Below are 115,343 nucleotides of genomic sequence, written 5' to 3' on the forward strand. Positions count from 1 at the left end.
CAGACGTCGACGCCGGCGCAGGCCGTGAGCCCGGAGCCGCAGCCGTCCTCGCACTCGCCGGCGACGCAGGTCTGGTCGTCCGTGCACGCGGTGCCGCACTCGCCGCAGTTCCCGGCGTCGTTCCGGAGGTTGACGCAGGCGCCGTCGCAGTCGGTGAGCCCCTGCGAGCACTCGCCGTCCTGGCACTCGCCCGACTCGCAGGTCTGGTCGTCCGTGCACGCGGCGCCGCACTCGCCGCAGTTGCTCGGATCGGACGAGACGTCGACGCACGAGCCGCCGCAGTCGGTGCGCCCCGTCGGGCAGCCGCCCTGGTCCTGGCACGCGCCGGCCTGGCATGTCTGCCCTTCCTCGCAGGCGTTGTTACAGCGGCCGCAGTTCGCCTCGTCGCTCTGGGTGTCGACGCAGCTGTCGCCGCACGCCGCGAGGCCGTCGTCGCACGCGGCCACGCACTCGCCGTCGCGGCAGGTCTGAGCGTCGCCGCACGCCACGCCGCACGCGCCGCAGTGGCTCGTGCTCGTGCCCGTGTTGATACAGATGCCGTCGCACTCCGTCTCCGGCGCGACGCACGCGCTCGTGCTGGGGCCGCCGTCCGAACACGATGCCACGGCGGAGAGCGCCGCCGCGGCGAGCCAGAGCAGGGTATACGTCGGCGCGAGCCTGAAGCGCGATTTGAGCTTTTCCATGAACCTTCCCTCGGCAGGGTTGCCGACGACGGGGGTCGTAACGCGGAGCTACCGGGAGGATACGACGATGGCCTTCCAGGATGTCAATGCTTGCAGCCTGAATCCCGCGCGCAGATCGTCGATCCTCGTCGGTGCGCGCGCGCGCCGTTTTGCCACCGTCGTACACCTTGACCACAGGGTGCGCTGCTCGGGCCGGCCTAGCCTCGCGCGGCTAGGCTGATGAGCCAGCCAGCGCCGGCGCGCTCCGGAGGGGAGGGAGGCAGCGCGGATTGCCCTGGCGCGGGAGGCGGTCTACGCATGGATGGCGCGCGCGAGGGCCCGCCATGACGCCAACCGCTCCGAGCACCGACCGATTTCCCCCTCAGATCAAGTACATCATCGGAAACGAGGGGTGCGAGCGCTTCAGCTTTTACGGGATGAAGAACATCTTAACGTTCTTCATGATCAACACCCTGTTGATCCACGAACACGTGGCCAAGGCCAATTACCACCTGTTCGTGAGCGCCTGCTACTTCTTCCCGCTCCTCGGTGGATTCCTGTCCGACCGCTTCCTCGGGAAGTACCGGACGATCCTCTGGCTCTCGCTCGTCTATTGCGCGGGGCACGCCTGCCTCGCCATCTTCGAGGCCCGCCCGGCCGGCTTCTACGTGGGGCTCGCGCTCATCGCCCTCGGCTCGGGCGGCATCAAGCCCTGCGTCTCGGCGCACGTCGGTGACCAGTTCTCCGAGGAGAACAAGCACCTCGTCAAGAGCGTGTTCGCCCTCTTTTACTGGATCATCAACTTCGGCTCGTTCTTCGCGTCGGCGCTGATCCCGAAGACGCTGGAGTGGTGGGGGCCGAGGGTGGCGTTCGGGATCCCGGGCGCGCTCATGTTCATCGCGACGCTCGTGTTCTGGATGGGGCGCGACCGGTATGTCCACGTGCCGCCGACCGGCAAGAACCCGCACTCGTTCCTTCGCGTCCTCTGGGACGCAGCCCGGGTCGGGCGCGACGCGCGCGCCGGCGCCGCGCGCGGGCACTTCCTCGATGCGGCGCGCGGCAGGCACCCGGAGCGCGCGATCGACGGCGCCAAGGCCGTCCTGCGGGTGATGACGATCTTCGCCCCCATTCCGGTGTTCTGGGCGCTGTTCGATCAGAAGGGGTCGACCTGGATCGTCCAGGCGACCCGCATGGATCTCGAGGTCCTCGGCCACAAGCTCGCTCCGTCGCAGCTCATGGCGCTGAACCCGCTCCTCGTGATGCTGATCATCCCCTTCAACACGATGATCCTCTACCCCGCCCTCGAGCGGCGCGGCGTCCGCCTCACGGCGCTCGGCCGCATGACGGCCGGCATGGCGATCACGGGGCTCTCGTTCGTCGCGGTCGCCGCCATCGAGCTCGCCATGACCTCGGGTGAGCGCCCGAGCGTGCTCTGGCAGGCCGGGCCGTACCTGCTCATCACGTTCGCCGAGGTGCTGGTGTCCACCACGGGCCTCGAGTTCGCCTACTCCCAGGCGCCGCGGGAGATGAAGAGCACCATCATGAGCTTCTGGAACCTCACCGTGACGGTCGGCAACCTGATCACCGCCGGCGTCGCGGCGCTCAACGTCTTCACGGGCGCGCTCCAATACCTCTTCTTCGCGGCGCTCATCCTGATCGCGGCCGTCGTCTTCGGCCTCCTCGCCCGGCGCTACGTGGTGGTCGACTACTTCCAGCGGAGGCCCGCGGGCGCGCCCGTCCCTGCGTCCTGACGCGCCGCGCCGGCTCAGCCCTCGCCGCGCGGTTCCTCGTCCTCGGGCTCGCTCGCGAGCGCGGGCGGGATGCGGACCCGCACCGTGCGGATCTGCCGGGGGCTCGCGTCCACGATGTGGAGCTCCGCCCCGTCCGGGGTCGTCACGACGTCGCCGGGCGCCGGGATGCGCCGGGCGAGCCCCAGGCAGAGCCCCGCGACCGTCGACCAGCGGACGTCGTCCGGCAGCGCGATCGCGAGCTGCCGGCAGACCTCGTGGACCGGCATGTCGCCGGGCACGAGCGCCGACCCGTCCGGCTCGCGCCGGATCGTCTCTGCGTGGGGCGGGTGCGCCTCGTTCTCGGCGAAGATCTCGCCGACGAGCTCCTCGACGAGGTCCTCCATCGTGATGATGCCGATCATGCCGCCCTGCTCGTCCACGACCACGGCGAGCTGGAGCCGGCGCCGCTTCAGCTCGGCGAGGAGATCGACGGCCGGCATCGACCCGACCACGAAGTACGCCGGGCGCAGGATGCTCTCCAGCGAGAACTGGCCGTCGCCCCACAGGAGCGCGAGCACCTCGGGCATCGTGACGTAGCCGATCACGTTGTCGTTCGACCCCTCGTAGACAGGCATCCGCGTGTGGCCGTGCTCCAGCACCGCGCGCTGGACCTCCTGGGCGGCGGCGTCGCGCGGGAGGGCCACGACGCGGCCGCGGGGGAGCATCACCTGGAGCGCGGTGAGCCAGGCGAAATCGATGGCGCGGGACGCGATCTCGCCGGCGCGCTTGTCGACCGAGCCCGCCTCGGCGGCCTCGTCGACGATCTGCTGGATCTCCTCGGGGGAGAGGCGCGCCTCGACGAAGTTCGTGCGGTCGCCGAAGAGCCTCAGCACCAGGTTGGAGCTGGCGGTGAGCAGCCAGACGAGCGGGCGGGCCAGCGACGACAGCCCGCGGAGCGGCGGGCCGACGAGCATCGCGTACCGCTCGGAAGCGCGGAGCGCGAGCGACTTCGGGACGAGCTCGCCGAGGACGAGCGACAGGAAGGACACGAGCGCGACCACCGCGGCGAACGCCAGCTCGTCCGCCGCGTCCCCGATCCACGGCGCCGCGCGGAGCACCGGCGCGAGGTCCTTCGCGAGGGTCGACCCGCCGAAGGCGCTCGCGGTCGCGCCCACGACGGTGATGCCGATCTGCACGGTGGCGAGGAAGCGCTCCGGGTTGCCCCGCAGGCGCTTCACCGCGCGCGCCCGGCGGCTCCCCGACTGGACGAGCTGGTCGAGCCGCGTCTTGCGGACCGTGACGACCGCGATCTCGGCGCCCGAGAAGACGCCGTTCACGAGCACCAGGGCCAGGATGATGAGGATTTCCGAGAGAATGGCAGCTCCCTCCGCGGCTTTCCCGGGTGCAGGCATAGCGTGTCGCTCGCCCGCACGGCAGTGGCGCCGGGCCCGCGGCGCACGAAACCCCGGCGGCCGTGGCTGCAGCGTGCCGCGGGTCGTGGATTGCGTTTATGATGAAATTTTCTGAGGGATCCGCCACACACGGTGGCCGCGGCGCGGTCACGCGCGGCCGCCGTCACGCGCGGCCGCAGGCGCCGCGCGGAGGGCTCACGCCGCCTTGCTGGCTCGCCGGTCCCGCACCGCCTGTGCGAGCAGCTCGAGCACCGGAACGGTGTCGTTCCAGCCGAGGCAGGCGTCGGTGATGCTCTGGCCGTAGATGGGCAGCTTGCCCGGCGCGAGATCCTGCCGGCCTCCCACGAGGTGGCTCTCGATCATCACGCCGAGGATGTCCCGCGAGCCGGAGCGCAGCTGGTCGGCCAGGCTCTCGGCCACCGTCCTCTGGCGCGCCGGATCCTTCTGGCTGTTGCCGTGGCTGCAGTCGACCATCAGCCGGCGCGGCAGGCCCGCCTTGGTCAGGCGGTCGGCCGCCTCGCGGACGTGCTCGGCCGCGTAGTTGGGGCCGCGCTGCGAGCCGCGCAGGATCACGTGACACGACGCGTTGCCGCGCGTCGCCACGATCGCCGAGATTCCCTGCTTCGTCACGGAGAGGAAATGGTGCGCCTCGCGCGCGGCTCGCACCGCGTCGACCGCGATCTGGACGTCGCCCTCGGTGCTGTTCTTGAAGCCCACGGGGCACGACAGCCCGGAGGCGAGCTCGCGGTGGATCTGGCTCTCGGTCGTGCGCGCGCCGATCGCGCCCCAGGAGATGAAATCGGCGATGAACTGCGGCGAGATCGTGTCCAGGAACTCGCTCCCGCTCGCGAGCCCGAGCTCGGCGATGTCGCGGAGCAGCCCGCGGGCGACGCGGAGCCCCTTGTTGATCGAGAAGCTCCCGTCGAGGTCGGGATCGTTGATCAACCCCTTCCAGCCGACCGTGGTGCGCGGCTTCTCGAAGTACACGCGCATGATCACGAGCAGATCGTCGCTCAGCCGGTCGCGCGCCTCCCGGAGCCGCGCGGCGTACTCCAGGGCGGCCTTGGGGTCGTGGATGGAGCAGGGGCCCACCACCACGATGATCCGGTCGTCGTCGCCCGAGATCACGCGCTCGGCGGCCTTGCGCGTGAAGGCCACGGTCTCGGAGGCCGCGGGGCTGACGGGGATCTCTTCGATAAGGATCGCCGGGGGGATCAAGGGCCTGAGCCCTGCAATACGAAGGTCGTCGGTCGAGTAGTACATCGTTGAGGCTCCAGCATAGCGGACGACATACGCCCCGACTACCCGCGCGTGGCCCGGAGGCACTTTCTGGTCGTTGTACGGCGCCCCGTACTCCCTTACGGCTTGCGGTCGGCCTGAAGATCTGTCTCGCCATGCGCGGGCGGGCCATCGAACCACGCGGGGACGCCGGATCCGGGCCGACGCCGGCGCTCGCGCGAGCGCTGGCCCGACCGCGCTGGCGGCCTCCGCCGGCCATCCAACCTTATCTATGCGCGCGCTGGCGAGTGCGCCCGGTCCCCGCCCGGCCGCGGCAGGAACGGCGCGCCCTTCGGCTGCGCATGGCAGGGCGCCGCGGGCCGGTTCGCGCCCGCTGTGGTCGAGCGGACGGGTCGCTCTGCCAGCGCCGTCCGGCGTGGCGTGTTCGCCGATCGTGCGCCTTTCGCCGAGCGCGCCGCCGCCTCGGCGACGTTGCTCGCCGTCGGCTGCGGCGGTCGTTGATGCCTGCGCTCCGCGCGGGGCTCCTCGATCAGCGCACGCAGGGACGCGAGCGCGCGCGTGCGCCACTTGTACGCCGTCGACAGCGGGATCCCGTGTTGTTCGGCGACCGTCGCCATCGGCACGCCTTCGATGTCGTGCTGGATCAGGATCCGCTGCTCCTCGGCCTGCAGCGACCTGAGCCGCGAGAGGATGAGGGAGCGCGTCTGCTCTGCGTCGATCTGCTCCTCGGCGTTCGGGCGCTCGTCGGCGACGCGGCGCGGGGCGTGGCCGGAGGACAGCTCCTCGCGCCGGTGGTGCGCGCGGTCGCGGTAGTGGGCGGCCACGTGGACCGTGATCCTGTTGAGCCACCGCTCCGGTCGCGCGCGGAGCGGGTCGTAGGAAGGGAAGCTCTGGTATCCGGCGAGGAACACATCCTGGAGGATGTCTCGCCGATCGCGGCGTGGGACCCCGAGCCGCCTAAGCCAGTTCCATACGGAATCGTAGGTCTTCCCCCGAAAGAGCCGGACGAAGGCCCGCTGTCTATCCAGCGGCATCGACGGTGCGAGAGTGCGATGCGGTTGTCCCATGCTCGCTTAATTAGGAGGAGCAGATCTCCCATCTCAAAAAAAAGCCATCAGCTCTGAAAAATGATCTTCTGTGCGCGCGCGATCCCCTGCAGCTCACCCTCAATCGCCAAGGACGGGAGAGCAGCGCTCGGCGGCGGTTGGGCGGGATCGTATCCTGTGCAGGGGAGCAGCACTGAAGTCGGGGGGGCTGAACGGGGGAATCGCTCTCGACCGGCTCTCGGCTGCGCGTGCTGCGGGGGCTCAGAGAGACGGGAGGTGGAGAGAGGCCAGGGCTCGACTCTTGGTGTCCTCGGCGGTTCGAATCCTCGCCATCCGAGCAGTGCTCTACAGAAGCGGGCGGGGCCCGGCGGCAGCCGTCCTCGCGCGGAGCGCGCGGAGCGCCACGTTCCTCTCGGCGGTGAGGCGGCCAGCAGGGAACCTCATTCGGTGCTCGATCAGGAGGCTCTTTGCCTCTTCATAATGGCCGCTCGACAACGCCGTCATCGCGCCGTCGATGAGGGTGCGCTCCGCGGCGATCTCCTGATCGTTCGACGCCCCGGACGCTCCTGCGGGAGGGAAGGTCGCTCTGCCAGCCGGACGGGGCGCGGACTTCTGGGCGAGCGGCGCCGCGCTGGTCGCTCGCGGGCTCCCGGCGCCCGCGATCCCGCCGCCTTGCAGGGCGCCCGCCGCTGCAGCTGCGCCGGGCGCCGTCGGCAGCGCGGCCGGGGACAGCGGCGGCAGCGCGGCCGGGGACGGCGGCAACGCTTCCGGGGGCGGCGGCGTCCGGATGGCCGCCACGGCGAGCCCGCTCGCGGCGCGCTGTCCGGCGGCTGTCGGGGTCGAGGCGGCGCGCAGCGCGCCCAGGGTGAGCGCGATGACGGCGGCGGCGCTCGCCAGCGGGACTGCGATGCTCGCTGCGAGATGGAGCGAGCCTGCCCGCGTCGGCGTGCCGGCCTCGATCGGGAGCCTCCACGGAGAGAACAACCCGCGGGCGCCGCGGCACAGCCGCGCGAGCAACGTCGGCGCGCCCTCGCGTCCCGTGCGCGCCTCCTGGACGAGCGCGCCGGCGCTGAAGGGGATGAACGCGAGCCCGCGGCCGCGCTGCCGCGCCTGCCAGCGACGCATGGCCGCCTCGATGTCCACCCAGGCGAGCCGGTGCCGGCTCCACGCGGTGCTCAGGGGAATCGAGAGCTGCTGGGCGATCTCGGCCATGTCGATCTCCTCGAGCTCATGGGCGACGAACACGCAGCGGCGCTCCATGGGCAGCTCCTGGAGCAGCTTGTGGAGCACGCAGCGCCGGTCTCTCGCGATGGCGTGCTGCTCGGAGTCGGGGGTGACGTCAGGCAGCGCCGCGAGATCGTCGAACGGCCGGAGGCGCTCGTGGCGGCGGTGGGCCCGTCGGAAATGGTTCGACGCCTGGTGGGTCGCGATGCCCATGAGCCACGACCGCACGGTGCCCCTGCTGGGATCGAACCGCGGCAGCGCACGGTAGGCGCCGGCGAGGACCTCCTGGGCGACGTCCTCGATGTCCTGCGCGCGAACCCCGAGGCGGGCGAGGTAGCGGGCGATGAACGAGAAGTGCTCGTCGGCGATCTCCGCCATGCGGGCGTGGGAAGGCTCTGCGGACGTGTTTTTGCGTGACTGTGACCCCATCTCTGTTCCCCCCTCGAGCGTGGCGACGGCGTGGTCGCGAAGCTGGTCAATGCGCTGCCTCGGCACCCCGAGGGAGGGCAGCGCGCCGCGCGGGCGCCTCGCTCCGCGGATCGAGATTGACGTCCAGACGGAGCCCCACGAGCCCGCCGTAGGCGGGCGGGGTCCAGAGCACACCTTCCTGGCTCTCGACCCGGAGCTCCGAGAGGCGGAGCACGATGTCGCCATAGAACTGGATGGCGAGCCGATCGGAGATCGGCATCTCGATGCCGGCGCGCGGCCCCGTGGCGAGCCAGAGCGCCGACGTGTCGACGATCCTGGCGTCGGTGCTGGAGGTGGTCACGACGCCGACCGACACGACGGCACAAGCGAAGAGGTGACGCTGCCGCGAACACGGCATCACGTTCGCCGCCGCGAGCCAGGCCGAGATGCTCGTCGTCTCATCGAGCTGAATCGTGACGGGTAATTGAACTTGGCCTTCTATGCCGAGGAAGAAGGATGGATAGCGGAGCGCGACGTGGAGCGCCGTCCCGGCGGTCGTCTCCTGCAGGGTTCCGAACACAGCGGCCCCCGCGAGGCCGACGCTGAAGTCGGGCCACGCGCGCCGCGCGGGCGTGGCGGCAGCGGCGTCGGCTGGGGGCGGGGCAGGGGAGGGCGGCGGCGGTGGCGGGGCGGGCGGCACGTGGAGGCTCGGATCGAGCGCGACCCGGAGCGAGAGCGCCATGTTCATGACGAGCTCTTGGCAATCGTCGTGGTAGACGACCAGGTGCCGTGACCATGCGATGGATCCATCCGCGTCGTAGAGATCCATGGTGGCGTGTATCTCCCTCCCTGGTCCCCGGAAGACAAGGGCTTTGGCCTGCGCGGCCGCCTCGGGCTCCACAGGGTCATAGCCGAGCTGCCTGGCCAGCTCCTCGCGCAGGAGCCCCTCGCCCGGGCAGCGCTCGGCCCCTGGCGCGCGCCGGTACTCGAGCTGCACCGCGGCGCGGGGCGGCGCGGCCCCGGCGCGCCAGGGCCACAGCAGGGCCGCGGCCGCAGCGACGAGCGACCACGGCGCTCGGATCCTCGGTCGGTCCCGTGTTGCCGCGTCAGCCCCGGTGTCTCTTGCTGATGCTGCTGACATGGTGCTCATCGCGGCGTGGTGACCGCTTGTTCAGGCCAGGTGGTGTCGGCCGCATTCCCATCCAGGGAGCGGCCAGGGTGCCTCCCTCAGAAGGCGTCCACGGGGAGCACGAGCCCCACGCCGACCACACCGGAGAGCGGAGGGACCCGCCATACCTCTCTGTTGTTCACCCAGAGGGACGGGCGGCTGTGGTTCGTGTGCAGCTCGGCGAACCCGCGCAGCGACAGCTGCTCGGAGAAGCGCCAGTCGCCCGCGACCCGCAGGCCGACCGAGCTGACCCACGGCTGGCGAGCTTGAATGCTGACGCCGGGGTCGCTCGTGATCCGCAGCTCGCCGGCGTCGAAGACGGCGCACACCGACAGGAGCCCGCGATGACCGCAGATGTCGAGCGTCGGCATCGCCAGGCTCGCATGGACCAGGACGCCGTCCGCAAAGGTATCTGCCAGGGAGGTGAACATCCGCGCCTCGACGCCGATCGACAGGCTGGGCCAGCGGAACGCCGTGGCGAAAGAGGCCCCTCCGCCGAGCGCGGGCATGATGCCCATTGCGAGCAGCGGTGACGCGGAGATCTCGCCGCGGAACATGTGGTCGTCCTCCTGAGTCTCCCGTCCCGATTCAGACCGAGGCGTATCCGCGTGCGCCGGGGTCGTCGCCATCGAGACAACGAACACGGCGGCACAACCGGCGCGTCGCATCGGCGTCCCGGCTAGGGCGGGATCGGTGCGGTACGGAGCGGAGTGGACACCTCGACCCGATGCACGCCGCTGCTTCCCGTCCGGCCGCAACACCCCGCCATGTGGCCCCCCTCTTCAACGTCTCCAGCGCCCGTAGGACAGTGCACCTCTGCCGCGTGACGGAGGCCGGCTCGACGTCGCCGCTCCCACGTCGTGATCCTGTAGATACTGACTTTGGAGCGCACGTAAAGGCTTTTGTGTGCGCTCTCGAGCGCGCAGGTCGCATTGCATTTTGGCTCGTCCGTTTCTCCGTTTCGAGAGGTTTTTCGTCATGCCCGCGGATCCCTGATTTGGGCGCCTTTTGCCTGACATCGCAGGTTCTGGTCAGCCCGTACCGTGGTTCAGGAAAAGCCCGAATCGTGCGGCTCGGGCGGCGGTGCGCCGCCCTTCGCGGCGCATGATCGTCACCCGTTCTCGCCTGGACGTGTTTGGCAGCAAAACGTGCTCGGACCGGTGAGGACGATCTCGCCTCGCAGCTCGCCGCCGCTCGGCTCGCAGCTTCCGGGCCGGTCGACCTGCCAGACGGCCCTCATGCTCTTGGGCGTTTCCCCGGGCGTGGCGGCGACGCAGCCCGGGGCATCGCTCGAAGCGGTGCCGGCGGTGAGCTGCTCGTCACACGCGCCGTCCCGGAAGGAAACGAGCATCAGGGAGCACTCGCTGCCTGTCGGAGGACCGCACTCACACGGCGTGCAGTGGCGCTCGTCCCTCATGCCGTCGTAGAGGACGACGTCCTCCGGGTAATCTTCCGGGCAGGTCACCTCGCCCTCGCCGAGGTACATGATGCACTGAGCGAAGCCGTGTTCCTGATCGGGTGGCACGCACGTCTTCGACGGAGAGGGGCACGTGCGTTCCTGGAGGCTGCCCTCGCACGCCACGCCGGAGCGATACCACCGCAAGGTGAACTGCGGCACCGGGGGGGGCTCGACGCTGGCCTCGCAAGGCGTCACTCGGGTCGCGCCGAGGACGAGCGATTGGTGATCGTTCACGAGGGCGCTGCTGGGCACCACGCAGGTGCCGTTCAGGATGTCCCGGGGCTCATGCACCGAGACCGCCGGGCCACCGCACTTCAGCGAAGCGGCCGTCCGGAGATCGTCGGGCAAGGCGCAGGCCGGCTCGCCGCACCGACATGGGCTGCACGCGAAAGGGAAGTCGGCGGTCTCGTACCCCCTGTACACCGTGGTCTGGGCGCCGTGGGGGCACTGCGGCTCGTCCACCGTCCTGCCGACCCAGAGCAGCGCAGGGCCATAGAAGCCCTCCGGAGGCGGCTCGACACACTGGTCGCCGCTGCACGGGTCGCATGCCGAGATGCACGCGTCGCGGTCGGGCTGGTTTCTACACACTTTCGCGCACGTCCGACATTCCGCTATGCAATCCCAACGGTCGGACCCGTAGGGCTCGCTTTTACATTGATCCACGCACGTCCCGCATTCCGCTAGACACGCGTCCTGGTTGGGCACGTCCTCACACTCGGTGTCGCATGTTTCGATAGTCTGTCTGGTGTAGAAGCAGCCTGGGAGGCACGCAGTGAACAGCAGCGCAAGCGCGAGAGAGGTATTCTTCATAGACCACCTGTCGGGAAGAGCTCGCTGCCCCCTTTACTACAGAGCCAACCGTTTCAAACGAAGATGGGCCGGGACACGCCAAGAATGACCCCTCTGGACGCATTGCGATCAGCGCCGGCGAATTCCAAGAGAACGGCAACAGCGGCGATTTTTGTCAGCGCAGCCCGGGTTTGAGCGCAGCGACGCACCTCGTGAAATGAAGACACGCTGAGCCACGTAAGCGCTCTGTGTCGGAGTGCACCCTCGACCTAACTCCTGCGTGGCCGAGCGCGCTCCTGCGCACCCCTGCGCGACCGAGCGCAGGCCGCGGCGCTCAGGCGCGAGCCAGGGTGACCGAGCGCACCGCGTCGGAGGGGGTCGGTTGGGCTCGGATGCGCCCGCGCCCGATCGCAGGAACGCGAAGGCGAGCCGCGTGTCCCCAGGCGCTCTGGGCTCAGACGCTTGAACCATGCGTCGAAAGCGTCGAGAGCGTCGAAAGCGTCGAAAGCGCTCGCGGGGCGTGCGCTTGCTGCGTTAGGCTCCGATCCTGATGAGTGGGGATCCACCCGATAGCGAGCGCGGGCTGCATCAGGCCGGGCTCCGTCCTCAGGAAGAGGCGGGCTCACGGGGGGCGGCGAGCGGCGCGCCGGTCCCCTCGGCCACCATCTCGCTCTCCTCCGGGCGGCGCTACGAGATGGAGGCGACGCTGGGGGGCGATCGGCTCGTCGTCCGCGGAAGGACCGGTGAGATCATCCTGCAGATGGAGATCACCGACGCCGGCCCGGTGCTGTCGTTCGCGGCGCCCGACGGCGAGCGCGCCGGCTCACGGCGAGGCGGCCAGGGGAGCGGCTCCTCCGCGCCGCCGCGGCGCGCGGCCTCGCCGCCGCAGTCCGTGATCGTCCCCATGTCGAGCGGGAAACGCCTGCCCTCGGAGGGCGAGGCCGACGAGGCCGTCGATGTGCCGCGGGCCCTGCCGCTGCCCTCGATCAAGGTCCCGCCCGAGGCCGATCTGCTGGAGCTCGATGGCGGCAGCGCGCGGTCGGGGGTCACCCTCCGGCGATCTCCCGGCGAGCTCGACGAGAGCGCCGCCGGGCCGGCCGCTCCGGCGCCGGCGCCGCCGAGCGTCGCGGCCCCTGCGCCCGCGTCGCGGAGCGACCTTCCGGGCACGCGGAGCGCGCTCCCCTCGCTCAGCCTCCAGCAGTACGCGGTCCTCTGCGCCGAGTCGTCGCTCGGAGCGGCCTCGTCGTTCGACCAGGCGCTCCTGCGCCACGGCATCGCCGACCGCGACCTGTGGAAGGCCGTCGATCGCAGCTGGCAGGATCGGCTCGAGCGAGAGCCGATCCTCACGTTGCGCTGGATGGAGCTCACGACGCGCTACCGCGAGCACCTGACGCGCCGGTAGAGCTCGCGGCGCCACGCCGCGCGGATACCTGCTACAGCAGCGCCCTGCTCGTACCGGGCAAGCTCCTGGAATCTGGAAGACGCGACAGCGGAAAAAGACGCCCGAACCTCTTTCCGTCTTCTTCGTCTTTCTGTGAACATCCCAAGAAGTGGCGCTGGTCCCGGGAGAGCGCGCGAGCTACCGCGGCCGGTCGTCGGTGTCTGGAGTCTCAGTGCAGGGTCTTCTCGAAGCCATCAGAAAAGCCTGTCTTCCGGGCCTCTGGTCCCAGGGCGTCAAGCTCGCCCGTGAGGGCGCTGCCTTCGGACGCGAGGATCGCGGCGATGCCATCGTGGTCCGCATCAAGGCGGCCGGGCAGCCCGTCGCACCCACCGTCACCCTCTACCCGGCGGACGCCGAGTGGACGTGCGACTGCGGTGGAAAAATCGATCCCTGCGCGCACGCTGTCGCGGCGACGCTGTCGCTCTCGCAACCGGTCGCGCAGGGCCAGCCGGCGGCGCAGGACCAGCCGGCGGCGCAGGCGCAGCCAGCGGCGCAGGGCCAGCCGAGGGCGCAGACGCAGCCGGCCGCGCAAGGCGGCGCGATCGCCGCGTCCCCGCCGCCGGCGCGGCTGCGGTACCGGCTCCGGCGCAAGGGGCTCGTGCTCGCGCTCGAGCGGATGATCGTGCACGCGAGCGGCGCCGAGGAGCCGCTCCGGGTCTCGCTCGCCAGCCTCGCTGGCCGCGCCGTGAGGGCTCCAGCGAGCCCGGAGCGGCCAGGGCCGAGGCTGCCCGAGCTCTACCCGACGCACGAGGACCTGGCGATCGACCGCCTCGTGGGCACGAAGCAGCACGGCTATTTCCCCTCGGATCGCCAGCCCGAGCTCTTCGCGGCGCTCGCGGGCGTCGCGGACGTGGAGCTCGACGGCGCGCCCGTGCGCGTCTCCAGCGAGGCGATCGGCCCCCGCGCGACGGTGCGCGATCACGACGACGGCGCGGCGCTCGTCGTGGAGCGGGACCCGCGCGTCGACGAGGTGATCGCGTCGGGCGTCGCGCGGTGCGGCGGCACGCTGCACCTGCTCCGGGAGACGGATCTCACGGGGCCGAAGCTCGAGCGGCTGCCGCTCCGGCGGGTGTTCTCGCGCGGGGACCTCGGCAAGCTGGTGACCGACGTCCTGCCGGAGCTGACCAAGCGCGTCCCGGTCACGGTCCAGAGCCAGCGCCTGCCCCGCGCGGGCGGCGCCTCCCGGCCGCGGATCCTCCTGGAGCTCAGCCAGAAGGAGCACACGCTCTCCGTCGTGCCCAGCCTCGTGTACGGCGATCCGCCGGAGGCGCGCATCGAGAACGGCCGGCTCGTGCACCTGTCCGGCGCCGTGCCCGTCCGCGACGAGGCCGCGGAGCGCATGCTGCTCGTCCGGTTGCGCGACGAGCTCCACCTCATCCCGGGCCGTCGGGTCGACTTCGACGGCGTCGAGGCGATCCGCTTCGCCTCGCGCCTCGAGTCCTGGGACGCCCGCGCCTTCGCCGACGCGCGCGGCGAGATCTTCGGCAAGGCCGCGCTCGTGCCGCGCTTCGTCATCCACGACCGGGCCTTCGACGTCGAGTTCGAGCTCTCGAGTGGGCAGGACGACGAAGGCGACGGCGCCGGCGCGCCCACGAAGCGCGCGGACGCGACCGCCGTCATCCGGGCGTGGCAGGACGGCCTGCCCCTCGTGCCGCTCCTCGGCGGCGGGTGGGCGCCGCTGCCCTCCGCGTGGCTCGAGAAGTACGGCGCGCGCGTCGCCGATCTGCTCGCGGCGCGGCGCGAAGACAAGGAGGTGCCGCCCGCGGCGCTCCCGGCGCTGGCCGCGCTGTGCGACGAGATCGAGTACCCGCGCCCGTCGGGCTTCGACAAGCTCATGCCGCTGCTGGACGGCTTCGCGTCGCTCCCGGAGGCGCCGCTGCCCGCCGACCTGACCGCGACGCTGCGCCCGTACCAGCGCCGCGGCGTCGACTGGCTGTCGTTCCTGCGCGACGCCGGCCTCGGCGCGGTGCTCGCCGACGACATGGGGCTCGGCAAGACGCTGCAGACGCTCTGCGCGCTGCGCGGCCGGACGCTCGTCGTCTGCCCGCGCAGCGTCGTCCACAACTGGGCCGACGAGATCCGGCGCTTCCGCCCGGGCCTCCGGTTCGCGGTCTACCACGGCACGCGGCGAACGATCGACCCTGCGGCCGACATCACGCTGACGACGTACGCCGTGCTCCGCAACGACGCCGAGCTGCTCGCGGCGCAGGCCTGGGAGGCGGTGGTGCTCGACGAGGCGCAGGCGATCAAGAACCCCGACAGCCAGGCGGCGCGCGCGGCGTTCGCGCTCCGCGCCGAGCTGCGCGTGGCGCTGAGCGGCACGCCGGTCGAGAACCGGCTCGAGGAGCTCTGGAGCCTGCTCCACTTCACGAACCGCGGCCTGCTCGGCGGGCGGAGCGCCTTCCAGGAGCGCTACGGCCGGCCGATCGCCGAGGGCGTGCAGGGCGCCGCGGCCGAGCTGCGGCAGAAGATCCGCCCCTTCGTGCTGCGGCGGCTGAAGGGCGAGGTGGCGCCGGAGCTGCCGCCGCGCTCGGAGATGGTGCTCTACTGCGAGCTCGAGGAGGCCGAGCGCGAGCTCTACGATGCGGTGCGCGCGGCCACCCGCAAGGACGTGGTGGAGAAGCTCGCGGAGGGGGCGAGCGTCATGGCGGCGCTGGAGGCGCTGCTCCGCCTGCGCCAGGCGGCCTGCCATCCGGCGCTGATCCCGGGCTCGAGCGCCGGCGGCGCGGCGCAGGCGGCGCGGACCGCGCCCTCCTCCAAGGTGACGCGGCTGATCGAGGCGCTCGAGGAGTGCGTCGCCGACGGCCACAAGGCGCTCGTGTTCTCGCAGTGGACCTCGCTGCTCGATCTCGTCGAGCCGCACCTCGTCGCGGCGGGGATCCCGTGGAGCCGCCTCGACGGCGGGACGCGCGATCGCGCCGGGGTGGTCACGGCGTTCCAGTCGCCGGGCGGCCCCCCGGTGATGCTCATCTCGCTGAAGGCGGGCGGCACCGGCCTGAACCTGACCGCGGCCGATCACGTCTTCCTGCTCGATCCCTGGTGGAACCCGGCGGTCGAAGATCAGGCGGCCGATCGGGCCCACCGTATCGGGCAGCACCGGCCGGTGATGGTCCACCGGCTCGTCGCGAAGGACACGGTGGAGGAGGGGATCCTCGCGCTGCAGGAGCGGAAGCGCGCCATCGCGGGCGCCGCGCTGGGCGAGGCGGACAGGGCGGCCTCGCTGACGCGGGAGGATCTGCTCGCGCTGCTGGGGTAGCGCACATCGATCGCGGTCGGGCGCCTGGCGCTCCCCAGGGTGTCGCCGCTCGCGGGGCGGGCGTATGGCCGCGGCCTCTGGCGGTGCACGCGTTGCGCGCCTTGAGCCGCCATGGGATGAGCGGGTGTGATGCGAACGTTCATCCTCCCCCTCGCCGCGCTGCTGGCGCCGCTCGCTGCGTGCACCGTCAACGGTCCGCGTGAGCCGGCCCCGGAGCCGTCGTCTCCCGCGGGGCCCTCCGCGCCGTCTTCCACCGCTTCCACCGCGGCGCCGGTCACGCCCGCGCCGCAAGCTTCGGCCACGGTCACCGCCGCGACGACGCAAGCGCCGGCCACGACAGCGCGGACCTCGACCACCGCGTCCGGCGAAGAAGCCCTGTTCGGCACGTGGAGCTCCGCCGCGTGCGGATCGCGGAAGTACGAGCGCCTGCTCTCCTTCGCGAGGGACGGCAGCTTCGCCGCCGAGGATCGCGTCTCCCCCTGCCCGCCGAAGGTGGCGTGCATCTGGTCGGGCATCGTCCATCGCAAAGGGGCGTTCAAGCGCTCCGACAGGACCCTCCTGCTCTCGGTCTCCGAAGCTTCGCAGGGACCCGGCGCTCACCCTTTCCCGACCACGCTCACCATCGATCCTTCGACGGGCGCCCTCGCCGAGACCGGAGAAGGCGGCGCTCCCTGCCCCTACGAGCCCGCCGCCAAGTAGCGCCCTCAGCGCGCGAGCGCACCGCTCTCAGCAACCGCACGCCTTCTGGACCGCTCCAAGGAGGGCTTCGTAGCGGATCGGCTTCCTGAGCAACGGCGTTCCGGGTGGCGGGGACGTGATCGATGCGGCTGACAGGACGACGACCGGGATGCCAGCGAACCGCGCGTCGCGCCGCATCCGGTCGATCAACTCCACACCGTCCATGACGGGCATCAAGAGGTCGACGAGCATCATGTTCGGCCGCTCGCCGCGCTCGAGCAGCGCGAGCGCCTCCGCTCCGTTTCCGGCCGTCACGACGCTGTAAGCACCGTCTTCCTCGAGCGCATCGCGGAGAGAGAGCTGAATATCCTCGTTGTCCTCCACCAACAGGATGTGCTTCATCATGTCAGCTTAAGGGGATTTCGTCTCGGCGTCATCGATGTTTCCACGTCGTCGAGGCAACTCCACAGTAAACGTCGAGCCGACGTCAGGTTCGCTCGCGACGGACACCGTCCCTCCCATCGCCCCGACGACCTGCCGCACGATCCACAGCCCGAGGCCGAGCCCGCCGTAGTGCCGCTCCGAGACCGCGCGCTCGAACTGGTTGAAGATGATGGCCTGCTGTTCGGGCGCGATGCCGATGCCCTGGTCCGTGATCGTGAGCCAGGCGCGTGAATCATTCGCCCATACGGTGATCGTGATCGGACGCCCACGGCCGTACTTGAGGGCATTGGTGAGGAGGTTGTTCACTACCTGGTCGAGCCGCCTGCGATCCCAGCCGCCCGTGGCGTCGGCGGCGAGCTGGAGGGACATCGAGTTCCTGGTGAGGTCGTATTTGTGCTGCTCGACCACGTCGCACACGACCTCCGCGAGGTCGACCTCCTGTATCTGAAGCTCGATCCGTCCAGCGGCGATGCGCGAGACATCGAGCAGGTCGGAGACGAGCCGCTCCAGGCGATCGATCTGCCGCTCCACGACCGATAGCTTGATGACCAGGCGCTCGGGCGTGAGGCGGTCTGCGCGCGCGGCGCGCGCCGCGCGCAGCACGCTCTCCACCTCGGCGCGCAGCGGCGTGATCGGCGTCTTGAGCTCATGGGCCGCGACGGCGAGGAAGATCTCCCGCGCCCTCACGGCCTCTCGCGCCTGCTGGAGCATCACCTCGCGCTCCTCGGCCGCGAGCTTCTGCTCCTCGTAGAGCGCCGAGAGCTGGCGATTCAGCTCCTCCCTGCGGATCTCGTGCTCGCGTGTGACGCGCGCGGCCGCCGCCAGCGCCGCCGCCCTGGGGAGCAGCGGAAAGAGCAGGATGGCGGTGCCGACCGAGGCGATCGCCGTGATGGCCCGGATGGCCCCATCCAGCCAGTACGACGGCTGCCAGATGACCCACACATCCATGAAGTGCGTGAATCCACCGGCGACGATGAAGGTGCCAAACGCGAGGTACACCCACCGGAAGGGGATGTCCCGGATACGCCGGACCAGATGGGCGAGGGTCAGGGAGATCGAGAGGTAGGCGAAGCCGATCGCCAGGTTGGTGATGACCTGCAGCCAGACCATGCCCGGCTGCCAGAAGTAGCAATGGCCATGGGGCATGAATTCCGTCGCGAACAGACTGTGTGGCGACTCGAGCATAAGATCCTCTGCTGGAGTTTCCGAGGGCTCAGGATGATGTGCGAACGTAGTGTACAATCCTCAGCTGGCGAACAGGACGCGACGCGCGGGGCTCGTCGGCGGCGCTCTGGGCGCGGGCGCTCTGGGCGAGGCGAGGCGAGGCGAGGCGCGCCGCGGCCAGCGGCGGTGCCGGCAGGACCCGAAGGGCCGCTGCGGTTCGCGCGCGGTCTCCCGCGTGCTATGCACGCACGCTTCGATGAGTCCCGACCGCGAAGCCGCCGGCGCAGGCCGGCCGTTCACTGCCGCCGATCTCGACGCTTGTCTCAAGGTGCTCGAGGCCTTGGCCCTCGATCGCGCGGAGCTCGCCTCCATCAGCGCCGAGGACCGCCGCCGGCTTCTCCTGGCCGCCGGCCGCGTCTCGCGCCCCGAGCGCGCCGAGCAGCGAGAGCTCGCCAGGGCGTTCCGCAAGCGCGACCGGCACGCGCAGAGGTCCGCCGACGCCGCCCTGCTCGATGCGGTCGGCATCCGCGTCGCCCGCCGAGAGCCGGTGTTCCGCACGCCGGACGCGCTCGCCCCGGTCGCGCCCCCGCTGTCATGGGCCGACCCCGCCGAGGAGCCCGCGCCGCCGCCCGGGCCCACCGAGGAGCCTGAGCCGTCGCCCGAGCCCGGCGCGCCGGAGCTCGCGCGGCCGCGCAAGTGTTATGTCTGCAAGGCCGAGTTCCGCAGGGTCCACTTCTTCTACGACGCGATGTGCGCCGCCTGCGGCGACTTCAACTACGGCAAACGCAGCCAGACCGCTCCGCTCGACGGCCGCGTCGCGCTCGTGACGGGCGCCCGCGTCAAGATCGGTTATCAGGCGGCGATCATGCTCCTCCGCGCCGGCGCGCGGGTGATCGTCACGACCCGCTTCCCGCACGACGCCGCTCGCCGCTTCTCGGCGGAGCGCGACTTCGACGCCTGGGGATCACGGGTCGCGATTTACGGCCTCGATCTCCGACACACCCCGAGCGTCGAGCTCTTCACGCGCCACCTCCTCCACACGCTCGACCGGCTCGATTTCATCATCAACAACGCCTGTCAGACCGTGCGGCGACCGCCGGGCTTCTACGGCCACCTCATCGAGGGCGAGACCGCGCCCGTCCACACCCTCCCGCAGGGCGCTCGGCCCCCGCTCCGCGAGTACGACGCGCTCCGGGCGTGCGGCACGCTCCCCCTCGTCGCCGGCGCCGACCCCACCGCGGGCCTGCGCGAGCCCGCCTTGCTCTCCCAAATCCCGGCTCCGGGCGATGAGCGCCTCGACGAGCTGCTCTTCCCCAAGGGGCGCTACGACGCCGATCTCCAGCAGGTCGATCTCCGGACGCTGAACAGCTGGCGGCTCACGCTCGCCGAGGTCCCGACCGTCGAGATGCTCGAGGTGCAGCTCGTCAACGCGGTCGCCCCCTTCGTCCTGAACTCCCGGCTGAAGCCGCTCATGATGCGACGGCCCACGTTCGACAGGCACATCGTCAACGTCTCGGCGATGGAGGGGCAGTTCTACCGCCGTTACAAGACGGACAGGCACCCTCACACCAACATGGCGAAAGCCGCGCTCAACATGATGACGCGCACGTCCGCGCCCGATTATGCGAAGGACGGCATCTTCATGAACAGCGTCGATACCGGGTGGGTCACCGACGAGGACCCCGCGGCGCTCGCCGCCCGCAAGCTCGAGGAGCACGGCTTTCACCCGCCGCTCGATATCGTCGACGGCGCCGCTCGCATCTGCGATCCCATCTTCTCCGGGCTGCTCAGCGGCCAGCACGCGTACGGCCAGTTCTTCAAAGACTACATGCCGACCGACTGGTAGGCGCAGCCCGCGCCACCGCGCGCTCTCCTTCGCCGAGCTGTTGAGGCCGCTCGATTCCGCGGATCCTTTCTTGACAGTCGAGAGAGCCCGCTGATAAGCGATAACTTAACACTTACCACCAGGAGGGAGCGCTCCCCATGGAGATTCTGATCCACAACTCGCTGGCCCGCTTCCTCATCCAGGCGTTCCTGATCATCGCCTGCGCGCGGCTCGTGGGCATGGTGGCCCGCCGGATGGAGCAGCCGATGGTCGTCGCCGAGGTGACGGCGGGCATCCTTCTCGGCCCGTCGCTGTTCGGCTGGCTCTTTCCCGATGCGTCGGCGGTCCTGTTCGCCAAGGAGTCGCTGCCGCTCCTGAAGCTGGTGAGCGAGGTCGGCCTCATCGTCTTCATGTTCCTCATCGGGCTGGAGCTCGACCCGAAGCTCCTGCGCGGGCGCGGCCACGCCTCGGTCATCATCAGCCACACGAGCATCGTCGTGCCGTTCGCGCTGGGCGGGCTCCTCGCGCTCTACCTGTACCCGCGGCTCTCCGACAGCTCCGTCCCGTTCTCGTCGTTCACGCTGTTCATGGGCGTGGCGATGAGCATCACGGCGTTCCCGGTGCTCGCGCGCATCCTCACCGAGCGGCGCCTGCTGGGCACGAAGGTCGGCGCCCTCACCATCACGTGCGCCGCCGTCGACGACGTGACCGCCTGGTGCATCCTCGCGTTCGTCGTCTCGATCGCGCGTGCCACGGGCCTCGTGGGCGCCGTCTGGACCACCGTCTTCGCCGTCGCCTACATCGCCGGCATGCTGTTCCTTGTCCGCCCCTTCCTCGTCCGGCTCGGCGAGCGCGGCTCCAGCAAGGAAGGGCTCTCGCAGGACCTCGTCGCCGTCACGTTCCTCCTGCTCATCGTGTCGAGCTGGATGACCGAGATGATCGGCATCCACCCGCTGTTCGGGGCCTTCATGCTCGGCGCGATCATGCCGAAGGGCACCGGCTTCGCGAAGAGCCTCGCCGAGAAGCTCGAGGACTTCGCCGTGGTCTTCCTGCTCCCGCTGTTCTTCGCCTACAGCGGCCTGCGCACGCACATCGGGCTGCTCAACTCGGCCGACGGCTGGATGATGTGCGGCCTCATCATCGTGATCGCCTGCCTCGGCAAGTTCGGCGGCAGCGCCGTGGCCGCCCGCTTCACCGGCCAGAGCTGGCGGGAGGCCAGCGCGCTCGGCATCCTGATGAACACCCGTGGCCTGATGGAGCTCATCGTCCTGAACCTCGGGCTCGATCTGGGCATCATCTCCCCCAAGCTGTTCACGATGATGGTGCTCATGGCGCTGGTCACCACCTTCATGACCACGCCGCTCCTGCGCTGGATCTACCCGCCGGAGGAGCTCGCCAAGGAGCTCGCCGACGTGCCGGAGCGCACGCCGCTCCCCGTCGCGGCGGACGTGTTCACCGTGCTCATGTGCGTCTCGTACGAGCGCTCCGGCCCCGGCATGGTGACGCTCGCGAGCGCGCTCGCGGGCAGCGGACCCGAGGCGAGGCGCCTCTACGCCCTGCGCCTCATCCCGCCGACCGATCGCGGCTCGTTCTACCTCGACCAAGGGCCCGAGCGGCAGGGGGCGGCCGCGCTGGCGCCGCTCCTGTCGCGGGCCAAGGAGCTGGGCGCCGAGGTCCGGCCGCTCTCCTTCGTCTCGCCCAAGCCGAGCCACGACATCTGCAACGTCGCCGACGTGAAGCAGGCCGACCTCGTGCTCGTCGGGTGGCACAAGCCGCTGCTCAGCCAGACCGTGCTCGGCGGCACCGTCTACGAGGTCATGCGCGGCGCCCACACCGACGTCGGCGTGCTCATCGATCGCGGGCTCGCCGCGGTCCGCAAGCTGCTCGTGCCGTTCCACGGCACGTTGCACGACAGGGCGGCGCTCGCGCTGGCCCGCCGGCTCGCGCAGCAGGTCGGCGCCGACGTCACCATCCTCCACGTGGTCAAGCCGAAGCGCAGGTCCGACGACACGCTCGGCGCGCAGCAGGCGGTCGACGAGGTGTTCGAGGGCGAGGAGGGCGGCGCGCTGCAGAAGTCCAAGGTGGTGCTCAAGGTGGTCGAGCACGACTCCCCCGCGGACGCGGCCCTCGAGGAGGCGAAGCGCGGCTACGATCTCGTCCTCGTCGGCGTCGGGCCCGAGTGGGGCCTCGCGCAGCGCCGGTTCGGCATCCGCGCCGAGCACATCATCCAGGGCTGCCCGACCTCGCTGCTCGTCGTGCGCAGCCACGAGCCCGCCACCGCGCGCGCGCCGGCCCCGGCGCCCGCCCCGCAGATCCTCTCGACCGCCCTCGCGGTCGAGCCCGATCGCTCCTGATCCCATGCCAGCGATGTCCGACGCTGACGGCGCCGCGCGCGCCCGCGCGGTCGCCGAGTTCGGGGCCGCGCTGCGGCTCCTCCGCGTCGAGGCGGGCCTGAGCCTGCGAGCGCTCGCGCACCGCATCGGCGTCTCCAGCGCCTACCTGAGCCGCGTCGAGCACGGGCACGACGCCATCCCCACGCCCGACCGGCTCACGGCGATCGCGGGCGCGCTCGAGCTCCCGCCGGCGGTGCTCCTCGAGCTCGGCCACCAGGTCGAGCCGCTCGTCTCGCGCTACCTCGAGCGCGTCCCGTCGGCGAAGGCGCTCTGCGCGGAGCTCGCGCGGCGCAACCTCAGCGGCCCGCAGCTCGCGCGCGTCAAGGCGTTCATCGACGCCGAGTTCCCGGCGAGCGCGGCCCTCGGGGGGGCGCCCGCGCGGCGGCTCAGCGGGCTGCTCACGCCCGAGCGCGTCGTTCTGCAGCTCTCGTGCGCGGACATCGAGGACGTCATCGACGTCGCGGCGTCCCGGCTCGCGCCCCCCGGCGGCGCGCTCGCGGCGAGCGCGCTCGCTCAGGAGATCCTGCGGCGCGAGCTCGAGTCGCCCACGGCGCTGGGCAACGGCGTCGCGGTCCCGCACGCGATCGTCCCCGGCGCGAGCCAGGCGGCCGTGCTCGCGACGCTGGCCCAGCCGCTCGCGGTGCCGACGCCGGGCGGCGCCCCGCTCCGCCTGTTCGTCGTCCTCGTCTGCGGCGAGGGGGGCCGCGCGCACCTCGAGCTGCTCGCCCAGGCGGCCAGGCTCGCCAGCCTCGGCGCCGCCGACGCGCTGTGCGCCGCGCGCGACCCCGCGCAGCTCATCGACCAGCTCTCTCAGATCGAAGCGGGCTGCGGCTGATCGCGGCGGTCCCGGCGCGGGCGGCCGGAGGGGCCGCCGTCACTCGACGCGGACGAGGCGCTGCACAACGGACGAGCCGCCGCGCGCGTCGCGCAGGACCGCGGTGATCGTGGCGACGCCCGGCTCGGCCGGCGGGATCCACTTCACGGCGTGATCGCCGATGTACCCCTCGTTCGCGTCGCTCACGAGCTTGATGCCCCCGTCGAGATCGCCCAGATCGGCGAAGTAGTCGACCCAGACGATCTCCTTCAGCGCCTGCTGCTGCGCGCTGGGATCGTCCTCCGCCACCTCGGGATCGACGATCGCGTCGAGCTCGTAGGCCGCGCACTCGACGAACGGATCCTCCGCGCTGCAGCCGGCCTCGCGCCGCGCCTCCGCGCTCACGCGGCAGCGCGGGACGGTGGGGATGTCGGCGAAGTCCTCTGGCATGGGCTTGCCGTCGAGCGTGAGCCCCTGCACCTCCGGGTTCGCGTTCGCGCGACCCCCCTGGAAGGCATAGATCTGCGTGTAGCCGGGCACGAAGCTGTCCGGGCCGAGCCGGCGCCCGTCCTTGAAGCACGCGACGGGGAACGTCCCGGCGCGGCCGGTGCCCTGGTCCTCCACGAGACCGAGCTCCCCGGTGCAGGCGACGAAGAAGACGTACGCGCTCCCGGAGGCCGGACCCCCCGTGGCGGGCGCCGTGCGGCCGGTGAGGATGTCGTCGCTGATCGTGATCGTGTACGTGTCCCCGAAGCCGGGGCGCACGCCGTTGAGGTCGGGCAGCGGGACCGTCGGGTCGCCTCGCTCCACCCACGCCTGGATCTCGGAGGTGATGCCTTCGAGCTGCGCATAGCAGCCGTAGTAGTCGTCCCCGATCGGGTTCTCGCACCCGCCGAACCAGTAGACCGAGACCGGGCGCGACCCGTCCTCGGGGCCGCCCAGCCCGTCCTGGTAGTGGATCCGGAAGGTGACCTGGTCTCCGGGGTTGGCGTACGGCTTGTCGGCGACCACCGCGAAGACGCGGAGCCCGCCCACGAGGCTCGGCGGATCGAAGCCCGCGACGCACCCCGAGGCGATCGCCGGCGACGCGATCGCTGCGAGCGCGAGCGTCCCCAGCACCGCGCGCCGCCACCGGCGCCCGCGGCCCGCGCCGTCGCGCTTCGCCGCGCCGTCGCGCTTCGCCGCGCCGTTCATCGCCTGCGCCCCGCGCATCTCAGAACTCTCCTCGCATCCCGAAGCTCGGCAGGATGGGCAGCCCCGTGACGTATTGACGGGCTGTGTAGTTGTAATTGTACTGAATCGCCTCGCTGTTCGCGTTGTTGTAGACGTTCTGCACGTCGAGGTAGGCCGCGAGCCGCCAGGTCTTGAACTTCCACGTCTTGTCCAGGCGCAGATCGAGCTGGTGGAACGCCGGGAGCCGCTCGCTGTTCGGGCCGGAGAACGGGATGGGGGTATAGGTCCCGGTGGGCGCGTAGAAGAGCGCGTTGGTGCGGTACGGGTCGCAGCTCTGCTCGTTGACGTTGCACACGTTGGGCGTGACCAGGTTGCCGGAGACGAGGCGGAACCGGGCGCCGAACTCCCAGCCGTCGCCCAGGCGGTAGCTGCCGAGCACCGTCAGGATGTGGGTCTGATCGAACGGGACGAGCCGCTCCGGCTCGCCGGGCTCCGGCACCCGCGTGCTGCGGGACAGCGTGTACGCGGCCCAGCCGAAGAAGCGATCGTCGGGCTTGTACTTGAGCAGGAACTCGCCGCCGACGACCCTGCCCGATCCGACGTTCTGGTAGTCGAGCTGGATCGTCCCGGGTCGGTTCACGCCGACGACGAGCTCGTCCAGCTGCTTGTAGAACCCCTCGGCGGACGCCTCGATGTGCCGGGTCAGCTCCTGCTCGACGCCGACCGCGTAGTGCAGCGCCCGGGTCGACTTCAGGCCGGGGTTGCCGAGCGGCGGGATCACCTCCTGGAACTGAGGAGGCTGATGGAACACCCCGAGGCCGCCCTTCACCGTGGTCCGCGGGAACCCGGGGACGACGTCGAAGCGCCCGTTCACGCGCGGGCTCACGGTGACCTGCTGGTTCAGGTCCTGGTAGTCGACGCGCAGGCCCGGGACGATCTTCGCCCGGGGGGTCGGGGCGAGCTCGAGCTCGGCGTACGCTGCGGGGTAGAAGAACTCGCCGTCGCGCGAGACCTCCTGGAGGGCGCGCGTCGAGAACGGCTGGTTCGGCGGCTCGCCGGGGCGGTTCGGCCCGGGGGCGCGGAGGTTCACGGCGTAGAGGCCGGCGAAGACGTCGAGCCCCGCGTTGAACACCGTGCCCTTCGAGATGCGCCGCGCGTACTCGAGGCGGCCGGAGATCGTCTTGAGATCGAGCTGAAAGTAGATCGGCCCGATCCCGAAATCGGCGTCGTCGCGCGCGAGCGCGAGCACGCCGTCGAGCCGGTCCTTGTCGGTGAGCTCGTGATCGTAGCGGACCTGGAGCCGCTGAAACGCCGTGTGGAGCCCGACGTTGCCGGAGAGGGCCGGCTCGTTGGGCGCCGGGTCGCTGAGCAGCAGCTCGAGGGCGTCGTCCGAGCCGAAGAACGTGAGGCGGAGCCGCGCCGAGGGCGTGGGCTCGGTCTCCAGGAGGACCTGGTAGTCGTAATAGACCGGCGCCTGGGTGACGCCCGCGCCCGCGGCCTCGAGCACGGGGCCGAACGACTCTCCGATGTAGCTCCGCCGTCCTGCCACCATGAAGCGGGTGTTGTCGAGGAACGGCACGGGGCCCTCGAGCAGGACGCGCGCGTCGATGAGGTCCATCTGCGCCAGGCCGTGGAGCTTGCCGTCCTCGTTGGGCGAGCGGAGGGCGACGTCGACGATGCCGCCCTGCACACGCCCGTACTTGGCGCTGAAGTTGCCGGGGTAGAAGTCGATCCGATCCAGCATCTCGGTCGGCACGACCGAGGAGAGGCCGCCGAAGTGGTAGATGAGCGGCACCTGCGTGCCGTCGACGAAGGTCTGCGTGTCCTGCGGGCCGGAGCCGCGGACGATGAGCAGCCCCGCGATGCTGGGCGGGCGGGCCACGCCCGGCAGGTTCTGGAGCGAGCGCAGGGCGTCGCCGTTCGTGCCGGGGATCCGGTTGATCTCGCGCTGCTCGATCGTGCGCTTCGTGACCTCGCGCGGCGGCCGCGTGCCGCGGACCGTGACCTCGAGGCCGTCGCCTTGCGGCAGGAGCCGGTACTTCACCTCGAGCTGCTCCCCGGGGGCGAGCGCCTCCTCGACGGAGAGCGGCTCGAAGCCGGGCGCCGCGATGGTGACCTGGTATCGCCCCGGCGGCAGATCGGCGAAGGCGAAGGCGCCGCCCTCGTCGGTCGTGAGCGCCGGCGGCGCGGCGGCCGTCGCTGTGCCCGAGCCCGCGCCCGCGCCGGCGACGCGCGCGACCGAGACGGTGGCGCCGGCGAGCGGGACGTCGCCCCCGCTGGCGAGCACGGTGCCGCGGAGGCTCTCGGCGGGCTTCGCGGGCTCGCCGGCGGCCGGCGGCGGCGAGGCCGTCTTCAGGGTGAACGAGTAGCGGTACAGGATGCGGGCCGGGGCGGGGGTCCCGTCGGCGCGGCGGGCGGGCTCGAACTCGAGCTTCTGGGCCGCGGCCAGCGCCGACTCATCGAACCCGTGCCCCGCGCTCTCGACGACGACGGCGTGCTTCACGCGCCCGTCGCGGTCGATGTCGAGCTGCAGGGTCACCGACGCCTCGCGCCCCTGCTTCTCGGCCTCCGGCGGGTACTCCGGGGGCGTGTAGTTGAGCGCTCGCGGCGGCGTCGCCTTCCCCGTCGGCGCGGCCGTGGAGGCAGGCGGCGTGACGATCGCGCCGCCCGGGCCTCGGGGCACGGCTGCCCCGCCCTCGGACGCTTGCGGCGCCGCCTGCCCGTCCTGGCCTTGCTGCTGCGCCTGCGCCGGGGAGGGGGAGAGCGCGGCGAGCAGCGACACGAGCACCGCGGCGGACGGCCTGCGGTCGCCGCGCGCGCTCGGGCGGGGGCGCGCGCGCCGGTCATCGATGCGGATGGAAGCGGAGGGCTCCTGCGCGGTCACGACGTCACACCGGGTCGCGCCGCTTCAGCACCGCGCAGAGCGTGACGAGGATGATCAACGTCATCCCGGCGAGCACCGCATAGGGCATCCAGGTCTGATCGTAGGTGGTGAAGCCCCACGCGCCCGCGTAGTTGTCGGCCGCCATCTGCGCGATGGCGCACTTGAACTTGCCGCCCTCGATGAAGTCCGCCGCGCTCGTGTCGGTGCGGTGCAGATCGATGACCCACGCCGGATCCTCCGCGGTCGCGAGCCGCTCCGGCGCGATCGCGCCCTCGAAGCCCCAGCGCGCCGGGATGATGTACATGAGCGGCCGGAGGTGCGGCACGGTCGTCATCGGCACCATGAGCCCGCCGAGCACGACCTGGGGGATGAGCGCGATCGGCGTGAGCGCCATCGCCGCCTCGGACGAGGCGACCACCGTGGAGAGCAGGAGCCCCATCGCGACGGCGCTGAGCGAGGTGGCGGTCAGCGCGGCGAGCTGCATGCCGAACGCCTGCATGCCGCCGTGGAAGCCGAGCGCGAAGAACACGATCGCGAGCAGGACCGTGCACTGGACGAGGCAGAAGCCGGCGAGCAGCAGGTACTTGGAGAGCACGTAGTTGACGAGCCCCAGGTTGACCATGCGCTCGCGGAGGTAGATGGCCCGCTCGCTGACGATCTCGCGCGCCGCGTTCGAGGTCCCGAACCAGACGGCGGCGACGACGAGGAAGAAGATCGCCGCGGTGTGGTCGGTGGTGACCTCCATGCCCTTGATGACGTCGGTGCTCTTGTCCGCGCCGCCCGCGCGGCGGCCGAGCTCCTGGAGCGCGCCGAGGCACCACGCCGGGATCGCCTTCTCCTGCCCGCCGAAGACGATCGCGAGCAGGATGCCGATGATCGGGGCCTGGAGGAGCATGATCAGGGTGCCGCCGATGTCGCGCTTCTTCACCTTGAAGTAGCGCGACAGGAGCAGGCCGAGCTGCCCCTTGGTCGTGGCGCGCCCGGCGGGGATGCCGCGCTGCCCCTGGCCGGTGCCGATCTCGCGCCGACCGGAGTACATCCGGCGGTACGTCGGGTTGCCGTCGCTGAAGAACTCCTTGCGCCACTCGATGGCGGCGAGCTTCCTGGCCTCGCCGCGCGACGCGTTCGGGTTCCGCGCGCGGAGCTGATCGAAGATGGGCCGCTCCCGGAGCGCGAGCATCTCGAACATGTCGCGCGGGTTGTCGACGTCGTTCTGCTGGCCGTGCCGCTCCTTCCAGCTGCCGAAGAAGCGGTACGCGTCGGGCCGGGTCGGCCCGAAGAACATCGGGATGCCGCCGTAGCCGAGGATGAGCGCGTGGCTGAACTTCTCGAACTCGTCCTTCGCCGGCTGGTGGATCGTCATGATGATCGTCTTGCCGGTGGCCTTCGTGAGGTCATGCAGCAGGCTGATCAGCGCGGTCGTGTCGTCGGCGGCGAGGCCCGAGGTCGGCTCGTCGAGGAAGAGGATGACGGGATCGGTGACGAGCTCGAGCGCGATGTTGACGCGCTTGCGCTGCCCGCCCGAGAGGATCTTGTTCTCGGGCTTGCCGATCTGGAGGTTCTTGACGCCCTCGAGGCCGAGATCCTTGATCGTCTGCTCGACGCGCGCGTCGATCTCGGCCTCGGTGTAGTCGGGCGGGAGGCGGAACTTCGCGCTGTAGCGGACGGCCTCGAAGACGGTGAGCTCCGGGTGGACGAGATCGTCCTGCGGCACGTAGCCGATGGATCCGCGGAGCGTGTCGTAGATGTTGTAGAGGTCCTCGCCGTTGATGCGGACGACGCCGCTCGTCGGCGGCAGGTAGCCGTTCAGGGTGAGCAGGAGCGTCGTCTTGCCGGCGCCCGATGGCCCCATGAGCGCGATCATGTCGCCCGGCAGCGCCTTGAAAGACACGTTGTCGAGGAGGGTCTTCTGCTCGTTCGGGTTGTCCCGATCGGGGACCTGGAGGGCGAGGCTCCACGCCTCGATCTCGTAGAGCGGGCGTCCTGCCCACCGATCGGCGGAGTACTCCTCCTGGACGACCTCGACGGCGCCCGCGCCCCCCATCTCGATCTGGAGGGGCATGGGCCCGATGTAGATCTTCTCGCCGCTCTGCACGGCGATCTTCTGGCCGGGCGCGATGCGGTTGCCGCGGACGTAGGTCCCGTTGGCGCTGCCGCGATCCTCGACGTAGAGCTGCCCGTTGATCGAGTGCAGGAGCGCGTGGTGGCTCGACACCTGGGGGTGGGCGAGCACGATGTCGTTGTCGGGCGTCCGGCCGATCTTCTTGACGTTCGATCCGCCGCCGGAGAAGTCGAGCTGGCCGAGGACCGTCTTGTTCTTCCTCCCGGGCGCGCCGGCGGCGGGCACCGAGGACGCCGCGTGCGCGGGCTGCTGCGGCGGCGCGTAACCGGCGACGCCGGGCGGCGCGTAACCCCCGGCGCCGGGCTGCTGCGGCGCGTAACCCCCGGCGCCCGGCTGCTGCGGCGGCGCGTAGCCGCCGGCGGCAGGCTGCGGCGGCAGGACGCTGGCTGCGGGCGGGGCGCCGGAGGCGGCCGGCAGCGCGGATTGCCGGGCGGCCTGGGCGAGCTGGACGAGCAGGCTGACCTGGACCGGGACGGGGCCGAAGGCGATGGCGCCTTGCGGATCGATGGGCGTCGGCGTGCCAGCGGAGATGCGCTGCGCGCCCACGTACGTGCCGCTCGTCGAGTTGTGGTCGATGACCATCATGCGATCGAGCGTGACGGTCGCGTGCTGGCTCGAGACGCTCGGGTGCTGGAGCACCAAGGAGGCGCGCCCGGGGTCTCGTCCGATCACCACTTGGCCGGGCGCCGGCGCGAGGTTCCCGGGCGACGCCAGCATCAGCGTGATGGCCGGGTGGTTCAGCGGGACCGGCGTCTGCGCGACCACGAACTGGGTGCGGAAGTCGAACGGGACCTGCTCCCCCGGCGAGAGGGGCCGCCCGTTCGCCGACGCCGGCCCTTGCCCGCAGGAGAAGAGCAGCTTGCCACCCCCCTGGTTGACGATGCGCGCGTGCTCGGGCAGGACGCCGGGTGCGACGAGCACCACATCGCAGGTGGGGGCGCTGCCGATCGTGATGCTTTGTTTACCTAGCCCCGGGATCATGCGGGCCGCGTTTCACCACAGGCCGTCGGGGAGGGCAAGGGAAGAGGCGCGTGCCGTGCGCCGCCTGTCGCCACGCTGGTGCGGCGTCGCTCGCGGAAGCGGAAACGGAAGAGGAGCGCGCTTCTGCACGCGCGCGGCGATGGCCGCCGTTCGGTGGGAGACTCGCGCCCGCTGGACGAACGGAGCGTCAGCGCGGAGCGCCGTGACCTCCGGGAGCCAGGTGGTTCAGCGGGTCACAGATCGAGCAGCATGAAGCCGGCGCGGGCCTCCTCGAGAGAGGGTGCAGGGGTCGACTCCGGCACGTCTTCCAGATCCTCAGGCGCGCCATCCATGTCGTCGCCGTCCTCGAGCTCTTGGTCGCCAGGCATGGAGGGACCTCCGGAAAGTTAGGCTAATCCGGAATCCTGTCCTTCTTCAATCGCATTCCGCGAGCGGGACCGTCGCGCGCCACGCATCTGTCGTCTGCGCTCGTTTGCGCTCAATTGCGCTCATTTGCGCTCGTTTGCGTTTCTTTGCGCTGAGCTCGATCCTCGTCCTCGTGTCCGCCGCCGTTTCCGCTCATCCGTGCATGGCGGTGGGTGGGGCGGCCTTTCTGTTCCGCGCTCAGCTGCCGAGGAGCTTCCAGAGAAGGAAGACGAACAGCACGAGGATCACGGCCGCCGCCGAAGCGATGAGGGCGATGTAGACGCCGCGCGGGGCGCGCACAGTGGTCGGCACGCTTGATGCCCCAGACGACGACACGGGTCCGGAGAAGCTCGGTGCTGGCGCGGGGCGCGGGCCGGTTGCGGCGTACGCGTGAGCATGCAGCGGCGCGGGCGCGAGGTGAGGGGGCGGGGCGGCGGCGACAGGGGGACCGCCGGGCGCTGCGGGGTTGTGCCCCGGGAACGCCACCGAAGGCGGCGGGACGTCCTGCTCGGTCGCTTGAAGAGGCGCGCCATAGGCGGCTCCGACGTGAGCTGGAGCGCCGTATGCGGCGCCAGGAGGATGCGGCGCACCGTAGGGGGCGCCAGGAGGGGGCGGCACGCCGTAGGCGGCGCCAGGATGATGCGGTGCGCCGTAGGGGGCGGCACGGTGGGGCGGAGCGCCGTAAGCGGCGCCTGGGTGAGGCGGCGCCCCGAACGAACCAGGCTGGGGTGGCGCGGCGCGGCCCATCGGAGCCGCCGCGGGAGCGCTCAGGGGGAGGGGAGACAGCACGGCGGGTGCGTCGGGCGCGTTCGGGTAAGCCACCGGGGGATGGGCCCCTGGCACGGTTGGAGGCAGCGCCAGCGCGGAGTCCAACGGTGTGGGCGTCACGGGCGACCCGCTGTCGGCGGCCGTGGGGCTCACGGCCGGCGCGATGGGGGCGGCGGCTGGCGCCACGGGAGGCAGCTCGTCGGTGGCCGTGGGGCTCACGGCCGGCGTGCTGTCGATGGTGGGACGAAGCGCCGGCGCGCCATGGGCAGCGGCGGCAGCGGCAGCGCCCGGTGCGACGGCCGGCACGTTGTCGGTGGCCGTCCGCGCGACGACCGGCACGTTGTCCGTGGCCGTCGGCGCGACGGCCGGCACGTCATCGGAGCCCGTCGAGACCGAGGTCGCCGCGTTGCTGGTGGACGCTGGACGCGGCCCGGGCGTGCCGATGGAACCTGCCGGGACCACGGTGATCGCGTTGTTGATGGATGCAGGTCGCGGCGTGTCCGAGGAGCCCGTCGGGACGACGGTGATCGCATTGTTGATGGACGCCGGGTACGGCGCCGGCGGCTTTCCCGCGGCCGCCGCGCCGCTCGCGGCCGCAGGGGCGCCATGGCCGTGGGGGAGCGGCGTGCTCGTGGCGTGCTGCGGGCCGATCGCCGCCGCCTCGGGCCGGGTCATCGCGACGGTCTCCTGAGGGCGCGAAGCGCGCGCAGGGCCGGCGCCGTCGCCGGGGCCAGCCGCCCCTGGCGGCCCGTGCGCGATGGTCAGCGAGCGGCTGCCCGTCTCGAGCACCCGGACCATCTGCACGGTGATGTTGTCGTGACCGCCGCGGTGGTTCGCGAGCTGCACGAGCATCCTGCACGCGTGATCGACCGAGCCCGACGCGAGCGCCTGCCGCGTACACCCGAGGATGTCGCCGGCGAGCACGAGATCGGTGAGCCCGTCGCTCGACTGGATCAGCACGTCTCCCGGGTAGAGCTCCATCGGCTCGGGTCGAACCTCGACCTCCACCTCCGGCTTCATCCCGAGCGCGCGTGTGATCTTGTTCGCGTCGGGGTGGCCGATCGCCTGCGCCTCCGTGATCATGCCCGCGTCGATCATCCCCTGCACCATCGAGTGGTCGCGCGTGAGGGGGTAGATCTGGTGGCTCCGGATCACGTACGCGCGGCTGTCGCCGACGTGCGCGACGTCGACGCCGCGATCGTGGAGGATCATCGCGACGACGGTCGAGCCGGGCCGGACGCGGTTCTCCGGCGGCCCGCCCAGCTGGTAGACGCGGCGCCCTGCTTCCTCGATCGCGGCCTTGAGCGCGCCGCTCGGGCCCACGGCGGCCGGCGTGTGCTCGATCATCTCGAAGATGGTCTTGATGGCGGTGCGGCTCGCCTCGCTGCCGCCATAGTGGCCGCCCATGCCGTCGCACAGGACGCACAGGTAACCGAACTGGGTCTCGGCGTAGCCGCAGGAATCCTCGTTGACCTGCTTGTTCGGGTCCCGACCCGCATCGCTGGCCTGGGCGAACTCGATCTTGAGGTGCGGAGAGGACTCGGTCGGGGGCATCATGGGTGGGCGTCGCTCGGGGCGCGAGAACGGGCCCCGGACACGCTACTCCAAACGGACGCTGAACTCGACGGGGCCGAACCGCAACGACGCGCCGGGCGGCACGAGCGTCCACACGGCCGCGGCGATTCGCTGGCCGTTCACGTAGGTCCCGTTGTTGGAGTTCTCGTCCCGCACGAACAGCTGGCCGGCCTCGAGCTTCACGCTCGCATGGGTGCCGGACACGCGCGGCTCCGACAGCGCGATCAGGCACGACGCGCCGTCGCGCCCCGCGCGCACCTCGGCGCCGGGGTGCACGGTGAAGATGCCCGCCGGGCCCGAGAGCGTCGCCCGGCTGACCCCGCCCATGGGGGGCCCCATCATCGGCCCGCCGCCGTAGCCGCCGAAGTCGCCCGGGGGCGGCGGCGCGGGCGCGTAAGGCGGAGGCGGCCCGCTCCCCGCCACGATGGGCCTCGGCGGCGCGGCCGCCACGGTGCCGCCGCGCCGCTTCCCGCCGCCGCGGAAGATGGAGACGAGGAGCAGCACGATGACGACGCCGCCGAAGGTCACGCCGCCGATGAGCAGGTACGGCAGCGGCGCCTCCTTCGCCTTCAGCGTGAGGATCTTGTCGGCCGTGACCGCGCTCGTCCGCCGCGCCTGGTTGTCGTAGATGATGAGGCGCGCCGTCGTCTGGTCGCCCTTGCCCACGAGGAACTTGTCGGTGTCGGGGAGCTCGAACTCGACGACGCTGTCGCCGGCCGAGACCGCCTTGCCGCGCATCCCGCCCTCGATCAGCGTCCGCTGGGCCTTCTTCGCGTCCTCGATGTTCCCGCCCTGCAGCGACTGCGGCGCCGCCTGGTTCTTCGGGACCATGTAGATCTCTGCCCGCTGCGCGTTGCCACCCCAGCAGAAGTTGCCGAAGATCTTGACCGTGCCGCCGGGATAGATCGGCGTCTTCTTCGCCGCGCGGTCGGTCGCGTCGCGGTCGACGTCGAGCGGCCACGCGGTCGGATCGATGCCGACGGGGACGTTCTGGAAGGTGGCGTCGCCCGCGATCGGCGGATCCGTGTTGATGAAGGCGAGCTTGAACGTCTGCGTGATGCTCGGCGCGACGCACGAGACCCGCCACTTCACGATGTGCATCTTGTTGAAGCGGGTGCGGATCGCGTTGACGATGTTGGCCGCGCGCCGCTGCTGGCCGTCGCGCACCACGCTGAAGAAGCCGCCGATCTCGGTGTTCGCCATCCCCTCCATGAACTCGCGGGCGTTCGCCGTGAACTCCTCGACGAGCTGGCTCGGGAACCAGATCGAGATGACGGGCACCGGCGTCTTCGGCAGGACGTCGTTGTTCTCGGGGAACCGCCCCTTCGTCAGGTAGTCGCGGAGGAGGTTCGACGCGGCGGCGGTCGAGCTGGGATCCGCGCCGGCGGAGCCGTTCGAGAGGACCACCATCGCCTGGTGCATCGGCACCTGGACGCCCTGACCTGCGTTGCCGAGCTCCTTGAACGCGTCGGTCGCGGCGTTCTTGATGATCGTGAAGAGCGGGCGCGTGCGGCCCTGCGTCGGGTAGGTGCGCGCGACGCCGGCGATCGCCTGCGCCGCCGCCTGCTTGTTGCTCACCCACTTCGAGTCCTCGACGATGCCGCGATCGTTGAAGAACATCACGTCGACGATGTCGTTCGGCTGCATCGCGTTGACGAACGCGCTCGCGACCGACTTCGCCTCGTCGAAGCGGGCGCCCATGCTCGACGCGGCGTCGATCAGGATGAGCCACGCCGTCCCGACGCCCGGCTGACCGGCGCTGTCGCCCCACCGCGCCTTCGACTCGAACTTCGCCGGCAGATCCGTGCCGTCGACCGTGACGGAGAGGATCGCGTTCTTGTCCGGGAAGTCGAACGACGAGTAGAGCGCCGACGGCTGCTCGATCGCGTCGGCGACGCAGTCGAGGTTCGCGTTGCCCGTGAGCGCGGCGCAGTTGCGGGTGAGGTCGCTGAGGCGCTTGTTCTGCACGACCTCGAGCACGGTCGTGAGCACGGGCGAGCCGTCCACGGTGCTCGCGCGCGGGTCGATGCGGAGCATGTGCGCTTCGGGCGCGGCCTCGGCGCGGCGCTGTCCGGCGAGGAGCGCGAGGACAGCGGCCGCGAGCGCGAGGAGCTTCGCGCAGCGCAGGGCCTTGCCCTCGCGCCTGCCGCGACGGGCGGAGGCGCTCATGGAATGGATCGGGCGAGTCGCGTCATGAGAGGGAGTCATGCGTGGGGATCTCCAGCGGGCGCGAGGGAGCCGAGGAGCGCTCCCTGCGCGAGCGGGGCGGCCGCCGCGCGCTGGCGGCGGCTATCCGGTTGGTTTTCACGCAGCCTGGCAGGGGCGCCAGGTGCCGGTCGAACGTCGCGGGGGAAGGGGGCCAGGCTCGGCAACGCCTCTCCTCGTGCGATGGGCCCGTCAGGCCCGCGCGGCCACGCTGAGCAGGATGACGCTGAACCCGCCGAAGCGGATCTTGTCGCCATCGCGCAGCTCGCGCCGGCCCTGGAAGCCGATCGCCTCCTCGTTGTGGAACGTCCCATTGGTGGAGCCGAGGTCGGCGAGGACGATCCGACCGCCGTCGACCTCGAGCGTCGCGTGATGCGTCGAGGTCGTGCCGTGCGCTATCTCGATGTCGACCTTCTGCCCTGTCTCGGCGCGGCCGACGATGTTCTTGCCTTGCCAGAGCGGCCAGAACCTGCCGAGCGCGTCGTCCTGAAAGCTGACGAGGAAGCCGGCGAGGGCGCGGCGGCTCTCCTGCCCCACGGCCCTCGGCGGCGCCGGCGTCGGCGGGCGCACCGCGGGAGGAGGCGGGATGTACGCGGGCGGCGGGCCCGGCGGGGCGAGGTTCTGCTGTGGCTGCGGCGGCTCGCCGTAGGCTCCGCTGCCGCTCGGCTGCGGCATCGGCGGCGGCGCGGACGCCCCTTGCTGGTTGGGCGCATAGGCCGTCTGGTTGAAGGGATCGCCGCTCATCTGGATGCCGTCGAGGGCGATCGGGTGGCCTCCCTCCATGCAGAACGAGCCGCCCGCCGGGATCGCATGCCCCTGCACGCAGCGCGCGCCCTGCGGCTGCGGAGGCGGACCGAACCCGGGCTGCGGGGGCGGGCCGAAGCCGGGCCGCGGGAGCGGAGGGCCGGGATAGCTGCCCTGCTGCTGCTCAGGGAAGCCCGGGGCCGAGCCATAGCCGCCGCCCGGTGCGCCGTAGATCGGCGGCTCCGGCGGGAACGGCGGCGGTTTCAGCGGTACCGGAGGGGGCGGCTGGGGCGCGCCGAAGCCACCAGGCTGCGGCCCGAAGGGCGGAGGCGGACCGAAGCCGGCCGGGCCGCCGTCGGGCGGCGGCGGGAACCCGGGAGGCGAGCCTGGAGGAGCCCCGAACGGCGCCGGCGGGGGCGGACCAAAACCGCCGCTCGGCGAGCCATAGTTCGGGGGAGGCTCCGGGGGCGCCCCGAAGCCCGGAGCAGGAAACGGCGGAGGAGGAGGCGGCGGCGGAGGCGGAGCCCCGAACGCTCCAGGCCCGGACGGGGCGAGCGGCGAGGCGCACACAGCGCAGAATTTATCGGCGGGGGTCGCGGGCGCACCGCAACGCGGACAGAGCATGGTGATCCTTCTCGGGTTTCGCGGCGCCGGGGGCACCGCCGCCGCGAGCATACCGTGGCCGCTCGGCCGAGGATCAAGGAAGAAGTATGCGGGAACCCTTGCTACAGGCCGGCAACGCGGTGCGTGCGCGCGCATGCACGTGTCATCGTCCAGCGCGCAGCTGCTTCCGCGCTGCGCCCTGGATGCTTGCGCACGCGATCGAAGCAGGGAGCCGGCTGTCCCCCTGGCAATCTGCTCTGCGGGAGCGCTCTCCATGCGGCCGGGGAGCCGGCCGGCGGGATCAATCCTTTGCGTCGCGGACGCGGGCGGCCTTGCCTGCCAGGTTGCGCAGGTAGAAGAGCCGCGAGCGGCGGACCACGCCACGCGAGACGATCTCGACCTTGTCGATGCGGGGGCTGTGGAGGAGGAACATGCGCTCGACGCCGACCGTGAAGCTCACCTTGCGCACGGTGAAGGTGCTCCGGACCCCGGCGCGGTGGCGCTTCAGCACGACACCCTGGAACACCTGGATGCGCTCCTTCTCGCCCTCGACGATCCGGTAGTGGACGCGCACCGTATCGCCGACCCGGAAATCCGGGATCCCCTCGCGGAACAGGGGAGCTTCGATCTTCGCGAGGATGTTCGAGGTCTGCATGGTCGGTCAATCCTTCAAAGGGTCGGGGATCCGTCTTCGCGGTCCCGTGCCCGTGCTCAAGGGGGCAGGGCCGCCGCCGTTCGTGGACTGCGTCCGGCGGAGCGGGGGCCGCGCGCGGCCCTCGTGCTTCACGCGATGAACGCAGACGGAACCCGGTTGCGGTTCCGTAGAACATGGGCGCGAGCGCGTGCCCGCGCACCTCCCCGGGGGGTACCGGAGAGGTGCGGCATTATGCATGCGGGCGATCCGGTGTCAACGCCGGCAGCGGCGCAGTCGTTCTTGATGGGCGCGCTTGGTGCGCGTGTGGTGCGCGTTTCCTGCCGGGCCTTCTGCCTCAGCGGCGGACGGGGATGATTTGCACGCGGCGGGCCTCTCCCTCGCCGTCGCTCTTCGTGACGACGCCGGGGAACTTCGCCAGCGCGAGGTGGACGACGCGGCGGTCCTGCGGGTTCATCGGCTCGAAGGTGATGATCTTGCCCTCCTCGACCGCCTGCTTGCCCAGCCTGCGCGCCATGGAAGAGAGGGTGTCCTCGCGCCGCTGCCGGTAGCCCTCGGCGTCGATGATCACATGACGCCGCTTCTTGCCCGGCCGGTTGATCACGCGGTTGGCGAGGAACTGCAGCGCCGAGAGCGTCTGCCCCTTCTTGCCGATCACCCGGCCCGCGTCCTTCCCCTCGATCTCGAGCCGGATCTCCTCGGGCGGATCCTCCTCCTCGTTCTCGAGGAGGTCGACGGTGCAGTCCATGCCCATCGCCGCGAGCACATCGATCACGAAGTCAAGCGCGATATCGGCGCGCCCGTCCTCCTCGAACTCGGCCGCGTCGCCAGCGCCCTGCGCCTCGGCATCGACGTCCGCCGCGTCGATTCCCCTTTCGGCAACTTCACTATCCACGGACACGTGCTTTTCCCTTTCCGAGAGCAGGGGCCGACTTGTCGTCGTCGCCCGGAGTCTTCTTCATCGCGGATTGGGGCTCCGCGTTCGCGATCTCTCGCACCTTGATGCCGCCGGCTCGTTCGTTCTTCGCCTTCAGGTAGCGCTCGACGAGCACCTGCTGCCCGATGCCGAGCCAGGTGTTCGTCAACATGTAAACGCCGAGGCCGGCCGGGAGGAAGAGCATCATCGCGGTGAAGATGCCGGGCATCAGGTACATCATCATCTTCTGCTGCGCCGGGTCGCCCTGCGGGGGCATGAGCCTCTGCTGGATGAAGCTCGAGCCGCCGAGGACGATGGGAATGATGAAGTACTTTCCCGGGGCCGACAGGTCCGGAATCACAGGGCCGAACGGGGTGTGGTAGAGCTCCACCGCGGTCTGGAGCGCGGTGTAGAGGGCGAACCATACCGGCATCTGGAGCAGCATCGGGAAGCAGCCGATGACCGGGTTCGCGACCTTGTTCTTGCGCCAGAGCTCCTGCATCGCGAGGCCGCGCTGGGCAGCGTCGTCCTTGTACCTCGCGTTGATCTCATCCATCTCCGGCTTGAGCTTGCGCATCGCCGCGGCGCTCTTGATCTGCTGGATGCTCAGCGGGAAGAGCAGGAGCCGGACGGTGATGGTGAGCAGGACGATCGCCCACCCCCAGCTGCCCACGGCGCGGTGGAGGACATAGAGGTACGAGACGAGGAGCTTCGCGATCGGCGAGAACCAGCCGAGGTTGATGACCTCGCTCGCCCCGTGGTCGACGGCGGCGAGCAGATCGCGCTCCTTCGGCCCGGTGAAGGACAGGAGCTTGTAGGTCACCGCGCCGCCGGGCGCGAGCTCCTGCTCCGGATAGGCGAGCCGCGCGCGATAGACGTGCCCGTAGTTCGGGTCCTTGCCTTTGTCCTGGAACTTCGATGAATCCCAGATGTCTTCGATCTGCGTCTCGGCCGTGGGCTGCCCCGGCCCTTCCAGCGGGATCGCGATCTTGCTGAAGTAGCTGCTCGAGACCGCGGCGAACCGCGCGTTGCCCGGGGTGCGCCGCCAGCGCTCGGCGGTGAACTCCGGGTCCTTGAAGTCGCCGGGCTCGAAGGCGTCGGGGTGCTGGCGCTCGGTCTTCTGGTCGGTCGCGGCGACCGTCTCGGTGATCCACTCCGAGATCAGGCCGAGGTGGCCCTCCGTCTCCTTCTGGGTTCGCCACGACGTCTGCTCGACGGAGAGCCGGTGCTTGCGCGGCTCCTGCGCGAGGTTCTCGACCGTCATCTGCACCGAGAGCTCGAAGGGACGTCCCGTGGCCGCGACGACCTTGGTGAGCCTCGTCGCGTCGTCGGCGTAGGTGAACGTGCAGCTCTTGCCGTCCTGCGCCGAGAGCTTCCAGTCGAGATCATCGAACGGGACCTGCGGCGTGCTGCCACCGGGCAGGCGCAGATCCGTCCTGAGAGGCATCCGCGACTCGAGCGAGGTCGTGACCAGGTCCATCGGCCTGCGCTCGCCGTTCCCCGTCGTGTATTTCGGGTCCGTCATCCAGAGGTGCCGGAGCGACCCGCCGTGCGTCGACAGCTCCGCCCTGAAGCGATCTCCGTCGATGACGCACATCTCCGCGGGCGCGCGCTCGGCGGGGGCCGTGCTGTCGTTGACGTCGAGCGGCTGCAGCTGCGGCGCGCTATGGCCGAAGAGGAGCGGCTTGCCGAACTGGAAGAACAGGATGATGGCGAGGCCGAGGAACAGCCATTTGGCGATATTGCTGCGTTCCATGAAGTCCTTCGTCGATCCCAGGATCTCGAGCCGCGCCCTTCGCTGCGGGCGTCTCGTGACGCCTCACGAGGCTGCCCAGGGTCGCTCCGTGCGGGCTTCGCTCCGCGGTGTGTCGGGCGCCGTGCCGCCGGGGGCCTTGTCGATGGCCGAGCGGGATTAGTCCATGAGGGTAACCCGGCCGCTGAAGCCCGCTCGACAAGGGGATGAGGCGTGCGAAGCGAGCTCCGCGCCAGTAGACGAACAGCGTGTCGTATCCCGCGGGTCAGCGTCCCGTTGCCGCGGCATCCGGGCAGCCGCGGCACGGCGAAGACGAGGTGGTGGCGGAGGGTCGAACCCGCCTGGATGAAACGGGTGACACCTACACAGTCGCTTGAGCGAAAGCAAGCTCCCCCGGAGCGCCCCGTGGTCAACGATGCAGGCGGCGGCGTAGCGCGAGCAGGAGGGCTCGAACCGACAGACCGGGCCCATCAACGCCACGATGAGCCTGGACAGCGTCATCTGGTAGGCGCGGATCAGCGCGAGGAGGAGCGTCGCCAGCATGCGGTGAGCCGTGAGAGAGCGATGAGCTTGGGGCCCAGCGCACCACGGCGCAAGGTATGCCCCGCCATCTTCTAGCTGTCGGTCGGGTCGGCCTGGCCTGGCGCGGGCGCCGGCGGATCGCCTGCGCTGCGCTCGGCCATGGGCTCCGTTCGCGCGCGCGGCGCGGCGGTGAGCGCCTCCCTCGCCCGGCGGCGGAGCACCGGAACCACGCCCCGAAGCTCCGCGAGGACGTCATCGAGGCCGAGCGAGCCGGCGCCAGTGCGGAGGATCACCACGATGTCGACGCGCTCCGGGAAGAGCTCCGGGAATCTCCGGAACGCCTCCCTGAGCAGGCGCTTCGCGCGATTGCGTGACACGGCGCCGCCCACCTTGCGCGAGGCGACGAGGCCCAGGCGCGACGGCCCCGATGGGACGGGCGCGGCAGCGCTCTTCACGCCGCCGCCGCGGGGGGCCCCGCCGCGAGCGGCGCCCTCGGCGGGGGCTGCGACGAGGATCAGCAGGTGGCGGGTGCTGACGCGATGACCACCGTTCTGGATGCGGACGAATTCAGCCCGCCTGCGAATGCGGCGCTCGCGTGGGAACGAGGAGGAGGACGCCGACGAGCGCGGGTGCGCTGGCGCCATCACCGCCGCGTTACTTCTTGTAGATGGTGGGCGAGAGCCGGGCGCGGCCCTTGCGGCGACGGTTGTTGATGACCTTGCGACCGCCGGCGGTCGCCATACGCGCACGGAAGCCGTGGGTCCGGGCGCGGCGGGTGTTATGGGGCTGGTAGGTGCGCTTCATGGCTGGTGGTCCCTCGGTCTGGACCGCGAACGGCGGCATCCTGGCCGCACGTCAAGCGGGCGCGCAAGAAAGCATGACGTTCGGCTCAGGTCAACACCGGATGACGTGGTGACGCGCGGTCACCGCGCCGTTACCGCGCCTTGTACGTACGCGCCTTGCCCGGGTTCGCCGTTCTCTCTCACCTTTCTAGACGCCTGGGTTAGCGTGTAGCCTCCGATCGACCGCGACGGCCGTTCGAAAGCGGGTCACAGGAGGGAATTTGACGCGCACCGGAGGACATGAGGGGGAAAAGCAGCACGCGCCCGCACGGGGCGTCAAGCGACGCGCGCTGGGGGCTGCTGCGGCGGGAGCCTTGTTCTTGAGCGCGCTCCCTGTGAGCGCGCAGACGAGAACGTTCTACCTGGACCGGCTCTACATGGCCGGCGCTCCCGACGACTCGATCGCGCTCTGGCGACCGCAGGTGGCGCCGGAGACGCGCTTCTTCGGGCAGTTCGGGCTCGGCCTCGGCCTCAATCCCTTCCGGGTCGAGAACATGCTGAACGACGAGCAGGCCGCGGGGCGGTTCAGCAGGGAACACGGCTCGCCGGTGTCCTCGCAGCTCATCGGCTACTTCAACGGGGGCGTCGAGCTCCTCGACCGCTTCTCGTTCCAGGTGGGGCTGCCGGTCATCGCCCTCCAGACGAGCAACCCGACGAACGACCCGAGCGTCGCCGGCGCAGAGGACGCGGCGAGCCCTTCGACCGCCGCGCTCATGGACATACGGCTCGACGGGCGGGCGATCCTGTACCGCACCGAGGATCGCTTCTTCAAGCTGGGCGCCAACGCGACGGCGTGGGTGCCGACCGGCAGCAAGCTCTCGTTCTCGGGCGACAACGCCGCGAGCGCGATGATCGGGCTCTCCGGCGAGATCGATCTCAAGTCGATGTTCTTCGTCCTGAACACCGGGGTGCACTTCCGTCCGTACTCATCGCTCAACGACTTCGCCGTGACGAACGAGTGGAGGTGGGGGATCGGCGGCTTCCTCCCGCTCCGGAACGGGACGCTGCGGCTCGGCGCGCAGATCTTCGGATCGACGGGCCTCGGCCGGGGCACGACGTTCACCGGCGACAACACGCCGCTGGAGTGGATGGCCGAGGGGCGGCTCGCGCTCGATCAGCGCAAGAAGGGGTGGCTCGGGGTCGGCGCCGGAACGCGGCTGTCGGGCGGCTACGCGCCGGATTTCCGGATGGTCGCGGCCATCGGCTACTCGTTCGGCATCAGGGATGTCGAGCCCGTGTCTCCCGGCAGGCGCTTCCAGGCGGTCCCGCCGCGCGCCGCGGATACGGACAAGGATGGGCTCCCGGACGACATCGATCTCTGCCCGACCGATCCCGAGGACGGCAAGCCGCCGAACCCCGACGACGGCTGCCCGGCGCTGCCCGATCGCGACGGCGACGGCATCCCCGACACGAGCGACAAGTGCCCGGATCAGCCCGAGGACTTTGACAAGATCAACGACGCCGACGGCTGCCCGGAGGACGACGCCGACGAGGACAGCATCCCGGACGCGAAGGACGCCTGCCCCAAGGAGCCGGGCCAGCCGAGCCCCGAGCCGACGAAGAACGGCTGCCCGCAGTTCATCCGTCGCATCACGGGGTCGAGCGAGATCCAGATCCTGAAGCAGGTGCAGTTCGCGACCGGCAGCGCGAGGATCCTGCCGAACAGCTACAGCATCCTCGACGAGGTCGTCCGGCTCCTCAAGGTGAACCCCGAGATCACGCTCGTCGCGATCGAGGGCCACACCGACAACCGGGGCCCGGACCAGCTCAACGAGAAGCTCTCGAACGATCGCGCTCACTCGGTGAGGACGTACTTGATCGAGCGGGGCGGCATCGATCCGGCGCGGCTCACGGCGGCGGGCTTCGGCCCGAGGCGGCCGATCGAGGACAACAACACCGAGGCCGGGCGCCAGAAGAACCGGCGCGTCGAGTTCCACATCCGCGAGAGCAACACGGGTGGGACCAAGGCCGGCGGCGACAAGGGTGGCGGCACCGTCACGCCGTAGATGGCCCGTCCGGGCGGCGCGCGCGGGAGCCCTGCTGTGGGTGGTGCTCTCGTCGGCGTGCCGCCCCGAGCAGGGCACGCCTTACCGTTGCAGCTGCACCTTCGTGACGGACTTCGACGACGACTCGAGGCTCGACGTGGAGGCCTGCGCTCCGAGCGAGGGCCGCGCCGAGGGCGTCGGGCGTGGATGCGCGCAGACGCACGCGCCGGGCCCGGTGTCCGGATGCACCTGCAGGAGCGCCCCGGATCGCGGCCCGTGCGAGCTCAGCGCGTGCCGCGTTACCCCAGCAGCGCCCTGAGGTCGGCCGGCGTCGTGACGGGCGCCGAGCACGTCCGCCCGCGACACGTGTAGGCGACCGCCTCGCCAGGGCGCGCGGGCTTGCCCTCGGCGACGACCTTCACCGCCGCGGCGCTCTCCGGCCGAGCCGGATCCACGAGCACGATCGCCCGGTTCGGCAGGTACGCCTTGAACGCCTCGCGCGCGAGCTCGGCTGCCGCCGCCGAGCCCGCCTTGCCGATCACCACGATCGTCACCGCGCCGCGCGTCAAACGATCGAGCACGCACACGGTCTGGCCGAGACCGAAGGCGTTCTCGAGCGCCGTCGGCGCGAGGACCTCCAGCTGCCGCTCCGCTGGTGAGAGGTAACGCTCGTCGGCGATCTCGGAGAGGCGAAGGCAGAGGAGCGCCGCCATCGAGGCGGCCGAGGGAGCGGCCTGGTCGTAGATGTCCTGCGTGCGCGCGATCAGCGCGTCGCCGTCGTCCGGCGTGAAGAAGAACCCGGGCGTGGCCTCGTCCCAGTGGTGCGCGATCATCGCGTCGGCGATCGCGCGCGCGACGCCGACGTAGCGCGGGTCGGAGGTGGCCTCGTACAGATCGAGCGCCGCGTTCCCGAGGTACGCCTGATCGTCGAGGAACCCTGGCCGGACGTCGCCCAGGGCCGCGCCGGAGCCGCCGCGCTCGCCCTTCGCGCCTGCGGGCGCGCCGTCCTTGAGGTAACGGCCGACGCGGCCGCCGCGGATGAGCTTCCGCTCGAGCAACGCGAAGGCGCGCGCCGCGGCGTCGACCCAGGCGGGCTCGTCCAGCGCGCGGCCCGCGTCGGCGAGCGCCCCGATGAGCAGCCCGTTCCAGCTCGCGAGCACCTTGTCGTCGCGCGCCGGCCGAGGCCTCGCCTCGCGCGCCGCGAGCATCGCGGCCCTGGCGCGCGCGAGCGCCTCGCGGCACCGATCGAGGTGGGTCGAGGAGCCCCCTCCCGCGCCTTCGTCGATGACCGCCGCGGCCTGCTCGAGCGTGCGGTGCTGCGAGAGCACCGTCGCGCCGCTGTCCTCGAAGTTGCCCTCCTCGGTGATGCCGAAGACGAGGCGGGCCACGTCGTACGCGAGCCGATCCTCGCCGACGGCGTCGCGGAGCTGATCGAGCGTCCACACGAAGAACTTGCCCTCGCTCCCCTCCGAGTCGGCGTCCTGCGACGCGTAGAAGCCGCCCTCCGGGTCGCGCATCTCGGCGAACAGGTAGCCGACGATCTCGCGCGCCGTCTCGGCGTAGATCGGCTTCTTGAACGCGCGGAACCCGTCGGCGTAGAGGCGCAGGAGGAGCGCGTTGTCGTAGAGCATCTTCTCGAAGTGGGGCACGAGCCAGCGCTCGTCCGTCGAGTAGCGGTGGAAGCCGCCGCGCAGGTGATCCCAGATGCCGCCGTCCCGCATCCTGTCCAGCGTGAGCTCGACGCCCTCCGCCGCGACGCGATCGCCCTCCAGCACGCCGCGGCGGAGCAGCACGTCGAGGGCCATCGTGTTCGGGAACTTCGGCCGCGATCCGATGCCGCCGTGGCGGGGGTCGAGGCGCGCGAGCAGCTGCCGCGACGCGCGCCGGAGCAGATCCGACGACGCGGGCGCGACGACGCCTGCAGCGCGCGCCGGCGCGCGCTGCGCGCGCTCGATGGCCTCGGTGATCTCCTGCGCCTGCTGCTCGACGTCGTCGCGCCGGTTCCTGAAGGCGTCGGCGATCTTGTCGAGCACCTTCGGGAAGCCGGGCATGCCGAGCGCGTCCTTCGGCGGGAAGTACGTGCCCGCGAAGAAGGGGCGCTGGTCCGGAGTGAGGAACACCGTCAACGGCCAGCCGCCGCTCCGGCCCATGAGCTGCACGACGAGCTGGTAAATGTGATCGAGATCGGGCCGCTCTTCCCGGTCGACCTTGATGTTCACGAAGAGGTCGTTCATGTGCCGGGCGATCGCCTCGTCCTCGAACGACTCGCGCTCCATCACATGGCACCAGTGGCAGGCGGCGTAGCCGATGGACAGGAGGATCGGCTTGTCCTCTCGGCGAGCGAGATCGAGCGCCTCCGCGCCCCACGGGTACCACGCGACCGGGTTGTGCGCGTGCTGCAGGAGGTACGGCGACGACTCGCTCGCGAGCCTGTTCTTGTGGGCTGCCATGGGCAGCCACGTAGGGCCGGACGCGGGGGGCCGCCAGCCGTGCCGGCGTCGCCGGCGCTACGCCCGCTCCAGCACCAGCGCGCAGTTGTGCCCGCCGAAGCCCGCCGAGCACTTCACCGCGTGACGCAGATCGACCGCCCGCCGCTCCCGCACGACGTCCAGGGAGCACTCCGGATCGAGCTCATCCACGTTGATCGACGGGTGCAGCAGCTGGTCGCGCAGCGAGCACACGACCGCGATCGTCTCCACGGCGCCGGCGCCGCCGAGCAGGTGCCCGATCATCGACTTGGTCGCCGAGATCGGGATGCGCGCGAGGCGCTCGCCGAAGACGCGCCGCAGCGCCAGCACCTCGGCGGCATCGCCCTGCGGCGTCGAGGTCGCGTGCGGGTTGATGTAGCCGATCGCCTCCGGCGCCGTGCCGGCCCTGGCGAGGGCGCGCTCCACCGCGAGCGCGAGCCCGAGCCCCCCCGAGTGCGGCCGCGTGAGGTGCTCCGCGTCCGTGGTCATCCCGAAGCCGGCCATGATCGCGAGCGGCTTCGCGCCGCGCGCGAGCGCGTGCTGCTCCTCCTCGAGCACGAGCGCGCCTGCTCCTTCGCCCATCACGAAGCCCTGGCGGCGCCGGTCGAACGGGCGGCTCGCGCGCGCGGGGTCGCCGTCGACGGCCTTGGCGAGCGCCTTCGCATTGCCGAACCCCGCGACGGTGTTGAGCCGCGTCGCGGCCTCGGCGCCCCCCGCGACCATCACGTCGGCCTCGCCCGCCTCGATCATGAGGGCCGAGGTCGCGATCGAGTGCGTGCCCGTCGCGCACGCGCTCGCGAGGTTGTACGACGGCCCCATGAGCCCGTATCGCATGGAGATGAGCGCCGCCGCGCCGTTCGGCATCACCCCCGGGATGAAGTAGGGCGACACGGCCCGCGGGCCGCGCGCCGCGCTCCTGGCGACCTGCTCTTCGAAGATCTCGACCGACCCCATGCCCGTGGACATCAGGCACCCGATGCGAGTCCGGTCGAGTCCGCTCGCCGGCGCGGCGGCGAGCGGCGGCGCGCCCTGTGCCCGCGCGCCCGCGCGCACCGCCTCGTCGTCCGCGGCAGGGGCGCGCTCGATCGGCACGATGCCCGCCTCGCGCAGCGCCTCCACCGCGGCCGCGAGGCTGAAGTGGGTCACGCGGCCGTAGATCTCCGCTTCCTTGGGCGACAGGTACCTCCCGACATCGAACGCCTTCACGCTGGCCGCGATGTCGCTGCGGAGCCTGTCGACGGGGAAATCGCGGATGTAGTCCACGCCGGACCGGCCGGCGAGGAGGTTCTGCCAGGTGGTGGCGACGTCGTTGCCCAGCGGGCAAACGGCGCCGATCCCGGTCACGACGACGCGCCTTCGCATCGGACTGCTCGTGTTCGTTGGGGGAGGGGAGGTGGAAGGGTTCAGGCGGACAGCACCTGGGGCGCGGCGTTGTCCAGGTTGGGAGCGCCTGCGCGGCCCTCGATCGAGGTGTCACGGCGGCCCTCACCGCCGCGGCGAAGATCGAGCGCGGTGCGCTGGGCGGCGAGCATCTCGTGCCGGCTCACGCCGAGGTACTTGAGGATCGGCATGTAGACCTTCTGGATGAACACGTTCCGGTCGACGCCGGCCTCGCGCATCTTCAGGATGCGCGAGTCGTAGTCGGGGACGATCCCGACGCCCGGCATCTCGAAGTTCGCGAACACGTGCGCCATGTCCGCGAGCGTCCCCGGCCGGTCCTCCTCGAGCAGCACCTTGATGACGCTCTGGTAGAAGCGGCAATGGGCGATCTCGTCGCGGGCGATGTAGTCGTAGATCGCCCGCAGGCACTCGTCGCCCTCCGTCGCGGCCCGCTCCCGGTGCTTCACGTAGATGACGAACGTCGCCATCTCCTGCACGCAGCCGTAGAACGTCATCTGCCGCGGCGTGTGGAACGGGAGGTCCCACTTCTTCGCGAAGATCTGGTTCTGTAGATCGGTGAGCTGCTCCTCCGTGCGCTTGCCGGAGCGCAGGAGGTACTGCATCAGCGTGAGCGAGTGCTTCGACTCTTCATAGGCCCAGTTGGCCTGGAACCACGCTTGGCCGAAGTACTTCCGCACGAGGTTGATGCCGTTCGCCACGTAGTCCGGCAGGTACATCTCGACCGAGCAGAAGGTCTCCGCGCACAGGGCGAGCTCCTCGCTCGCGTCCTTGTTCACGCGCTCCCACGGGATGTCCTGGAAGACGTTCCAGCGGCGCTCGCGCTCCGCCTTCTCGAAGAACGTCATGTACTCCTGGAAGATCTTCTCCTCCAGCCGGCTCATACGATCGCCTCCAGCCGCTCCCCGACCTTCTTGCAGAGGTCGCCCACGGTGATGAGCTCGACGAGATCCTCGTCCGGAATCATGATCCCGAGCTCGGTCTCCATCTCTCCGACGATCTGCATCATCGAGAGCGAGTCGATGCCGAGCTCGGTGATCACGGACGTCGCGGTGACATTGGGGAACTCGCGCTTGTCCACCCGGGCGGCAACCGTCTTGAACATCTCGAGCAGATTGGTCTTGTCCGTCATGGTTCAGTCGATCCTGCGAAGCTCGTATTGAGCGAGGGAGCTGTAGTGCTTGTCGAACGCGTTCACGCACGTCGACAGGTAACGATCGTAGTCGTCGAAGACCTTGTCCCCCCACGTCGACCGGATGGTCTTCTCGTTCAGCTTGAGCCGGCGGAGCCACTCCGCGGTGGTGCGCTGGTAGTGCTCGCGCCGCGTGTTCACCTGCATCACCTCCCAGTAGGGGTTCGCCGCCTGGATGATGTCCTCGAGCCGAGGGTTCAGGCCGCCGGGGAAGATCTCCCGCGTGACGAAGTAGATGTCCTCCAGCTCTTTCTTCGTGCCGCCGGGGAGCCCACCCCAGGGCGTCATCCGCGGCGTACGGTTGCGGAGGATGGTCTGGAGGCCGAACCAGGCGCCCTTGCTCGTGAGCTCCCAGGCCTTCTTGAAGTAAGCCCGATAGATGTCGATGGCCTTGCCCTGTCGCGCCTCCTCCGGCGAGCACAGGTGATCGATCATGCAGATCGAGATGAGGCTGTCGAACCGCTCGGCCGTCGTGAAGGTCCGGAAGTCGCCGCCGACCACCTCGACGCCGGGGATCTTCCGGGCGTTGACCTCGGCGGCCTGCGCGGTGGACAGGGTGACGCCGACCGCGCGCGTCACGCCGCGCGCCGTGGCCACGTACTCGAGCGCCGCGCCCCAGCCGCAGCCGATGTCGAGCACCTTCTTCCCGGGCCCCGCCTTGGCGAAGTCCGACAGGATCCGGAGCTTGTTCAGCTGCGCGGCCTCGAGCGACTGCTCGGGGGACTCGTAGACGGCGCAGGTGTAGTTCATGCGCTCGTCGAGCCAGAGCCTGAAGAACTCGTTCGAGACGTCGTAGCTGACCTCGACCTCGGCCTTACTGGATCCCATCGATGACTCCTTCGACACGTGCCGGGGCGCCGCCCGCGCGGCCCCCTTCGGTTCGCGACACAGGGCCGCCCGCGCGGACCACGTCGCCATGGGGAGAGGGCGTCGCGCCCTCATCAAACTCCGAGGCGACCTCGAGCTCGCCGGCCTCGAAGCGCCGCTTCATCTCGCGGCGCCGCACCTTGCCGCTCGACGTCTTCGCCAGCGTCCCCCGCTTGATCAGCGCGACCTCGGACAGCTGCACGCCGAGCTGGGCGCGCACGGCCTGGGTGATCGCCTGCGCGACGCCGGCCACGCTCCGCTTGGCCTCGGCGACGACGATCGCGCGCTCGGCCCCCTCGGCGGTGAGGCACGAGAACGCGACGCAGTGGCCCTCGCGCACCCCCTCGACGGAGGACGCGATGCGCTCGATGTCCTGGGGGAAGTAGTTCTTGCCGCCCAGGATGATGAGATCCTTGGAGCGGCCGCAGAGGTACACCTCGCCGGCGACTGTATAGCCGAGATCGCCTGTCCGCAGCCAGCCCCCTCCGAACGCGGCCTCGGTCGCCTCTGGCTCGTTGAAGTAGCCGGCGGCGACGCTCGGGCCGCGCACCCAGATCTCCCCGACCTCGCGCGGGCCGAGCGGCGATCCGTCGGGGCCCGCGATGATGAGCTCGTGGCAGGGGAGGGGGCGACCGCAGGAGACGAGCTCCAGCGACGCGCCGCCGTTCGCGGGCCGCGCCTTGCCGGCCTGCATCGCCTTCGCGTCCACGCGATCGGTGGTGAGCGGGGCCTTGAGGTCGCTGAACGTGATCGCCAGCGTGGCCTCGGCCATGCCGTACGAGGGCAGGATGCTCTCCGGGCGGAGCCCCCGCTCGCCGAAGCGGCGGAGGAACGCGCGGAGCACGTCGGCCTGGATCGGCTCGGCGCCGCACCCGAGCGCGCGCACGCAGGAGAGGTCCCAGCTGCCCGCCTGCGCGTCGGTGACGGCGCGCGTGGCGAGGGCGAAGGCGAAGTTCGGGGCAAAGGTGATCGTCCCGCGGAACCTGTGGATCGCGTCGAGCCAGAGCGAGGGGCGGCGGATGAACGCCGTCGTCGGCAGGAACATCACCGGCACGAGCGCGTAGAGCGGCGCGATGACGAAGCCGATGAGCCCCATGTCGTGGTAGAGGGGCAGCCAGCTGACGCCGCGATCTTCCGGGGTGGAGCGCAGCCCGTCGAACATGATGGCGTGGCTGTTCACCGTCAGGTTGCGGTGGGTCACCATCACGCCCTTCGGCCGCGAGGTGCTCCCCGATGTGAACTGCAGGAACGCGAGGTCGTCGAGGGACACGCGCCACGGCTCGCCCGCGTGCGATGCGTCGAACCCGTCGAACGCGTCGGGCGCGCGCAGGTCACGCTCGAGGACGACGCGCAGCCCTGGGAGGGCTTCGCGGCTCTCGCCGTTCGCCGCGAGGTAGGCGTCGATCATCTCCTTGAGCTGCTCGTTCGTGACGAGCACGCTGGCGCCTGACGCCTCGAGGATGTGCTGCACCGTCTCGCCGTACGCCTCGAGCTTGGCCAGCGACTGCGGCGGGTACATCGGGACGGCGACGATGCCTGCCGTCAGCGCGCCCACGAAGGTCAGGACGAACTCGTCGGCCTCCGTCAGGATCAGCGCGACCCGGTCGCCCTTGCGGAGCCCGAGCTTGCGAAGCGCGTAGGCCCGGCGCCTCGCCTCGATCCAGAGCTCGGCGTAGGTGATCGCTCGCTCCTCCCCCGAGCTGCGAACGAACGTGACTGCGCGGTCGGCGTGCACCGAATTCTGCTGAAGGACTTCGACGAACGTGCGCATAGGCTCTCTGGCGGCTCAGGCCGGCCGGACGTTGTGATCCGTCCGATAAGGACAGCGGGGGCCTGAGTGAGCGCAGCCATAAGCGAAAATCGAGCCAGGGCAAACAGAAAACACGGGAATCCAGGGTTTGAGCTTGATTCCGCCGTGTACGCTTCGGATTCGCCAGGGCGTGATAGTCACGGGTGACGAAAAATCGTGCGCAGAGTGCGTCGAATATTCGTCACATCGGCCCTCGAGTGCGAATTGAGGTTCGCGTGGTGCGGGAGTCACACCAGCAGATGGCGCCGACCCAGGTTGAGGTTGCCGACCCAGGTTGAGGTCACCGGCGAGGTTGAGGTCACCGGCGCCGACCCAGGTTGAGGTTGCCGACCCGGGTTGAGGTCGCCTGGTTGCGCCGGTGAGATGGCGACCCGGCTTCGAGCTGCGGGCGCACAAAATGCAAGGAGGCGCCGGTCTCCCAGCGCCTCCCGCTCTCATGCGCGACGTCGCCGGCTACTCGCCGTCGTCCAGGCCCATGTGGCCCGCCGCCTCGTCTTCATGGGCGTCTTCGCCCTTCTTGTCGTCCTTCTTCTCGGCCTTCTCGAACCTCTTCGGCTCTGCGAGGGCCCAGTCGGCCGACCACGACGACAGCACGTAGATCGTGCCATCGCCGCCTTCCTTCGTGGCGTAGCGGCTCGACCCCTTCGCGATCTTGCCCACCTTGACGGTGAAGTCGCCCGCGTTGTCCTTGAGCTTGATCGTGATGATCCCGCCGTTCGAGGTCGCCGCGTCGAGCCCGGTGTCCGACTTCTCGTCGCCGAAGTCCTCCGCGCCGAGGTTCTTGTAGGCGCGCAGCAGGTCCTTCACCTTGGCCTCGTCGAACTTCTCCCACTTCGCGGAGGCCGCGCCCAGCTTGCCGCCCTTGTCGCGCTGGGCGAACGTGCCGGCCCACTTGTCGCCGTTCTTCGAGAAGCTGAACAGGCCGTTCTTGTTCTCGACCGAGACCTGGATGGCGTTCTCGTCCTCGAACTTGAGGATCGACGTCTCGCGCCAGTTCTTCGGCTCCCGCGTGTAGAGGTAGCTCGAGTAGCCGCCCGCGACGAAGACGCCGTCCTTCCCGTCGACGCGCGCCATCTGGCCGCGCGAGCCGCTCTTGCCGAGGTACAGGTCGAGCGCCTTCTCCTCGCCCTTGTACGCGACGACGTGGACCGCCTTCTCGTCGGTGAGCTCGTACTGAGGGTACATGCCGTTCGTCCGGTCGATGACCTCCTTCAGCTTGAGCTCCTTCAGGTTGTCGAGGAGGCTCCGCACGTTCGCCGCGTTCGCCTTGGCGTTGACGGGCTTCGTGACCTCCCACGTGTCGCCCTTCTTCTCGAGCGTCACGTCGGACTTGTCGGCGTTCTTGATCGCGATCTTCGTGACCTTCTCGACGTCTTCCTTCGAGACGCCCACCTTCGGCAGATCCGCCGTGGCGGCGGTCGCCGAGTGCGCGGCGAGCTCGTCCTTCTGCTTCTTCTGCGTGAAGTACACGCCGAGGCCGAGGAGCGCGAGGACGGCGAGGGCGATGTAGATTCTGTGCTCGGTCTTCATGGCTCTTTCACCCGATGGGGCTCTGGCTCAGTCGAGCGTGATGTTCTCGCGGGCGCTCTCGCGACGCCGCCACCGGATGAGGCCGAACACGGCGAAGAGGGCCGCCGGCAGGAGCGTCAGCGACCACTGCACGCGCTGCTGCACGGTCTTCCGCTCCGCCCGGTACTCCTCGGCCTTCTTGGCCAGGGTGGCCTCGTCGTCCGTGGCCTCCTGCTTCGGCTTCTCGATGCCCGCGTAGGTCAGGTTCGTATCGCCGAACATCTTCGCGGTCGCGGCGAGCAGCGTGCTGTCCCCCGCCATCCAGTCGAGGGTGTTCTTGAACGCCAGGATGGTGGCGGTCAGGTACTTCTGCGCGTACGGCTGCGAGAGCATCAGGAGATCCTCGTCGCCGCCCATCCCGCCCATCATCGCCATCTGAGGCGGCATGGGGGGCGGGTTGCCGGCCCGCGCGAACGGGTTCGCGAGGAACTGCGACGCCGACAGCACGAGGATCCGGCCCTTGTCCGCGCTCTCCGCGGGAGCGCTGATCCCGAGCCCCTCCTGGCCCCCGAAGGCGCTCTTGAGCTTGCCCTCGATCGTCACGGCGATCGCGCGCTGCGCGTACTCGCCCTTCGGCTTCCAGTCGGCCGAGAACTTCATGTCGATGGCCTCGGACACGTCGACCGTCGTCTTCGGCGTCGAGCGCGCGACGACCTTCATCGTCGCCTCGGGCTGCTTCTCCGGGTGCGGCACGAGGGTCGACGGGAAGGGGAAGGCGAGCTCGGGGAGGCGGAAGAAGCCGGGGAACGACGAGTCGAGGATCTGCTCCTTCTCGTCGAAGCGGCTGTCCTCCTGGAGCTGGAGGATGCCCGGCGCGCGGAACCACATCATCTGGCCCGACTGCGTCTGCACCGGGATGGCCATCGAGCGGCTCCAGTCGAGGATCGCCTCCTTCTTCATCTCGACGCCGTAGCCGTCGAGCAGCTTCTCGAGGCCCCAGGTGTTGAGCGACGCCTTCATCGCCGGATCGGACGCCTTGAGGTTCACCGCGCCGGCGAACACGGCGAGCGCCTTGTTGCCCAGCATCATGAACTGGTCGATGCGGCGCAGCTCCTTCTCGGTGAACTCCTTGCCCGGCTGCGTGATGACGAGGCCGGCGAGCTCCTTGTTGATCTCGCTGTCGCCGCCCTTCAGGTCGACGTCCTCGAACTTGTAGAACGGGAAGTGGTGCTCGAGCAGCGCGCGCATCGACGGGCCACCCCCCCGGCCGCCCTGCGCCGCGACGAGGTTCGCGTCGGTCAGCTTGATCTCGTCCTTGCCGGTCACGATGCCGATCTTGGTGTCGATGGCGTCCGCCTTGTCGCGGATCTCGCGGATCGTGTTCGTGATCCAGAACTCGAGGCCCTGCGCCTGGTCCGGCGAGAGCATCGGGATCGCCTCCTTCTCGCTGCCGTACTTGAAGGCGATGCCCATGAACCCGCGGGTGATCGTGGCCTGATCCTGGCCGGTCTCGCTCCCCTCGCCGAACGCGGCCTCCTGCAGGCCCGCCTCCTTGGCGGCGGCGCGCTGCTCGTCCGTCTTCGCCTCGATGATCGCGTAGTGGAGCTTGCCGTTCGAGGCCTGCTCGTACTCGTTCATGAGGTCGGTGAGGTCCTGGATGAACGCCTCGTGCTTCGGGAGCCCCCGGGTGACGTAGACGTCGATCTGGAGATCCTGCTTGAGCCCCTCGCGGACGAGGTGGGCCGAGCCCTTCGAGAGGGTGAACCTCTCGGTCTTCGTCATGTCGAAGCGCTTGTAGGCGCCGTACGAGATGACGTTGGCCACCACGAGGATGGCGGCCACGATGGCCAGGTAGACGCCTGTCTGCGTCGCGGCTTTGGCTTTCCGTTCCATGGTTGGTCCTTACGCCCACTTCCTGCGCTCGAGCGCCCTGAACGCGGCCATGAGGCTGCCCGCGGTGACCGAGAGGAAGAAGACGATGTCTCGAGTGGACACCATGCCGCGCGCGAACGGCGTGAGGCGGGTGTCGAAGCTGATGAAGGAGAGGAAGTCGCGGAGGAACGACGGGGCGTAGTCGGCGAAGTTGTCCACGCCGTGCAGGAACCCGAGCACCAGGAAGGTGATGAAGAACGCGATCACCTGGCTGTCGGTCAGCGACGAGATGAGGAGGCCGATCGAGACCGCCGCCGCGCTGTAGAGCACGAGGCCGATGTAGCCCGAGAGCACGGGCCCGCTGTCGAGCGCGCCGAGGTGCCAGGGCCACACGAACATCATGATCGGGTAGAGGATCGTCGAGAAGACGAGCACGAGGACGAGCCCCCACGCGCCGAGGAACTTGCCGAGGACGACCTCGTGGTCCTGCACGGGCAGCGTGATCAGCATCTCGAGCGTGCCGCTCCGCTTCTCCTCCGCGAGGAGCCGCATCGTGATGACGGGGACGATCAAGAAGGAGAGCCCTATCGGCGCCCAGCTGAACAGCTGCACGAGCGAGGCGCGATCCGCCTGCCAGAAGCCGCCGTTCATGAAGAAGAAGATGAGGCCGAGCGCGATCAGCCCGAAGCAGATCACGACATAGGCCAGTGGGGAATCGAAGTTGGAGCGGAACTCCCGCTTCGCGATGGTCAGGGTGGTGCTCATACCGTTCAGCCCTTCTTCTTGCCGGGCGCTTCTTCCTCCGCGCCTTCGTCCTCGCCGCCGTCGCTGCCGTCCTTGGCCTCGTCGCCGGCGCTGTCTTCGTCCTCTTCGTCCTCGTCGTCCTCTTCGTCGTCGGCCGCCGCGCTCGCCTCGTCCTCGTCGTCGAGGTCGTCGGTGATCAGCTTGCGGCCGCGGTCCTTGCGCTCGTCGCCGCGCGTGAGCGCCTTGAACACGTCCTCGAGGCTCTGCGAGTCGCGCCGCATCTCGAGGAGGAGCCAGCCCTTCTGCACGACGAGCTGGAAGAGCTCGGGCCGGATGTCGCCGCCGAGCGCGCCGAGGAGCTGGAAGCTGTGGGCGCTGTCGCCGGTCGGCAGCTCGGTGACGCTGGTGACCCCGGGCAGACCGGAGAGCGCCTCCTGGACCTCCTGCGCCGTCGGCGGCTTGCGCGCGCCCGACCGGTAGCCGTCGCCGCCCTCGAAGACCTTCTTCTCGTGGACGGTGACGACGTACCGGACCTTGCCGCTCTTGGCGCGGATGTCGTCGAGCGGGCCGTCGGCGACGACGCGCCCCTTGGAGACGACGATGGCGCGGGCGCAGGCGGCCTCGACCTCGGAGAGGTTGTGGGTGGAGAGGAGGATCGTCCGCTCCTTGCCGATCTCCTTGATGTAGCGGATGACCTCCGCCTTCTCGTTCGGGTCGAGATCGCTCGTCGGCTCGTCGAGGATGAGGATCGGGGGATCGTGGACGAGCGCCTGGCCGAGGCCGACGCGCTGGCGGTAGCCGTGGGACAGCGTGCCGATGTCCTTGCCGAGCACCTGGGCGAGGCCGCATACCTCGACGATCCCCTTCATCCGCTTCTTGAAGAGCGAGTGATCGAGGCCGCGCATGTCGGCGACGAACGAGAGGTATTCCCAGACGTTCATCTCACCGTAGAGCGGGGCGCGCTGGGGCAGGTACCCGAGCTTGCGCCGGACATCGAGCGGGTCGTCGAAGACGTCGTACCCGTGGACCCGCGCCGTCCCGGCCGACGCCGAGAGGAAGCAGGTGAGGATGCGCATCGTCGTCGACTTGCCGGCCCCGTTCGGTCCCAGGAAGCCGACGACCTCGCCGCGATGGACCTCGAAGCTCACCTTGTCGAGCGCGCGCAGCGACCCATAGCGCTTGGTCAGCGAGCTCGCCTCGATCATCACATCGCTAGCCAAAATGACCTCCTTAGATGGTTCCTTGAGAAGCGGAGCGCCCTGCTCCGTCGTTCGCCCCTGGCGATCCCCCCCGCCTTGGCCGGCGGGCGCGCCGTCGGGACACCCTGGATCACCATTTACCCAGGCGAAAGGCGGCGCCATCGTAGCGGCGGGTGGATCTCTGTCAACAGCGCCGACCCGAAGCGGCTGAACCTGGTGTTTATTCCCGGCGATCGGGGCTGCACCCGGCGCGGTTGTCCGGGCTATCCCCGGATTGGCGCGGTGGCGGCGGCGCCTCGGCGACGGGTCGTACGTGGGACGGGCTCGCCTGGCGCGCACGGCCGCCGAATTTCTCCTTGACCCGAGTGTCTGTGTTGGACTAGTTGGCCACACCTCGCGTGAGCCTCATCGTCCAGAAGTTCGGCGGTACGTCCGTCGGGTCCATCGAGCGCATCCAGCGGGCGGCCGCGCGGGCGCTCGCCACACAGCAGGCCGGTCATGACGTCGTGGTCATCGTCAGCGCGATGTCCGGCGAGACGAACCGGCTGCTCAAGCTGGCGTCGGACATCGCGCCCGTGCCCGACGCGCGGGAGATGGACGCGCTCGCGGCGACCGGCGAGCAGGTCTCGGCCGCGCTGATGGCGATCGCGATCCAGGCGCAGGGGGGCAAGGCGCGGAGCTTCCTCGGCCACCAGCTCAAGATCCTGACGGACAGCGCCTATACGAAGGCGCGGATCAAGGCGATCGACGCCCAGCGGCTGCACGAGGCGCTGGCCGGGGGGAAGATCGCGGTGGTCGCCGGGTTCCAGGGCGTGGACGACGCGGGCAACATCACGACGCTCGGGCGAGGCGGCAGCGACACGAGCGCCGTGGCGATCGCGGCGGCGGTGGGCGCCGAGTGCGAGATCTACACGGACGTCGACGGCGTTTACACAACGGACCCGAACATCTGCAAGACGGCGCGGAAGATCGAGCGGATCAGCTACGAAGAGATGCTGGAGCTCGCCTCGCTGGGAGCGAAGGTCCTTCAGATACGGAGCGTGGAGGTTGCGATGAAGTACGGTGTCCCGGTGCATGTGCGGTCGTCGTTCTCGGACGTGCCGGGCACGTGGGTCGTCAGCGAGGAGCAGTCTCTCGAGAGCGTGACGGTGACGGGCGTGGCGCTCGACCGGAACGAGGCGCGGGTCATGCTCGTCGGCGTCGACGACAAGCCGGGCGTGGTGGCGCAGATCTTCGGCGCGCTGGCCGAGGAGAACATCAGCGTCGACATGATCATCCAGAACGCGCCGAGCTACGGCCTGGAGACGCGCGGCACGTCCGGCGAGGTGAAGGCCGACGTCACGTTCACCGTCGGCAAGGCGGATCTCCCGCGGGCGAAGCTCGTGATGGAGAAGGTCGCCAGCGCCGTGCGCGCCATGAGTATCCGTTACGAGGAGGACATCGTGAAGGTGTCGATCGTCGGCCTCGGGATGCGGACGCACGCGGGCGTGGCGGCGCGGATGTTCCAGCTGCTCGCGGCGGATGGGATCAACATCCAGGCGATCTCCACGAGCGAGATCAAGATCTCGTGCCTTGTCTCGACGAAGTATGCCGAGCTCGCCGTCCGCGCGCTGCACGATGGCTTCGGGCTCGGCGGCAAAGCCTGATCGAACCCGTTCTATCGTCGTGATGCGCTCGCCGTGAGCGGCCCCGACCCGGTGGGTGAGGCTGCTCGCGGCGTGTCGCATTGTGGCGTCGAGCGCACGGACATCGCTCCGCGGAGCGAGGATTGCGCCGCGGCCAACCCGATGTGCCCCTGATGCGGCCCGGCGCGCCTACTGCTGCTCCTGCGCCATCGCCGCGGCGAAGCGCAGCAGCCCCTCGCCCCAGCCGCCGAGGATGTACGTGCGGTCATAGAACTCGGGCACGAGCGTGTCCTGGTACCCGGCGACCTGGACAAGGAACACGCGCACGTCGCGGTTCACCCGCGCGCGGTACGTCGCCACGAGCTTCGCCACGTCGATGTAGTGCCCGTTCCAGGCGAAGTCCGCGTAGTCCTTCGGCCGCGTACCGTACAGGCCGCCGTGCCCGGCCTGCATGTCGCTCATCACGAACACCGAGTCCCAGCGCTGCCGCTCGCGGATCGCGCGATCCCAGAAGAGCCACACGCCGTTCTCGGTCGCCGTCCCGATCGTGCGGGCGATGTGCTCCGCCTTCTCGAGCTGCGAGAACACGCTCTCCTGCTTGCGCACCGCGAACGTCTCCAGCCGGTCGCCGAACACGCCGAGGTGCCCGTCGCTCGCGCGCATCCCGGCCACGACCCCCGTGAGGTTCGCGATCGTGGAGATCTGCATCGTCCCGAGGCTGCTCGTGGTCGTGCCCTGCGCGGAGCCGCTGTTGTCGCAGAGCACCATCACGCGGCCGGGGAAGTACGGCACCTGGCCGAGCGAGCGGTTCAGGCACTTCTCCACCGCGTCGAGCACGGCGCCCGGCGCGCAGCCCTTCACGGCGCGGTAGGCGCTGTAGTACCGGAACGGCAGCTGCTTCCCCTCCGCGGCCGTCTCGACGAGCTTCGGCAGGAACTGGTCGAACGGCACGCCCGCCTCGATCAGGTTGCGCAGGTTGCGCAGCAGGGCCATGTGGCCCATGACCGGCAGCGCCTTGCGCCACGCGCACCGGTTCGAGCCGCGCGCCGAGACGATCGCCTCCCAGGTGCGGCCGGTCGCGCGGAGCGCGCCCTTCGCGAGGCGGTCCACGCTGGGGCTCTTCGGGTGCACGAGGTTCATGACGTCCACGGTCTTGCTCCCCTTGCCCTCGAGCCGGTACTTCGCGAGGGCGTGATCGTCGAACCGCTCGAGCGCGTCGCGCAGCGCGCGCTTCAGCGCGTTCGGCACCGGCTTGCCGAAGCGGTAGAGCTGGTACGCGAGGGCGACCGCAGGCTCGTCCGCGCGCTTCAGGATGCGCGGCGCGTAGCTGCGCACGAGGCCCGTCCCGCGCACGGACGCGGTGTTCGCCGCGCGCACCAGGATGACCTGGGGCGTCGTGCGCATGTGCTCCTCCTCGCGCAGCCGCGCCGCCTCGGCGAGCGTCGCCTCCGGATCGGCCGCGAGCGCCTCGTCGATGGCCTTCTCGATCAGCGCCGCCGGCGAGAGCTTGCGCCACTCGGCCGGATCCACCGCGCCCAGCGTCTCGCGCAGGCGCCGCACCTCGGCGTCCGAGAGGCGCGCGCGGGCGGCCGCCTTCTTCGCCGCCTTCACCGACGCCTTCGCCTTCGCCGCGTCCACGGCCTTCGCCGGGCGCGGGTCCGCGGGATCGAGGTGGTAGTACATGGGCTCGCCGAAGAAGCACGACGAGGCCGCGAGGCGGAGGCGCTTCAGCGGATCGGTGATGTCGTAGGAGCGGCCGCCCATCCAGTTCAGGTGCGAGTCGGCGCTGCGCTTGTCCTGACGCTTGAGATGCTGAAAGAACGCCATGATGCCACCTCCATCCTCGACGCACGCGCGGCGAGGGATCGAGAGCGGGGTGCAGATTCGATATGCGCCCGCTCGTAGAAAACGGGCGCAGCGCGGAGGATGGTGGTCACGGGGTTGGTCGTGTCAAAACGAAGGAACCGTGACCTCACTGCCGCGCTGCGCCCTGGTGCCAGAGGCGGGACTCGAACCCGCGACCTCGTCCTGAGAAGGGAAGTAACCCCGGAGCTCACTGCCGGCGCTCATCGCGCCGGAGAACACCGTCCGGAGTTGTTTTCGCGCTCTAACCGCTGAGCTACTCTGGCGTGGACGCTGGGGGGTATTGCAGGGCGGATGCCAAGACGGCCTCCGCGGGTGCCGGCCGCAGAAACCCCGGGGGAACGGCCGAGAGCGAGGGTCGCTGACGTCTCCCGCCCGTCCTTGGTCTATCCCATGGGATAAAGACCTAGATGAACTGATAGATCGGGCCGATCGCCGCGGTCGATGCGCCACCCTCGTCGACGATCGTCTCCGCGGAACGATGTCGGGTTCAGCCGTTGCGCGCGGGTCTCGCTCGCGGGGAACCCCGGTGAAGGCTCGTTCGACAGCGTGCCGGACGCGCGCTGCGCGAGGGCGGGCGCGCGCGTTCATCACCGTGGATGTGCGGGGGGCACGATCTGGGGTTTGGTAGAATTTTGAACCAACGCCCAGATCCGGACCTGGGAGCTGCGTCGTGACGCGTGCCCTGGGGAGGTCGAGACCTTCCGGGCGAGTCCGAGGGGAGGATTCCGCGAGGACGAGACCTTGGCGGCAGGTGCGCAGAGGAGGGCTCGGCCAGATCGCGGCCTCGGCGGCGGGCGGCAGAGGAGGGCTCGGCCAGATCGCGATCTCGGCGGCGGGCGGCAGAGGAGGGCTCGGCCAGATCGCGGCCTCGGCGGCGGGCGGCAGAGGAGGGTTCGGCCAGATCGCGATCTCGACGGCAGGTTGGACACGAGGGGCTGGTCAGGTCGAGGCCTCCGGGGCAGGGGAGCGACGAGGGCTCGGCCAGATCGAGACCTTGGCGGCTGCGGTGATCGGATCGATGGTCGAGCGACGGGTGGTGTCAGCCGCTGCGAGCCGGAGGCGCGCTCCGTGACGGGGCGCGCGCCGCGAGCGTCTCCGGGTCCGCCGCGCGATCGTCACCGCCGGCGCGCCGAGAGGAAACCGGCGGCGATCTCGGTTGTGTAGAGTGCGAGATGACGGCGCTCGTGGTCGGCTCATGGTGCATCGCGGCGGACGGCTCCCTCGCGCCGAGGCTGCCGTGAACCTCGCCGCGCGATCCCGGCTCGGCCCGCAGGCCAGGGCCGAGGAGCTGCTCTCCCGTCCCGGAGACGGCGAGCGGTACGACCCGCCCGAGCACGTCGCTCCCATGTCGTCATCGGGCCTCCCGGCGTCCGGGGTGCGGATCTCGAGCGCAGCGGCCCTGGACGCGGAGGCGCTGTACCGCCGCCACCATCACCTTGTGTACCGACTCGCTCTTCGTTACGGCCGCGGCAACGTGGCCTGGGCAGAGGATGTGACGCAGGACGTATTTCTCGATCTGATGAAGGCGCTCGCGACGCTGACCGATCGAGACAACCTCGAAGGATGGCTGTACCGGGCGACCTCGAATCGCTGCCTGAACCGCCTGCGGCGGGACCGGTTCCTCGATCTCGCGCCCATCCGCTGGCTGCTCGGGCAGGACGAGGCCGACCCGCGCCCGATGCTGGAGGAGGTGGCCATCGCGCGCGACGATCTGCGCCGGGCCTTCGAGGCGCTGGGCAAGCTGCCTCCCAAGGAGCAGATCGCGTTCTCGATGTTCTATCTCGACGGCAAGGAGCAGGAGGAGATCGGGAGCGTCCTTGGCCACTCCAAAAGCTACGTGTGCAAGCTGATTCAAAAGGCCGTCGCGCGGCTCCGCGAGGCCGGGTGGGAGGTGGGGCAATGACGCGAGACCGCGACCTGCTCGCGCTGCTGCACGAGGTCGACGAGCGGCTCGCGGCGGCGACGCCGTCGCCCCGGCTCGCGGCGCGCCTCGGCGCGCGGCTGCGCGGGGCGCGCCCGTCCCTCGCCGGGCGCGCGGGGCGCCCGCTCGCGCTGGCCCTCGCCGCCGGAACGGCCGCGGTCGCCCTCGCCGCCGCCCTCCAGCGCCCCGCGTCCCCCGAGGTCTCCGCGCGCAGCCCCGCCGTCGAACCGGCGGTCGGCATCGTCGGCGATCGCCCCCACGCGGACGGCGGGATCCCGGAGCGCACGCCGGCAGACGGCCACCCGCCGGCGCCGCCCCGGATCTACGCCCCGCTCCTCCGGGAGCCGCCCCGCCGGCTCGCTCCGCCGCCGAGGACCTCGCCGCCTGCGCCGCACGGCTCGGCAGCGCCGCCGGACGCGCGCGACGCGCCCGCAGGCCAGCGCCCCGGCGAGCTCCCCGAGAGCCGCGCCCCGGTCCCGCCGGCGCGCGCGCGCGCCCTGCCGCCGGCCGTCGCGCTCCCGTCGAGCCCGGGGTGGGTCGACGCCCTGGAACGTCCGCCTGTCCACGCGTCGCCGTCGCGCGACCAGCTCCCCTCGTGGAGCCGAGGCACCGGCGGCGCCAGCGCTCCGGCGGAGGCAGCTGGGCAAAAGGGCGAGCGAAGCGCCGAGAACAGCGCCGAGGGGGCGGATGGCGAGGCGACCGCGGAGCCGCACGAGAAGCCGACGGGTCCGCAGGGAGAGGCGGGCTGCCGGACGGCGGAGGATCTGACGAGCGAGGTCGAGGCGATGTGCGACGCGCAGGGCCTCGTCCTCGACGACGTCAGGTTGCTCGATCCGTGCAGAGACGGCGGCTACCGCAGCGTCGAGCACACGTGCGTCGACGACGAGCCGACCGAGTGCTGGCGCGGCCAGCTCGGCGACGGCCTCACCTGCCATGACAGCGGCGATCTGAAGGATCAGGCCTACATCACGTGCCGCAACCAGGGCGCGGATCTCACCGAGTTCACTTACGACCGGGGCGTCCCTGGATGCAGCGGCAGCGAGACGACAGGGGCCGTCTATGCGTGTTGCCCGGCGGCGGAGCCGCTTCCGTCGCGCCTGTGCTGGACGACCAAGATCGACCACGGGGACGTGTGCCAGGCGCAGTCGACGCTCGGTGACGAGGCCAGCGCCGTGTGCGCAGACGCCGGGCAGCAGATCTTCCACATCTGGTACAACTCCGGCATCGCGAGCTGCCCCGAGGCGCACGACACGAGCGCGCTCTTCACCTGCTGCCCGTGAGCCGCGATCGCGAGGTGGCCTGACGGAGGAAACCGGCAGGCCCGCCGCGGTTGATGAAGAGCGGAACGACGAGGAGAGCGCGCCGACCGGGGCTCCGGCGGCGCGCGCGTCGAAGCTGTCCCGGGCTGGGCCGGGCTTGATGGAGGACTCCATGCGATTTTTCGTTGCGACCGGTCTCTCGCTCTGTCTCTCGATCTCGGGTCTTCTCGCCGGCGCGGGCTGCATCAGCGCCGAGGTGCCGGACCCTGACAGCGGAACGGGCTCCGCGGGCGTGAAGAGCGCGAAGAGCGACGGCGTGGAGGACGGCTCGAGCGGCGATGGCGAGGCGAAGCCGCCGCCCCCGCCGTCCGACGATGGCGAGGCGACGCCCGCGCCGCCCCCGTCGCTCCCGCCCCCGCCGGCCCTGCCCCCTCCGCCGCCCCTGCCGGAGACGTGCTGGAGCGGCGAGGTGGGCGATGGCGTCACATGCAGTGACAGCAGCGATCTGAAGGACGAGGCCTACATCACCTGCAGGAACCAGGGCGCGGATCTCGCCGAGTTCACTTACGAGCGGGAACTCCCTGGATGCAGCGGCAGCGAGACGACAGGGGCCGTCTATGCGTGCTGCCCGGCGGCCGAGCCGCTGCCGTCGCCCACGTGCTGGACGACCAAGATCGACCACGGGGACGAGTGCCAGGCGCACTCGGCGCTCGATGCGGAGGCCAGCGCCCTGTGCGGAGAGACGGGCCAGCAGATCTTCCACATCTGGCACAACTCCAGCGGCACGATCTGCCCCGAGGCGTACGACACGAGCGCGCTCCTCACCTGCTGCCCGTGAGCAGCGGCCGCGGGCCTGCCTGGCGGAGGGACCGGCAGGCAGGCCAGCGCGACGGCTCCTTTCGTCGACGCCGGCGATGGGTATCATGGCGCCCGCCCTGAACGCGCCCGCGCGCAGTGGAGTCGCTCCCATGCCCGATCCCTACATCTACCAGCGTGACATCGAGACGTACGGCCGCCTCACCGCGTCGCAGATCCGGAAGCTCGTCCTGCCGGTCGACGCGGGGTTCGGGAGCGCGCTGCGCACCGTCACGGCGCGCCTCGACGCCGCGACCGAGGCCCTGCGCAAGGCGACGCTGGACGCGACGGCCGCTCCTGTGCCTCCCAGCGCGTCCCGCGGATCCAGGGGCGGCCGGGCCAATCCGGTCGCTGCGGGCCGCGGCCTGCTGCGCCGCCTCGTGGAGCACGCCGCCTCGCGGCCCAACGGGGCCGCGCTGGCCCGAGGGCTCCTTCGGGGCCAGACGCTCGCCACCGTGCTGCGCCGTCGCCCCGCGGCGCTCGCCGCGGCGCTGACGCACGCGATCGAGGTGCTCGAGCAGCACGAGGGGCAGCTGCCCGAGCGCGAGGCGTGGACGGCCGACCTCGAGCGCTCCCGGGACGCCCTCGAGCCGCTCATCAGGAGCGTGCGCAAGACCCGGCTCGCGCGCCGCACGATGACCCCGGAGATGAAGGCCGCGCGCGACGAGTGGATCACCACCTACGGCGCGGCGAAGCTCCTCGTGGAGTGCGTGCTCCGGCTCCACGGCAAGACGTCGTTGATGCCGGAGATCTTCGGCGATCTCCCGCGCGCACCCCGCGCCGCCGCGGGCACCAGCGCAGCGCGACGCCCACCGGCGAGCGCGTCTGCGCTCGCGTGACGATTCCACTGCTCACTCCGGAGCTTCACCCGCGCGGATATGAGGAAATAGAGAAAGGGGTAGACCCGAGGAGAGGGGTTCTCGGGGCGGAGTCATAGGCGTTAATCAAGCTTCGCGCCGCGCTCTCCTGCATACGAACGTTCACGTGGTCGTGAACGTTTACGTGGTCGTGGTCGTGAACGTTTACGTGGTCGTGAACGTTTACGTGGTCGTGAACGTTTACGTGGTCGTGGAGGTGGTCGTGGTCGTCAACGATAGGCCGTGAACGACCACGACCACGACCACGACCACGTCTGAAGATCCCGCACATCTTTTTTTGATCCGTTTCGGACCCGCCAAGCGTCTGAAATGTCATGGGAAATCCCGATGTGCCGGAAGCGACGCCGTCGCTCGTGCGCGAGTTCGAGACGGTGCAGCTGGGCGACGCGCGCCTGCATCAGCGGGTCCGGGCGGTGGTGGCACGGCTGAGCGTCGCGCCGGGCGAGAGCTTCCCGGACTCGCTGAAGACAGAAGCAGAGCTGGAGGGCTTCTACCGGCTCCTTGGCAACAAGCGCGTGTCGTATGGTGCGCTGGTGCAAGCCCACAGCGAGCAGACCCTCGAGCGGATGGCCGGTCACGACACGGTTCGCGCGGTGCATGACACCACCGCGGTCGCCTTCGACGGCGACGGCGCACGCAAAGGGCTCGGCCCGCTCAACGGCAAGCACACCCAGGGCTTTTTGGCGCACGCGACGCTCGCCGTGGCCACCGACGCGATCAACCAGCCGCTCGGACTGCTGGGGCTGGCCTGCTGGGCCCGCAAAGCCTCCGCCCTGTCCAAGAGCCCACGCAAGAAGAACAGGACGGGCAGCGACTATGCGCGCGTGACCGACAAGGAATCGACGCGCTGGCTGCGGCAGGTGGAGGCGGCCGAGCAGGCCGTGGGCGACCGCACGTCGCTGCTGCACATCATGGATCGCGAGGCCGACGCCTACCCGCTTCTGTGCGCCATGGTCGAGCAGGGCCACCGCTTCGTCGTGCGCATGGCGCGGGATCGGAACGTGTTGGAGTTGGCCGAGGACGAGGAGGAATCGCTCGACGACAGCGCACCGCTTCGGCTGAGCGAGGCGCTAGTCGAGCTGCCGATCCGGCTTAGCCGCGAGGTCGTGCTCACCCAACGCCGCACCGGCCCTGTACCTGCGAGCAAGCGTGCGCACCCCGAGCGCTCGGAGCGGAGGGCCACGCTGGGCGTCGGCGCCCGGCGCGTGGCGCTGCGCCGTCCGTACTACCTGCCCGAGCTGGCCGAAGAGCTTGCAGTCAACATCGTGTGTGTGCAGGAGATCGACACGCCAGCGGGCGAAGAGCCGGTCGCGTGGGTGCTGGCGACCAACGAGCCCGTCGACACGCCCGACCAGATCGCTGCGATCGTCGACCATTACCGGGCACGGTGGCTCATCGAGGAGTTCTTCAAGGCGCTCAAGACCGGCTGCGCCCTCGAGACGCGCCAGCTCGAGAGCTTCCGGAGCCTGACGAACGCGCTGGCGCTGTTCGCCCCGATCGCGTGGCAGATGCTGCTGCTGCGCTCTCTGTCGCGCCTTGAGCCCAACGCGCCCGCGGAACGAGCCCTGAACCCCACGCAGCTGAAGCTGCTGCACCAGCACCAGCCCAAGAAGCTGCCGGCGCAGGGGGCGACGGTAGTCGATGCGCTCTACGCCGTTGCCGGTCTCGGTGGACACCTCAAGCGCAACGGTCCCCCCGGTTGGCTGACGCTCGCGCGCGGAATGCAGACCTTGCTCATGCTGGAGATGGGCTGGAACGCCGCCGTCGCCAACACAGCGAAAACTAAGGGGGAAATGTGATCAATCCTCAGACGACCACGTAAACGTTCACGTTCACGTTCACGTTCACGTTCGTGACCGATGGTGGGGGGAAGGGGGGCGGGCTTCGCCTCTGCGCGTGACCGCACAATCTCCTCGGGCCGGGCCACCCGGAATACGCTCTTTCCTACCCGCCCCCCAGGTGCGCCCGGAAGAACCTCACGAGGTGCCCGTACTGGAGCACCTGGTTGTCCCGCTTCTGCGCGCCGTGCCCCTCGTCGGCGAACAGGATGAGCTCGGACGGGATCTTCCTTGCCTCCAGCGCCTGCTGGATCTGCACCGACTCGCCCGCAGGGACCCGCGGATCCGACGCTCCCTGCACGATCAGCAGAGGCGCCTTCACCCGATCGAGGTACGTGATCGGCGAGAGCTTGAGCAACGCGTCCCGATCCTTCTCGGGATCGCCGTACTCGGAGATCCGGAGGATTCTCCGGTAAGGCGCCGTGTTCTGGAGGAACGTCACGAGGTTGCTCATGCCGACGACGGCGGCGCCCGCGTCGTAGGCGCCGGCGAACATGGTCATGCCGATCAGCGCAGAATAGCCGCCGTAGCTGCCGCCGAAGATGCCGACCCTCGGCGGCCGGCCCTCGTGGCCGAAGCTCGCCTTGACGAACTTCGCGGCGTCCTCGATGTCCGTGATGACGTCGAGCCGCTTCGCGCCGTCGTCGGCGTGCAGCCATGTCTTGCCGTAACCGTCGCTCCCGCGGACGTTCGGCTCGACGAACACGAACCCCGCGTCCACGAAGATCTGCGCCCGCGCGCTGAACCCAGCCCTCGTCTGGGCCTCCGGGCCGCCGTGAAAATGGACGATCACAGGACACGGCCGCTCGCACCGCGCAGGGCGGCGCACGAACATCGGGATCTGCGCGCCGTCGCGCGCCGGATAGGACTCCAGCGTTGTCGCCGAGAACGCGCCCGGCGCCGTCTCGGGCATGCTCGGAGCGTGCCACTGCGAAAGCTTGCCAGTCGTCCAGTCGAGGACATGCGCCGTCGCCGGCGACGTCGAGGTCTCCAGGAGCAGCGTCGTGAACCGGCCGTCCCGCGTCGTCGAGACCGGGGTCACGTGATCCGCCGCCGGGAGCGCGGGCAGCTTGATCTCGCGGTGCGACCTCGCGTCGAGCGCGCGGAGCCGCGTGTAGCCGCGCTCGTTCACCGTGTAGAGGATCCTCTTCCTCGCCCGATCGATGGAGAACGCGCTGACGTCGAACGGGATCTCCGGCGAGATCGGCGTGAGCTTCCCCGCCTTCCAGCTGTAGAGCCGGCGGTGCTCCCCGAGGCGCGGCGTGAGCACGAGGACCTCGCCGGGCGCGGCGCCGTACTGGGCCTCGTAGTCCTCGCGCTCGCCCTGCCCGAAGAGGGGAGTCAGCGCGTCGGCGCCCGGAGCGGCCTTCGCGCCAGGCGCCCACTCGAAGAGCTCGCTCATGTTGGAGCCCACGTCCTTCGCGAGCAGCAGGCGGCCGTCGCCCGCGGCGTCCACGGCGCGCCAGATGCCCTCGCGATCGAACACGACCTCTCGCTGCCTCGACGCGATGTCGTACCGGTAGATGACGTACGCGTCCTTCTTGACGTCGTTGGCCCGATAGTAAACGTGCCGTCCATCGTCGGAGACGAACTGGAGCTGCGTCTGCACGCCGGGCGCGTGCTGGATGGCGACGAGCGGGCCGCCCTTCGCGTCCTGCAGGTAGAGCCCTGGGTTCTCCTCGCCCTTGCGGTCGCGCGAGAGGACGAGGCGCGCGCCGTCCGGCGTGACGGCCTCGACCACGGTCGGATCCTCGCCGCCCGTGAGCTGCAGCGGGAAGCGCTGCGGCCCGTCGAGCCGGAAGACCTGCCGCGTCCCCGTGATCGTCCAGGTGAAGTAGAGCGCCTTGCCATCCGGCCCGAGGACGCCTCCGGAAGGAGCGCGCACGTCGAGCATGGCCTGGATGCGGCGCGAGACGTCGTCCGGGAGCGGAGGCGGCGCGTAGCGAGCCAGGATCTCCGGAGAGACGCTCGCCGCGCCGTGCCCCTCGTACCCGGGCCGCTCCGGCGCGGGCGCAGGCCGCGGCGGTCCGGCGGGCGAAGGCGGCGCCGGCGGCGCGGACGCGGCAGGCCGGGGCGCAGCCGCCGGCGGCCCCGGCGGGACCGGCGCGCACGCCGCCGAGAGGGCGAGGGGGCCGAGCAAGCCGAGCAAGGAGCGCCGCGCGGCGCCGTGGCGCCCGCGCGGCGTCGAGGAGGACGACATGCGGCGCATTTCGCCGGAGCCGGCATACGCCGGCAAGGTCAAAGGCGGCGCGGGCAAGGTCAAAGGCCGCGTGGCACGGGCAAGGTCGAAGGCGGCGTGGTGCGGGCCCGCCTCAGTCGGGCTCGCCGGGGAGCTTCGCGCGGCCGAGGGCCGCCTCCGCCGCCGCCAGCTGCGCCGCGAGCTTCCTCAGCTCCTCGGCTTCCTCGCCCTGGAGCGAGATGTTCGGGACGAGCGCGTTCAGGGCGCGGCGGTTGTACGCGAGCCCCAGCGGCGAGCCCTTCTCGAGGTTCATCACCATCGACTCGGCCAGCACCGCCAGCGCCTCCCGGTGCAGCCCCTTCGCCGAGAGCACCTCCGCGAGCGCGGCCGTCGAGCGGGCCAGGCCGAGGAGATCGCCGAGCGCCTCCTCGGCCTCGATCGCCGCGGTCAGGCGCTGCGTCGCGCGGTCGAGGCGGCCGTTGCGGAGCTCCAGCCGGCCGATCGTCTCCCACACCCGGGCGAGCTCCCGGGTGTCGCCGAGCTGCTTGTAGGCGCGCTCCGCGGCGAGCGCGTGGTCGAGGCCCATCGACAGCGCGTCGGACTCGCGCCCGGGGCGGGCGGGGACGTGGAGCGGGATCCGCGCGAAGAGGTGGTCGGTCTCGGCGAGCTCGACGCGCGCCGATGGATCGACCCGGGCCCGCTCCTCGAAGGTCCGGCGCGACTCGATCAGCAGGTGCGTCGCGCGGACGGGATCGCCCATGCGCACGTGGACCGCCGCCTGATCGTTGAGCAGCCGGGCCGCGCCGAGCGCGTCCCCGGCGTCGAGCAGCAGGCGGCTCGCGATCGCGAGCTCCTCCAGCGCGCGCTCCAGCGAGCGCGCGTCGCCCATGTCGTAACAGACGCCCGCGATGAGCGCGGCGACCTCGGCGTGCAGCTCCGGCGGGTCGCCCTGCGCGAGGAGCGCGCGCGCGGCGTCGAGCACCTCGAGCGCGCCCGGGAGCGTGCTGGCGGGGTCCGGGCCGGCGGATTGCCACTGCGCCCGGGCGATGCCCGAGAGCGCGCCGATGCGGAGCCGGCGGCGCGCGGGCGTGGCCGGCATGCCGTCGAGCAGCGAGAGCGCCTTCCGCCCGTAGCTCAGCGCCTGGGCGTACGCCCCCATGGCCGCCGCCTCGACCGAGGCCGCGCAGTAGCGCTGCGCGGCTTCCTCGTGCTCGCCCGCCTCGGTCAGGTGCGCCGCCGCGCGCACGTCGTGGAGGTGGCGCCCGGCGCCGTGCGCCGCCGCGCTCGCGGCGCCCGCTGCCTCGGCGCGATCGGGCGCCGCGGGCGCCGGGTACATGGACACGCCGAGCGGCGCCGCGGCGCGCAGGGACTCGGCCGCGCGCCCGGCGACGGCGTCGGCCGGCGCCGGCCAGGAGAACGAGTTGCGGGATCCAGAAGACGCTCGCTCGGACAGCGCGGCTGGGACGCGCAGCGAGGCCCCGCGGGCCGAGCGGCTCGGCTCGTCCAGGAAGGCGCCGCCGATGGACGCGAGATCGCGGGGCACCCGCATCGGCCCCGGGATGGGCGCGTCGAGCGAGTCGGGCGGGGCGTCGAACAGGATGGACTCGGGCGGCTCCGAGACGCGGCGGCTCTCGGGGCCGCGGTGGAACAGATCGGCGTAGGGCCACGCGGGATTGCCGGGCCCGGCGGGGGCCATCGGCGCGGGCCCGTCCTGAGTGACGCGCGGCGGCGCGCGGCGCGAGTTGCTCGTGGATCCACCGCCCATGTAGGCCATGGCTGGCGGCGGCCTCAGCGTCTCGGCCGCCCGCGGCACCCCGCCGCGCGCCCCCGAGAGCGTGGGGTCTGCAGTCCTCTCCCGCTCGTCGGCGGTCTCCGCGCCGCCGGCCTCGGGGGTCGACCCGCCGGCGATGGGCGCGCCGGGCAGAGCGGCCGCCGGTGATGCCGTCGCCGGCGACGGGCCTGCCGCCGGGGGCGCGGCGGCCATCGTGCGCGGCGTCGCCATCGCGGGCAACGACGCGGACGGCGGCGCGGTCGAGAGCGGCGGCGCCCCGGCCCTCGTCTGCGCGGCGGCGGCCCTCGTGGTCGGGTCGTCGCCGCGAGGCACGCCAAGGTTCGCTCCGCCGATGACGTGCCGCTCGACGGTCGACGCGAGGATGGCCGCGCTCTGGGTCGGCGGCGCGGCGTGGGCTGGCGCCGCCGCGGCGTGGCTCGCCTGGTGATCGGCCGCGACGGCGCTCGGCGCAGCGCGCGGCTCGCGCGTGGCAGGGGCGTCCAGCTCGGTCCGCTCCTCGCTGAGCAGCGTCGCGAGCCGCCGGTGCCACACGCGCGCGAGCGACGGGAGGATCGAGCCGCGGAGCGCCTCGACGGTCTCCTGCGGGAGATGGAAGCGCCCGTCGCCGCGGTCCTCGACCGGAACGCCCGCGTCCGCGGCGCGCTGCAGCGCCTCGAGCACGTCGAGCGCGTCGACGCGGAGGAGCGCGGCGACGAGCTCGCTCTCGAACCCCGAGCCGACGATCGCGCCGGCCCGGAGCACCCGGAGCACCTCGCCAGGCAGCTCGCGCACCGCGACCTGCGGCGGCGGCGGCGGGGGCGTGGTCGCGCTCGTCAGCGTGGTCGCGCCGTCGGCCGGCCGGAGGATCGCGTCGGCCCCGCAGGCGGCGCGCACCGCGTCGACCAGGCCGCCGGCGGGGCCGGTCGGCGCGTGCAGGCGGAAGGAGAGGACGAGCGCGACGCGGAGCGCGTCGGGGCGGGACACCACCCGGCGCAGCACGTCGAGCGTGGCAGGATCGGCGTGCTCGACCGCGTCGAACACGATGGCCCACGCGCGATCGGCCTGCTGCGTGAGGCGGTTGGCGGTCTCGATGAACTCGGCGTCCACCATCAGCTCGTGCACGTCGCCGAGGAGGCGGCGCCGGAGCCCCGCGGCGGCGCGGCTGCGCGCCTGATCGACCGTCGGCTGCGCCCCGCCGGCGAGGCGCTCGATCTGGGTCCGCGCGTCGCGCAGCGGCCCGAGCGTCATCTCGGGGACGTCGCAGCGCACACGCACGATCCGCAGGCCGAGCCGCGCCGGCGGATCCCCGGGGACGATGTTCAGCAAGGCCGTGTGCCGGCCCTCGGAAATGCGCTGCCAGAGCTGTTCCACGGTCCGCTCCTCTTCTCTCCAGGCGCACACGGCCCAGAGCGGGGCGCATCGTCGTGCGCTACGGGCTCATCCGCCCCGTTCGGCTCGCTGCAACGTACTTTCGCGCGCCTCGCTCGCCTGCCTGGCGGCTGAGCCCGTATCCCACGAATCTGCCCCCCGCTCTAGTATCCCCAGAGGAACTCCGCGCGGGCGAACGCCGTGAAATAGCTCCCCGGACCGTCGCCCGCGCCAGGGAGGAGCAGCGTGTACTTGCCGGCGAAGCCGGCGGCGAACTCGCGGTTGAACGCGTAGTCGATGCCGAACGGGATGGAGACCCCGAACTGCCCCCGGTGGCAGCCCGGCTGGCCAGACGAGCCGCAAGGCGCGAGGCGCACACTGTCGTATGCGCCGGTCATGAGGCCGACGTAGGGGACCCACTGCAGGATATCGATGACGTACGTGGCGCCGGCCGATGCGCCGAGGAGCATGAGATCGCCCCCCGGGTGGGACGCTGTGTTGACCTCGGCGACCGCGTTGAAGGCGTCCGTGAGCCCGTAGGCGAGGTGCAGGCTGCCGCCGATCCCCGGGTACGTCCCGCCGTCCGCGAGGAGCGCGTACCCGACGCTGGCGCCGGCGTGCCATTGCCGTTCGAAGGCGTCGGCCCGCGAGGGGGCCAGGAGCGCGAGGAGCGCGATCGCGGCGGAGGTCAGCAGGGCGACAGGGGAGCATCTCATGGTCGGTTGCGGTGAGCAGCCCGGAGCGCCCCCGCGACGAACCATGGGATCGAGGGCGACGACGGCGCGCGCCGGGCGCTCGATGGGCGCGCGCGGCCGAGGCTAGCACGCGCGCCGCAGGACATGTTCAGCGGAGCTGCTCGCGGCGACGGGGGGCCCGCGACGCTCCTGCGTCCTCGTCCTCGAGCTCGTCGGCGTAGATGCGCGCCGCGGGGTCGGCCGCGCCCTCGCCCGGATCGATGCGGAGCGACGGCTGGGGAAAGCGGACGGCGGCCGCCCCCGAGATCCCGGGGAAGGTGTAGAGGATCTCGCCGCGCTCGCCGATCTCGACGCCGACGTCGCCGGGCCGCTCCTTGGCGAGCTCCGTGAGCAGGGCGTCCGCCTCGGGGGCCGGCAGGTCGAGCGCGACGCCGACCTCCTGCGCCGTGAGCGGGCGCCGGCGGTGCGACGCGAGCGAGAAGATCGCCTGAACCTGGGCGTCGCGCGAGGCCTTCGCCCCGGAGCGAGAGAGCTTCCGCCCGCCCAGCAGGAGGAGCAGGCCGAGGGTGAGGGCGAGGAACCCGATCGGCAGGCCGATCGCGAGGCCGGCGATCGACCCAGGAAACAGCGCGGCCGCGCCCAGCCCGAGGAGGAGCGCCAGCGCGGTCCCGCCGATGAGGACCAGCCAGCCGAGCACGCCGGCGACCGCGCCGCCCACCCTGGACGGCTGCCCCGCCAGGCTGACCGATTTCCCCGCGAACGGCAGGCGCTCCCGACCGCACGCGGTGCAGTACGCGGCGAGCCCGCGGTGGATGACGGGCGCGTTCTTTCCGCAATGAGGACACATGAGGACTCCCCCGCGAGCAGATCTTCGCGAGCCAGGCTGTAGCGTAGGAATGAAGGCCCTCCGCCGCCAGGTGTGCGGCCGCGGGATCTCCAGGTTTTTCGCGGCACGCCGCGCGGGTCGGCGTCGGTCGGCGCCAGTCGGCGTCAGATGCCGAGGTAACGCGCGATCTCGGCGCGGGACGGGTCGGAGGCCAGGGCGCGCAGGGCGTCGTACCGGCGTTGCCATGCGGCCGCGCTGCCTTCGTCTCCGCGCCATCGCGCCGCCTCGGCGCGGGCGAAGGCGTGGTGCCGGAGCGAGAAGCGCGAGGCGTCGAGCGCGAGGAAGGCGTCGAGCCACACCTCGGGATTGCCCTCGCCGTCGCCGAGCAGCTGGGCCGACAGCGCGGCGTACGGGACGAGCGCGGGCGGCGCGTCGCCGCGCCGGCGGAGGGCGGCGTAGCGGAGCGCGCGGCGCGTGGGCGGCGGCGCGTCGCGCGCGGCGCTCCAGGCGGCGAGCGCGCGCGAGAGCGCCGGCTGGCCGTCGCGCGCCCAGGGCGCGTCGAGGCTCGCGAAGCCGACCCACGGCCAGGCGGCGGCGTGGTCCGCGGGCAGCTGGGCGGGCGGGCTGCCCTGGCGGAGCGGCGCGTCGCCCGGAGGGAGGGCGAGGGAGAGCCGGGTCCACCGCGATCGCGCGTCGAGGACGGCGAGCTCCGCGCGGGAAGGCGGCGCTTCGCCGGCGGGCGCCGGCGCGACGCCGCGCGCGGCGGCGACCTCCTCGTCGGCGAGCACGGCCGCGCGCGCGGCGTCGCGCCGGCGCCCGCGCGAGGCGAGGAGCTCGGCGCGCTGCAGGAGCACGGCCGCGCGGAGCGCCGGCGGCGCGGCGGAGAGGTCGACGCGCTCGACGAGATCGAGCGCGCGATCGCGCTCGCCGACGAGGGCCCACGCGCTCGATCGCGCGAGCGCGCGGGCCGCCTCCGGCGCGAGCTCCGGGGCGAGCGGGCCAAGGCGATCCAGCACGTCGACCGCACGGGGCGCGTCGCCTTCGAGCGCGAGCTCGCGGGCGGCGCGCAGCGCGAGCGCTCCGGCGGCGGCGCGCAGCGCGTCGGCCTGGGACGGCGAGAGCTGGGGGGCGGCGGCCAGCTCGGCGGCGCGCGCGGCGGCGCGCGCGCGCAACGACCCGGCGATCACGGGCCTCGCGAGCCCGCGCTCCGGGAGCCAGTCGAGCGCGCGCAGCGAGCCCGCAGGCAGCACCCTCGGCGCGCGGGGCTCCGCGCGCGCCGGGGCGCCCTGGGCGCCTGCCTCTCCGGCCGCGGATTCGTCGCCGTCGTCTTCCGGTTCCGGCCGCGCGAGCGCGGCGGCTTCGGCCGCGTCGAGCGTCTCGTCCTCCGCCAGCACGACGGCGAGCAGATCGCCGCGGACCTCGGGATCGAGCGCGGCGGAGGCGCCGAGCAGGTCGCGGATCGCGCGCGTCGCGCGCCGCGTCGCCTCGGCGGCGTCCTTCCGGGCGGCGGCGAGGCGGGCGCGCTGCGCGAGCCGCACCTCCACGGCGTCGGCGACGCCGGCCTCCGGGTCTTCTGGCATCGGCGGAGGCTCCACGCCGGCGCGGGCGGCGCAGGCGACGAGGACGGCGCGGACCTCGCCCCAGTTGCGCGCCATGCCGGCGTAGCGCCTCGACGCCCGGTCGTCCTGGTTGAGGGTCAGGAGCTCGACGCCGCGCTTCGCCTCGGCGCTCGCGCCGAGGCAGAGGATCGCGCCGGTGGTCGTGCGCAGATCCTCGTCGCGGGGCTCCATCGCCGCGTACCCCCTGGCGATCGCGAGCGCGCGCTGCAGGTCGCCCTCGGTGAGCGCCGCGCGGAGGGTGTGCACCCGCACGTGCCAGTCGGTCCAGCGGTCCGGCTGCGAGAGGAGCGCGCGGCGGTCACCGAGCCTCGCCGCCTCGCGGCCGAGGCTCGGCGCGCCGCAGGCGGGCCCGAGCTCATCGAAGGTGATGCGCCCTGTCCCGGCGGCGACCATGGCCTGGGCCGTCGCCACCGCCTCGGTCGCGCCGGCGAGCGCCGCGGGATCCGGCCGGCCGACCGCGGCGTCGGTGTAGTCGGCGACCGCTGCGCGCACGCCGAGCTCCTCGGCCAGCGCGCTCGCCGTCCTGTAGGTCCAGGGCAGCCGCGACGGCAGCGCGAACCAGCGGATCTCGGGCCTGCAGTCGGGCAGGGCCGGGCCGCGCGGCGCCTCGATCGAGGCGAGGCACGCGGCGGCGGTGCGCTTGCCCACGAGGACCGCCGCCACGGGGCCAAGGAGCGCGAGCGCGGGCACGGCCACGGCCGCCGCGGCGAGCGCCAGGGCGAGGGGCCGCCGCCAGGGCGGCCGCGCGGGCGAGGCGTCGCGGTGGAGCGGGGAGCTCCCGTCGCGCTCATGGGGCCGTTGGGTGGGCTGCGCGCACACGGGACGGCTTTTAGCCCACGCCACGGCCGAGCGACACTGCCTCCGCGACGCGGCGTGTCCCACGTCCCGGAAGCCGGCGTCGCCCGCGGAGCGCGCGCCGTGCGATGTGCGATGTGCGATGTCGATGCGCGCCGAGCCGGCGCGCGCGGCTAGGGCGCGCTCCGGCCCTCGGCGGCGCCGACCTCCGGGGTGAGGAGCGCGCCCGCGAGATCCGTGACCGCCGACAGATCCTCGACGCAGGCGACCTCGAGATCGAGCCCGCGGGCGAGCTGCGGCGCGCTGGCGAGGGCGACCTCGGCGACGGTGAGCTTCCGCCCGGTGAGCTGGTGGAGCGACGTCACGCCGTGATCTCGGATGCCGCAGGGCACGATCAGCTCGAACGCCCTGAGGTCCACCGCGATGTTGAAGGCGAAGCCGTGCATCGTGAGCCATCGCGACAGGCGCACGCCGATCGCGCCGAGCTTCGCGATCTCGCGCGCCCACTCGGCGCCGCCCCACGCCTCCGGGGCGGCGCGATCGACCCAGACGCCGATCATGCCGTCGACCACGCCGGCCTCGACGTGGTGCTCGCGCGCGAGCAGGATCATCACCTCCGCGAGCGAGCGCACGTACCTGCGCACGTCGCAGCGGTCCGGCCTGAGATCGAGCAGCGGGTAGCACACGAGCTGGCCGGGGCCGTGGTAGGTGACGTCGCCCCCTCGCCCCGTCGCGACGAGGTCGATGTCGCGCTCGTCGAGCGCGCGGGCGTCGAGGAGCACGTTCTCGGGGTTCGCGCGCGGGCCGAGCGTGATCACGGGATCGTGCTCGAGGAGCAGGATCGTGTCGCCCATCCGCCCCTGCGCCCGCGCCTCGACGAGCTGCTTCTGCAGATCGTGGATCGGGGCGTAGCGGCGCCGGCCGATCCACACGGCGCGCGCTCGCCTCGGCCGGGGCGCCTCGGTGGTCGTCGTCTGGCCCTTCGCGGGCTGGAGGAGGTCGCGGAGCGAGGTGTTCGGCATGGCTACTCCGGGACCTTGTCGCCCCGCGCCCGCCGCTCCTCGCGGTAGGCCTCGATGTGCGTCGTGAAGGTGGCCGCGACCTCGGGGTCGAACTGCGAGCCCGAGCACCGCTCGATCTCGGTCACCGCGACCTCGTGGGGGAGCGCGCGTCGGTACGAGCGGTCGCTCGTCATGGCGTCGTAGGTGTCGGCCACGGAGATGATGCGCGCGATGATCGGGATCTCGTTGCCCCGCATCCGGAGCGGGTAGCCGCGCCCGTCCCAGCGCTCGTGGTGCAGGTGCACGCCGGGGATGAGCGGGTGCAGGAACTTGATCGGGTCGAGGATATCGCGCCCGTAGGCGGGGTGCCGCTTGAACACCTCGTACTCGTCGTTCGTGAGCTTGCCCGGCTTGTTCAGGTTGAGCACGCACCCGATCTTGCCGATGTCGTGCATGAGCGCGCTCTGCCGGACGATCTCGATCTCGTGCGGGCCGAGGCCGAGCCGCTGCGCCAGCATCACGGCGTAGACGGCGACCCGATCCGAGTGGCCCGACGTGTAGCGGTCCATCTTGTCGATCGCCTTGGCGAGGCCCTCGATCGTCTGCTGGAACGTCGCCTGGAGATCCTGGTAGAGGCGCGCGTTCTCGATCGCCGCCGCGGCGCGCGAGCCGATGATGCTGAGCAGCTTGCGCTGCCCCTCGTCGAAGCGCCTCGTCCGCGTGAACGACGCGACGGCGAGGAAGCCCATGAGCCGCTTCTGGATGCGGAGCGGCACGGCGACGAGCGACTGGAGCGGGAGCGCCGGCTCCGCCGCGAAGAACCTGAGCCCCTTCATGCCCTGCTCGAGGAGCTGCGCGTCGGGGCGAAAGTGCTCGAGCACGAGCGTCGGGTCGAGCCGCCCGAGGTCGGTGCCCGCCGGGATGGACGGGCCGCGGAGGTGCTGGCGCTCGAAGAAGCCCCCCTCGCCGTCGTCGAGCCAGGTCGAGATGAGGTCGCCGCACACCTCGTGGAGGCAGCTGTCGGCGACGGTCTCCAGCACCTGGTCGAGCGAGAGGCTCGCCGCGATGGCCTCGCTCACCTTGTAGAGCGACACCGCCTCGCGCAGCCGGATGTTCTCGGCGGCCATCCGTTGCTTCTCGATCCCGCGCTGGACGACGTGCACCACCTCGTCCAGCTTGAACGGCTTGAGCACGTAGTCGTAGGCGCCGCGCTTCATCGCGTCGATCGCGGTCTCGACGGTGCCGAAGCCCGTCATGATGACCGTGAGCGCGTTCGGCGCCGTCTTGCCGATCTCGTCCAGCAGCGCGATGCCGCCCATCCGAGGCATCTTGAGGTCGCTGATCACGAGGTCGTAGTGGCCCTTCGTGAGCTCGCTCAGCGCGCTGGTGCCGTCCTCCGCCGTGCGGACGTAGTAGCCCTCCATGCCGAGGAAGTCGGCCAGCATGTCGCGGATGACCTTCTCGTCGTCCACGACGAGGATGCGAGGGCGGTCTTCTGGAAACGTGGACATGCGGCCGGTAAGCCTACCAGATCCGCTCGCAGCGCATCGCCCCAAGGTGGGCGGGTCGGGCACAGGAGCGGACCCGCCTCGCCGGGGTGGCCGAGCGGCGGCGAGGGCCGCTCAGTCCTCGTCGCCGGTCGAGATGATGGGGTGCCGGATGGTCCGGGGCGACTCGTCCAGATCCGGGACGCGGATCGAGATGGGCCCGGGGCTGCGGATGGAGGGGGGAGGCGCGGACTCCGCGTCCTCGGGGCGCAGCGGGATCATCCTGCTGCTCGGCGCGGGCTCATCGCTCGCGGTCGTCAGGACGGGCACGGCGCGCTGCTCGCCGAGGGCGTGCTTCTGCTCGAGGAAGCGGAGGACCGAGGGGCCGGTCGAGCGCTCCAGCGCGGAGCGCAGATCCCCGGGCAGCGTCGACTCGATGATCATCTTCACCCCGGTGCGGGGGTGCTCGATCTCGATGCGCACGAGGTGCACGAACGAACGATCGAGCCCGTGCTTCTCCTCGAAGTACCGGTTCGTGGGCACGTGGCCGTAGCGCTCGTCGCCGAGGATCGGGTGCCCGATCGCGGCGAGGTGCCGCCGGATCTGGTGCGTGCGCCCGCCGTCCGGGATGACGCGGAGGATCGAGTGGCCCGAGGCGACAGCGAGGCGGCGATACCGCGTGCGCGCCGTGTACGTGCGCGTCCCTTCGCGGAGATCGCGGGTGATCGCGCCCTTGCCCGGGGTGACGCCCTTGGCCGCGGCGAGGTAGATGAGGCGCCCCGTCTTCGTGAGCGCCTCGCCCCAGCGCGCGGCGGCCTCCTCGCTCCGCGCGAGCATGACCAGGCCGCTCGTGCCCGGATCCAGCGGGTGCACGATGATGGGCGTCGTCGTGCTGCCCGGGATGCGGGCGCACCGGGCGAGCAGCGAGCCGAGGTACTCCGGCTGCATCGCCACCGGCTCGTGGGGGCCCTTCTCGACGACCAGCACGCCGTCGTCGTCGTAGATGACCTTCGGCGCGGGCGGGGGCGTCCGGCGGAGCGCGGCGATCGTCTCGATCTCCTCCGTGAGCGGGATCATGTCGAGCGGGGTGAGCTCCGTCGACGAGTACCCGAGGCGGCAGAAGTGATCGAGGTCGCGCGCGAGCGTGTCGGGATCGCACGAGACGTAGACGAGCAGCGGCGCGCCGAGGCGCGCGATCGCCTCGCGCGCCGTCGGGGAGACGCCGCGGCGCGGCGGGTTCACCACGATGCCGTCGAACTTCTCCGAGCTGTTGACGAGGGAGCCGACGATCTCCGCGACGTCGCCGGTGCGCACCTCCACGCGCTGGCTCAGGCCCTGGGCCTCGGCCGCGGCGCGGGCGTTCGCCGCCGCGGGCGCAAAGGACTCGACCATCAGGACGCGGTTACCGCCCTGCGCCAGGGCGAGCGAGATCGCGCCCGAGCCCCCGTACAGATCGAGGATGCGCGGCGGCTCCTTGCGCCGGGAGGCGGGGCCGAGCGCGGCCTCTCCCTCGATGACGGGCCCGTCGTTCTCGAGCGACGCGATCTCGCGGAGCAGGAGGGCGTGCACGCGCGCGGCCTGCGCGCGGTGCGCCTGCACGAACGAGCCGAACGCGGCGATGTGGTAGGTCTGCCCGATCCGGTCCTCCGCGTGCGCGGTGCCGTCGAGCACGGTCGTCTCCGGCCCGAGGATCTGCGGCGCCTCCGCGTCGTGGAAGTTCGCCGCGACGCCGATGACGCGCGGGAGCATCGGGCGGATGGCGCGGCCGGCCTCCCGCAGCTCGTCGCGCGTGCACGCGCGCTCGCGCTGCAGGACGAACGTGACCAGCACGAACGCCGGGTTGTCCTCCGTCGCTCCCACCTCCGCGAAGAGCGGCGTCCCGGGCGCGAGGTGGACCTCGCGCAGATCGAGGGCGCGGAGCACGCCGCCCCTCGCTGGATCGTACGGGAGGAGCAGCGGCCGGACCTCCGGCGGCGGCGACGCGATCAGCTCGCGCAGCCGCGAGGTGACCGCGGCGAGGGCCGGGGTGAGGACCCGGCAGCCCGGGATGTCGACGACCTCGTGATGCCCCGTGCGGCCGTACAGCCCGATCGCGCCGGAGGGGGCGACGATGAGCTTCGCTCGACCGCGGTAGCCGGTGATCGGATCGGCCGGGATGACCGAGCTCGTCTGGACCAGCCCGAGCGATGGGTAGTGCGCGGCTGCGGACACGACCCGCGCACGCTTGGTGCCGAGCTGCTCCGCGTAATCACCCGCGATGAGCGGACAGCCCGCGCACTCGACCGAGTGCGTGCACTCGATCAGCGTGTTCGGGATCTCGCCTGCCTTCAATGTTCGTCGCACGGGCCCGGACAAAACACCGCCGCCCGATCCCTCTGCGCTGGTGCTCTCGCCCAGCCCGTGCGGTCCTTCGATACCTGCGCCGGAAGCCATTCCGGGGGAGCTTACAGGGGCTCTCGGCCAGCGTCGAAGGTGTAAAGAGGAAACCGTCGAGCTTTTCGTCTGCGGCGCTCGGCGCGCCGGGGAGCGCTCTCGGATCCTGACGAGGCCCCGCGCTTTCGCCGGGGGCCGCGGTATCTGCCCGGACGGTGGGCGATCCAGGCCCTGCTCGCTCCGTCGAGCCAGCCGCCAGGCGACGCAGGGGCCAATGTGGGCGATCCCTGGCGCTGCTCCTTACCTCGGGCCGCGCCGTTCGCGACATCCGTGATCGCCGCGCCCGGTCCGCCCCGCGCGCCTCGCGGGGGCGATGGTAGACTGAGCGCCTCTTGCGTCTTCCGATCGCTTTTCTCTTCGGCCTCCTGGCTGTGCTGTTCGCCCCTCCGGTGTTCGCCGGACCAGGCGACAAGGAGGCGAACCAGGGCATCAACGCGGCCAGAGGCGGCTTCTGCAAGCGAGCGATCCCGCTGCTCGAGTCCGCCGAGAGCCAGCGGCATCGCCCGAGCTCGGCGGTTCCGCTCGCCGACTGCTACGTCAAGACGGGCGAGCTGCTGAAGGCCAGCGAGATCTATCACAAGGTCGCGAGCGAGAAGAAGGCGCCCGGCTACAACGCGCGGGATGTCGCGGCCATCACATCGGCCAAGAAGAAGGCAACTCAGCTCGATGCGCGCATTCCGACGCTCGTCATCACGCCGGCGGAGCCGTACGAGGGGCTGGTGGTCGAGGTCGACGGTGAGGTGATCAGCGAGCCGTCGGCGCCGCACCGGTTCGATCCGGGCAAGGTGCTGGTGATCGTCGCCAGGGCCGAGGGCCACGAGGAGGCGTCGCAGAAGATCACGCTGAAAGAGAAGCAGCGGCGTGAGATCAAGCTGCGCCTCAAGCCGAAGCCCGGCGCGAAGAAGCCTACGGAGAAGCCGGTCGAGAAGAAGCCGCCGGAGAAGCCGGTCGCGGAGAAGCCGGTCGAGAAGAAGCCGCCGGAGAAGCCGGTCGCGAAGAAGCCACCGGGGAAGAAGCCGCCGGAGAAGCCGGTCGCGAAGAAGCCGCCGGAGAAGAAGCCGCCGGAGAAGCCGGTCGCGAAGAAGCCATCGGGGAAGAAGCCGCCGGAGAAGCCGGCCGAGGAGAAGCCGCGTGTCGCGACGGGCCCCGAGGAGAAGCCGAAGCCCGCCGTCGAGATGCCCGAGCCCACGCCGCCCAGCTCTCGCAGGCAGCGCGACGTGTGGCTCGGCGCAGGCTTCCAGGGCTTCTTCATCCCTCAGCTCATGTTCGAGCTCCTCGGAGAAGGGGGGCGGGACGTCCTCGTCCCGGGCGGAGACATCTCGCTGTCCACGCGGCTCGGGCGGCGGTTCGATCTCGTCTTCTCGGTCGCTTACGCGCGCTTCCGGATGCAAGAGACGCCGTTCAAGCCGAAGGGACACCCGGACACCGACTACGAGATCGTCGAGAGCGATCTCCAGGCGCTCCAGGCGGGCGTCCGCCTGGTCTGGAACATCCCGCTCGATCGGGACGAGCTGTTCGCCTTCCGCGTCGGCGCCGGCCTTGGCGTGGGCTGGACGTTCATGGGCGACCTCTACCGGACCCAGGCCTATCCCGGGGACGCGGTGCCCGGCGACGCGGGCTCCTTCGTGCCGGGGGACCCGTACCGCTATGTGAAATGCCGCGGGCCCAACAACCCGATCGGGAGCTTCCGGTACTGCAACCAGCTCGATTACGACGCCGATCACTACCCCGGCTATGTCGAGCCGAGCTGGTTCACCCGCCCCAAGGGGCGGCCTCAAGGCCTGCGGCCGCTCGTCTATCCGTGGCTCGTCCTGCCCGAGATCGGGCTCGCGCTCCGCCCGTGGGACCGCGTCGCGTTCGACCTCCGGGTCGGCGCCTCCGTGACGGGCCTGCTCGGAGGGCTCGGCATAAGCTTCGCCCTGTGATGCGCGTCGCCCCGCGGGCCACGCGGCTCAGCGAGCGAGCTTCACGGCGCGGCCGAGCTTCCGCGACAGCACCGTCTCGAGCGTGCTCCAGAGCTCTTCGCCCGACTTCTGGGCCACCCAGCGGCCCTCGGACGGCCGGTAGTCGAAGTGCCACGCGGCCCGCTCGGCGGCCATCCAGACCTGCCGCGCCGCGCGGTGGCTGTTGATGACGTACTTGATGCCGTCCTCGAACTCCAGGGTGAGGATGCCGCTCTGCAGGTCGGCCTCGACGCCGTCGGGGATCTCGTTGATCGCTCGATCCAGCGCGCGCAGCGACCGATCGGCCACGTCGTCGAACTCTCGCTCCGATAGGGGCTCTCCGCTCATGCCGATCCGCTTACAACGGCGCGCGCCGAGGCGGTACGGAGAAGCGCCGGCGCCCCCTCACTCCCAGGGGACGGTGTAGAGCTTCACGTTGGTCATCGCCTTCATCGCCTCGACGACGCCCTCCTTGATCCCGATGCCGCTGTCCTTGATCCCTCCGAACGGCGACAGCTCGGACCGGTACCCCGGCACCTCGCGCACGTTCACCGTGCCGCAGCGGAGCTCCCGCACGAGCCGGTGGACGCGCCCCATGTCGTTCGTGCAGACGCCGGCGGAGAGGCCGTAGCTCGTCCCGTTCGCCACCGCGATCGCCTCGTCGATGTCCCTCACCCGCAGGATGGGCGCGTGCGGGCCGAACGTCTCGCGCTGCACGGAGGGGGCGTCCGGCGGGACGTGATCCATGACGGTGGGGCCGTACAGGGCCCCGCGGCGCTCGTTCCCGAACAGCAGCCGGGCGCCCCGCGCGAGCGTGTCCTCGGCCGCCGCCTCGAGCTGCCTCGCCGCGGCCTCGGAGATCACCGTCCCCATGTCGGTCGCCGGATCGAGCGGATCGCCCACCTTGATCTGCGCCGACGCGGCGGCGAGGCGGCCGGCGAGCTCGTCGGCGACGCGCTCGCTCACGATGAGCCGCTTCACCGCCGTGCAGCGCTGCCCCGAGTTCTTGTAACAGCCGTACGCCGCGAGCCGCACGGCCTCGTCGAGATCCGCGTCGTCGAGCACGATGAGCGGGTCGTTGCCGCCGAGCTCGAGCACCGCGCGCCGGTAGCCGAGCAGGCCGGCGATGCGCTTGCCGATCTCGACCCCGCCGGTGAAGCTCACGAGCTCCACGGCCGGGTGGGTCACGAGCGCCCGCCCGATCTCGGCCGGATCACCGGTCACGACGCTGAGCATGCCGGGCGGCAGCCCCGACTCGTGCAGCACGGACGCGAGGTAGATCGCGGAGAGGGGCGTCTTCTCCGACGGCTTGAGCACCATGGAGCTGCCGCTCGCGACGCTCGGCGCGACCTTGTGGGCGACCTGGTTGAGCGGGTGGTTGAACGGGGTGATCGCCGTCACGAGGCGGAGCGGCTCGCGCAGCGTGTAGCCCCGCCGGGGCTTGCCGTTCGCCGAGATGTCGAACGCGAGGCACTGGCCGTCGTCGCGGAGCGCCTCGTACGCGGAGAAGCGGAGCACGTCGACCGCGCGACGCACCTCGTAGGCGGTGTCCTTGAGGCAGAGCCCGCTCTCCCACGTGATGAGCCGCGCCACCGCCCCGGCCTGCGCCTCGATGTGCGCCGCGGCGCGGAGCAGGATCTCGCTGCGCTCGTGGCGAGAGAGCCGCGGCGGGCCGGAGGACGCGCTCGCGAGCGCCTCCTGCACCGCCTCCTCGTCGAGCCTCGGCACGCTGCCGATCACCTCGCCCGTGAACGGGTAGCGCACGAGGATGCGCTCGTCCCGGCTCACCGGTCTTCCCCCGATCAGGCACGGAAAATGGAACGCTGGTCGATCGATTGAGAGCATCGAGCCCATCCCTGTCCCCCCTTCAGGCGCTCGATCGTCGGCGCTAGGCCATGGCGGTCGAGAGTCGGTTGAGCACCAGATCGAAGACGTCCGCGTTCGACAGCGCGCTCGGCCGGCCGCGCGCGGCGTCCTCGTCCGCCTTGGCCGCTTCCGCGCCGAGGAGCCACGCGCGCTCTCCGGGCCGGAGCGGGTGGCTCGCGAGGATCGGCACCTCCGCCTCGTGCAGGCCGCCGTGCGACCTGAGCCCGCGCTGCACGGCGGAGAGGTCGTGGTAGGCCGCGCTCTTGCCGAGCACCGTGCTCCGATCGCCGAGGATCACGAGGTCGCCGATCCGATCCGGCGGCAGCGCGAAGCGCCGCGCGGCCTCGTCCCGGGTCAGGACGAGCTCCACGCCCGGGAGCCGCGCCAGGACCTGAGCGGCGCGGGCGCCGTCGTCCGGCGCGCCGAGGTACACGGTCGCGTAGGACCCGAGCGCGCCGTGGTGCACGACGTACGGGTCGGTGATCGGCAGGAGCACGCGGAAGCCCGAGAGGCCGGCCTCGCGCAGCGCGTCGTCCAGGTAGCGCACGTTCGGCGAGCCGTCCTCCGCGGTCTTGTCGTTCATGCCGTGATCCGCGGTGATGCCGCAGACGAAGCCGGCGTCGAGGTACTCGCCGAAGAGGGCGTCGAAGCGGGCGTAGAACCGATCGGACATCGGCCCGCGCGGCGGCTCCTTGTGCTGCACGTAGTCGGTCAGCGACACGTAGAGCAGCGTGGCCGAGAGGCGCTCGTGCAGCGCGAGGCCCATTTCCATGGCGTAGTGGGAGATGTCCCAGTCGTAGATCGACGGGTTCTCGCGGCCGACCGCGGCGGTGATCGAGCCGATCCCGTGCTCCGGGATGGCCTGCTCGTGCGCCTTCTCCGCCGACAGCGAGATCGGGCGAGGGCCCCCTTCGCGGCACGCGCCGAGGAGCGCGCGGAGCTTGTCCTTGGCCGTGACGCAGAGGGTCCTGACGCCCGCCTGCTCCATCTTCTCGAAGAGCGTCGGGACCCGCAGGAACCGGGGATCGTTCATCGGCACCTCTTCCCCCGTGGCGGCGTCGCGGTAGTAGTTGCCCGAGATGCCGTGCACGCGCGGCGGCTGGCCGGTCACGATGGACACGTTGTTCGGGTTCGTGAAGCTGGGGACCTGGCCTCGGCCGCGCACGTACAGGCCGCCGGCGGCGAGCGTGCCCGCGAGCCGCGGCATCAGCCCGTCCGCGAGGGCCTGGTCGAGGTACTCCGGCCCGCAGCCGTCGACGCAGAACACCACCGTCTTGCGCGCGGGCAGCGCGTAGCGCCGATCGCCGAGTTCGATCATGCCGAACGCTGACACGCAGCGCGCGGGCCGAGAAGGGCCGACGCTGCGCCGCCACGGGCGCTCCTCCGCCTCGAACGGCGGGCAGGGGGCGGCGATGCGTCAGTAGCCCGGCCAGGGATCGGCCGGCTTCGGAGGCGCCGGGACCGGCCGCTTGAAGCACATCACGCCTGCGTCGAGCGCCACGAGCTCCCAGCCGCCCTCGCCGCGCGCCTTGGCGATGGCGCGGGCTTCGTCCACGCCGTGCGTCTGCTCGCAGTCCTGCTCCCACCGCGGCGGGGGGACGCTCGGCATGAGCACCTGGGCGCGCACTCGCCCCGTCGCGAGCGCGACGGCCGCTCCCAGCACCAGACCGCCCAGCACGAGCACGACCCTCTTGTCCATGGCGTCAGGGACATCGTGGTCCGCGCCGGGCAGGAGCGTCAAGCGACGCTCCGAGGACGTTCGGCACGCCCGGCAGGATTCGAACCTGCGACCCGCGGCTTAGAAGGCCGCTGCTCTATCCAGCTGAGCTACGGGCGCTTGGACGACAAGCGCATCTCTCGTACTGCATCGCGGACGCGGAATCGAGCGTTACGAGCGTTACGAGCGCCGTGGGCGCGGGGAACCCCCACGCGACGTCCGCTCAGGTCGACGCATCGAGGCGTCGGACCTGCTCGCCGGTCCGGCCGTAACGCCGCTGTCGCCGGCTGTAGGTCGCGACCGCCTCGTCGAAGGTCGCCTCGGTGAAATCGGGCCAGAGCGTGTCGGTGAAGAACAGCTCCGCGTACGCGGCCTCGAAGAGCAGGAAGTCGCTGAGCCGCTTCTCTCCGCCGGTGCGGATGATGAGATCGGGATCCGGCATCGAGCTGGTCGTCAGGAAGTTCCGGAGCGACTTCTCGTTGATCTCCTCCGGGATGACCAGCCCGGCCCGCGCGCGGACCGCGAGCGCGCGCATGGCGTTCGCCATGTCGCGGCGACCGCCGTAGCTCAGCGCGAGCGCCAGGGTCATCTCGGTGCCCCCGGCGGTGTCCTCCACGAGCTTCTCCATCGCGCGCCGCGTCGGCGTCGGGATGTCCTCGAGATCGCCGACCACCTGCACCGCGATCCCTCGACGGATCAGCTCGTCGTGCTCCCCCTCGGCGAACTCCTGGCAGATGCGCATCAGCGCGTCGATCTCGTCCTTGGGCCTCGACCAGTTCGCCACGCTGAACGCGTAGAGCGTGAGGTACGGGATGCCGCGATCGCGGCAGGCGCGCACCGAGAGGCGCACGGCCTTCGCCCCGTGCCGGTGCCCCTGCATGCGGGGCAGCCCCTGCGCCGCCGCCCAGCGGCCATTGCCATCGAGGATGATCGCGACGTGCTTGGGGAGATTGCTGGACGTCATGGGCTTTCCTGGGTGGGGACGACGACAGACTCTGCGCCGAGCATGGGCGCGGTAGGGGGGCCGACGGTGATGCGATTGTGGAGGTTCTGTGGAGGATGACGCGGGGAGCTCAAGGCGCTCCGCCGACTCTGACAGTAGCGCGAGCTCTTTGACACGCACACGCGCACGCGCTCGCTCGCCCGAAGGCCACCGGCGCGCCTTCGCACCACCGATCCGGCGCGCTGTCAAACCGAGGAAACCTCCCGGAAACCAAGAGGGTCGCCGGGGAGGGCGGCATGGCGAGAGAGCTCATCCTTTCACAGGATCAGGCTCCCGGTAGCGAGAGCTTGAACTCGACCTCGGGCGGCCCGCGGTGGGTGCACTCGGCCGAGCCGCTGTGGGCCTCGGCGATCGCCTTGACGATCGCGAGGCCCAGGCCGGTGCCGCCCCGGTCGGCGCGGGTCGTCACGAAGCGGCGGAAGAGGCGGCCCGCGACGTGCCGCCCGATCTCGCCGCGGTTGCGGATCGAGATCGCGACCTGTCCGCCCACGCGAGACACGGCGATCTGGACGGGGGCCGCGGCGTCGCCGTGCGTGCGCGCGTTGTCGAGCAGGTTGTCGAGGGCGCGCGAGAGCCACTGCTCGTCGCCGCGCACCGCCGCCGAGCTCGGCACGTCGAGCTCGACGCGGCTGCCGCGCTCTCGCGCCCGCGCCGCGGCGGCCTCCGCGATCGCGACCAGGTCGACCACCGCGGCCTGCTCCACGCCGCGCGCCTCGAGGCGCGCGAGCGACAGGAGCTCCCCGAGGAGCGCCTCGATCCGCGTGGTCGCCTCGCGGATGCGCGCGACGAAGCGGGCGGCCTCCTCGGGGTCGTCGAGCGCGCCCTCGGAGAGCACCTCGGCGCTCGCGCGGATCGCGGCGACGGGGTTCTTGAGCTCGTGCGAGAGATCCGCGGCGAACGTCTCGACGAAGGGGCGGCCCTCGATCTGGCGCCGCATCGAGTCGATGGCGCGCGTCAGCCGCTGGACCTCGCGGCCCTGGGCGGGCGGCGTCGCCGCGCGCACCTCGCCCTCGCTCACGCGCACCGCGAACTCGGTGAGCGCCTCGATCGGGGTCGCGATGGTGCGGCCGATCAGGAACGACGAGATCGCGGCCGCGGCGCCGAGCACCGTGCTGAGCACGAGGATCGGCGGGGCGAAGTCGGCGACCATCCGCTGCACAACGATCGTCGGCTTCACGACCTGCACGCTGCCGACGCGCTGGCCGCCGACCTCGATGGGCGCGGTCACGAAGACGGTCCCGGGCTCGCCCGGCGAGGCGCCGCGCGCCCGGAGCACGCGGCCCTCGGGATCGAGCAGCGCGATGCTCTGGGCGGTCGGGCCCTCGGCCTCGCCGTCGAGCGCGCGCACGGCCGCGAGATCGACGCCGCGCACCTCCATCTCCATCGCGGCCACGGCGGCGAACGCGGCCGCCTCGTCGCGCGCGCTGCCCTCGGCGAGCAGCGTCGCGCGCGCCTCGATGCGATCGATGACGAGCAGCCCGAGCCCGAACGCGAACGCGCCGACGATGCCGCCGAGCGCGATGAAGATCTGCATCCGGATGCTCATCCCCGCCGTCCGGGCGCGGACGAGGCGGGAGGCGAACAGCGCGACGAGCAGGATGAGCGAGACCGCCGCCGCCGCGGTGACGACGAGGCGCAGCACGCGTCAACCGCCGCCTTCCGCGGGGCCCGGCTTGTCCGCGACGCGGTAGCCGACGCCGCGCACCGTCTCGATGAGGTCGGCGTCGCCGCCGGCCTCGACGACCTTCTTCCGGAGCCCCTTCACGTGCGAGTCGATGGTCCGGTCGGTGATCGCGAACCCGTCGCCCCAGACGCGATCGATGAGCTGCGCGCGCGTGAAGACCCTGCCCGGCGCGGCGAGCATGCAGGCGAGCAGATCGAACTCGACGCGGGTGAGGTCGACCTTCTGGCCGCTCACGTACGCGCGTCGCGTGGCCTCGTCGACGACGAGCGGCAGCGGCGCGGGCGCGGCGGCGGACGGCGAGGGCCGCGCGGCCCGGCGCAGGACGGCCCGCACCCGCGCCACGATCTCCCGCGGTGAGAACGGCTTGGTGACGTAGTCGTCGGCGCCGGTCTCGAGCGCGGCGACGCGGTCGGCCTCGCCGTCGCGGCTCGACAGGACGATGATCGCGGCGCGCGCCGCGCTCCGCCGCGCCTGGCCGATCAGGTCGAAGCCGCTGCCGTCGGGGAGCATGAGATCGAGGATGATGAGGTCGGCCTTGTCGATCTCCCGCTCCGCGGCCGCGAGCGTGGTGGCGACGGTGGCCGCGAACCCGTCGCGGCGCAGGAAGTAGGCGATCGACTCGGCGATGGCCGGCTCATCCTCGACGACCAGGACCTTGGCCATGATCGGGGAGCCTAGAACGGCGCGGCGGACGCGTCGACAGGGCTGCTCGGCGGGCCTGGCCGGCCCCGCTCCCTGGCCGGCCCCGCTCCTGCGGGCGCTCGCGGGCGTCGCGATCGCCGCGTTCGCGCGCGCTCAGGCGTGCGGGATCGCCGCGTTGACGAGCTCGCGCACGACGCCGAGCAGCCGCTCGTAGTGCTCGGGGATGGGCCGCAGGCCGGCGCAGTGGACCACGAGCCCGCCAGGGCGGAGCTCGAGGTGGCCCTGGAAGCCGCGGCGGGCGAGGAGCTTGCGCAGCCGCGGATGGAACGCGCCTGCGGCCTCGCGCTGGGAGGCGGCGAAGGTCGTCACGTGGGCGTCCCAGAGCGCATCGTCGAGGGTGACCCGGGGCGGGGGAGCGCTCTCGATGAAGGCGACGCGCGTCAGGAAGTGCTCGCCGACGCGCATCGAGGCTCGGCGCTGGAGCGCCGGGTGCGCCGCGAAGCCGAGCAGCGTCCGCTCGAGGGGCTCGCTTTCGCCCTCGGCGTACCAGGGCTCGGCGATCACCGCGTGCCCGGGGTTCGCCGTCCACGTGCACGCGGACAGGTAGGCGGAGGGGGGCGCGATCGTGTCGTAGGGCTCCCAGCGGCGGAACCAGGCCTCGTCAGGGTGCGCGGTGAAGGCGAGGCGGCGCCGGGCAGCCCACGCCGCGATGTGCTCGGATCCCAGCGGAGGCGGCATGGATGGCGAGGTTAGTCCGCACGGCGTCGCCTCGGAAGCCTCCGGCGCCACGCGACGGCGAGCGCTCCGGCGCCGAGCGAGAGCCAGGACGCCGCGCCAGCGGCCGCGCCGTTCCCGGGCGCGTCGCAGGAGCATCGGCCGTAGATGCCGACCGTCGTCGAGGCCGCGTCGTCGTCGTCGCCGCCCAGCGGGGCGTCAGCGCCTCCGTGCCCTGCGGTCGTGATGGGCGCGCCGCCGGCGTCACCGGCGCCGCCGCCGCTCCCGTCTGCGCCGCCGCGGCCGCCCGTGCCGCCGCCTTCACCGCCGCTCTCGCCTTGACCGCCGCCGCTGTCTGCGCCGCCATCGCCGCCTGTGCCGTCGCCGCCCGTCTCGCCGCCGTCGTCCGCGCAGCGCGTGAGATGGAGGGGGCGCTTGCGCGTGCAGTCCGTCGGCGACGCGCAGCGGGGATCGGCTAGCGCGGGCGGCGCGCCTGTGCCGCCGATCTCGCCCGGGTCAGGGTAGGCGACCTCGGTCTTCTCCCACCGCCCCCCTGTGTGCTCCATCCAGCCGAACACCCGCTCCTGGTACGGAACGGCGCCGCCGATCGCCGGGTCGTAGACGCCCCGGCCCGCGTCGTAGTTGGGGTTGTTCGGGTTGTTGACGTACGCGAGCCCGTTGTAGGCCCACACGGCGCTGTACCAGTGCTCGATGAACGCGGGTTGCCGGTCGCCGATGCAGCGCGTGGCCCTCCACTTCATGGCCAGGATCTGGGTGCCGGTGGCCGCGTTGTAGGTCGGCTCCGCGGCCACGCGGCGCGGATCGAAATCCGGGCTGTCGCCGCTCCGCATGCCGCTCGTGATCTGCGAGGCGCCGTAGCCGCAGTCGAAGGAGATGATCGTCCTCGAGCTCCCCCCCGCCTGGTCCATGGGCCGATCCGGCGCGCAGAACTGCCGCCACCCCGACTCCTGCATGGCGATGGCCTTGATCAGCTCGCAGGGGAACGTGGCGGGAACGTCGCGCCGCGCCTCGGGGAGATCGCAGCCCTGACCGAGGTTGAAGGCCGCCGGGCCGGCGTCGCCCCAGGCCGCGGGGCCCCGCGAGACGCGGTCGAAGATGGCGTTCCACTCTGCGACGGAGGGGTTGATCCCGGGCACGGCCTCGATCGCGCAGCCGCGATCGTTGTACGCGCTCGACGCCGTGAAGCAGGGGCAGTACGCGGCGCGCGCGGCCGGCGCGACCAGCGCGGCCGCGGAGAGCGCCGCGGGGATCAGGGGAAGGCGGCCCGTCACGGCTCCTCCTTCGCGGAGGTGAAGCCGGCGACGGCGATGCGCGCTCCGGGTGGCGCAGGGATCGTGGCGACCTCGCCGCTCTCTACCCGGATCGCGAAGGGGACGGGGAACGCGGACGGGTTCGTGTGCAGCGCCGCCACCCACGCCGCGTCCTGCGAGACGGCCTGGATGGCGTCGATGCCGGGGCCGAGCGGGCTGCGGACCGTGGCGCGGGCGCCGATGACGGAGAGCCCCGTGGCGCGCTCGGGCGTGTACGCGAGCCCGCCGCCCGGCCAGGCGTACGGGGCGAGGCCGTGGCTCGCGCTCGCCTCGAGCCGGGTGCGCTTGCCATAGGCGAGATCGAGCCGATCGATGACCCACGTGCCGGGGTCGGTCTCGTGCCGCTCCTGGAACACGAGCGCGCCCGCCGCGGCGTCGATCGAGAAATCCCGAGCGAACGGCGGGATCGACGGGGCGATCACCCGCGCCGCGCCGGAGTCGGGGTCCACGAGGACGATGTCGGCCGACGCCGGGGAGACGCGGTAGAGGACGAGCTCGCCCTTCCACTCGCCGGCGAGGAAGGCGAGGTGGCCCGTGTGTCGGTGCACGGTGCGGATCGCGCCGGTGGCGAGGTCGACCTCGTCGATGGTGAGCGCGTCGACCCGGAGCTGCGCGGGGTCGTTGTCGGGCTGCGGCTCCGGGCCGGCGACGCCGCGCGAGACGAAGACGCGCCCCGCGGCGGTGACGAGCGGGCGGCTCGCGTGGACCACGCCGTCGCAGAGCGCGACGGGCTCTGCGCCCGGCTGGATCCGGAAGAGGCTCGCGTTGAACGAGCGGTCGCGGGACGGGCTCGTCTCGGCGGTCGCGACCACGAGCCGCGTTCGCGGGACGACGCGGGCCCGGACCACGGCGTCGCTCAGGTGCTGGAGCGTGGCGAGCGCTGGACCGGCCTTGGCGCCGCCGACCGGCGCGATGTGGAGCGTGGTCCGGGCCGCCCCCGGAGGCGTCGCGAGGATCGCGACGCTGGGGAGAGAGGAGGGAGCGGTGGGCGCGGCGGGCGCCGCGACGGCCGTGGGCACGAGGAGACGGCCGACCCGCGAGATCGCGGGCACAGGGGCGTCGCCATCGGCGAGCACCGCCGTCATCGTACCCGTGAGCGCGGCGAGCAGCGCGCAGGGGAGCGCGATCCTGTTCAGGCGGCGCCGAGTCAGGGGCGAGCGGGCGTAGGAGCTGAAACGCACGACAGGAGAGTAGACGATGCGCCGGTGAGCGCCCGCTCGCCGGGCGGCGCTCGCTCGCCAGCCTCTGCCTCCCCGCCGTCGCGTGCGGCCGGTGCGCCCGTCCACGCCGCCGTCGCGCCCAGCAGGAGGCGACGGCTCGCCAGGGAGCAGCCCCTCAGAAGCGGCCGGCCATGCCGAGCCCGGCCGCGCCTGGTCCAGCGACCGGTGTCAGCTGGATCTTGCTGGGCCAGGGCTGGTTGAACCCGAGCTCCCAGATGAGGCCACCGGCGACGCCGGCGGCGCCCAACCCGAGGAGCACGCCGCCGACGGTCGCGTGCGTGCGCCCCCGATTGCCCTGCTTGGCCACGTCCTGCGTGCAGCCCTGGCGCGACGGGCAACGGTCCTCGGCGGCGCCGATATCGGCGAAGCCGCTGGAGGTCAGGATCCCGCCGACCAGCAGCGTGACGACGCCGGCGCCCGTCGCGACCCACGGCGTATAGCCGTAGGGAGGCTGCGGCGGAGGCTCCTCCTTGGGGCGGTCCGGGATCGCCGAGGCGGTGGGGGCCGTCGGGAGCACCGGCGGCGCCGACGCCGACGCGCTCGCGCTGGCGCTCGGCGCCGGCCGGAGGGCGTTCTTGAGGTTCTGGATCTTGTCCTGGATCGTCTGCGCGTCGCTCGCGTCCGGCGTGCGGGCCAGGTACGTCTCCAGCGCCGTGATCGCCTCGCCCCGCTCGCCCTTCTTCTCGTAGGCGTTGGCGATGTTGATCAGCACGCCGTGCGCCGAGCAGTCGAGCTGGTAAGCGTCCTTCCAGTACTGGATGGCGCGATCGTAGTCAGCGCGCTCGTAGAACTGCGTGGCGGCCTTGTGCGCCCCCTTGGCGCCTTCCAGGTCGGCGGCGGTCGCCGTGCGGTAGCACTCGGGGTACTCGATGGCCGGATCTCCTGCTAAGGCCAACCCCGCGGCGAGGAATATCCCCGCGCCGAGACCGACCAGCCAAGTCCGAGACACACGCATCCGAGCCGCCCTCCGCGAGAAGTGGCCGCAGCATACTGATCCGCTTCGCCGGCAGCGAGAAAAAGGAATCATTGCCGACCTCGAGGCAATGCGTTCGGTCTGGCGACCGGCGTGGCGAACGCCGGGCGAAGCGGCGGGCAGGGGAACGGGGCAGGAGCGCCGCCCTCGCGCCTGCGCGGCGCGAGGGCGGCCGACGCGGCCGACTGGAGCGTCGAGGGACGGTCCCGGCGCTTGCTTGGTTTCCGGTTCTGCTAGTCTCGCCCGGTGATGCTCCCCGAAAAGAAGCAGATCCTCGTCGTGGATGACGAGGCGAACCTCCGGCGCGTCCTCAGCGCCCAGCTCGGCCGGGATGGCTACGAGGTCCACACCGCCGAAGATGGCGAGGAGGGGCTCGCGTTCCTGAAGGAGCACCACATCGACCTGGTCATCACCGATCTCCGGATGCCCAAGGTCGACGGCATGGACTTGCTCCGCGCCGCGCTCCGCGACGACCCGTCGCGGCCAGTGGTGCTGCTCACGGCGCACGGGACCGTGGACAACGCCGTCGAGGCGCTCAAGACGGGCGCGTTCGACTACATCACGAAGCCGTTCGATCAGAACGAGGTGCGCGTCGTCGTGAAGAAGGCGCTCCGCACCCGCGATCTCGCGAGCGCGGACGCGACGCGGGACGTCTCCGCGGCGCTGCCCCGGGGGGGCTCCGACCGGTTCGGCATCATCGGCGAGAGCCCGCCCATCCAGGAGCTCTACGCGATCCTCGAGCGGGTCGCCGACACGCCGACCACGGTGCTCATCAGCGGCGAGAGCGGCACCGGGAAGGAGCTCGTCGCGCGGGCGCTGCACGAGAACTCCGGCCGCCGCGACCGGCCGTTCATCAAGGTCAACTGCGCGGCCATCCCGAAGGACCTCATGGAGTCGGAGCTCTTCGGCTACGAGCGCGGGGCCTTCACCGGCGCGGTCGCCTCCAAGCCGGGGCGCTTCGAGCTCGCCTCCGGCGGGACGCTCTTCCTCGACGAGATCGGCGAGATCCCGAACGAGATGCAGGTGAAGCTCCTGCGCGTCCTGCAGGAGAGCGAGTTCGAGCGGGTCGGGGGCATCAAGACCATCCACGTCGACGTCCGGCTCGTCGCCGCGACCAACCGCGACCTCAAGCGGGAGATCGCGGCGGGCACGTTCCGGGAAGACCTCTTCTACCGGCTCAACGTCGTCCCGATCGCGCTCCCCGCGCTGCGCGACCGGAGGAGCGACATCCCCCACCTCTGCGCCCACTTCGTCGCGAAGTTCAACGCGCGCCTCAAGAAGAGCATCGAGGGCATCGAGCCCGAGGCGCTCGAGCGCCTGGCCTCGCACGCCTGGCCGGGGAACATCCGCGAGCTCGAGAACGTCGTCGAGCGGGCGCTGCTCTTCGCCGACGGCGCGCGCATCCGCCTCGACGACCTGCCGGAGGAGATCCGCAGCGGCGCCGCGCCTCTGCCAGGCGCGTCGCTGCCGCTCGCGGCCGCTGCCGTGGACACCTCCGCCGCGCCGTCGACGCCCGACGGCCTCAAGGAGCAGGTGAAGGCGGCGATGAGCAAGCTCGAGCGCGACCTCATCGAGCGCGCCCTCAAGCAGACGCACGGCAACGTCACCCACGCCGCGCGGCTCCTCAAGATCTCGCGCAAGGGGCTCCAGCTCAAGATGAAGGAGCTGAACCTCCGCGAGCGCGACGCCGAGTGAGCCCGTGGGCCTCGGCGAGCAGCGCTCATTCCGCGCATTGGGCCGCGCATTGGGCCGCGCATTGGGCCGCGCATTGGGCCGCGCATTGGGCCGCGCATTGGGCCGCGCACCGGGAGGGAAGGCCCTCGCCGCCGCCGCCTCGCTCGCCGGCCTCCTCGCGGCCTCGCCTGGCTGCGATCGCGGCGGCGCCCCGCCGGGCGCGGACGCCGATCTCGACGCCGCCCCGCCCTGGGACGTGAGCCAGAACGAGCCGGAGCCGCGCCCCGGCATGGCGTGGATCCCGAAGGGCGTGCTCATCGCGGGCACGCCGCCGGACCGGCTGCCGCGCATCGCCGACGAGGAGATGGCGGGCGCGCAGGTCGTGATGCACGGCTTCTACATCGACATCTTCTCGTACCCCAACGAGGTCGGCGCGATCCCGACCACGAACATCGCGCAGGACGAGGCGCGCGCGCTGTGCGAGGCGCAGGGCAAGCGCCTCTGCACGGAGCTCGAGATCGAGCGGGCCTGCAAGGGGCCGGACAACACCACGTACGAGTACGGCGACACGTACAAGGCGCCGGTCTGCGCGACCGGGCAGAGCCGGGTCCTGACGCCCAACGGGGTGAACGCCGGGTGCGTGAGCGCGTTCGGGGTGCACGATCTCCATGGCGGCGTATGGACCTGGACATCGAGCCAGTGGCAGCGGGACAGCGGCAAGCCGGGGCTCGTCACGCTGCGCGGAGGCAACGGGCCGGCGGGCGAGCTCGTCGGGCGATGCGCCCACGGGCGCGGCGCCAAGCCGGACACGCGCCGCCCCGAGGTCGGCGTCCGCTGCTGTGCCGGCGAGGTGAACAGCTTCGAGGTGGTGCTCGATGTGACGCGCGATCGTCCGCTCCGGCTGGAGCCGCTGGTCGACCCGCGCGCGGCGGCGCAGCTCGCAGAGCTCGCGCCGGAGGAGGCGCGCAACGCGCCCCGGGCCGGGTCGGCCGCGGGGGCGTTCAGCGTGGAGCGCACGTGGACCTGGCACCCCCGGGGCAACGAGGAGCTCGTGCTCGGCGGCGGCTGCGCGCGGCCGGCCGGGGTGAACGGGGCGCCGCGCAGCCGCGCCAAGCGCGCGAAGCGGGCGCGCCCGGGCGACGGGACGACGTGCGGGCTCCTCGTCGCCCGGATGCGCATGAGCGCGCCGGCGCTGCTCGCGTTCGTCCCGTCGGATCTCTGGGAGCCAACGATCGGCGAGACGGACTCGCCGCGCGAGCTCTTCCTGTACGGCGGCGATGCGCTGGGCGCCTTCCGCCGCCGAATCACCTACGAGTGGGGCAAGATCGGCGTCGCCGACAAGGAGCGCAAGCGCAAGCACAAGGGGCGCCGCGGGCTCTCGTACGACTGAGGCCCCTCGGCCTCCGCGGAGCGCGCCGGGGCTCGCGGTCGCAACGCGGTCGCAACGGCTGGCGCTGGCGCGCGGCGGCACCACATTCCGGCGGCGCGTCCGGCCCATGGCACATTCGCCTTGCGCCCGGGCGCCTGGAAGGGCAGCGCTAGCAGCGCGCGTCGCCGCCCCGCGCCGTCCGCGCGCTCCCTCCGATGACCAGCCCGAACGACCCCGAACCGCGCGACGCGCCGAGCAAGCGTCCGGACGATCCCGCGCGGCGGCGCGCGGCTGCGCGGCGCTCGCTGCGCGCAGCCGTCGCGCTCGGCTGCGCGCGGCTCCGCGGCGCGCGCGGCGGGCGGCTCGGCCTCGCCATGGCGGCGCTCATCTCGCTCGGGTGCGGCGTCACGGCGCTCGTGCTCCGGCTGGACGACGGGACGACCTCGCTGGAGGGGCTGCTCGGATCCGCGGCGCGCGGGCTCGCGTGGGCGGCCGCTGGCCCCATCGCCCTCGCGGCGGCGCACGATCGCCCGGGGGCCGACCGCCGCGACGGCATCGAGGCGCTCGCCGCCGCGCGGGGGATCTCGCGGACCTCGCTCCACGGCGTGCGCAGCCTCGCCGCGATGCTCGAGGTCGCGCGCGTCGTCGCGCTCCCGCTGGCCGCGCTCTCGGTGCTCGCGGCGCTCCTCTCCGGCTCGCTGCTGCTCGGCCTCCAGCACCTCGCGTTCGGCGCCGCGCTCGCCCTGTTCGGCGTGGTCTCCGGTGTGACGCTCGGCGGCCTCGCCGCGGCGAGCGGCCGCGTCGCCGGGGCGCGAGGACGCGCCCTGTTCCTGGCGCTGACCCTCGTCCCGTGGGGGCTCGCCGATCTCGCCGGCGACTCGAGGTGGTCGATCCCGGGAGCGCTCGGCGCGTTCCTCTCCTTTGCGGCCCGCTCGGCGGGAGGCCCTGCAGGATGAGCCCGGACGCGCCCGTCGTGGTGCTCGAGGGCGTGCGCGCGCGCGACGGCGCCGGCGAGGAAGGGCGCCCTCGCGGGGGCCTCTCTGGCCTGTCGTTGGCGCTCGGCCCGGGCGTGCACGCGGTGCTCGGCGCCCCGGAGGACGGGACGCTCGCCCTCGCGGAGGTGCTCGCAGGGCGCGCGGCGCCCCTCGCCGGCCGCGTCCTCGTGGCGGGGCGCGACCCGCGCCGGAGCGCGGCGACGCGGGCGCAGATCGGCGTCCTTGCCGCCACGCCGGAGCTGCCCGACGGCGCGTCGGTGGCGTCCTGGATATCGGTCGCGCTCCGGGCCCGCGGCGCGCCCGCGATCGGCGCCGCGGCGCTCCTCGAGCCGCTCGGCGTAGCGCCGCTCCTCGCCCGCCGCGCCGCCTCGCTGAGCTTCTCCGAGGCCCGGGCGGTCGAGCTGTCGCTTGCCCTCGGGGTGCCGCGGCCGCTCCTGCTCTGCCTCGTCGAGCCGTTCGCCGACGTCGCCGTGCCGTCTCCGGAGCCGGTCCGAGAGCGCCTGCGCGCCCTCGCGGCAGCTGGCGCCTGCGTCGTGCTCGTCACGTCCTCGACCGTCGACGCGAGCGCCCTCGCCGACCGCATCCACGTGCTCGATCGCGGCGTCATCGCGCGAACCGAGCCCGGCGCCGGCGAGCGCCTCGCCGCCGCCCCGGGCGCGGCCCCACCGGATGCGGGCCGGCCCGAGGTCGAGATCCACGTGCTCGTCCACGAGCGGGCGCCCGGCGCGCCCGGCGCTCGCGCGCTCGCCGCGGCGCTCGCGAGCGCTCCCGCCGTGCGCGCGGGCGCATGGGAGCAGGGGCCGGCGGAGGCGTCGTCGACGCTGCGGATCCGGGCCGCGGACAGGGATGCGGCCGCGCTCGCGATCCTGGATGCGGCCGCGAGGGAGGACGTCACGCTCATCGCGATCTCCTCGCCGCCCCCGTCGATGCACGACGTGCGGGCGGCGACCGCGCTGCATCTGGCCGCCGTTCGCTCGCGCCGGCCCTTCGGCGCACCTGCGATCGAGGGCGCTGCCCCGCTGCCGGGCGCGCCCCAGGGGCCGTTCGCCGTGGCGGCCTTCGACGCACCGGCGCCGCCCGCCCCGGCAGCGCCGCCCAGCCGGCCGTCGGACGGTCCGCCCGCGCCCGCTGGCGAGCCGCTGTCGGCGCCCGGCGATGCCGCTCTCGGCGGACGGATCGGGGCCGACTCGCCGGGGGCCGACGGTTCGCCGCGCGCCACGGAGACAGGACGCCACGATGGTGGGTGAGAGCGCATCGAGCGCCGCTGCGCGGCCGCTGCCTCCCGCGGAAGGGGGGGCCGAGCGGGGCGGGCCCGCGCTGACGGCCGTCCGCCTCGGGATGGAGATGACCCTGAGCCGCCTCCGCGCGCGGCGTCCGCTGCTGGCGTTCGGGCTCGGCGCCGCGCTCGCGCTCGCGGCCGCGGTCATCGAGGTCGCGTTCGGGTCTTCCGGGGCCGTGGACCGGGCGCTGCTCTCCACGTTCCGCCTCGTCACGCCGCTCACGATCTTCGCCCTCGCCGCCGACGCCGCCGATCGCACAACGCTGCGCGACGCGGCCTGGCCGGTGGCCCGCTTCGGCGCCCCGTCCCACCATGTCGCGCTCGGCATCGCCCTGGCCACGGCCCTCGCTTCCGCCCTCGTGGGAGCGCTGCTCGCCGCCGTCGTCGTCGCTGTCGCCCATGGTCCCGGCGCTGCGCCATTCGTCCGAGACATGCTCGTCAGTGGGTGGATCGGCGCGCTCACCGGAGCCGCCTACGCTGGCTGGTTCTCGCTCGGCGCGACCTTTTTCCGGCGCGGCGTCGGTCGCTTCGTGCCGCTCGCGGTCGATCTCCTGCTCGGTGGCTCGGCCGGGGTGATCGGCGCACTGTTGCCCCGGGGCAACGCCGTCAACCTCCTCGGCGGCCCGTCGCCGCTCGGGCTCGGGCAGCCCGCGAGCGCCGCCCTGCTCGCGTCGAGCGCCCTCGTCCTCGCGCTCGCCGCGGCGGCGCGCTGCAGGGAATAGCGCGCGGGCCGGGGCGGCGGGGCTCAGCTCGCCTTGCCCCGACCGGCTGCTTGACGCTCACGGCGATGGCGTGAGCGGCGCAAGAGGGATGGCTTCATCCGCTCGTTCACGTACTCTTCGGGGAATGACTCAGGAGCACGGGGACGACGAGGCCACCAAGGCGGTCAACGCGCCTCGATCGGTCCTGCTCGTCGGCTCGTCCGAGGCGCTGGCGGCGCGCTGCAGGGGGATGTGCCTGCGGGCTCGCGTCATGCTCATCGTCGAGAGCGACCTCGCGGCGCTGACGAACACGGCCGTGGAGCGGAAGCCGCTCGCGCTCTTGTTCCCCGACGATATCTACGCCTTCGACAGCGCGGAGTTCGACGCTCTGGCGCGCGACATCCAGGCCGCGGTGGTGACCCTCGAGCCGGGCGTCACGGACGAGGTCATCGAGGCGCGGCTCGCGGAGGCGCTGCTCCGGGCCGAGCTCCTCCGGCAGCCCGAGCCGTCGTCGAGCCGCTACGTGCTCGTGCCCGACGGCCCCCGCCGCTCCAAGCGCCGCTGATCGGCGCGCCCCCTGCATGGTGAAGACGAAAAGGAGCTCCATCCGATGAGCGAGCTGCACCTCGATCCGAACGCGTCCCGCCTGACGATCCACACCCGCGCCGCAGGGATGCTCGCGCGCCTGGCGCACGACCTCGAGATCACGGCGTCCGAGCTGCGCGGTCGGGCGCGGCTCGACGGCGAGTCATGGACCGCCGAGCTCGAGGTCCCCGTGGCCAGGCTCTCCGTCGCGGGGGTCCTGCGCGGCGATCGCGTCGATCCCGACGCGCTCTCCGCGGGAGATCGCGGCGACATCGAGCGGCGCCTGCGCGGCGAGGTGCTCGCGGGGACCGAGATCGTGGCGGTGCGCGCCTCCGGGGCCACGCGCGACCGCGCCGAGGTGCGCGTCCAGGTCGCCTCGGGGAGCGCCGCGCTGGTGGCGCGGCTCTCCTCGCGCGATCGCGGCGACGGAGCGATCGGGGTGACGGGCACCTGTCAGCTGTCGATGGCCGCGCTCGGCGTGCGCGAGGTCAAGGGGCCGCTCGGCGCCTTCAAGGTGCGGGACGAGCTCGACGTCCTCTTCGATCTCACTCTGCATCCGGCGGGCTAGGCGGCTCGGACGGGAGCTCGGGCGCCGCTTCGCCGCGCGGGCAGGCGCCGTGGACCTGGTAGGGCTTGCCGGCGAGCCGCTTCGCGAGCGAGGCCCCGCGCCAGGCGACGTACGCCTTGTTGAAGTCGAGCAGCTGGTCGGGGGCGAAGTACGGGTTCTTCGTCTTGCCCAGCGTGACCAGCGTGAGCACCTGCTCCGCCACGCTCACGGGGCAGCCCTCGAGCCGGAGGGTGGTCTCGTTCCGGGCCATCGCGAGCTTGGTCGTCACCTTCACCATCTTCGCGAGGATGTCGTCGTGCTTCGCGGTGTAAGGGTCCCGCGCGCTCCGCTCGCGGTACAGGCTCTCGATGCTGACCAGCTGATCGCCGATCTTCCCTTTGTACGTCGCGCAGTCGCCGATGAAGATCACCTTCTCGCCCGGCTTCGCGTCGATGGGGCCGTCGTAGGCGCCGAACACGACGTGCATCCGCGGCATCTTCGCGTCGCACTCCTTGTCGTACTCGCGCAGGATCTCGATCGCCTCCTCGATGGCCCCTGGACAGCCGCCCCAGCAGTAGTCGGTGCGCTCGGGCTCGGGCGGAGAGCCCGCGTAGGCCGTGATGTTCGTGCCCTCGAAGTACTTCTCGACGCGGACGAGGCCCACCTTGAACCCCTTGGCCTTGTGCTTCGCCTCCTCGAGCGTCACGTCCCCCGCGATCTCGATGTCGCCGGGATCCATCGGGCCGAAGCCGCGCTCCGACGCCAGGCGGATGTGCTCGACGCTCCTCGGATCGACGCCGATGATCTGGCAGCAGACCGAGTCGAACGCGACCTGGTTGTTCCCCATGATGATGAGGCCCAGGTCGAACGGCGAGGGCGTGAGCATCCGGCCCTCGCCGGCGGTGATGGCGTCGATCGCGATGAACTGCGGCTGCACGATGTACTGGAGGTCGGCGACCTTCTCGTTCAGCCGGTGATCGTGATCGATGAGCCTGTGCCGATCGTCCTGGATCCCGATGTAGTTCTTCATCGAGAAGGTCACGGTGGTCCAGGGGTGCGATTTGAACTTGGGGCAGTTCACGAAGAAGTCGGCCTTCGCGACGGGCTCCGGCGTGAACACGTAGTCGCGCAGCCGGCCCTCGTGCGTGAGCGGGATCTCGACCTGCTGCTCTTCCTCGAAGTGGTAGTGCTTGACCCCGGTCCGGCGGAACATCGGGTAATAGCCGGCGCTCTCGTACGTCATGCGGGTCGGGAGCGTGATGCCGCACCGCTCCCCGACGGCGAGCTCTCTCACGCGCCCGTCGTCGCGATCCTTGAGCGCGCCGATCACCCCCTCGACGAACTCGGGCCGCGTGTACGCGTGCGGAAAGTGCGCGCCCGACGCGACGACGTTGGGCTTGATGAGCGTCCGGCCATGCGGGCGGAGCGAGAGCTCTTCGAGACCGCTGCGCACGATGCTGCGGATCTTCGCAACGTCATACGTCGAGCAGCGGCGCAGAATTACACGAGGGCGCGACGTAATTTTCATAGAAAGCCAGCGTATGGGTCGCGCTGAGCCATCGCAACTCCGGCCGCCGGACGAGCCACGCCGCGTTGCCGCTGCAGAACGGCGTGGCGTTTGCTGCTGGACGGATCGTCGTGGCTCAGCCCGTGCGTTCGCCGCCGGCGAGCCGCGCCAGCTCGGCGCGGACCTCGCGCGTCGCGTCGATGAGCCGGCCTTCGAGCTCGTAGGTACGCTCACCGGGCGCTGCGCCGTTGGGCTCGGTGGGTGTGCGCAGGCGGCACCGGGCGACCTTCACCCGGATCGCCGTCCCCGTCGCTCGCAGCGAGCCCTCCACGCGCGCTCCGGGCGCCGAGGAGGCGGTCGAGTGGAGCCGCACGCGATCGCCGTCGAGCTCGACGAGCTCCGCCTCGCCGCCCTTGGACCAGGTGAGGTGCGATGTCATTCCGGCCTCCGCAGCCCGGCGCTCCGCCCGCGGGCGGCGCCGCCGCGGGCCCGCTCGATCGCCGCGCGGGCTTCGCGGGCGGCGTCCTTCTCTTTCAGGCTCTCGCGCTTGTCGACGGTCTTCTTCCCCTTCGCGAGGGCGATCTCGACCTTCACGCGGCCGTGCTTGAAGTAGAGGCGGGTCGCGATCACGGTCATGCCCTCCCGCTCCACGCTCTTGCGGATCGTCTCGATCTCGCTCTCGTGCAGCAGCAGCTTGCGCGGGCGCTTCGCCTCGTGCCCGAAGGCGGCGCCGGGCATCACGGGGATGTTGACCCCCTTCAGGAACGCCTCTCCGTTCTCGATGGCGCACCAGCTGTCGGTGAGCTCGGCCGCGCCTTCGCGGAGCATCTTCACCTCGCTGCCGAGCAGCACCAACCCTGCCTCGAACCGATCGTCGAGGGTGTAGTCGAACGTCGCGCGCTTGTTGCGCACGATGAGCTTCTCCCCCTCTCGCTCCTTCTCTTTGCCAGCGCGGCTCACGCGGCCGCATAGCGCGCGCGCCGCCGCCTGTCCACACCGCTTCACGGGGCGGCGCGAGCGGCGCGCGCGCTATGCGGCCGCGTGCCGCTTCGCGCGGCGCGTCCCGTCGCAGTGGCGGCGTCCATCGCTTGACGCCGATCGCCGCCGCTCGTCCAATGGTCCTTTCGCACGACCTGCCGTCGGCCTGGAGGACTCAGTGAATCGCGGACTGCGCTTTTCGGCCTGGCTCGGGGCGATCGTGGTGAGCTCTGCGCTGCTCCCCGCGTGCAGCTGCAGCTGCGGGGTAGCCGCGGACGGCGGCACCGTGGGCGGCGATGGGGGGTGGGGCGGCGACGGGCAAGGCGGCGACGGGCGGGGCGGCGGCGATGGGCAGGGCGGCGGCGGCGCTGGGCAGGGCGGCGGCGCTGGGCAGGGCGGCGACGGGCAGACTCCCAGGCGCCTCGGGGCGACCGAGACGGTGACGGCCGGCGAGGTCGCGAGGAGCTCGCGCTACCGCATGGTGTTCACGCTCGGCCAGCCGACGCAGAACCAGGGCACGTCGAGCTCACCCAAGGTTCGGATGCGAGGAGGGCTCATCGGAGCCAACGGGAGCTTGCCATGACGAGGAGCTGGTGATGCGGACGTCGATGATCGCGCGATGCATGACGGCATCCGCCCTGGCGGCGGGCGCGGTCGTGGGCGCAGGGACCGCGGCTGCGGCGGTTCCGGCGACCATCACCCATCAAGGCCGGCTTTACGACGAGCGCGACGTGCCCATCAGCGCGACGCTCGATGTCGCGTTCGCCCTTTACGACGAGCGCGACGCTTCGACGCCCCTGTGGAGCGAGGTCCACTCGATCACGTTCGAGGACGGCTTCTTCTCGGTGCGCCTCGGCTCGATCGTCCCGTTCGAGGGAGCGATCTTCGACGGCACCGAGCGGTACCTCGGCATCACCGTCGGCGACGATGTCGAGCTGGAGCCACGCGCGACGGTCGCGAGCGTTCCGTATGCGCTGCTCGCCGGCAATGTGAACGGCGACATCACGCCGACCTCGGTCACGGTGAACACCACGAGCGGCAACACGCTGGTGCTCGGCGAGCGTGGGGTCATCGTGAACGGCGTCCTCGTGATCGACGAGAACGGCGAGTGGGTCGGCTCGCCGACGGGGCTTCAGGGACCGCAAGGGCTGCCTGGGCCGATCGGTCCTGCCGGTGTAGCAGGCCCGCCTGGACCGACGGGCCCGGAGGGGAGGGACGGTGCGACCGGCCCTGCGGGTGCTGCGGGTCCGACAGGGCCGGCCGGGCCGCCCGGAGCTGTCGGGCCAACGGGCGCCGCAGGCCCCCCCGGGCCCACGGGGCCGGAAGGCGCGGCTGGCCCTAGAGGGCCGGAGGGCGCAGCAGGGCCCGCAGGCGCGGCAGGGCCCACGGGGCCAGCAGGTCCGATGGGACCAGAGGGCCTGGTGGGTCCGATCGGACCGGAGGGCCCGGCGGGCGCGACCGGACCGGAGGGCCCGATGGGACCAGAGGGGCCGGAGGGCCCGATAGGGCCGGAGGGGCCAATGGGCCCGAGGGGACCAGAAGGCCCTGTGGGCGCGATGGGGCCGGAGGGTCCGATGGGCTCGAGGGGACCAGAAGGCCCGGTGGGCGCGACGGGACCGGAGGGTCCGATGGGCCCGAGGGGACCAGAAGGCCCGGTGGGCGCGACGGGACCGGAGGGTCCGATGGGCCCGAGGGGACCAGAAGGCCCGGTGGGCGCGATGGGACCGGAGGGTCCGATGGGCCCGCTCGGGCCAATGGGCCCGCTCGGGCCAGAGGGGCCGATCGGCCCCATGGGACCAGCGGGCCCTACCGGCCCTACCGGCCCGCAGGGACCAGTGGGCCCAACCGGTCCGCAGGGGCCACGCGGGTTTACCGGCCCTGTTGGTCCGACCGGGCCGCAGGGGGTCGTGCTGACGTTGACGGTCCAGGGCGTCGGTCCGTACTCCTCCCTGCCGGCCGGGAAGCCCGTCGACTTTTTCGGACCGACAGCGTTGGTGGCGGTCTCGTCGACGAGCCAGTCGATCTATGCGACCGCGCATCGGTACCTGGGCACAGACGGCTCGCCCGCGGACACCCTCAAGCTCTACATGTGCTACCAGCGGGTTCGTTCCGGGCCGTCTGGCACGGTGCTCGACGAGGTCCAGGCGGTCGGCCTCGGTATGGCAGGCGGCCGGGTTCCCGCGGAGACCCGCGTCTCCTTCGGGCTCAGCGCCGTCATCACCGGCCTCACCGCGGGCACCTACAACGTCGGGATGTGCGGCCAGACCTTCAGCCCGAACTGGACCAGCAACGACTACGGCTACCTCTCGATCGTCCTCGTCAACGGCTAGCCGCAGCGCCTGCCGGGCGCGCCCGAGCGCCGTGCGGACCCGCCCCCGCGCCCCTCGCCACGTATCCTGATAATTCGACGGCGCAGAACGCAATGCTGCGGCGCGCTCGGTCGGCGCGCCCCCCTCGTACGATCGTCCGCGACGATGGGCTGAAAGGGGGCTAAACACTCGCGGTTTTCACGCGGGCGTGTCCACTCCGGACGGCGTCCCCGCGGGTTCACCCTACCGCGCCTCCTATGCACTCGATCTCTCTCCGCGGCGCCCGCACGCACAACCTCCAGGGCATCGACCTCGATTTCCGGCCCGGCGAGCTCGTGGCCATCGCCGGCGTCTCGGGCGCCGGCAAATCGTCGCTCGCGCTCGACACGCTCTATTCCGAGGGACAGCGCCGGTTCGTCGAGAGCTTCAGCCCGTACGCTCGCCAGTTCCTCGAGCGGCTCGAGCGGCCGCCGATCGACGCGCTCGAGCCGGTGGCGGCCGGCGTCGCCGTCGATCGACGCGCGCCGGTCAAGAGCTCGCGGTCGACCGTCGCCACGATGGCCGACCTCGAGCCGTATTTCTGCGCGCTCTTCGCGCGCGAGGCGGTGCCTGTCTGCCCGTCCTGCGAGGTGCCGGCGGCGCGGACCGACCCGGCGCGCGCGGCCGACCTCGCCGCGAGCGCGCACGAGGGGGCGACCGCGCTCGTCACGTACCCGATCGCGGTCGCCGGGACCGAGCGGTTCCTCGACGTGCGCGAGTCGCTGCTCGCCGCCGGCTACCGGCGCCTCCTCGTCCGCGGCGAGGCGCGCGACATCGACACCGTGGCGCCGTCCGAGGCCATGAGCGGCGTGGACAAGGTCGAGGTCATCGTCGATCGCGTCCGGGTCGCCCCCCGGGAGCGCCGGCGCCTCGGCGCCGCCATCGAGGAGGCGTGGAAGGGCAGCGGGGGCGACGCCTCGCTCCACCTGCAGCGCAAGGCCGACGAGCAGGTCGGCCAGGGGGCGGGGCCCACGCGGCTCCGGCTCGTGCGCGGGCTCGCCTGCCCCTCGTGCGCGCGCGCCTTCGATCCGCCGCGCCCCGGGCTGTTCTCGTACCAGTCCCCGACCGGCGCGTGCCCCTCGTGCCGCGGCTTCGGCCGCACCCTCGGCATCGATTACGACAAGGTGATCCCGGACGCCTCGAAGTCGATCGCGGGCGGCGCGATCCGGCCCTGGAACGGCCGCTCGACGACGTGGGAGCGGAAGCTGCTCCGCGCGTTCTGCGAGCGGAAAGGCATCCGCACCGACAAGCCGTGGCGCGACCTCTCCGACGCGCAGCGCGCGCTCGTGCTCGAGGGGGAGGGCTCATGGACCCAGGGGAAGTACCCCGGCGTGAAGGCCTGGTTCCGCTGGCTCGAGACGCGCACGTACAAGATGCACGTCCGCGTGCTGCTCGCGCGTTACCGCACCTACGACGTGTGCGTCGCGTGCAACGGCAAGCGGCTCTCCCCCGAGTCGCTCCTCTACCGCGTCGGCGGCCTGGATCTCGCCGCGTGGCACGAGCTCGAGCTCCGCGACGCCCGCGCGCGCCTCGAGGCCGAGCGCCCCCAGACGGGCCAGGGGGAGATGGCGCGCCGCGAGCTCATCGCGCGGCTCGGGTACCTCGAGCGGGTCGGGCTGGGCTACCTCTCGCTCGCCCGCCAGGCGCGCACGCTCTCCGGCGGCGAAGCGCAGCGCGTCGCGCTCACCGCGGCGCTCGGCACGTCGCTGACGGGCGCGCTCTTCGTGCTCGACGAGCCGACGGTCGGCCTGCACCCGACGGACATCCCGCCGCTCATCGCGGCCATGCGGGAGCTCGCCGATCGCGGCAACGCCGTGCTCGTCATCGAGCACGAGCCGCTCGTCATCCGGGCGAGCGATCGCGTCGTCGAGCTGGGCCCCGGCGCGGGCAAGCAGGGCGGGCGCGTCACCTTCGACGGCCCGCCCGACGGGCTCGCCGCGCGCGGCCCGCGGGCGCCGGCGCGCGCGGAGCGCCGGGCGCCGAGCGGGAAGATCGCGATCCACGGCGCGCGCGAGAACAACCTCCGCGACGTCACGGTCGACGTGCCGCTCGGCGTCGTCGTGGCGATCACGGGGCCGAGCGGCTCGGGCAAGAGCACCCTGGTGAACGACGTGCTCTACCGGCACGTCGCGAGGGCGCGTGGCTACAAGGACGTCGAGGCGCCCGGCCTGTACAGGCGCATCGAGGGCACGGCCGACATCCGCACCGTCACGCTCGTCGACCAGGCGCCGCTGGGGCGCACCTCGCGGGGCAACCCTGCCACCTACACCGGCGCGTGGAACCGGATCCGCGCGCTCTTCGCCGAGCAACCGGAGGCGTCGGCGCGGGATCTCGGGCCCGGCCACTTCTCGTTCAACGTCGCGCTCGGGCGCTGCGAGGCGTGCGCGGGCGAGGGGAGCGAGACGATCGAGATGCAGTTCCTCGCCGACGTGTCGCTGACCTGCCCGACCTGCAAGGGCAAGCGGTTCCGCGACGAGGTGCTCGAGGTGAAGCTCGACGGCCGCTCGGTCGCCGACGTGCTCGACCTGTCGATCGACGAGGCGTTCGACGTCTTCGTGGCGCAGCCCGCGGTCCGGCGGGCGCTCGCGCCGCTCAAGCAGCTCGGCCTCGGCTACCTCACGCTCGGCCAGCCGCTCTCGACGCTCTCCGGCGGTGAGGCGCAGCGGCTGAAGATCGCGCGCGCGCTCGGCGAGCCCTGCGCGGGCGCGCTCTTCCTCCTCGACGAGCCGAGCGCCGGCCTCCACCCCGCGGAGGTGACGCACCTCAACGCCGCGCTCTCCGTGCTCGTGGCCGAGGGCGCGTCCGTGATCGTCGTCGATCACGATCTCGACGTCATCGCCGCGGCGGATTGGGTCGTAGATCTCGGCCCAGGCGCGGGCAGCGAGGGCGGGAGCATCGTCGCCGAGGGGACGCCCGAGGCGGTGGCCAGGACGGCGACGCGGACCGGCGTCTCGCTGGCGGAGTGGTTCGCGCAGCGGGGCGACGGCGGCGCTCGGCGTCCGCGGCGCGGTACGGCGGCGGCCCCTGCGGCCCCGAAGCCCGGCAAGCGCGGCGGCGGCGCCGCGCGCGCGTCGCTCGACCGGGGGCGGATCGAGGTCGAGGGCGCCCGCGAGCACAACCTCGCCGAGGTCTCGACCGTGATCCCGCACGGCGAGATCGTCGTCGTCACCGGCCCGAGCGGCTCTGGCAAGAGCACGCTCGCGTTCGACGTGGTCTTCGCCGAGGGCCAGCGGCGCTTCCTCGAGACGCTGACCCCCTACGCGCGCCAGTTCCTCCCCACGCTGCCGCGGCCGGACGTCGATCGCGTCACCGGCGTCCCCCCCTCGATCGCGCTCGAGCAGCGCACAACGCGCTCCGGCGCCAACTCGACCGTCGCGACCGTGACCGAGATCGCGCACTACCTGCGGCTGCTCTACGCCAAGGTCGGCGAGGCGCGCTGCCCGGACTGCGACGTGCCGATCGAGGCGCGATCGCCGGACGAGGTCTACCGCTCGCTCGTCTCGACGCGCGGCGCGCGGACGCTCCTCGCCCCCGCCGTGGTGGCGCGCAAGGGGACGTACCTCGACGTCTTCACCGCCGCCGCCCGGGCCGGCATCACCCGCGCGCTCGCCGACGGCGAGCCGTGCGCGACCGACAGCCCTCCTCGCCTCGACAAGCGCCGCGAGCACTCGATCGATCTCGTGATGTACGAGGGGCGCATGGACGGGCTGGATCGCGCCCTCTTCGATCGCGCCCTCTCGTTCGGTCGCGGCGCGGTCAAGCTCGTCGGCGGCCGCGGCGGAGAGCAGCTGCTCTCCACGACGCGCACGTGCCCGCGCTGCGGTGTCGGTGTCCCGGAGCTCGATCCTCGCTGGTTCTCCTTCAACACGAAGCAGGGCCGCTGCGCGTCGTGCGAGGGGACGGGCGCCTCGGACTTCGACGACGACGCGCTCGCGACGCCCGACCCGTGCGAGGACTGCGGCGGCTCGCGCCTCGCGCCGATCCCGCGGGCGGTCCGGCTCGCCGGAGAGCGTTACCACCAGGCGTCGGGCCGGTCCGTCGCGGCCGCGGCCGCGTGGGCGAGGGGGCTACAGTTCACGGGCGATCGCGCGCTGATCGCCGAGGCGCCGCACAAGGAGCTCTGCCGCCGGCTCGACTTCGTCTGCGAGGTGGGCCTCGGCTACCTCACGCTCGATCGGCGCGCGGCCACCCTCTCGGGCGGCGAGATGCAGCGCCTGCGGCTCGCGGCGCAGCTCGGCAGCGGCCTCACCGGGGCGCTGTACGTCCTCGACGAGCCGACCATCGGCCTGCACCCGCGCGACACCGACCGGCTGCTCGGCAACCTCCGGAGGCTCGCCAGCATGGGGAGCACCGTGCTCATGGTGGAGCACGACGCCGACACGATCCGCGCGGCGGATCACCTGATCGACCTCGGCCCCTCGGGCGGTCGCAAAGGCGGCCGGATCGTCGCGGCGGGGCCGTCGCGCGCGGTGCTCGCGAACCCCGAATCGCCGACCGCCCGAGCGCTCGCCGGCGAGGACGCGCTGCTCAGCGCGCGCCCGGCGCGCCCTCAGGTGCGCGAGCAGATCGAGCTCCTCGGCGCCCGCGCGCACAACCTCCAGGGGGACACGCTCCGCATCCCCGCGGGGCGGATGACGGTGATCGCCGGCGTGTCCGGCTCGGGGAAGAGCACGCTGATCCAGAAGGTGCTCTACCCCGCCGCGCGCCGTGCGCTGAAGCTGGAGGCGCCCGAGCCGGGACCGCACAAGGCGCTGCGGCTGCCGAAGGGCATCCTGCGGGCGGTGGCCGTCGATCAGTCGCCCATCGGGCGGACGCCGCGCTCGATCCCCGCGACGTTCCTTGGCGTCTGGGACGAGGTCCGCAAGCTCTACGCTGCCTGCCCCGACGCGCAGGTGCGCGGCTACGGCCCTGCGCGGTTCTCCTTCAACACGGCCTCCGGCGGGCGGTGCCCCGCGTGCGAGGGGCAGGGCGTCATCGCGCACGAGATGTCGTTCTTGCCGGACGTGACCACGCCGTGCGAGGCGTGCGGCGGCGCGCGCTTCGAGCCGGCGACGCTCGACGTGCGCTACCTCGGCCTGTCCGTCGGCGAGCTCCTGGATCTCACCGCGGAGGAGGCTGTCGAGGTCTTCGCGGCCCACCCGAAGATCCGCGCCCCGCTCTCGACGATGTGCGATCTCGGCGTGGGCTATCTCCACATCGGCCAGGGTTCGCACACGCTCTCGGGCGGCGAGGCCCAGCGGCTCAAGCTCGCGGCGGAGCTGACGGCCGGCGCGCGGCCGAAGCCCACGCTCTACGTGCTCGACGAGCCAACGACCGGCTTGCATCTGGCGGACGTGACGCGCCTGGTCCGCGTGCTCGATCGCCTCGTCGAGCGCGGCGACACGCTGGTGATCATCGAGCACCACCCGGCGGTCATCGCGTGCGCGGATCACGTGGTGGAGCTCGGCCCTGAGGGCGGCTCCGGCGGCGGGCGCATCGTGGCGGAGGGCACCCCGCGCGAGGTGGCGCGTCAGCCGACGGCGACGGGCGAGGTGCTGAAGCGGATCTTCGCGAAGGCTACCTGAGCGGGCGCGCCGCGCGAACCGGCGCGCCGTCCCGGGGAGCGCGGCTCAGCCGCCGGCGCGCTTCGCGTACTGGTACGCGGTGTAGGCGGAGACCACGTGGCAGATCCAGCCGAGCCAGCCGCCCGAGCCGATCCACAGGCCGGGGGTGACGATCAGCCAGAAAATGCAGCGCAGGAACGCGCCGTTGTAGAGCTGTCCAACGCCCGGAATAAGGAAAGAAAGCACGGCGGCGGTCCCGGATTTGCTCATGGCATCGGAACCTGATCACCGTGACCGCCCTGTCAAGCGGGCTCGTGCAACCTCGGCACGGACCCGCCGCGCCGCTGCCAGCAGCACAGCGGGCGGCGCAGGACAGCTCAGTGGCTGCCTGGCAGGACGATCCTTCGGCGGCCCGTCGAGGACGTGGAAGGGGTCGGCGCAGGGGTCGTCGCCGTGGCCGTAGGCGCAGGGGTCGTCGCCGTGGCCGTGGGCGCGGGGGTCGTCGCCGTGGCCGTGGGCGCAGGGGTCGTCGCCGTGGCTGTGGGCGCAGGGGTCGTCGCCGTCGGCTTGGGTTGTGTTTGCGCCGTCGGCTTCGGGGCCGCCACGGGGGCCGGCTCCGCCGCGGGCGGCTGCGGCGCGGTCGCCGCGGGTGTGGCGGCCGTCGGCGGGGGAGGCGCCGGATCGCCGGCGACCGACGCAGGCGCTGGGGGCGCCTCGATGGGCGTCAGCGCTGCGGCGTCTTCGGACGACCCTCGGCTGCGGATCACGAAGAAGGCGGTCGTCAGCCCTCCGATGAGCACGAACGCGCCGATCCCGATCAGCGCGAGCGTCGGGCCGGAGCTCTTCGCGCGAGGCCGTGCGGGGATCGGCGCCGGGTACAGCGCGCCGCCACCCGGCGGCTGGGGAGCGCCGCCGGCATGAAACCCCGGCGGTCCGCCGGCCCCAAGGCCACTCGGGGCCCCGAACGGCGAGCCGCCGTACGGGCTGGGAGGTTGGGGCGGCTGCCCGTAAGCGCTCCCAGCTCCAGGAGGGCCGCCGTAATTCGCTGTCGCACCGGGGCCGTACGGGCCGGGTGCTCCGGGTGGCGGCGCGCCGTACGGGCCTGCGGGAGCGCCGTAAGGGCCGGGCGTTCCGGGGGGCGCGCTGTTGGTCCCGCCTTCGACGAGGGTCCGCGGGACGGCTGCGCCAGCGGCGTTCGGATCATGCGGCGCGGTGCCGGGCGGCACGGGAAAGGCGCCCTGCGGCGAGTTGAGCCCTGCGAGCGGAGGCTCGCCGGGCACGGTCTTGCCAGGGCCGTACATGCCGCTCGGGGGCGCAGGCCATCCCGGCGGCGGACCGCTATTCTGGTTGCTCATCGAGATCGCATCCTACCTACCGTACGCGTCGGGCGCGTCAGTTGTTGGGTACGATGATCACGCGTCGTCGAGGCCTGTCCGGCGGCGTGGTGGTGGTCGGGTTCGTCGTCGGCGGGCTCGTCGTTGGCGGGCTCGTCGTGTTCGGCTGGGGGTTGGCCGGCGGCTGTGCGCTGGTCGGCGCGGGGAACGGGAACGGCGGCAGCGTCGACGGGATGACCCAGGGAAGCTGGGGGATGATCGTCGTCCCGCTGGGGCGTGTCGTCGGCGCCGTCGTGGTCGGCGGCGTTCCCGTCGTGCTCGGTGTGGTCGGGGGCTTCGCCGTCGTGGTCGGCCGGGGCGGAGGTTTGGCGACCACGGGCGGCTCAACAGGAGGATGCGTCGCGGCCGGGGGCGTCACGGCGGTGGGCGTCGTCGCGGGCGGGCTGGGATCCGAAGGGACCGTGTTGGCCGGCTGGAGGGTCGGCAGGGCCGGCCCCACGTCGGCCTGCTCCTTCCGGCTCAGCTCGTTGGCGATGTACAGACCGCCGACGACGGCTCCCGTGATCCCCGTGGCGAGCAGCAGGATGGCGAACAGCGAAGTCCCGCGTCGTGCGGGCCGCTGCGCGCCGTGCGCCGACGCGCTCTGCGAGATCCTCGGCAGCGGATCCATCGGCGCCGTCCCAGGGATGTACCCCTGCGCGCCGCCGCCATACGCACCGCCATACCCGGGCGCTGGACCGCCGTTGAATCCGCCGCCCGGGACCCCGCTCCTGTCCATGAACGGCGCGCCTCCGACCGCCGTCCCTCCCGGGCGCGGCGACACATCGAACGGTCCCGGCTCGTGGCTCGTGGCAGGCACCCCCTGGGGGGGAGCGTAGGGGGCGGCGCTCACGGTCGCCGGCTGCGCGATCTGGGGATAGCCCCCTTGGGCGAAGTACGGGCCTGAGGAGGGCTCTGGCCTCGGCGTGAACCCTGGAGCCGACGCCGAGGGACCACGGGCATCCGAGGAGAAGCCGCCCATGGGGGTCGAGGGCCCGAGACCGCCCGGGGCGCCGCTCGACGCGTGCTGCGCGCCGCCGTCCTCCGGCGGAATCGTCTTGGGAACGGAGCTGGTGCGACCGTCCCCCATCGCGTTGGTCGCGGGCGCCGCCGCGGAGGGCGTGAGCATGCCGGGCGCCGCGAGGGCTGCTGCCAGGGCGACCCCGGACGACCGCGCCATGCTGACCTCGGACGGCGCAGGGGTGAGCGCCGACGGGGCGCGGGCGGCTCGGGCGAACGGCTCCAGGGCGCTGCGGAACTCGGCGGTGGTCGCGAAGCGATCCGGCGGCGAGGCCGCCATGGCGCGGTGGACGGCGGCGCAGAGGCCGGGCGCGAGCTCCGGCGCCAGGTCGGAGAGCCGCGAGATCTGGCCCGAGAGGTAGGCCCCCGCGATCTGCTGCGGCTCATCGCCGCCGACCGGCCGGCGGCCGGCCAGCATCTCGAAGATGATGACGCCCAGCGAGAAGATGTCGGCGCGCGCGTCGACGGAGTCCGCGGAGTAGGCCTGCTCGGGCGCCATGTACTCGGGGGTGCCCATGATCACGCCGGGGCGCGTCAACCCGCGATCGAGCTCCCCCGTGACCTTCAGCTTGGCGATGCCGAAGTCGAGCAGCTTGATGAGCGGCTCTCCCTTGGCCGTCTTCGTGATGATCACGTTGTCCGGCTTGAGGTCCCGGTGGACGACGCCAGCGCGATGGGCGGCCTCGACGCCCTCGAGCATCTGCATCGCGTACTCGAGCGCGTCGGGGTACCCGAGACGGACGCCTGCCCGGTAGAGCTCCTCGTAGAGGGTCTGGAGCGTCTTCCCCTCCAGGTACTCCATCACGATGAACGCCAGGCCGGACGCCGTCTGGTCGACGTCGCTGACGCGAACCACGTGCGCGCTCTGGATCTGCGCGGAGACGCGCGCCTCCTGAAGGAAGCGCTGCACGAGGCCGGAGCGGCGGGACAGCTCGGGGTGGAGAAACTTGAGGGCGACCGTCGTCCCCAGCACCTCGTGGCGGGCTTCGTAGACGCTCCCCATGCCGCCATCGCCGATGAGGCGCACGAGTCGGTACTTGTTGTTGATGACCTGGCCTGCCTGCGGACGCATCGATCTCCGTTGAGGGCGCTGGAGTTGCTCGGAGAGTCTCACAGGCTGGTAGACGAACGTCAGCCCCATTTGTGCGACACAGCGTCGCGATGATCGCGATCCGCCCTGCTTTTCGGCGCCGCAAGCCCCATCCATTGCCGCCCGCGTCCCGTCCAGGGCGCCTCTACGGCTGAGGTCGAACGCTTTAGCATGCACGTGCCCCCGCAAGGAGCTGTTGTGACGCGATGCGTTGTCGTGGTTCGTGTGGGCGCGACAGCGCTGATGCGCGCGTGCGGGACCGAGTATACCTGGGAGCGCCGCGTGGGAGCGGCGCCGAGGAGATGCCTGTGCTGGCTGCGCCGTTGCTCGATGCCCTGATCGATCGCTCTCTGGAAGAAGACCTCGCGGGAGGCGATCTCACCACTGAGGCGTGTGTCGAGGCTTCCGCGCGCGCGACCGCGAAGGCGGTCGCGCGCAAGCCGCTCGTCGCGTGCGGGGGCGACGTGTTCCTGCGCGTCTTCCA

86 protein-coding genes and 2 tRNA genes (2 of these 88 only partly in view) are annotated in these 115,343 nt (G+C 71.8%); 27 read left to right on the forward strand and 61 right to left on the reverse strand.

Annotation, left to right across the window (positions count from 1 at the left end; all coding sequences use genetic code 11):
* Positions 1-683, reverse strand: the 5' portion of a protein-coding gene (locus tag WMF29_RS13415; RefSeq protein ID WP_437329202.1) for an MXAN_6577-like cysteine-rich protein. Its footprint begins 1,111 nt before the window's first position; 683 of the gene's 1,794 nt are visible here — the first part of the coding sequence; its start codon is at positions 681-683; its stop codon lies beyond the left edge, outside the window.
* Between the two features lie 323 nt (positions 684-1,006).
* Here WMF29_RS13415 and WMF29_RS13420 point away from each other — a divergent pair, with 323 nt between their 5' ends.
* Complete coding sequence (locus WMF29_RS13420) at positions 1,007-2,413, forward strand: POT family MFS transporter (protein ID WP_437329203.1); 1,407 nt, start codon at positions 1,007-1,009, stop codon at positions 2,411-2,413.
* A gap of 14 nt (positions 2,414-2,427) precedes the next feature.
* Here WMF29_RS13420 and WMF29_RS13425 read toward each other — a convergent pair whose 3' ends face one another.
* The 7 genes from WMF29_RS13425 to WMF29_RS13455 all read right to left on the reverse strand — a co-directional run bounded on the left by WMF29_RS13425 (position 2,428) and on the right by WMF29_RS13455 (position 10,936).
* A complete protein-coding gene (locus WMF29_RS13425) occupies positions 2,428-3,804 on the reverse strand; it encodes a hemolysin family protein (RefSeq protein ID WP_437329204.1) in 1,377 nt (458 codons plus the stop codon).
* A 195-nt stretch (positions 3,805-3,999) separates the two neighbouring features.
* On the reverse strand, positions 4,000-5,067 hold the full coding sequence (locus tag WMF29_RS13430) for a 3-deoxy-7-phosphoheptulonate synthase (RefSeq protein ID WP_272103361.1): 1,068 nt from the start codon (positions 5,065-5,067) through the stop codon (positions 4,000-4,002).
* A 245-nt stretch (positions 5,068-5,312) separates the two neighbouring features.
* A complete protein-coding gene (locus WMF29_RS13435; protein WP_437329205.1) occupies positions 5,313-6,077 on the reverse strand; it encodes an RNA polymerase sigma factor in 765 nt (254 codons plus the stop codon).
* Between the two features lie 357 nt (positions 6,078-6,434).
* Positions 6,435-7,691 (reverse strand): RNA polymerase sigma factor, encoded by a 1,257-nt coding sequence (locus WMF29_RS13440; RefSeq protein WP_437329206.1) that lies wholly within the window; start codon positions 7,689-7,691, stop codon positions 6,435-6,437.
* Positions 7,692-7,788: 97 nt separating this feature from the next.
* Positions 7,789-8,550, reverse strand: coding sequence for a hypothetical protein (locus WMF29_RS13445; protein WP_437329207.1), 762 nt, complete (start codon positions 8,548-8,550; stop codon positions 7,789-7,791).
* Between the two features lie 398 nt (positions 8,551-8,948).
* Entirely contained in the window at positions 8,949-9,446 is a 498-nt protein-coding gene (locus WMF29_RS13450; RefSeq protein WP_437329208.1) for a hypothetical protein, read from the reverse strand.
* A 554-nt stretch (positions 9,447-10,000) separates the two neighbouring features.
* On the reverse strand, positions 10,001-10,936 hold the full coding sequence (locus WMF29_RS13455; RefSeq protein ID WP_437329209.1) for a hypothetical protein: 936 nt from the start codon (positions 10,934-10,936) through the stop codon (positions 10,001-10,003).
* A gap of 751 nt (positions 10,937-11,687) precedes the next feature.
* On the opposite strand from WMF29_RS13455, the gene WMF29_RS13460 reads away from it, so the two are divergent.
* The 3 genes from WMF29_RS13460 to WMF29_RS13470 all read left to right on the forward strand — a co-directional run bounded on the left by WMF29_RS13460 (position 11,688) and on the right by WMF29_RS13470 (position 16,533).
* Complete coding sequence (locus WMF29_RS13460; RefSeq protein ID WP_437329210.1) at positions 11,688-12,539, forward strand: hypothetical protein; 852 nt, start codon at positions 11,688-11,690, stop codon at positions 12,537-12,539.
* 211 nt (positions 12,540-12,750) lie between these two features.
* The gene (locus WMF29_RS13465; protein WP_437329211.1) at positions 12,751-15,834 is read left to right on the forward strand and encodes a DEAD/DEAH box helicase; all 3,084 of its coding nucleotides are present in this window, start codon (positions 12,751-12,753) and stop codon (positions 15,832-15,834) included.
* Between the two features lie 129 nt (positions 15,835-15,963).
* A complete protein-coding gene (locus tag WMF29_RS13470) occupies positions 15,964-16,533 on the forward strand; it encodes a hypothetical protein (RefSeq protein WP_437329212.1) in 570 nt (189 codons plus the stop codon).
* 27 nt (positions 16,534-16,560) lie between these two features.
* On the opposite strand, the gene WMF29_RS13475 is transcribed toward WMF29_RS13470, so the two are convergent.
* Both WMF29_RS13475 and WMF29_RS13480 read right to left on the reverse strand, forming a co-directional pair.
* The gene (locus WMF29_RS13475; RefSeq protein WP_272103377.1) at positions 16,561-16,917 is read right to left on the reverse strand and encodes a response regulator; all 357 of its coding nucleotides are present in this window, start codon (positions 16,915-16,917) and stop codon (positions 16,561-16,563) included.
* Between the two features lie 6 nt (positions 16,918-16,923).
* Positions 16,924-18,102, reverse strand: coding sequence for a sensor histidine kinase (locus WMF29_RS13480; RefSeq protein WP_437329213.1), 1,179 nt, complete (start codon positions 18,100-18,102; stop codon positions 16,924-16,926).
* A 274-nt stretch (positions 18,103-18,376) separates the two neighbouring features.
* Between WMF29_RS13480 and WMF29_RS13485 the strand changes: the two genes are divergently transcribed.
* The 3 genes from WMF29_RS13485 (at position 18,377) to WMF29_RS13495 (ending at position 23,173) form a co-directional block, all read left to right on the forward strand.
* The gene (locus WMF29_RS13485; RefSeq protein ID WP_437329214.1) at positions 18,377-19,966 is read left to right on the forward strand and encodes an SDR family NAD(P)-dependent oxidoreductase; all 1,590 of its coding nucleotides are present in this window, start codon (positions 18,377-18,379) and stop codon (positions 19,964-19,966) included.
* A 137-nt stretch (positions 19,967-20,103) separates the two neighbouring features.
* Positions 20,104-22,299, forward strand: coding sequence for a cation:proton antiporter domain-containing protein (locus WMF29_RS13490; protein ID WP_437329215.1), 2,196 nt, complete (start codon positions 20,104-20,106; stop codon positions 22,297-22,299).
* A 4-nt stretch (positions 22,300-22,303) separates the two neighbouring features.
* Positions 22,304-23,173, forward strand: coding sequence for a PTS sugar transporter subunit IIA (locus tag WMF29_RS13495; protein ID WP_437329216.1), 870 nt, complete (start codon positions 22,304-22,306; stop codon positions 23,171-23,173).
* Between the two features lie 39 nt (positions 23,174-23,212).
* Here the strand turns inward: WMF29_RS13495 and WMF29_RS13500 are convergent, their stop codons facing one another.
* The 13 genes from WMF29_RS13500 to rpmH all read right to left on the reverse strand — a co-directional run bounded on the left by WMF29_RS13500 (position 23,213) and on the right by rpmH (position 41,259).
* Positions 23,213-24,364 carry a hypothetical protein gene (locus WMF29_RS13500; protein ID WP_437329217.1) on the reverse strand — a complete coding sequence of 384 codons (1,152 nt, stop codon included), beginning with the start codon at positions 24,362-24,364 and terminating at the stop codon, positions 23,213-23,215.
* Position 24,365: 1 nt separating this feature from the next.
* Positions 24,366-27,209 (reverse strand): TonB-dependent receptor domain-containing protein, encoded by a 2,844-nt coding sequence (locus WMF29_RS13505; protein ID WP_437329218.1) that lies wholly within the window; start codon positions 27,207-27,209, stop codon positions 24,366-24,368.
* Between the two features lie 4 nt (positions 27,210-27,213).
* Positions 27,214-30,312, reverse strand: a complete 3,099-nt coding sequence (locus WMF29_RS13510; protein WP_437329219.1) for an FHA domain-containing protein — start codon at positions 30,310-30,312, stop codon at positions 27,214-27,216.
* A 233-nt stretch (positions 30,313-30,545) separates the two neighbouring features.
* Entirely contained in the window at positions 30,546-30,680 is a 135-nt protein-coding gene (locus tag WMF29_RS13515) for a hypothetical protein (protein ID WP_437329220.1), read from the reverse strand.
* A 235-nt stretch (positions 30,681-30,915) separates the two neighbouring features.
* A complete protein-coding gene (locus WMF29_RS13520; RefSeq protein WP_437329221.1) occupies positions 30,916-33,042 on the reverse strand; it encodes a protein phosphatase 2C domain-containing protein in 2,127 nt (708 codons plus the stop codon).
* A 42-nt stretch (positions 33,043-33,084) separates the two neighbouring features.
* Positions 33,085-35,229, reverse strand: coding sequence for an FHA domain-containing protein (locus WMF29_RS13525; RefSeq protein WP_437329222.1), 2,145 nt, complete (start codon positions 35,227-35,229; stop codon positions 33,085-33,087).
* 228 nt (positions 35,230-35,457) lie between these two features.
* Positions 35,458-36,633: an FHA domain-containing protein gene (locus WMF29_RS13530; RefSeq protein WP_437329223.1), complete on the reverse strand. Its 1,176-nt coding sequence runs from the start codon at positions 36,631-36,633 to the stop codon at positions 35,458-35,460.
* Positions 36,634-36,913: 280 nt separating this feature from the next.
* Positions 36,914-37,267, reverse strand: coding sequence for a 50S ribosomal protein L19 (rplS, locus tag WMF29_RS13535; RefSeq protein WP_012235149.1), 354 nt, complete (start codon positions 37,265-37,267; stop codon positions 36,914-36,916).
* Positions 37,268-37,601: 334 nt separating this feature from the next.
* The gene (locus WMF29_RS13540; RefSeq protein WP_272103397.1) at positions 37,602-38,159 is read right to left on the reverse strand and encodes a protein jag; all 558 of its coding nucleotides are present in this window, start codon (positions 38,157-38,159) and stop codon (positions 37,602-37,604) included.
* Entirely contained in the window at positions 38,152-39,936 is a 1,785-nt protein-coding gene (gene yidC, locus WMF29_RS13545) for a membrane protein insertase YidC (protein ID WP_437329224.1), read from the reverse strand. The genes WMF29_RS13540 and yidC overlap by 8 nt, the downstream gene beginning before the upstream one ends.
* 156 nt (positions 39,937-40,092) lie before the next feature.
* The gene (gene yidD / locus WMF29_RS13550; protein WP_276598071.1) at positions 40,093-40,476 is read right to left on the reverse strand and encodes a membrane protein insertion efficiency factor YidD; all 384 of its coding nucleotides are present in this window, start codon (positions 40,474-40,476) and stop codon (positions 40,093-40,095) included.
* Between the two features lie 71 nt (positions 40,477-40,547).
* Positions 40,548-41,099 (reverse strand): ribonuclease P protein component, encoded by a 552-nt coding sequence (rnpA, locus tag WMF29_RS13555; RefSeq protein ID WP_437329225.1) that lies wholly within the window; start codon positions 41,097-41,099, stop codon positions 40,548-40,550.
* A 10-nt stretch (positions 41,100-41,109) separates the two neighbouring features.
* Positions 41,110-41,259, reverse strand: coding sequence for a 50S ribosomal protein L34 (gene rpmH, locus WMF29_RS13560; RefSeq protein WP_272103402.1), 150 nt, complete (start codon positions 41,257-41,259; stop codon positions 41,110-41,112).
* Between the two features lie 358 nt (positions 41,260-41,617).
* Between rpmH and WMF29_RS13565 the strand changes: the two genes are divergently transcribed.
* Entirely contained in the window at positions 41,618-43,303 is a 1,686-nt protein-coding gene (locus WMF29_RS13565; protein ID WP_437329226.1) for an OmpA family protein, read from the forward strand.
* 278 nt (positions 43,304-43,581) lie between these two features.
* Here WMF29_RS13565 and WMF29_RS13570 read toward each other — a convergent pair whose 3' ends face one another.
* The 10 genes from WMF29_RS13570 to WMF29_RS13615 all read right to left on the reverse strand — a co-directional run bounded on the left by WMF29_RS13570 (position 43,582) and on the right by WMF29_RS13615 (position 56,362).
* The gene (locus tag WMF29_RS13570) at positions 43,582-45,732 is read right to left on the reverse strand and encodes a thioredoxin domain-containing protein (protein ID WP_437329227.1); all 2,151 of its coding nucleotides are present in this window, start codon (positions 45,730-45,732) and stop codon (positions 43,582-43,584) included.
* Positions 45,733-45,789: 57 nt separating this feature from the next.
* On the reverse strand, positions 45,790-47,112 hold the full coding sequence (locus tag WMF29_RS13575) for a beta-ketoacyl-[acyl-carrier-protein] synthase family protein (protein ID WP_437329228.1): 1,323 nt from the start codon (positions 47,110-47,112) through the stop codon (positions 45,790-45,792).
* A 41-nt stretch (positions 47,113-47,153) separates the two neighbouring features.
* Positions 47,154-48,032 carry an acyl-ACP desaturase gene (locus tag WMF29_RS13580; RefSeq protein ID WP_437329229.1) on the reverse strand — a complete coding sequence of 293 codons (879 nt, stop codon included), beginning with the start codon at positions 48,030-48,032 and terminating at the stop codon, positions 47,154-47,156.
* Positions 48,029-48,280: an acyl carrier protein gene (locus tag WMF29_RS13585; protein ID WP_272103411.1), complete on the reverse strand. Its 252-nt coding sequence runs from the start codon at positions 48,278-48,280 to the stop codon at positions 48,029-48,031. Before WMF29_RS13585 ends, WMF29_RS13580 begins: the two co-directional genes overlap by 4 nt.
* Positions 48,281-48,283: 3 nt before the next feature.
* Entirely contained in the window at positions 48,284-49,168 is an 885-nt protein-coding gene (locus WMF29_RS13590) for a class I SAM-dependent methyltransferase (protein WP_437329230.1), read from the reverse strand.
* The gene (locus WMF29_RS13595) at positions 49,155-50,942 is read right to left on the reverse strand and encodes a fatty acyl-AMP ligase (RefSeq protein WP_437329231.1); all 1,788 of its coding nucleotides are present in this window, start codon (positions 50,940-50,942) and stop codon (positions 49,155-49,157) included. The genes WMF29_RS13590 and WMF29_RS13595 overlap by 14 nt, the downstream gene beginning before the upstream one ends.
* 528 nt (positions 50,943-51,470) lie before the next feature.
* Complete coding sequence (locus tag WMF29_RS13600; RefSeq protein ID WP_437329232.1) at positions 51,471-52,547, reverse strand: DUF4340 domain-containing protein; 1,077 nt, start codon at positions 52,545-52,547, stop codon at positions 51,471-51,473.
* A gap of 27 nt (positions 52,548-52,574) precedes the next feature.
* The gene (locus tag WMF29_RS13605) at positions 52,575-54,419 is read right to left on the reverse strand and encodes a GldG family protein (protein ID WP_437329233.1); all 1,845 of its coding nucleotides are present in this window, start codon (positions 54,417-54,419) and stop codon (positions 52,575-52,577) included.
* Positions 54,420-54,428: 9 nt separating this feature from the next.
* A complete protein-coding gene (locus tag WMF29_RS13610; protein ID WP_272103419.1) occupies positions 54,429-55,163 on the reverse strand; it encodes an ABC transporter permease in 735 nt (244 codons plus the stop codon).
* A gap of 5 nt (positions 55,164-55,168) precedes the next feature.
* A complete protein-coding gene (locus tag WMF29_RS13615; RefSeq protein WP_437329234.1) occupies positions 55,169-56,362 on the reverse strand; it encodes an ATP-binding cassette domain-containing protein in 1,194 nt (397 codons plus the stop codon).
* A gap of 377 nt (positions 56,363-56,739) precedes the next feature.
* On the opposite strand from WMF29_RS13615, the gene WMF29_RS13620 reads away from it, so the two are divergent.
* On the forward strand, positions 56,740-57,987 hold the full coding sequence (locus WMF29_RS13620) for an aspartate kinase (protein ID WP_437329235.1): 1,248 nt from the start codon (positions 56,740-56,742) through the stop codon (positions 57,985-57,987).
* A gap of 168 nt (positions 57,988-58,155) precedes the next feature.
* On the opposite strand, the gene WMF29_RS13625 is transcribed toward WMF29_RS13620, so the two are convergent.
* Positions 58,156-59,793 (reverse strand): TROVE domain-containing protein, encoded by a 1,638-nt coding sequence (locus WMF29_RS13625; RefSeq protein ID WP_437329236.1) that lies wholly within the window; start codon positions 59,791-59,793, stop codon positions 58,156-58,158.
* A 164-nt stretch (positions 59,794-59,957) separates the two neighbouring features.
* Positions 59,958-60,095 (reverse strand) — tRNA-Arg (locus tag WMF29_RS13630).
* Between the two features lie 974 nt (positions 60,096-61,069).
* On the opposite strand from WMF29_RS13630, the gene WMF29_RS13635 reads away from it, so the two are divergent.
* From WMF29_RS13635 to WMF29_RS13655, 5 genes are all read left to right on the forward strand, one after another.
* Positions 61,070-61,735: an RNA polymerase sigma factor gene (locus tag WMF29_RS13635; RefSeq protein WP_437329237.1), complete on the forward strand. Its 666-nt coding sequence runs from the start codon at positions 61,070-61,072 to the stop codon at positions 61,733-61,735.
* Entirely contained in the window at positions 61,732-63,033 is a 1,302-nt protein-coding gene (locus WMF29_RS13640; protein WP_437329238.1) for a hypothetical protein, read from the forward strand. Before WMF29_RS13635 ends, WMF29_RS13640 begins: the two co-directional genes overlap by 4 nt.
* 151 nt (positions 63,034-63,184) lie before the next feature.
* Positions 63,185-63,850, forward strand: coding sequence for a hypothetical protein (locus WMF29_RS13645; RefSeq protein WP_437329239.1), 666 nt, complete (start codon positions 63,185-63,187; stop codon positions 63,848-63,850).
* A 130-nt stretch (positions 63,851-63,980) separates the two neighbouring features.
* A complete protein-coding gene (locus tag WMF29_RS13650) occupies positions 63,981-64,706 on the forward strand; it encodes a hypothetical protein (protein WP_437329240.1) in 726 nt (241 codons plus the stop codon).
* Positions 64,707-65,059: 353 nt separating this feature from the next.
* Positions 65,060-66,544, forward strand: a complete 1,485-nt coding sequence (locus tag WMF29_RS13655) for an IS4 family transposase (protein WP_437325635.1) — start codon at positions 65,060-65,062, stop codon at positions 66,542-66,544.
* A 145-nt stretch (positions 66,545-66,689) separates the two neighbouring features.
* Here WMF29_RS13655 and WMF29_RS13660 read toward each other — a convergent pair whose 3' ends face one another.
* From WMF29_RS13660 to WMF29_RS13695, 8 genes are all read right to left on the reverse strand, one after another.
* Positions 66,690-68,783 carry a S9 family peptidase gene (locus WMF29_RS13660; protein WP_437329241.1) on the reverse strand — a complete coding sequence of 698 codons (2,094 nt, stop codon included), beginning with the start codon at positions 68,781-68,783 and terminating at the stop codon, positions 66,690-66,692.
* Between the two features lie 112 nt (positions 68,784-68,895).
* On the reverse strand, positions 68,896-71,904 hold the full coding sequence (locus tag WMF29_RS13665) for a hypothetical protein (RefSeq protein WP_437329242.1): 3,009 nt from the start codon (positions 71,902-71,904) through the stop codon (positions 68,896-68,898).
* A 161-nt stretch (positions 71,905-72,065) separates the two neighbouring features.
* Positions 72,066-72,617 carry a hypothetical protein gene (locus tag WMF29_RS13670; RefSeq protein ID WP_272103438.1) on the reverse strand — a complete coding sequence of 184 codons (552 nt, stop codon included), beginning with the start codon at positions 72,615-72,617 and terminating at the stop codon, positions 72,066-72,068.
* Between the two features lie 127 nt (positions 72,618-72,744).
* Complete coding sequence (locus WMF29_RS13675; protein ID WP_437329243.1) at positions 72,745-73,443, reverse strand: hypothetical protein; 699 nt, start codon at positions 73,441-73,443, stop codon at positions 72,745-72,747.
* Between the two features lie 143 nt (positions 73,444-73,586).
* A complete protein-coding gene (locus WMF29_RS13680; RefSeq protein ID WP_437329244.1) occupies positions 73,587-75,860 on the reverse strand; it encodes a hypothetical protein in 2,274 nt (757 codons plus the stop codon).
* 149 nt (positions 75,861-76,009) lie between these two features.
* A complete protein-coding gene (lipB, locus tag WMF29_RS13685) occupies positions 76,010-76,858 on the reverse strand; it encodes a lipoyl(octanoyl) transferase LipB (protein ID WP_437329245.1) in 849 nt (282 codons plus the stop codon).
* A 2-nt stretch (positions 76,859-76,860) separates the two neighbouring features.
* Positions 76,861-78,348, reverse strand: coding sequence for an HD domain-containing phosphohydrolase (locus tag WMF29_RS13690; RefSeq protein ID WP_437329246.1), 1,488 nt, complete (start codon positions 78,346-78,348; stop codon positions 76,861-76,863).
* Between the two features lie 111 nt (positions 78,349-78,459).
* Positions 78,460-80,667 carry a pseudouridine synthase gene (locus WMF29_RS13695; RefSeq protein ID WP_437329247.1) on the reverse strand — a complete coding sequence of 736 codons (2,208 nt, stop codon included), beginning with the start codon at positions 80,665-80,667 and terminating at the stop codon, positions 78,460-78,462.
* Positions 80,668-81,089: 422 nt separating this feature from the next.
* Here WMF29_RS13695 and WMF29_RS13700 point away from each other — a divergent pair, with 422 nt between their 5' ends.
* Positions 81,090-82,682: a hypothetical protein gene (locus tag WMF29_RS13700; RefSeq protein ID WP_437329248.1), complete on the forward strand. Its 1,593-nt coding sequence runs from the start codon at positions 81,090-81,092 to the stop codon at positions 82,680-82,682.
* Between the two features lie 27 nt (positions 82,683-82,709).
* On the opposite strand, the gene cyaY is transcribed toward WMF29_RS13700, so the two are convergent.
* The 12 genes from cyaY to WMF29_RS13760 all read right to left on the reverse strand — a co-directional run bounded on the left by cyaY (position 82,710) and on the right by WMF29_RS13760 (position 93,772).
* A complete protein-coding gene (gene cyaY / locus WMF29_RS13705; protein WP_437329249.1) occupies positions 82,710-83,048 on the reverse strand; it encodes an iron donor protein CyaY in 339 nt (112 codons plus the stop codon).
* 57 nt (positions 83,049-83,105) lie between these two features.
* Positions 83,106-84,554 (reverse strand): phosphonoacetaldehyde dehydrogenase, encoded by a 1,449-nt coding sequence (phnY, locus tag WMF29_RS13710; RefSeq protein ID WP_437329250.1) that lies wholly within the window; start codon positions 84,552-84,554, stop codon positions 83,106-83,108.
* A gap of 34 nt (positions 84,555-84,588) precedes the next feature.
* A complete protein-coding gene (gene phnA / locus WMF29_RS13715; protein WP_437329251.1) occupies positions 84,589-85,884 on the reverse strand; it encodes a phosphonoacetate hydrolase in 1,296 nt (431 codons plus the stop codon).
* Between the two features lie 99 nt (positions 85,885-85,983).
* The gene (locus WMF29_RS13720) at positions 85,984-86,307 is read right to left on the reverse strand and encodes a hypothetical protein (RefSeq protein WP_437329252.1); all 324 of its coding nucleotides are present in this window, start codon (positions 86,305-86,307) and stop codon (positions 85,984-85,986) included.
* Positions 86,308-86,329: 22 nt separating this feature from the next.
* A tRNA-Arg gene (locus tag WMF29_RS13725) sits at positions 86,330-86,403 on the reverse strand.
* A 103-nt stretch (positions 86,404-86,506) separates the two neighbouring features.
* Positions 86,507-87,247 (reverse strand): polyprenyl diphosphate synthase, encoded by a 741-nt coding sequence (uppS, locus tag WMF29_RS13730; RefSeq protein WP_437329253.1) that lies wholly within the window; start codon positions 87,245-87,247, stop codon positions 86,507-86,509.
* Between the two features lie 304 nt (positions 87,248-87,551).
* Positions 87,552-88,928, reverse strand: a complete 1,377-nt coding sequence (locus tag WMF29_RS13735) for a histidine kinase dimerization/phospho-acceptor domain-containing protein (RefSeq protein WP_437329254.1) — start codon at positions 88,926-88,928, stop codon at positions 87,552-87,554.
* Between the two features lie 3 nt (positions 88,929-88,931).
* Positions 88,932-89,633: a winged helix-turn-helix domain-containing protein gene (locus WMF29_RS13740; protein WP_437329255.1), complete on the reverse strand. Its 702-nt coding sequence runs from the start codon at positions 89,631-89,633 to the stop codon at positions 88,932-88,934.
* Positions 89,634-89,765: 132 nt separating this feature from the next.
* Entirely contained in the window at positions 89,766-90,350 is a 585-nt protein-coding gene (locus WMF29_RS13745) for a hypothetical protein (RefSeq protein WP_437329256.1), read from the reverse strand.
* A gap of 11 nt (positions 90,351-90,361) precedes the next feature.
* A complete protein-coding gene (locus tag WMF29_RS13750; protein WP_437329257.1) occupies positions 90,362-91,618 on the reverse strand; it encodes a hypothetical protein in 1,257 nt (418 codons plus the stop codon).
* Positions 91,615-92,838, reverse strand: a complete 1,224-nt coding sequence (locus WMF29_RS13755; protein ID WP_437329258.1) for a hypothetical protein — start codon at positions 92,836-92,838, stop codon at positions 91,615-91,617. Before WMF29_RS13755 ends, WMF29_RS13750 begins: the two co-directional genes overlap by 4 nt.
* A gap of 154 nt (positions 92,839-92,992) precedes the next feature.
* Positions 92,993-93,772 (reverse strand): tetratricopeptide repeat protein, encoded by a 780-nt coding sequence (locus WMF29_RS13760; protein ID WP_437329259.1) that lies wholly within the window; start codon positions 93,770-93,772, stop codon positions 92,993-92,995.
* A gap of 327 nt (positions 93,773-94,099) precedes the next feature.
* On the opposite strand from WMF29_RS13760, the gene WMF29_RS13765 reads away from it, so the two are divergent.
* The 7 genes from WMF29_RS13765 to WMF29_RS13795 all read left to right on the forward strand — a co-directional run bounded on the left by WMF29_RS13765 (position 94,100) and on the right by WMF29_RS13795 (position 101,021).
* The gene (locus WMF29_RS13765) at positions 94,100-95,545 is read left to right on the forward strand and encodes a sigma-54-dependent transcriptional regulator (protein WP_437331116.1); all 1,446 of its coding nucleotides are present in this window, start codon (positions 94,100-94,102) and stop codon (positions 95,543-95,545) included.
* 97 nt (positions 95,546-95,642) lie between these two features.
* On the forward strand, positions 95,643-96,914 hold the full coding sequence (locus tag WMF29_RS13770) for a formylglycine-generating enzyme family protein (protein WP_437329260.1): 1,272 nt from the start codon (positions 95,643-95,645) through the stop codon (positions 96,912-96,914).
* Between the two features lie 194 nt (positions 96,915-97,108).
* Positions 97,109-97,849, forward strand: a complete 741-nt coding sequence (locus tag WMF29_RS13775; protein WP_437329261.1) for a hypothetical protein — start codon at positions 97,109-97,111, stop codon at positions 97,847-97,849.
* Entirely contained in the window at positions 97,846-99,135 is a 1,290-nt protein-coding gene (locus tag WMF29_RS13780) for an ABC transporter ATP-binding protein (protein WP_437329262.1), read from the forward strand. Before WMF29_RS13775 ends, WMF29_RS13780 begins: the two co-directional genes overlap by 4 nt.
* Positions 99,125-99,889, forward strand: a complete 765-nt coding sequence (locus tag WMF29_RS13785) for a hypothetical protein (protein WP_437329263.1) — start codon at positions 99,125-99,127, stop codon at positions 99,887-99,889. The genes WMF29_RS13780 and WMF29_RS13785 overlap by 11 nt, the downstream gene beginning before the upstream one ends.
* A 124-nt stretch (positions 99,890-100,013) precedes the next feature.
* The gene (locus WMF29_RS13790) at positions 100,014-100,433 is read left to right on the forward strand and encodes a hypothetical protein (protein WP_272103474.1); all 420 of its coding nucleotides are present in this window, start codon (positions 100,014-100,016) and stop codon (positions 100,431-100,433) included.
* Positions 100,434-100,478: 45 nt separating this feature from the next.
* Complete coding sequence (locus WMF29_RS13795) at positions 100,479-101,021, forward strand: hypothetical protein (RefSeq protein WP_437329264.1); 543 nt, start codon at positions 100,479-100,481, stop codon at positions 101,019-101,021.
* Here WMF29_RS13795 and WMF29_RS13800 read toward each other — a convergent pair.
* The 3 genes from WMF29_RS13800 to smpB all read right to left on the reverse strand — a co-directional run bounded on the left by WMF29_RS13800 (position 100,999) and on the right by smpB (position 103,467).
* Complete coding sequence (locus WMF29_RS13800; protein WP_437329265.1) at positions 100,999-102,453, reverse strand: DUF362 domain-containing protein; 1,455 nt, start codon at positions 102,451-102,453, stop codon at positions 100,999-101,001. The genes WMF29_RS13795 and WMF29_RS13800 overlap by 23 nt on opposite strands.
* A 190-nt stretch (positions 102,454-102,643) precedes the next feature.
* Positions 102,644-102,946 (reverse strand): hypothetical protein, encoded by a 303-nt coding sequence (locus tag WMF29_RS13805; RefSeq protein ID WP_437329266.1) that lies wholly within the window; start codon positions 102,944-102,946, stop codon positions 102,644-102,646.
* Entirely contained in the window at positions 102,943-103,467 is a 525-nt protein-coding gene (smpB, locus tag WMF29_RS13810; RefSeq protein WP_272103479.1) for an SsrA-binding protein SmpB, read from the reverse strand. Before smpB ends, WMF29_RS13805 begins: the two co-directional genes overlap by 4 nt.
* Before the next feature lie 196 nt (positions 103,468-103,663).
* On the opposite strand from smpB, the gene WMF29_RS13815 reads away from it, so the two are divergent.
* Positions 103,664-104,068, forward strand: coding sequence for a hypothetical protein (locus WMF29_RS13815; protein ID WP_437329267.1), 405 nt, complete (start codon positions 103,664-103,666; stop codon positions 104,066-104,068).
* A 186-nt stretch (positions 104,069-104,254) separates the two neighbouring features.
* Here WMF29_RS13815 and WMF29_RS13820 read toward each other — a convergent pair whose 3' ends face one another.
* A complete protein-coding gene (locus tag WMF29_RS13820; RefSeq protein ID WP_437329268.1) occupies positions 104,255-104,557 on the reverse strand; it encodes a hypothetical protein in 303 nt (100 codons plus the stop codon).
* Between the two features lie 835 nt (positions 104,558-105,392).
* Here WMF29_RS13820 and WMF29_RS13825 point away from each other — a divergent pair.
* Both WMF29_RS13825 and uvrA read left to right on the forward strand, forming a co-directional pair.
* Entirely contained in the window at positions 105,393-105,815 is a 423-nt protein-coding gene (locus WMF29_RS13825) for a hypothetical protein (protein WP_437329269.1), read from the forward strand.
* 236 nt (positions 105,816-106,051) lie between these two features.
* Complete coding sequence (gene uvrA / locus WMF29_RS13830) at positions 106,052-111,397, forward strand: excinuclease ABC subunit UvrA (RefSeq protein WP_437329270.1); 5,346 nt, start codon at positions 106,052-106,054, stop codon at positions 111,395-111,397.
* A gap of 45 nt (positions 111,398-111,442) precedes the next feature.
* On the opposite strand, the gene WMF29_RS13835 is transcribed toward uvrA, so the two are convergent.
* Positions 111,443-111,646: a hypothetical protein gene (locus WMF29_RS13835; RefSeq protein ID WP_437329271.1), complete on the reverse strand. Its 204-nt coding sequence runs from the start codon at positions 111,644-111,646 to the stop codon at positions 111,443-111,445.
* Positions 111,647-111,829: 183 nt separating this feature from the next.
* Here WMF29_RS13835 and WMF29_RS13840 point away from each other — a divergent pair, with 183 nt between their 5' ends.
* A complete protein-coding gene (locus tag WMF29_RS13840; protein ID WP_437329272.1) occupies positions 111,830-112,297 on the forward strand; it encodes a hypothetical protein in 468 nt (155 codons plus the stop codon).
* Between the two features lie 471 nt (positions 112,298-112,768).
* On the opposite strand, the gene WMF29_RS13845 is transcribed toward WMF29_RS13840, so the two are convergent.
* The gene (locus tag WMF29_RS13845; RefSeq protein ID WP_437329273.1) at positions 112,769-114,841 is read right to left on the reverse strand and encodes a protein kinase domain-containing protein; all 2,073 of its coding nucleotides are present in this window, start codon (positions 114,839-114,841) and stop codon (positions 112,769-112,771) included.
* Between the two features lie 326 nt (positions 114,842-115,167).
* On the opposite strand from WMF29_RS13845, the gene nadC reads away from it, so the two are divergent.
* On the forward strand, positions 115,168-115,343 hold the 5' portion of the coding sequence (nadC, locus tag WMF29_RS13850; protein ID WP_437331117.1) for a carboxylating nicotinate-nucleotide diphosphorylase. It continues 676 nt past the right edge of the window; the window shows 176 of its 852 coding nt (coding positions 1-176); the start codon lies at positions 115,168-115,170; the stop codon falls past the right edge of the window.

It is taken from the genome of Sorangium sp. So ce381, from assembly GCF_051473845.1.
Lineage (GTDB): Bacteria > Myxococcota_A > Polyangia > Polyangiales > Polyangiaceae > Sorangium > Sorangium atrum.

Excerpts from the sequence above, each read along its gene's own strand:
- WMF29_RS13575 (WP_437329228.1), bottom strand. The coding sequence starts at position 47,112 with ATGCGAAGGCGCGTCGTCGTGACCGGGATCGGCGCCGTTTGCCCGCTG.
- WMF29_RS13470 (WP_437329212.1), top strand. The coding sequence starts at position 15,964 with ATGCGAACGTTCATCCTCCCCCTCGCCGCGCTGCTGGCGCCGCTCGCT.
- WMF29_RS13780 (WP_437329262.1), top strand. The coding sequence starts at position 97,846 with ATGAGCCCGGACGCGCCCGTCGTGGTGCTCGAGGGCGTGCGCGCGCGC.
- rpmH (WP_272103402.1), bottom strand. The coding sequence starts at position 41,259 with ATGAAGCGCACCTACCAGCCCCATAACACCCGCCGCGCCCGGACCCAC.
- WMF29_RS13585 (WP_272103411.1), bottom strand. The coding sequence starts at position 48,280 with ATGACGGACAAGACCAATCTGCTCGAGATGTTCAAGACGGTTGCCGCC.
- WMF29_RS13835 (WP_437329271.1), bottom strand. The coding sequence starts at position 111,646 with ATGAGCAAATCCGGGACCGCCGCCGTGCTTTCTTTCCTTATTCCGGGC.
- WMF29_RS13740 (WP_437329255.1), bottom strand. The coding sequence starts at position 89,633 with ATGGCCAAGGTCCTGGTCGTCGAGGATGAGCCGGCCATCGCCGAGTCG.
- WMF29_RS13645 (WP_437329239.1), top strand. The coding sequence starts at position 63,185 with ATGCGATTTTTCGTTGCGACCGGTCTCTCGCTCTGTCTCTCGATCTCG.
- WMF29_RS13450 (WP_437329208.1), bottom strand. The coding sequence starts at position 9,446 with ATGTTCCGCGGCGAGATCTCCGCGTCACCGCTGCTCGCAATGGGCATC.
- yidC (WP_437329224.1), bottom strand. The coding sequence starts at position 39,936 with ATGGAACGCAGCAATATCGCCAAATGGCTGTTCCTCGGCCTCGCCATC.
- WMF29_RS13590 (WP_437329230.1), bottom strand. The coding sequence starts at position 49,168 with ATGGGATCCAGTAAGGCCGAGGTCGAGGTCAGCTACGACGTCTCGAAC.
- uppS (WP_437329253.1), bottom strand. The coding sequence starts at position 87,247 with ATGACGTCCAGCAATCTCCCCAAGCACGTCGCGATCATCCTCGATGGC.
- WMF29_RS13475 (WP_272103377.1), bottom strand. The coding sequence starts at position 16,917 with ATGATGAAGCACATCCTGTTGGTGGAGGACAACGAGGATATTCAGCTC.
- rnpA (WP_437329225.1), bottom strand. The coding sequence starts at position 41,099 with ATGGCGCCAGCGCACCCGCGCTCGTCGGCGTCCTCCTCCTCGTTCCCA.
- cyaY (WP_437329249.1), bottom strand. The coding sequence starts at position 83,048 with ATGAGCGGAGAGCCCCTATCGGAGCGAGAGTTCGACGACGTGGCCGAT.
- WMF29_RS13495 (WP_437329216.1), top strand. The coding sequence starts at position 22,304 with ATGCCAGCGATGTCCGACGCTGACGGCGCCGCGCGCGCCCGCGCGGTC.
- WMF29_RS13530 (WP_437329223.1), bottom strand. The coding sequence starts at position 36,633 with ATGCTCTGTCCGCGTTGCGGTGCGCCCGCGACCCCCGCCGATAAATTC.
- WMF29_RS13570 (WP_437329227.1), bottom strand. The coding sequence starts at position 45,732 with ATGGCAGCCCACAAGAACAGGCTCGCGAGCGAGTCGTCGCCGTACCTC.
- WMF29_RS13600 (WP_437329232.1), bottom strand. The coding sequence starts at position 52,547 with ATGAAGACCGAGCACAGAATCTACATCGCCCTCGCCGTCCTCGCGCTC.
- lipB (WP_437329245.1), bottom strand. The coding sequence starts at position 76,858 with ATGCCGAACACCTCGCTCCGCGACCTCCTCCAGCCCGCGAAGGGCCAG.
- WMF29_RS13795 (WP_437329264.1), top strand. The coding sequence starts at position 100,479 with ATGAGCGAGCTGCACCTCGATCCGAACGCGTCCCGCCTGACGATCCAC.
- WMF29_RS13580 (WP_437329229.1), bottom strand. The coding sequence starts at position 48,032 with ATGAGCCGGCTGGAGGAGAAGATCTTCCAGGAGTACATGACGTTCTTC.
- WMF29_RS13520 (WP_437329221.1), bottom strand. The coding sequence starts at position 33,042 with ATGATGCCCCCGACCGAGTCCTCTCCGCACCTCAAGATCGAGTTCGCC.
- WMF29_RS13425 (WP_437329204.1), bottom strand. The coding sequence starts at position 3,804 with ATGCCTGCACCCGGGAAAGCCGCGGAGGGAGCTGCCATTCTCTCGGAA.
- WMF29_RS13660 (WP_437329241.1), bottom strand. The coding sequence starts at position 68,783 with ATGTCGTCCTCCTCGACGCCGCGCGGGCGCCACGGCGCCGCGCGGCGC.
- WMF29_RS13500 (WP_437329217.1), bottom strand. The coding sequence starts at position 24,364 with ATGCGCGGGGCGCAGGCGATGAACGGCGCGGCGAAGCGCGACGGCGCG.
- WMF29_RS13605 (WP_437329233.1), bottom strand. The coding sequence starts at position 54,419 with ATGGAACGGAAAGCCAAAGCCGCGACGCAGACAGGCGTCTACCTGGCC.
- WMF29_RS13775 (WP_437329261.1), top strand. The coding sequence starts at position 97,109 with ATGACCAGCCCGAACGACCCCGAACCGCGCGACGCGCCGAGCAAGCGT.
- WMF29_RS13510 (WP_437329219.1), bottom strand. The coding sequence starts at position 30,312 with ATGATCCCGGGGCTAGGTAAACAAAGCATCACGATCGGCAGCGCCCCC.
- WMF29_RS13485 (WP_437329214.1), top strand. The coding sequence starts at position 18,377 with ATGAGTCCCGACCGCGAAGCCGCCGGCGCAGGCCGGCCGTTCACTGCC.
- WMF29_RS13765 (WP_437331116.1), top strand. The coding sequence starts at position 94,100 with ATGCTCCCCGAAAAGAAGCAGATCCTCGTCGTGGATGACGAGGCGAAC.
- WMF29_RS13430 (WP_272103361.1), bottom strand. The coding sequence starts at position 5,067 with ATGTACTACTCGACCGACGACCTTCGTATTGCAGGGCTCAGGCCCTTG.
- WMF29_RS13420 (WP_437329203.1), top strand. The coding sequence starts at position 1,007 with ATGACGCCAACCGCTCCGAGCACCGACCGATTTCCCCCTCAGATCAAG.
- WMF29_RS13655 (WP_437325635.1), top strand. The coding sequence starts at position 65,060 with ATGGGAAATCCCGATGTGCCGGAAGCGACGCCGTCGCTCGTGCGCGAG.
- WMF29_RS13515 (WP_437329220.1), bottom strand. The coding sequence starts at position 30,680 with ATGCCTGGCGACCAAGAGCTCGAGGACGGCGACGACATGGATGGCGCG.
- WMF29_RS13435 (WP_437329205.1), bottom strand. The coding sequence starts at position 6,077 with ATGCCGCTGGATAGACAGCGGGCCTTCGTCCGGCTCTTTCGGGGGAAG.
- rplS (WP_012235149.1), bottom strand. The coding sequence starts at position 37,267 with ATGCAGACCTCGAACATCCTCGCGAAGATCGAAGCTCCCCTGTTCCGC.
- WMF29_RS13845 (WP_437329273.1), bottom strand. The coding sequence starts at position 114,841 with ATGCGTCCGCAGGCAGGCCAGGTCATCAACAACAAGTACCGACTCGTG.
- uvrA (WP_437329270.1), top strand. The coding sequence starts at position 106,052 with ATGCACTCGATCTCTCTCCGCGGCGCCCGCACGCACAACCTCCAGGGC.
- WMF29_RS13610 (WP_272103419.1), bottom strand. The coding sequence starts at position 55,163 with ATGAGCACCACCCTGACCATCGCGAAGCGGGAGTTCCGCTCCAACTTC.
- WMF29_RS13625 (WP_437329236.1), bottom strand. The coding sequence starts at position 59,793 with ATGGCGTTCTTTCAGCATCTCAAGCGTCAGGACAAGCGCAGCGCCGAC.
- WMF29_RS13640 (WP_437329238.1), top strand. The coding sequence starts at position 61,732 with ATGACGCGAGACCGCGACCTGCTCGCGCTGCTGCACGAGGTCGACGAG.
- yidD (WP_276598071.1), bottom strand. The coding sequence starts at position 40,476 with ATGCTGGCGACGCTCCTCCTCGCGCTGATCCGCGCCTACCAGATGACG.
- WMF29_RS13650 (WP_437329240.1), top strand. The coding sequence starts at position 63,981 with ATGCCCGATCCCTACATCTACCAGCGTGACATCGAGACGTACGGCCGC.
- WMF29_RS13790 (WP_272103474.1), top strand. The coding sequence starts at position 100,014 with ATGACTCAGGAGCACGGGGACGACGAGGCCACCAAGGCGGTCAACGCG.
- WMF29_RS13745 (WP_437329256.1), bottom strand. The coding sequence starts at position 90,350 with ATGCCGCCTCCGCTGGGATCCGAGCACATCGCGGCGTGGGCTGCCCGG.
- WMF29_RS13670 (WP_272103438.1), bottom strand. The coding sequence starts at position 72,617 with ATGAGATGCTCCCCTGTCGCCCTGCTGACCTCCGCCGCGATCGCGCTC.
- WMF29_RS13525 (WP_437329222.1), bottom strand. The coding sequence starts at position 35,229 with ATGAGCGCCTCCGCCCGTCGCGGCAGGCGCGAGGGCAAGGCCCTGCGC.
- WMF29_RS13480 (WP_437329213.1), bottom strand. The coding sequence starts at position 18,102 with ATGCCCCATGGCCATTGCTACTTCTGGCAGCCGGGCATGGTCTGGCTG.
- WMF29_RS13690 (WP_437329246.1), bottom strand. The coding sequence starts at position 78,348 with ATGTCCACGTTTCCAGAAGACCGCCCTCGCATCCTCGTCGTGGACGAC.
- phnY (WP_437329250.1), bottom strand. The coding sequence starts at position 84,554 with ATGGGCTCGATGCTCTCAATCGATCGACCAGCGTTCCATTTTCCGTGC.
- phnA (WP_437329251.1), bottom strand. The coding sequence starts at position 85,884 with ATGATCGAACTCGGCGATCGGCGCTACGCGCTGCCCGCGCGCAAGACG.
- WMF29_RS13460 (WP_437329210.1), top strand. The coding sequence starts at position 11,688 with ATGAGTGGGGATCCACCCGATAGCGAGCGCGGGCTGCATCAGGCCGGG.
- WMF29_RS13820 (WP_437329268.1), bottom strand. The coding sequence starts at position 104,557 with ATGACCCCACGCTCGCCGAGCACCAGCGTGTTGCCGCTCGTGGTGTTC.
- WMF29_RS13445 (WP_437329207.1), bottom strand. The coding sequence starts at position 8,550 with ATGGATCTCTACGACGCGGATGGATCCATCGCATGGTCACGGCACCTG.
- WMF29_RS13675 (WP_437329243.1), bottom strand. The coding sequence starts at position 73,443 with ATGTGTCCTCATTGCGGAAAGAACGCGCCCGTCATCCACCGCGGGCTC.
- WMF29_RS13805 (WP_437329266.1), bottom strand. The coding sequence starts at position 102,946 with ATGACATCGCACCTCACCTGGTCCAAGGGCGGCGAGGCGGAGCTCGTC.
- WMF29_RS13440 (WP_437329206.1), bottom strand. The coding sequence starts at position 7,691 with ATGGCGGAGATCGCCGACGAGCACTTCTCGTTCATCGCCCGCTACCTC.
- WMF29_RS13490 (WP_437329215.1), top strand. The coding sequence starts at position 20,104 with ATGGAGATTCTGATCCACAACTCGCTGGCCCGCTTCCTCATCCAGGCG.
- WMF29_RS13785 (WP_437329263.1), top strand. The coding sequence starts at position 99,125 with ATGGTGGGTGAGAGCGCATCGAGCGCCGCTGCGCGGCCGCTGCCTCCC.